Origin of the sequence: Streptomyces sp. ISL-98 (assembly GCF_018614055.1) — a bacterium.
GTDB lineage: Bacteria > Actinomycetota > Actinomycetes > Streptomycetales > Streptomycetaceae > Streptomyces > Streptomyces spiramyceticus.
Genome location: NZ_JAGGPB010000058.1, coordinates 1 through 115,343 on the forward strand (window position 1 = coordinate 1; position 115,343 = coordinate 115,343).

The window sequence follows — 115,343 nt, forward strand, 5'->3', positions numbered from 1 at the left end:
GGGGGGGGCTGCGGACTGTCCTGGTCCGGGTCGGCCCGTTGTTCGGTGACCAGTGCCTCGAAGAGGCTTCGGCCTTCGACCATGGCCTCCCGCATTTCCTCGGTACCGCTCTGGCCGCGGGCGGCCGTGTGCATGCTGCGGTAGCCGCGGACCTGGGCGGCGTGGTGGACAGAGAGGGCGGCGAACTGCTCCTCGAACTGTTCACCGGGGAAGCCCCGGTCCTTCGCCAGGTGTGCAAGGAGTGCGTCCGCCTCGGTGACTGCCTTTTGCGGCGAGTCGACGAACTGCTCTTGAACGCCGGCCCACTGAGCCGTGTACTGCGCGCGGGCCTCGGGTGACAGCGGTTGTTCCGTGAGGGAGCCGTGCTGCTTGACGCGCTTGCCGAGTTCCCGCTCGGCCGCCTTGGTGTCGCTATTGTGGTCGGCGACGGCATGGTCGTACTCGGGTCCGAAGCGGTGCTTCAGCCCGCGCCCGCCGCCGTCCCGGATGCGGCCACGTCCGACGACGAGGACGGCGACCGCCACGATGACGATCACGGCGATGATCACGATGGTGAGCATGGCTGCCTTCTCTGGCTCTCGGCTCTTAGGGTGCTCTGCTTCATTACCGTTCTCATCAATTCCTGTCGGCTGACTACGCGTTGGCCTGCCGGGTGGCGTCCACGCAACGGGGACACCACCCGGGGCGTTCGTGGTCAGCGCCTGAAAGCGTTCTTGGCCTTGTCACCGGATTGCTTCAGATTTCCGGAGACCCGGTCGGTCCTGCCTTCGCGCTGCAGTCGCCTGTTGCGGGTGGTCTGGCCGATACGTTCGGTGACCCGGCCCTTGAATGCCTGGGCCTTGTGCCTGATCGTCCGTCCGACGCTCATGGTTGTCCTCTGCTGGTTCGCTGGAATGGGCTCCCGCGCGTGATCGCCGTACAGGCCGCCGTTCCCGCGGGCGGGAGAGCGCCTGGTGTGGGCTATCCGTGACTGCGGCCGTACCGGCGGCCGCCACCGCCGCGCCCGCCGCTGCTGCGCCCGCGCATCGCGAAGCCGACGATCCAGACGACCAGGAGTACGGCGGCGACCCACCAAAGGGTCTGCATGGTGAAGCCGAACCCGAACATCACCAGGATCAGCAGAAGGAGAAGAATCCATAACATCGCCGGGCCTCCAGATCGCGGGAAGTTCCTGAGTTCCGCGGGGTCCGGGCGAAGCGGGAAGGTGGAATGCGTCGCCCGAGTGATCCGGAGTGGCATAGCCCTACGCCGTGCTGTCAGTCAACGCCCGACGACTTCTCTTGTCAACGCACTGTCGACACGGGGGAGTTCTGCGAGCTGGGCAGGGGCCGCTGGGACAAGAGGAGCCTCGGCGGGGGCTTCGATCGGCGCGGCCGGCGGCGCCGGCAGGACATGGTCCTCCCACCAGGACAAGCCCATCACGGTGGCGAGCAGGACGAAGGGGGTCGAAGCGGGAACGATCAGCGCGTACATGTGTATCGCCTGTCGGTGGATACGTGCGACATGGCGGGCAGCGGATGGACGGTGCCCGCATGGGGCGCATCGAGGCTGCGCCGGGATCGCGTAGCGACGGTGAGTGCGGGAACGGCCCGCTGGGGGCGGGACAGGGTCCGGCACTGATGCGCAAGGTGCGCCCCCGAAGGGGCGCGAGAGGTGTTCGACGCTGCCGGGGGCTCGGGCCGTACCGCACACGCTAGCCCTCGCCGCGCTTCCTGGACAGATGTCAAGTGGCCATCTGGTTCCGGCGGAAGACGCTGACGTGGGTCGCTATCCGCAACTTCGGGGGAGGGCTACGCTGTGCGTACAGGCCCTGGTCCCCGGCCGTGATGTTTTGTTCCGCTCCGGGGAGGCCCGCCGTGTTCGTTCTGCTTCTCTTCCTGATCGTGGTCTTGTTCGGCCTTGGCTTCATCAACCCCATCTGGTGGGTGGCCGCGGCTGTGTTGGTCTTCGGCGCCACCCGGCACGGCCGCGATCGCGGGGGAGGCTGGGTCCGTGGCGACGGTTCCGATCTCGGGGGCTACCGGGACTACGAGAACCGCCGGGATCGTCAGGACCGCTGGAGCCGTCGCTACAGCCGTCGGCACCGGGCGCGCTGGAGGCGCGAGGACCGTCGGGACCATGAACGCCGCGGGTGACCGAGGAAGTTGCCCGACATCCAGAGATTTCGGGGCGGCTTCAGCCACACCGGACGCACGGAAATCGTGGAGAGGCAGATGTCATGCATGGCACAACCATGCTCCCCAAGAATTGGTGGGATCTGGCGGCTGAGCCCTGGGCGGAGAATGCGACCGGTCAGGATGTCGTCGCACTGCGCGCCGAGAATGATCAGCTGCGGCGGGCACTGGCCGGCCGCATGGTCATCGACCAGGCCTGCGGCATGGTGATGGTCCTGGCCCCTTGCCGCCGTGGGCCGGCCAGGAACCTGCTGGTGGATATCTCGCGGCAGTGCAGCACCAAACTCCCGGAGGTGGCTGCAGCCGTGGTCGCCGCCTGGGAGGGTGAGCCGCTCTCGCGGCTGATGCAGCGGGCGCTGCGGCAGCTTCACGCGGAAGACCGGGGGTGCGACTCCCCACCGGCGGATGAGCCGTCCGGAAGGGGAAGGCCATGATTCACGCAGCCGACGTCCGGGAATGGCGCAACCGCGATGTCGTCGACACCGAGTCGCACAAGATCGGTGTCCTGGAGGCGGTGTATGTGGACACCACCACCGATGAGCCGGCCATGGCCACCGTACGGACCGGACTGCCCACCCGGCACCGGCTCGTCTTCGTCCCCCTTGAGGACGCGATCGCCGGGCCGGGCTATCTCAAGGTTGGCTATGTCAAGACGCTGGTGAAACAGGCCCCTTCGATCGGCACCGACGACGTGTTGCCCGCCGAGCAGGAAGAAGCAATCTTCAAGCACTACGGACTGGCCTACAAGCCGGGTGCGGCCGGAGAACGGCAACTGGCGCGCCGCTGACCGCCTGCGGACAGGATGTCTGCCCTGTGAGGTACGCACCATGCGCCAGCTGACCACGCCCCGCGAAGGACAGCGGCTGTTGACGGCCGTGGCTTCGGCGGAGGAAACGGCTCTACTGACAGAGGTCGTCGAACTACGCGCCAGAAATGAGCAGTTGGGCCGCGCGCTGGCGAGCCGTGCGGTGATCGACCAGGCGCGCGGCATGGTGATGGCCCTGGCACCGTGTTCCAGCGAGAGGGCGTGGGACCTGCTGGTGGACGTGTCGCAGCACTGCAACATCAAGCTCCGGGACGTGGCTGCGGCCCTGGTCGCCACGACGAAGGACGAGACGCTCCCGGAACCGATACAGCGGGAGCTGCGCCGGGCACTGCGGCGCCTCCATCTGGCAGACCAGCGGTGACGGCATGCGTGCCCAGCGGACGGCACCGGGAGCTGTGGGTTCAACTCTCCGGTGCCTTCGTCCAGGACGGCCGTCGGACGCCTCTGTTGTGTAGCCCACCTCGTGGAAATGAAACACCGGCCGCCCGCTTCCCTGACCGCTAAGCCGTTGAGCAGGCAGAACGCTCGAAGAGCGCCACCCCGCCGACGGCGTCACTGCGGCGGTGGCAGGTAGACAGTGAGGGCACGGACCGACTTGTCGAGGAGGAGGGTGTCGGCGGCCGGGCTCACCTCGCCGTCACGGGTGTAGTCCCCCTCCTCTCCCACGCCGTCGATGCGCAGCCGGGTCACGGTGGTGGCCTGGTAGACGCGGGAGCGCGCGAGGGTGCCGGTGAGGAAGGCCATGATGAGCCGGGTGCGGGCGAAGGGATGGCTGCCGTCGACGGCGCGGATGTCGAGGAGTCCGTCATTGAGGCTGCGGCGGTAGGAGGGGGCGAAGCCGGGTGGGTCGTAACGGCTGTTGCCGGCGAAGAGCAGCCACAGTCGGCGGTGCCGCCCGTCGATGGTGACCTTGCGGGGCGTGCCGTCGGCGAGGACGCGGAACAGGCCGACGGCGAGGGCGGGCCACTTGCCCAGGTGTGCCTCGCGGGCCTCCCGCGCCCGGACGAGTTCGGGGTAGACGCCGATGCTGAAGGTGTTCAGGAAGTACGTGCTGGAGTCACCGTCGGCACTGCCCTCGGTCGTGACACGGCCGAGATCCACGGCTCCACCGCAGCCCGCCTCCACGGCGTCGGCAGTGGCCTTCAGGGTCGCCAGTCCCAGGTCGGCGGCGAAGTGGTTGAGGGTGCCGCCGGGGAACACGGCCAGCGGCAGTCCGCTTTCGGTGGCCCTGACCGCTGCCGCGTTGACCGTCCCGTCACCGCCCACGACCCCGAGCGCGCCCCCGTGGGCGAGTACGTCCTTGGCCGCTCGGTCGAGCACCAGGTGCAGGTCGACGCCGCTCTCGCAGAGCCGAATGTCCGTCATCGGCAAGAGGATCCGCAGTTCGGCTTCGGCCGGCGTGTCGCCGCCCGCGTCGCTGTTGACGACCGCGATCAGTCCCAGGCCTGCGGGAAGCGCGGGGACCGGGACGTTCGGCCGGGCCGCGTCGGCCGGTTCGTCCACGTGCAGCGGCCACCAACGGCAGGTCGCCGCAGCGATACCGATCCCGAGTGCCACGCCCGCGAGGACATCACCGGTGGAGGGCGCGCCGGTGCGAGCGCGGAAGGCGGTGACGGCCGTAGCGAGGGGTAGGAGAACGGCCCCCAGCCGGGGCGACTCCAGCGTGGCGGCGGTGGTGAAAGCAGCGACGGCGGCCGCGTGCCCGGACGGCAACGCCCGGGTGGTGGGCCGAGGCAGAAGACGGTGGCTGGAAGCGATATTGACGGCGGCGGAGGCCAGGGCCAGGGAGCCGGTTGCGCGCAGTGCAGCACGGCGTGCGCCGCGATTGCCGGACAGACCCATGACGGCCGCGCCGGTCAGCCACGGCAGCATGGGGTGGGCAGAGGCGACGCGTGCGAAGAACCGTGCATCGAGCGCGCGGAGGTGTCTCATGCCGACTGCGTACCCGCGGCGATGCCGAACACGCGGCCACCCGCACTCACGAATCGGCCAACGGCCCGTGCCCCGTTGTTCGTTGACCATCAGGTTCCGGACCAGACATCGGTCGGGCCCTCTTGTCAGGCGAGTCGGCCGGGGCGTTCGGCGGGAACGACATATGGTGCGGGGCTTTGACCGGAAGGCATGCCAGGTCCAACGGCCTCGCTCCGACCGCGGCCTCACCGAGCAACCGCTGCAGCCCCGGGCCGAGTCCGCTACCGCGCCCTCCACGTTCTGTGCCCGCGCGTGCCCCCGACGGATTGCCGCAGATGGGCTGCAGAGACCCTGTTTGAAAGGGGGCGGTCCGGGAAGCAGTCCAGTGTGCTTCAGACCGGAGGCACGCCCGTGGAGCAGCTGTCCTGCTCCCCAGTGTGCTGCGGTCTGCCGGCTCCCACGGTGAGTGACGCCACCGATCAGGGAGACACGTGCCCGTGCAGGACGAACGCACGCAGAGTCGGCGAAGTGCCCACCCCTACCACGACGCGCCGGATACCGCCGCCGCGTTCCGCCGTATCGCCGCCCTGCCGGACGGCCCGGAGAGGTCCGCGCTGCGGCAGGAGGTGGTGTGCGCCTGGATGCCGATGGCCGTACGGCTCGCCCGGCGCTTCCGCCATCGCGGTGAGACTTTCGAGGACCTCGAGCAGGTCGCCCATCTGGGTCTGATCAAGGCGGTATCGCGTTTCGACCCGAGTCTCGGCACTGCCTTCCCAAGCTTTGCCATACCGACGATCCTCGGCGAGGTGAAGCGGCACTTCCGTGACGAGCTCTGGGGCGTCCATGTACCGCGGCGCGTGCAGGAGTTGAGCGCCCGGGTCCGTTCCGCCGGCAGTGAGTGCGCCTCGCTCAACGGCCGCGAACCCTCGGTCCACGAGATCGCCGCGCACAGCGGCCTGACCGAGGCCGAGGTACGGCTGGGCCAGAGGGCGCTGGCGAGCTTCACCGCCCGGTCCTCGGACACCGTGCCCAGCCGCTCCGAGGACAGTCACCCGCTGGCCGACACCCTCGGCGACGTGGAGCCCGGCTTCGACCGGGTGATCAACCGCGAGGCACTCCGCCCCCTGCTGCGGGCGCTGCCCGCACGAGAGCGGCAGATCCTCTACATGAGGTTCTTCTGCGAGATGACGCAGAACCGCATCGGCGAGCAGTTCGGTATCTCCCAGATGCATGTCTCCCGTCTGATCACCCGCACCTGTGCACGCCTGCGCGACCAGGTGATGGCGGACCGCGATCTGAGGAGGGCATCGTGACGACATCCCGGGTGCACGGGCGGCGCCGGACTGCCGGGCCCCGGACAAGGAACTCCGCGGAGAAGCAGACACTGACTGCAGCCGGGCGGGCAGGCTTTGCGGCACGTGGGGTGGTGTACGTCCTGATCGGTGTACTGGCCGTCCGGATCGCCCTCGGCAGCGGCGGCGAGTCGGCGGACCGCCAGGGTGCGCTGGCCCAGGTCGCGGCGCAGCCCTTCGGGAAGGCGATGCTGTGGGCGCTGGTCGTCGGCTTCGGCTGCATGGCGTTGTGGCGGGGCGCCCGCGCGCTTGGCAGGGGGCCCCGGCACAAGGCCGCCTCGCGAGTCCTTGACGGCGGGCGGGCGGTCTTCTACGCCGCCATCACGTCCACCACGCCGACCCGGGCGCCGCGTCGGGCCGCCTGTTCGGCGACCAGCGCCTGGATGCGGGCCGAGCGGCTGTCGGACCTCATCCGGGCCACCGCGTCCAGGCATCGTGGGCCAGGCCCTCCAGCCGCGCCGTGGTTCGTTCTCCGAGGGGGAATACCAGCGCACGGAACATGGTCGGGCCCGCCGGCCGCCACACCTCTCCGACGTCCAGCCATCCCCAGGAGCGGAGCGACGCGAGGGTCGGGTGATCGTCCGGATCCACCAAGGTGGCGCCGAGTGGCGCCTGGTGGCCGCTCAGCAGCCGCTCCTGCAAACGGCGGGCTACGTCCTGGTCCTGCGGGTGCGGCTGAACCAGGATGCTGGTGATCGTGAAGACGCCGCCGGACTCGGTGAGTTGCTCGATGCTCTGTGGCAGTGCTCCGTCGAACCCGAGCCACCAGAAGCCGTCGCTGGCCACCTGGAATCCGAAGGCGCACCCCACCAGGTGGTCCGTCTCCGCGATCACCATGGCGAATCCCGGCCGCCGGATGTCGCCAGTAAGACGGTTCAGGAAGTCCTGGCGGCTGCGGCTGCGGTACGCCTCAGCGGCGGGCGTCTCGCGGGAGTCGACGTACAGATCCGCCAGCTCCCCGCCCAGGCCCTGCGCCAGCCAGCGGTTCACGCGGCGCAACCGGACCGCGTCCATGGTGGACGACTCGCCTGCATGGGGCTTGTGCGGCTGCCCCTGCTCTGACTGGGCCGTCACCGCGCATCGCCCGAGAGGACAGGCACCAGCGGAACACGCCGGTGCGGCAGGGCTTGGGCTGTCGGGGCCAGGACGTCCCCGAGTGACGGTGGCAGATGCCCGAGCGGTAGGCCGACAAGCAGGAACCCGCAGCCGGTGAGGTCGAGGATCCGCCCCAGTGACGGTGGAGGGTTGTACAGCCGGAGGATCCCGCCGGCGTCCGTGGTCCGCTGCGCGGCGTAGAGGAAGGCGTTGAGGCCGCTGCAGTCGCAGAAGGTCACGGGGGTGAGGTCGACATCGACGATGCGGATGCCGTCGCTCAGGCATCGCGCCAGTGCCGCACGCACCAGCGGTGCCGATTCCAGGTCGATCTCACCGGCCAGGGTGATCAGTGCCCGTTTCCGTCGGTCATGACGGTAGATGGTGAGCTGTGGGAGGGGCATGACGCCTCGGTTCAGAAGACCATCCGGCAGCGAGATGGGAACGCCGGGAGTCCCGGCTCCTCTTGGCGCGCTGCTGGCAGGGGCGTACGTTCGGCGGAGGCGGAGCGACGGCCGGTCCGAGGGCCTGTGCAACAGGACAGAGGACCCGTCCGGTTCTCTCCAGGGATGCGTCAGGTGACGGACGGGAGGTCCGCTCCCCGCAGCCACCTGTGGCGTGAAACGACAAGCCGCCGGGGTCTGGGACGCTTGTACAGCAGCATAGTCCTGGCCCAGTGCGACAGACAGTCCGAAGCCGCCCCATCTCAGGATGTGGACGGTGTCGAAGCGTAGTGGCGCGCTCATATCCGGTGCCCTGCACGGTACTTGAGCCCGTAAAGGGAAGGCCGCTGCTCGCGTCGGACTGGGGTCCGGGTCTCTTGCAAGGGCTCAGGCAGGAGGATGTTGCGGCGGCCTCGGCCGTCGGTGTTGCCCGTGCACTGCAGTCGGTCTTCGCAGACCCGGCAGGCAGGTTTGGAGAACAGGACCGCCAGTCGCTCGTGCCTCCTTCCCGGCCGCGGTGAGTTTCTGGCTGCAGCGGGCCTCCGGGCCACAGGGCGAGACGATCTCTGTGCTCGGTCACGGGACCCAGGCGGTCTCCGGGGCTGGCCTACCGTTACTGCAGTGCGTGGACCGCTGCTGAGAACACCGGGGGCATCCGGGATGCTGCGGGGACGATGAGGCGGACGGTGCCAGGACGGTGGCTCGCGGCCAGCAGGGCCCCGGTCAGCAGTCGGTGGCGCCGGGTCAGCCGGATCCAGGCACGCTCGTAAGCGTCCGGTCGCCCGGCGGCCAGGCAGCGGACGGCGGCCCCGGCCGTCGCCAGCGCGAGGGCGATGCCCTCGCCGGTGAGGGCATCCAGGTAGCCAGCAGCGTCGCCGACGAGCAGGACACGGCCGGCGGTTCTGCGCCGCACCCGCTGCCGCAGTGGTCCGGCGCCGCGTACCTCCGTCGCGGCCGGGCCGCGCAGCGACGCGGTGAGGGCCGGGAAGGCGGCCAGGTGCTCGTCGTACCCGCGACGGCTGCGGCTGAGGACCGCGACGCCCACCAGGTCGTCGCCGACCGGTGTCACATAGGCTTCGCCGTGCCGGGACCAGTGCACCTCCACGAAGTCCGTCCACGGTTCGACGCGGTAGTGCCGGCGCAGTCCGTAGCGGCCGTGGGGGCGGCCCGGCAGTTCCAGCCCCAGGCCGCGGCGCACCGGGGAGTGCAGGCCGTCGGCGGCGATCAGCCAACGGGCCGTGGTCCCGGCGGCGGTGACCGTGTCCGCGTTCTGGTGTACCTCGCCGATCTTGCCCGGCAGCATGCGCACGCCGAGGTCGAGAGCGCGCTGGTGCAGTGCGGAGTGCAGCGTCGTACGGCGGATTCCCAGCCCGTTGCTGCCGCGGAAGGACGCTTCGGCGCGGGTGGTGCCGTCCACGTAGCGGATGCCGCGCAGTTCGCGGCCACTGGCCTCGACGCCCAGTGCCCGCAGCGCGGCAACGCCACTGGGCATGACGCCTTCTCCGCAGGCTTTGTCCACGGGCCCGGTCCGGGGCTCGACGACGACGGCCTCCAGGCCGACGAGCGCGGCGTGGATGGCGGCGGCCAGACCGGCCGGTCCACCGCCGGCCACCAGTACGTCGATCACGCCGGAGCGGTCGTGGTCGAGGTGGTCGCGGCGGCCAACGCCAGGTTCTCGCAGCGGATGCGCACGGTGAGCAGGGCGGCGTTGAGTACCGTGAACACGGCCGCGGTGACCCAGGCGGTGTGGACGAGTGGCAGGGCCACGCCCTCGGCGACGACGGCCACGTAGTTCGGGTGCCGCAGCCACCGCCAGCGGTAGGGGCCGCCGGTCACCAGCGGCAGGCCGGGTACGACGATCACCCGGGTGTTCCACCGGGGCCCCAGGGTGTGGATGCACCACCACCGCAGTGCCTGGGAGGCCGCCAGCACGGCCAGCATCGGCCAGGCCAGGGCGGATACGAAGGGGCGGTCGGCCAGCCACACCTCGGCCGGGCAGGCGATCAGCAGGCCGGTGTGGAGGGCGACCATGGCCGGGTAGTGGCCCTGCCCGGCGATGGTCGCGCCGCGGGCGGTGCTCCACAGCTCGTTGCGGCGGGCGACGACGAGTTCGGCGACGCGCTCGGCGGCGACGGCGGCCACCAGCAGTCCGTACCAGATCATGTGTCCCTATGTCCTTCGTGTCCTTCGATGGTCCGAACTACCAGCGCAGCAGGACGAGTTCGCACGCGAAGCCGGGCCCCATCGCCAGCAGCACACCCGGCGTGCCCGGCGGCGGGCGGCGTTGGGCCAGGGTGTCGCGCAGTACGTGGAGCACCGATGACGAGGACAGGTTGCCGACGTCAGCCAGATGGCGCCAGGTCACATCGAGTGCGTCGTCGGGCAGGTCGAGGGCCTCGGTGACGGCTTCCAGGACCTTGGGGCCGCCGGGGTGGCACACCCAGGCCGTCACGTCCTTCGGCTTGATCCCGTGGTCGCCGAGGAACCCCTCGACATCATCAGCGAGGTAACGGCGCACCACATCGGGGACCTTCGGGTCGAGGACGACCTGGAAGCCGGTGTTCTTGATGTCCCAGCCCATGACGCGCCCGGTGTCCGGGTACAGGTGGCTGCGGGTGTCCACGATCATCGGGCCGCCGGTGTTGGCGGGGCGGCCCACGCCGCACGCGACGACCGCGGCGGCGCCGTCGCCGAACAGCCCGGTGGCAACCAGGTTGGCCATGGAGGCGTCGTTGCGCTGGAAGGTGAGCGAGCACAGTTCGACCGACAGCAGCACCGCCACGTGGCCGGGTCGGCCCAGCAGGTAGTCGTGCATACGGGCCAGGCCGGCGGCGCCGCCGGCACAGCCCAGGCCGAACAGGGGCAGCCGCTTGACGTCCGGCCGCAGGCCGAGGCGGCCGACCAGCCGTGCGTCGATCGAGGGGATGGCGATACCGGTGACAGAAGTGAAGATCAGCAGATCCACGTCAGCCGCGGACAGACCGGCCGTGTGCAGAGCGCCCCGGACGGCCTTGGCGCCCAGGTCGGTGGCGGCGGCGATGAAGACGTCGTTGGCGGCGCCGAATCCGTCCAGTTCCCCGTACCGTTCGAGCGGCAGCGTCATGTGACGCGAGCCGACCTTCGCGCTGCGGTGCAGCCGGTCCAGGACCCGGCGGTCAGTGCCCTCGGGCAGGCAGGTGCGGGCCACCATGTCGGTGATCTCGGACTGGGTGCGACGGTGCGGTGCGAGGGCACCGTGAACGGCGGTGATCCGCGTCATATGGTTCCCGTCCGGTTACCAACTCGGGTGAGTTGCTCTGCACGTGTTCCCCGGAACAGGGCTTCGACACATGAATTGCCCGTCCGGCCGCTCCTCCCGGGGACGCGGTGCACCGGCCGGGTGGCGCCCGGGCGCCTACGATCGGCCGGGTGGGCACTCCCGAGCAGTCGACGACCGGCGGCCCCGAGGCGAGTTGGGCCGTCCGGGTGGGTGGCCTGGCCGGGTCGTGCCACCCCGGGCCTGTCGTGGCGGTCACCGCCCTGATGGCCGCGCTCGCCGTCACCGCCGGCCAGGGCGCAGCGCGCTGTGTGCTGACCGGCGCCGCCGTTCTGACCGGGCAGTTGTCCGTCGGCTGGTGCAACGACGCGTTCGACGCGCGCCGGGACATCGCCGCCGGCCGCCATGGCAAACCCGTCGTCGACGGCGCGGTCGGTGTAACGGAGGTGTGGGTGGCCGCGTATGCCGCGCTGGCGCTGTGCGTACCGCTCTCGCTCGCCTGTGGCCTGTGGGCAGGCGCCGTTCACCTGGCCGGAGTGGCGGCGGCGTGGGCGTACGACCTGCGGCTCAAGGCGACAGCATGGTCCTGGGCACCGTACGCGGTGGGCTTCGCCGCCCTTCCGGCGTTCGTCGCGCTGGGCCTGCCGGGGCACCCCTGGCCGGCCTGGTGGGTCGTCACCGCCGGGGCGCTGCTGGGAGTCGGCGCCCATCTGGGTGACGTACTGCCGGACATCCGCGGGGATCTGGCGACGGGCGTACGGGGATGGCCGCACCGGCTGGGCCCGGACGGCGCACGGCTGCTGCTGCCGGTGCCGCTGGTGGCCGCGTCCGCAGTTCTGGTGCTGGGGCCCGCCGGACCACCCGGCAGGTGGGGATTGGCAGTGCTTTTGGTGACCGCTCTGATCGCGACGGCGGGGACGGTGCTGGGACGCCGCTGGGAGTGGTTGGCGTTCGCGGCGGCGGTCGCGGTGGCGGTGGTGGACGTGGCGTTGCTGCTGCTGCGCGGCACCGGGATCGCCTGACCGCACCGCCTCAGACCGTACGAAACCCACAGACGGAAGCGGGAGTTGACCGATTCCCGCTGCGGTTGCCGTCAGTTCGCGAGTGCTGTCCTCGGTCGTGGCGACGGCGCGGCCGATGAAGCTGCCGTTTACCGCTCTGCCGGTCCACGCGCCAGTGATGACCGAGCGACGATGCCACCGGCCGTCCGCACCACGACCTGCTGGTGACGGCGGACTGCGATGTGTTGGAGGCCGGTCGCGGTGGTCAGACGATCAGGCCGTTGAGGGGTTCGGTGCCGTCGATAAACGTGCGGGCGAGGTCGGCCAGGCGGCGGTTGTGGGCGCGGGCGTAGGCGCGCAGTGCAGAGAAAGATGCTGATCCATCGCACGCACCTTTGTCTTGGGACTGTCTCCGCCGGGGAAGGGCGGGACGTGCTGTCAGGCGTCATCGTCGCGCTGATCCGGAGTCCGTGTCCGCAGGGAAGCGGAGGCGGCGGGCGATCACGGCGCCGGTGACCATGTCTCCGTCGTGCGGCTCGTCGGCCCCCGTACCGAGCAGGACCAAGGTTGCGATGTCGGCATGGGTCCGCCGCCCGCTCGGCCACCAGCCCCTGGGCCCGGGGCGACCGGCCATCAGTGGGATGGGCGAGGTTCCCGCGACCGAGCTGGTGCTGCGGCGCCTGCTGCCGCTGGCGAACCGCGGGCTGGAGTGGTTGGGCATGGACGCGGCCTGGCGGGAGCCGCTGCTGGGAATCATCGAGCAGCGGTGCGTCAGCGGTCGTAATGGCGCGGTGACCACCGGCGGGGGCGCGGCGGCAGGGCGGCCGGGAAGGCCCGGCGCAACAGCCGCCGGCCGCGCCGCCAGGCGAGGAACGGCGTATGTCTATTTGGCGTTTCGTCAAAGAGACGCTGACCAATTCACGGCCGCGGTGAGTGGCTGGATGCCGAATTCGCGCGCCCACCGCCGGCTCTCAAACGTCGAGCGGTCCGTGACCTTCCACCACGAACGCGTGATGCCATCAAGTCAGACGTCGTGGCTGGGGACATCACGCGTTCGGCTTGTCTGTCACCAGACCCGCCGGGGGCGAGCAGCCGTTGCTGCGCGATCGGCGGCCAGCGGACGGAAGAGCGCGGCAGCGCGCGCTAAGTTGAGTGACGGTCCTTGGTGCCTGCCATCAGGGCTCGCAGCCAGCGAGAGTGTGCACCTCCTTGCTCCCCACACAGCGCGGGATTCTCCGGTGCTGGTTCCGTGCTGACTTTGGAGGGGTACTGACGAGAAAACAGCAGGTCGTAGCTCTGATCGGATGAGTTGTCGTACCACTCGATCGTCGTGCCAATGAGGCTGGCGGCGACAATGCGCTTGAGGGAGCTGGGTGTTGGGGGAGCGGTTGCGGGGGCGGCCATGAACACCACTTCCGGACAGTTGGCGGGGACGTTTCCGTTTCGCCACACCGTAGAAGCGGGGCAGGTCGGCAGCCCATGTGGTGGGACAACACAGTTCCAGGGACGGCTGTGCCCGCAGCCACCATGACAGGCGCTTAGACGCTGCTCCGAGCACCGCATGGACGGCAAGCAGGCGCCTGTCGGAGTTGCGCGTTCAGGCACGTTTTGGTAATCCGGTGCTGACTCCCATGCTGGTTTGGTGCTGACCTGAAACCGCATGTCAGCACCCTGATCACCTCTCCCGCGCTGGTTTGGTGCTGACTACGCAGCGTTGAACTTCGACATTCGGTATGGATCGGGCGCCCGTTGCTTCCTGTGTCCGCAAACCTGTGGTCGGGGTCAAGCTGAACCTGCGTACTCGGCCCTCGATGGTGGAGCGGGTCACCGCCGCTCCCCGTTTTGTTCCGGCGGGGTACCAGGCAGGGTGAAGCCATAACCGCTTGTTGGCTAGGCTGACCGGCTGCGCGCTGCGGCTTCGGGCGGTCCCGGTCGCGCTCTGGTGACGTTTGCATCCATGCAATCGGGGACTGGTCGTCTGTTTCAGGGCCTCCCGGTGACTGACATACGGCGACGACGGGCTCACGGTCAGGGAGTGAGCCCGTCCAGTTCGCCGACTCGACCGGCAGCATGCTGGCTTGCCCTGATGCTCTGGCATTCGACCCGGTGAAAACCTTCGACGCCCCCCAGGCCAGGGCTGCCCAGCGACGCTGGAACGTATGCGTTGCTGGGCAACCAATGACGTGTCAGGCGGCAACAGTGCTAAAGGTCAGCCGGGCCGAGCACCGTCGCGGTTGCCTGTCCGGTCGTTGACCCTCGTCCGTCGAGTCGGCCGCCCCGGATGGGAGCGCCCCAACGCGGCATTGAACTTGTTGTCGATCTGGCTAACGATGTAGCAACCAGGCAATGGTGCCCGATGCGATGAGTGTCCCGATGCTGGCGGCCGCGCCTTGAAGGGCATGGAACGCGGCGATGCATACCAGGGCCTGTTGCGAAAGTGCTGGTCACAGCCATTCGTTGATGGCTGCGACCAGGACGGTGGCTTCGTAGCGAACGGCTAGTTTGGCGTATCTCGTGGCCACGGCCCGGTGCCTTTTCAGCCGGTTGATGCCGCACTCCACCGCGTGGCGCTCGCGGTAGTCGATCGTGTCGAACTTCGGCGGCCGGTCACCGCGGGAACCGTGCTTCTTACGGTTGCGGACTTGATCGGCCTTCTCCGGAATCGTGCAGCCGATGCCACGTCCGCGCAGATAGGCGCGGTTCGCCCGGGAGCCGTAGGCCTTGTCTGCCCGGACCTTGTCCGGCCTGGTGCGCGGTCTCCCCGGTCCCGTGCGGGGCACCCGGATGGCCTCCAGGACCGGCTGGAACTGCGGGCTGTCGTGCCGGTGACCTGCGGTGACAAGGAGCGAGAGCTGCTTCTGCCCCTGCTCGACGGCCAAGTGCCGCTTGGTGGTCAGCCCGCCGCGCGAGCGTCGGAGGCCGTGGTCGTCGGGCTCGGTGTCGACGCCGCCGGGAAGCTCCCTCTGTAGTGCCCCTTTTTACGCGCCTCGGCGGCGTGCTGGTGAGCCCGGGCGATGGCGGAGTCCACGCTGACATCCCACGTGATGAGGCCCTTCGCATCGGCCTCGGCCTGCAACTGCTCGAAGATCCGCTTCCAGGTGCCGTCGCGCTGCCTTCGCCGGAACAGGTGGTAGGCCCGGTCCCACGGCCCGTACCGTTCCGGAACGTCGCGCCAAGGCGCACTGGCTCTGGTCCGCCACCGTATGCCGTCGATCAACTGCCGACGCGTCAACGTCGGCGGCCGGCCCGGCTTCTTGCCCAGAGGCAGGAACGGCTCAAGCCGGGCCCAGGCTATTCGTCAGATCCGCACGCCTCACAACGCTTGATCATCCACGACCTTGATCGACTTTCGCTTGGGCCGGGCAGGCGGTCTTGGGGCGGATGTGCCGAAAGTCGCGGTGGACCCGGGCTGGAGTGAGCCTGTCCGGTGGGACGGGCCTTTCCCATGGGCGACGCAGGTCGGCTGCCAACGGGCGGGCGAGCCGCAGTTGGGTGCAGGTGGCGAGGATCAGCCAGGTCCAGCGGTCCGCCGCCTCTGGGGTGCGGACCTTCGGGCAGGTCCAGCCAAAGGTCTGCTTGAACAGGCGGAAGGTGTGCTCAATGTCGAAGCGCCGCAGCTATGCCTGCCAGAGGCGGTCGGTGTCTGCGGGGGTGGCGTCGGTGCCTGACCACCACAGCCAGACCGGCTTGGGGGTTGCTCCGCTGGGCAGGTGGTCGATGTCCAGGCGGATCACTGGTCCCTCGACGATGGGGAGAGTGCCGTCGGTTGCAGCCCAGGAGGAGCGGTGGGTCAGCTTGGGGTGGAGCCGGTTCCAGGAGCGTGCGGTGGCGGTGCCGTAGAGACGGGTGTCGGTGACGGTTTCGCCGTCCGGGGTGCCCCAGGTGTCGGGCTGGCCAAAGACGAACTCGCCTCCGTGCCGGGGCGGGCGGCCCTGGGCATGTGGCTGCCGGGGCGGGACGGCCCTGCGCAGGACTCGGTCCGATCGCATCCGGACCAGGACCTGTACCGGCAGGTCGTTGAGGAGGAATGCCAGGCGGGGTGCGTCGTATCCGGCGTCCGCAATGATGAGGATGTCCGGGTCGCCCGGCTGCCACTGCCCTGCCGTGATCAGTCGCTCCAGAAGATCACGCAGTTGCCCGGCAGTGACGGTGGCGGAGTCGTCCCCGGGTGCCAGGCGGACCGCGTCCAAGGGCGCGGTCCACGAGCTGCGGCCCGGCTCGAGCGCGCAGATGATCGAGTAGCGGTGGGCCTTCTCGACGCAGGCCGCGACCCCAGCTGCCGCGCTGCCGGTCAGCACCTGGATGAGATCGCCGCTTGGCTCGTGGCGGTCAAGGATCGAACAGCCTCCTTGCACGCACAGGTGCTGCAGAGCACGATCCGCGGCCCGGGCCCGAACTCCAACCGCGCCCTGCCGCCAGGTAGACGCATGATCTTGTGCACCAAATAGGCCCGGTCCAATCTCGCGGAGAGTCGCTCAATAGGATCGCTGGTGGTCATGACAAGAGCGTAGCCACGCTCGATCTCCCTCTGGACACGATCTGCGCCAACTTCGTTCCGCCGTCGAAGGTTTGGCACAGGGGCCTGGCAGCCACCGGACTCAGCACCCGAGCTTCGCGCGTGTTGGAGGACACGCGGCCTGGGTGATTGCCGGGGAGCGTCCGGAGGGAAGTGATTTTGGCGCCTGATCACCGAGAAGGGACACCTTATGACGCTTGTAGAGCCTTCCCCCATACCCCGGGCGGCGGGATCGCTCCCGCTGTTCGGCCACGCCTTCCGGCTCTTCCCCGACCCCCTCCCCTTCATTGCGTCGCTCCGTCGCGAGTACGGCCCGCTGGTGGAGATCACGCTCCAGCCGGGCACCAACACGCTGGTCGTCCAGGACCCCACCCTGATCCGCGCGATGCTCACCGACCCGATCGCCAGCACGCTCGACAAGGGACCCTTCTTCGACGAAATGCGCGAGTTGCTGGGCGACTCCGTGGTCACCGTCGCCGGGGACGAACACACCGCCAAGCGCCGCCAGATGTATCCGGCGTTCGCGCGCCCCGAGCTCGGCCGGTACGTCGACATCATGCGCACCGCGACTGAGGCCGAGCTCGAAGCCTGGGCGCCGGGCCAGCGCCTCGACGTACGGGAGACCATGATCCGCCTGTCGCTGGACATGCTCACCAAGACCGTCTTCTCCGACCGCCTCGCCCCCGCCACCTTCCGTCAGTTGCGCCAGAACATGGCACTGGTGATGGACAGCGTTGGCGTTCGCATCATGCTTCCGGGCTGGGCCAAGCGGCTGCCGCTCCCCGTCAACCGGCGCTTCGACAGGGCTCGTGCCGACATCCGGGCCACCATCTCCGCGGCCGTCACGGAACTGCGCGCCACCGGCCACGACACCGGCGACATGCTGTCCGTGCTAATGACCGTGCCTGACGAGCAGACCGGCCAACCGCCGACGGATGAGCAGATCTGCAACGAGGTCCTGACGCTCGCGTTGGCCGGGACAGAGAACACGGCCACGATTTTGGCCTGGGTGCTCTATGAGCTCGCCCGGCATCCCGACATCGAGGCTGACGTGCTGGACGAGCTGGGGAAGGTGCTCGGCGACCGGCCGGTGACCTTCGCGGACACCAGCCAGCTGCCACTCCTGGACCGGGTGATCAAAGAGGTGCTGAGGCTGCATGTCACGGGCTGGATCCTGACACGCCGCACCCTCACTGAGACCACGCTCGGGCAGTGGACACTGCCCGCCGGCACGAACCTCGCCTACTGCCAGCACGCCCTGCACCGCGATCCCGGCTTGTATCCCGATCCGCTGCGGTTCGATCCCGACCGCTGGCTGGACGGCACGCAGAAGCCCCCGCCGGGAGCTCTTCTGTCGTGGGGCGCGGGCAAGCACCGGTGCATCGGCGACCGGTTCGCGATGATGGAGCTGATCACGGGCCTGGCGACCATCCTGCGCCAGGTGCGCTTCACGCTGAAATCGGGGCAGACGGTGCGACCGGTGGCCCGGGCCACCGTCCGCCCCGGGAAGATGGTCATGACCGTGGAACCCCGTCAAACGGGCACCGCCGTCTAGCGCTTGCGCTCCCAGCCGTGGTGGGGAGCCGCGCGGGGTGCGTGCGGTCGAGTGGGGGCTGCCGCTCGACCGCCGCGGCGTACGATGCGACGTCGTGCGCGGCTCTTCCCCGGCCGGCTGCCCGGCCAGCCGATCTCTGCGAGGCGGATACGCGAACGGCTCCGCGACCCCGGGATCACCAGGGCCAGCCGTGTCTCTGCCCTTGACGAACTCCTGCGCGACATCCCGGCACCGGTCCTGGCTGACCTCATCGGGTGCAACCCGGCCTTCGCTGCCGAGCGGGCCTCCGGCCTTGCCACCGACTGGGCCACCTACGCGGCGCTGCGGCCCCGCATCCCTACGGCTCGCGGTTAAAATGCGAGCCAGCGACAGTCATGTCATCGTGACCGCGTGACTGCATACGTGATAGCCGAGGCCCAACATCCGGACACCCCGGAGGTATGCAGGTACCGAGAGTCGGCGCAGGCGTCCATCGCCCACTACGGCGGCCGGTATTTCATACGCGAGGCTCTTCCGGAGGCCCTCGAAGGCGACTGGGCCGACTCGAATCGCATGGTGGTCATCGAGTTCCCCAGCCTGGAGCAGGCAAAAGGCCGGTACACATCGCCGGAGTACGCGCAGGCCCGGGCAACGCGGTCCAATATCAACGGCCGTCGCATGATGTTCGTCGAGGGACGAGCCGGCCGCGCTTATGCTGCTTGGCGTGGTCATCTTCCTGGAAAGACGCGGAGGCGTACAGCATCGTCGGCAGCCTGATGGACGCACTGCCGTCGGGGAGCCAACTAATCTCTCCCACCCGGTCACGGATCAGGCGATGCCTGATGTGGACGCGGCAGTGGCGTTCTGAAACGAGCACGGCACCCCGAAGCTCACTCAGCGCGCTCCCGGCCAGATGGCTCGGTGCTTCGACGGCCTCGAGCTCATCGACCCCGGTGTGGTGTCGTGCATCCGGCGGCGTCCTGAGGCGGATGACACTGGCCCGCCCGATTAGGTGACCATGCTCGGCGGGGTCGCACGCAAGCTCTAAGGCCGTGCCCTACATGATGAGTTGGTCGTTGGGTTGGGTCATGTGGAGTGAGCGGTGGCGCTTTCACGCCGCAGTGTTTCCTGCTGGTTTGCCCGCGCCTCCTCCGGTTGTGCCGCTTCAACTCAGCCGCTTTCACTCATGTGTCACGCCTGGTAGGCAGCCAACAGCTAACTGGTCAGCGACTCCTCGCGCACTCACCCCTACTGACATGCTCTCCCGCCGGTCAGAACTGCCCCCCCGCCAATGGAGCGCAACCACCACCACTCATCGCACGGTGTGACGGTAGGGAGGATGGCCACGGGACTCTGGTAATGACTGTCTGTAGCGGTTGGCAGTGGTCCTGGCCAGGTACGGACGGGCAGGCATGGAGACGTATGGATGCCACCGAGGGCCGCGCCCGGGGAACGGTACTGGTTCGGTGCTGACTCGGACCGCTCAGATAGCGCGAAACCGCAGGTGGTAGCGCTCATGCGATGAGTTGTAGTACCACTCGATCGTCGTGCCAATGAGGCTGGCGGCGACAATGCGCTTGAGGGAGCTGGGTGTTGGGGGAGCGGTTGCGGGGGCGGCCATGAACACCACTTCCGGACAGTTGACGGGGACGTTCCGTGTCGCCACACCGTAGAAACACGCAGGTCAACGTCCCATGTGGCGGGACACCATAGTTCCGAGGGTGGCTGTGCCCGCGGCCACCATGACAGGCGCTTGGACGCTGCTCCGAGCACCGCGTGGAAGGCCAGCAGGTGGCCTGTCCTGAGTTGCGCGTTTCGGCTCGTTTTGGTGGCCCGGTGCTGACTCCCGTGGTGGTTTGGTGCTGACCTGAAACCGCATGTCAGCACCCCTGATCACCTCTGCTGACTTGGTGCTGACTACGCAGCGTTGAACTTCGACATTCGGCACGGATCGGGCGGGTGTCGGTGCTGCGCGCACATAGCCTGAGCCAAGCTGAACCTCTGACCGGGCCTTGGTGCGGAGCGGGGCTCCACCCCGTTTCCTCGCCGTCTAACGTGCGGACATGGGGTGGATGACATTGGCAAGCGCGGCAGTGGGTGCCGCTATTGCGACCGCATCCGCAGCCGTCCTCGACAGCAGAGCTGGCAGCTTGAGCGCCAGGACCGTACTGCGGCGGTGCGACCGGAGATCTATGGCGAGTACGTGAGCCGTCTGTCAGCCGCTCGGAATACCTTCCGAGGACTCGCGCGAAACAGGGAGCTTGCTCCCGCTGAGCGCGCCGTAGCGGCTCGCGAAGCCTTCGCTCCCTGACCCCGACGCGGGCGCGGTGATGTCACGTCGACAAGCCCCAGCAGAGGTCTCGGAGTGAAGATGCGGCAAGAGGCGGCTCCGTTAACGGGCTCTCCCCTGCAAGATCGGGGGCCTTGTTTCCTCAGGGAAGACGGCTGCGGCCTACCGCCCGCCAATATCTCAACTGAGTTGTGGTGGAACTTCGTCGGCCGCTCCCACGAGGAAATCGAGCAGGCCTGCAGGGACTGGATGGAGGGCACCCGCTTCGGCGAGGTCCATGGCTACGCCGACGACCGCCTCCCCGCTCCCGAACTCCCGCCGGTGGCGCTGAAAACGTACGCGTGCGGCCGCGGTTCGCGGGTCGTCAGCAGCAGCCGCCTTCCGTCGCGCCGGCGACGGCTTCGAGACGGCAAAAGCAGGACGCGTTGATCGGTACGTCCGCCATGGCGGAAGCGAGCTTCAGTTGCTGGGCCACGATCTGCGCTTCCGCGCTCTTGCCCAGGCGCAGGAGACACTCGTGGAATCCGTGCAGTGCCCATACGTTGCCGGGGTGTTGCGAAGGACGCGGCAGCGTGTCGTCGAGGCCCAGGTCCGCCCGGTAGACGGCCTCCGCCTCTTCCACACGTCCCTGTTCGAGAAGCAGGGCGCCGTACGCGTGCCGTGTGGGCTGCATCCATCCCCACGGCTCATCGTAGGGAAGGTTGTCGTCGAGTGTGATCGATCGCTCCAGTGCGGCGAAGGCGGTGTCGTGGTTCCCCTTGCGGTACTCCAGTTCGCCGTCGAGCATCTCCGACGCGATCGCGAGGATGTCGACGCAGGTGTTGTTGAACAGCATGCGTGACTCGGGTACGCGGGAGACGGCCTGACGGAACAGTTCGCGTTCGGTCTCCGTCTCGGGAATCCGGCCGGTCGCCGACAAGGCGACGCCGCGGGCGTAGTGGAGCATCGCCGTGGTCGCGCAGTACAGCTCGGGGTCGGCGGGCAGCGGCAGTTCCAGGATGTCGGTCCAGCGGCCGAAGCGGATGAGCACGTGTACCCGCATGGCGAGGAAACCCTCCAGCCAGTCGGCCATGGGCGGACTCTGCACCCTCAGCAGTTCCTCGGGGATGGAGGCTTCGAGCTGTGCGGCGGTCTCCAGGGCGGTCGCCGACTGACCGAGGAACATCGCACCGTAGATCTTGAAGTGGTAGTTGTGCGATCGGTACAGGGTGTAGAAGTTCATCGCGCCGGCCCGCGCGTAGTACTTCTCGTCGGCGGCGATCGCGGTGGTGTTGTCCGACACCACACGCCGGTAGTCCCCGCAGAGCACCTCCAGGTGGGTGGGCATGTGCTGCAGATGCCCGGCATCCGGTACGAGGCCACGGAGCCGGTCCGCGACGGGCAGGGCGGCCTCGGGGGTCGGGGACATCTCCATGAGGTGGATGTACATGTGCAGAAGGCCGGGGTGCGTCTTCCCGGGCCCGGTGCCGATCGCCCGATCGAGGACCGCCTTGGCCTCCAACGTGCGGGAGCCTGCCGCCGGCAGCCCGGTCGGCAGGTCCCACAGCTGCCATGGCGTGAGGTTCATCTGCGCGTCAGCATGGAGTGTGGCGACATCGAGGTCGTCGGGAGCGAGTTCGTACACGGCGCGCATCCTGTCGGCGTAGGGCTTGTTCCACACCGAGCAGTCCTCGACCGCCTCCGCCTGCGGATACCGGTACCGCAACGCCTGGATCAGGGCCTGCTCGACGGGAGTGGCGCCGGCCGCCTTCTCGTGGGCGCGTTCGACGGCCGCGTGGGTACGCTCGACGGTTCGGGCCAGGTCCTCGCCGTCGAAGAACTCCCAGGGCTTGTTGTAGTTCGGACCGAGGGCGTAGGCGATGCCCCAGTAGGCCATCGCGCAGTCCGGATCCGCCGCGGCGGCGGCTTCGAAGCAGGAGACCGCCTCCTCGTGGTGGAAGCCGTACGACCAGAGCAGCCCGCGGTCGAACCACATCTGGGCGGACGGGGAGGACGTCGTCACGGGGCGGGTGTGGGTGCCGAGGTCGTAGTAGTCCATCCGTCTCTCCTGAAGGTACGGTCCGGTCAGCCAGGTGGCGCGTACGAGCCGTTCGGCCCGGCCGGACATGTGGACGCGCCGCGACCGGCACGCACTGTCCCAACGTGGTGAGGGTCTCTGGGGACACCTGCGGCCGAGGGGTAGAACCGATGTCGCCCGGCCGGGAAACGCACGCGTGCGTGCGGGTTCCGCGGGTATGTGCCGCGGGGCGGTCCGGCGTCAGCCCGCCTGCTCAGGTAGGTGGCACCCAGGGGGGCGATCCCCGTCAGTCGATGCCCGCCCGCGCGCCGGCCACGGGGTAGGGGGACGAAGGTGCTGTTGTTCTCGTCGATCGCCGGCCGGCGGTCCGGGGGCGGTACGGCCCGCTGAGGGCAGTCGGTGCGTTCGCAGAGGCGGCAGCCCATGCCGATGGGCATGACGGAGGAAGCATTGTCGAGGTCCCTGTACGTACCGCCGCCGCTGCGTCACCGCATGGTGGAGGCGGGGCTTCTCGGCCGTAAGAGCGGTCGCGGGTGTGTAAGGCACGTGTGCGGGCCACTTGCCTGGGCTTGGTGCGCAAAGCCCCTGACCTGCGGGAACTCTCCTTTCAGGCCCTTTCAGGAGCTTTCTGATCTGTACCGCTCGAACTCCCCACAGGCTCCCCGGGGAGCCGGGGGAAACTCCCCACAGCGAACTCGCCCCCCGGGCCGGGTCCGTGCGATCCCGCCCCCGCCAGGGCGGGATCGGCACGCTCGCACTCGTCGACCAGGGCCACGCCGTGTCGATCGAGGTCGTCGAGCTGCGCGCACTCGTCGGCGACGTCGCCAACCAATTCGTGACCGGTTTCGCACCGCCGCGACTGGCCGCCGCGATCGACGCGGTGACGGGATCCGACGGCCTGATCGCCGTGACTCCAGTGTTCACGGCTTCCTACAGCGGGCTGTTCAAGTCCTTCTTCGACGTGATCGCCCCGGACGCTCTCACCGGGCAGCCGGTCCTGGTCGCGGCGACGGGCGGTACCGCTCGCCACTCCCTGGTCCTGGAGCACGCCCTGCGCCCACTCTTCGCCTATCTGCGCGCCGCCGTCGTCCCCACCGCGGTGTACGCGGCGTCCGAGGACTGGGGATCAGGGGGAGACGAGTACACCGACGGCCTGCCCGCGCGCGTCCGGCGGGCGGGCGGCGGACTGGCCGCACTCATGGCTGCCCGCCCGCCCCGGGCCGACCCCGAGGACGACGTCACCGCCCTCGAACGGCAACTCGCCGACCTGCGCTTCGACTGAGGCCGGGGGTCCGGACCTGGCGTTCATCGAGGCGCGGCTGGACTCGCTTGCCCGCGACGAGAGCGGGATCGTCCTCGTGGAATGACCTGCGGGCAGCGGCAAGTCCACGATCCTCGGGGAGGCGGCGACGGCGAAGCGGCGCGGGATACGGGTGTTCCAGGGGTGACCCCGACGAAGACGATGTCTTCGGGGTACAGCACCTCTTGAAAACGCTGCACGAGATCGGAGCGCACCAGAGGGCGGCCCAGCTCTCCCTCCTCGCCGCCGAACGATTGCGCGGCACCTCCCTGATCCGGATCGCCCAGCTCCTGGAAACCCTCCACTCCGTGGGCGCGGAACAGGCTGTGGCCCTGCTGGTCCAACGGGCGATGCCCGCCGACACAGCCGGGCAAAGTGCCTAGGCTTGGTCCGTGCCACCTTCCGGGTCGCCGGGAAGATGTCCCTGCCCTGTCCGACGACGAGACGTCCATGGCCGTCCGCTGCCCGAAGGAATAGTGCGACGAGCTGGTTCTCGCCGAGCCCGAGAAGGTCTCGTCGCCGTGCGGCGCGGGGAGCCGGCGATGGAGCACGTCGACCAGGCCGTTGACGTCGCGCTTCCAGAAGGCTCCGTTGTCAGGCACAGTTCAGGTGCGCTAGGCCCGGTCCTCGGGCGAGGGCGGGAGCGTGCCGCGTCCGCCGCCCGACGGCTTCAGTGGTTGGGTCGCCCCTGGAGTGGGATGCTTAACGTGGGGTTCGGTGCCGACGAGACTCGGGAGGGCCGAATGGGACGCGACGTCCCGGCGCTGGTGTTCACCCGTGACGACCGTCGCCAGTTCCGGAACAAGATGCACACATGCCTCGACGTGTTCGCGCGGATGCTGCGGGAGGCGCGGTTCGATTTCGAGCGGCCACAGGTCGGTCTGGAGATTGAACTGAACCTCGTGGACGCCGCTGCCGAGCCCGCCATGCGCAGCACGGACGTCCTGGAGGCGATCGCGGATCCCTCCTGGTCGAGCGAGCTGGGCCGGTTCAATCTGGAGATCGACATCGGCCCGCGGCAGCTCACCGCGGGGGGTCCCGACTCCTGGGAGCAGGAGATCCGGGACGCGCTCAACCACGCCGAGGAGAAGGCAGCCGCGATCGGCACGCATCTGCTCATGATCGGAATTCTGCCGACGCTGGAGCTGAAGGACGTCGGTCTCGCGTCGCTGTCCGAGAATCCGCGGTACCACTTGTTGAACGAGCAGATCTTCTCCGCGCGGGGCGAGGACCTGCTGATCTCGGTCGACGGGGTGGAGAAGCTGCGGACCTACGCGGACACGATCACGCCGGAGGCGGCATGTACCAGCACCCAGTTCCACCTGCAGGTCTCGCCGCATGAGTTTGCGGACTACTGGAACGCCGCGCAAGCCATCGCAGGGGTGCAGGTGGCCTTGGCAGCGAACTCTCCGTTCCTGTTCGCTAAGGAGCTGTGGCGTGAGACGCGTATTCCGCTGTTCGAGCAGGCCACCGACACCCGGCCGGACGAGATCAAGGTGCAAGGAGTGCGGCCCCGGGTGTGGTTCGGCGAGCGGTGGATCACCTCCGTCTTCGACCTCTTCGAGGAGAACGTACGGTACTTCCCGCCGCTGCTGCCGCTGTGCGACGACGAGGACCCGCAGGAGACGCTCGACCGCGGCAAATTCCCCGGACTGGCCGAGCTCACCCTGCACAACGGGACGATCTACCGCTGGAACCGCCCCGTCTACGCCGTCGTCGACGGTGTACCGCATCTGCGGGTGGAGAACCGGGTGCTGCCCGCAGGTCCCACGGTGTCCGACGTGCTGTCGAACGGTGCCTTCTACTACGGGTTGGTCCGCGCCCTGGTCGACGAGGACCGGCCCGTCTGGTCCCGGATGTCCTTCTCGGCCGCGGAGGACAATCTGCACGCCGCGGCGCGGCACGGAATCGACGCGCAGCTGTACTGGCCCGGGATGGGCGAGGTTCCCGTGACCGAGCTGGTGCTGCGGCGCCTGCTGCCGCTGGCGAACCGCGGGCTGGAGTGGTTGGGCATGGACGCGGCCTGGCGGGAGCCGCTGCTGGGAATCATCGAGCAGCGGTGCGTCAGCGGTCGTAATGGCGCGGTGTGGCAGTCGGAGATGTTCCACCACATCCACGACAGCGCCCACGAGGACCGACACCAGGCGCTGAGGCGGATGACCCTGCAGTACATCGACTACATGCATTTGAACGCCCCGGCTCACACCTGGCCGGTCGAGTGATTCCCGCTCCCGGAGCCTCGGCCGTGGCCACTACAGCGTGATCCGCTCGGGCTGCGGGCGTATGCTCTCCCGGCCAGAGTGTGAAAGATCGGCCCCTCAAGAGGCACGCGGACCCGAAACGGCCCACGCATGACCGGCCCGCGCTTGACGAAGGGCATAGAGGCACCCCCCTTTCTTTTTGCGCACGTCCGGTGCGATTCGGTCAGGGCGTGGGCGCGTCCAGCTTCGGAACACCCGGGGGGGTCTCGCCCGGCCCGTACCTCGGTGTGGGCGCGCCCTCTCAACCGGCAGGTCCTCGGGCTTGGGCACGCCACAGCTGCCGCTGCCTGCGGGGGTCTGATCGGTGGTGGCGCTCCGAGTGCCGCAACCGGACAGGACCATGCAGCCGAGCACGGCCACCAGCACACTCGTACTCACCTTCACCTGGAGCTGACAACTACCGGAAGAATCGAAGCTTTTGACTGCAACTAACACATTTTGTGTCAAGGTGTTCGAGCTGCCTGGGCTGCATGCGATGCCACCCAGCACCTCCCGTGCGCCAACGGTTTCGGCATGGGGTGCCTTGGCCTTGGGTGTCGGCCTTGCGGGTACCCGCGGACCTCTCGCGTGTTACTTGTCGGTAAGGAATGATGGCGGACAACCATCCACGCAACCGGGGGCTGAGGTAGCGGTGTCGACTTTCGAGGAACGGGCCACGGTGCACGCTTTCCGGGACGACGCCCTGGGGGAGCACGACGCCGTCGGTCTCGCCGAGGCGATCCGGCGGGGTGAGGTCGGCGCCGCCGAAGTCGCCCGGGATGCGGCAGAGCGGGTACGGGCGGTCGAGGCGCGGCTCAGCGCGGTCCAGGTGCACATTGATGCTCCGGCGCACGCTACCGGGGCGGGCAGTGCCTTCGCCGGGGTGCCGACCTTTGTCAAGGACAACACCGACTACCTGGGACTGCCCACCGGCCACGGCAGCGCAGCCTTCACTCCGAGGGCCGCGCGGCGGCATGCGCCGTTCGCCCGGCAGTTCCTGAGCAGCGGTGTCACGGTGCTGGGCAAGACCCGGCTGCCCGAGTTCGGGTTCAGTCCGACCACGGAGTGCGAGGGCGCCGAGCCTGTTCGCAACCCGTGGAACACGGGCTACTCGGCGGGTGGTTCGTCGGGCGGCAGCGCAGCGCTAGTCGCCGCCGGGGCGGTGCCGATCGCGCATGCCAACGACGGCGGTGGCTCGATCCGGATCCCCGCCGCCTGCTGCGGACTGGTCGGTCTCAAGCCGACCCGTGGCCGGGTCGTGGCGAATGCCCAGGGCCGTCAACTGCCGCTTGACATCGTGTCCGACGGCATCGTGAGCCGTTCCGTGCGGGACACCGCCGCATTCCTTGCCGCTGCCGAGACGTACTGGCGCAACCCCAAGCTGCCGCCCCTGGGCCTGGTCGAAGGCCCCTCGGGGAAGCGGTTGCGCATCGGCTTTCTGCTGGACTCGCCGAATGGTGTCCACTGCGACACCGCCACCCGGGCGGCCGTCACGGAGACCGTGGCGAAGCTCGAACGGCTGGGCCACACCGTGGAGCCGGTGGTGTTGGACATCGACCCCCGCTTCACCGAGGACTTCCTCACGTACTGGGGGCTGCTGTCGTTCCTCCTCGGCGTCACGGGCCGGACCCTCGGTGCGGATTTCGACCGGCGCCGCATGGACGGCCTCAGTCGGGGGCTGCGGGAGGCGTACTTGGAGAACTGGCGGCGCACTCCGGGAGTGCTGCGGAGGCTGAAGCGTACAAGGGAAACATACGCGGCGGCGTTCCGCGGGCTCGACCTCGTCCTTTCCCCCGTGCTCGCCCACACCACGCCACCGATCGGTCACCTCAGCCCGGCCGTTCCCTACCCGACACTGATCGAACGGATCCTCGCGTACGTCGCGTTCACACCGGTCAACAACGTCGTCGGTACACCGTCGATCTCGGTGCCCGCCACGAGTACGACGGAGGACGGGCTGCCCATCGGCGTCATGTTCTCCGGCCGCCCCGGCAGTGAACGGACGCTGCTGGAGGTCGCGTTCGCGCTGGAGGCGGACCGCCCTTTCCGGCGTATCCAGGACGTGTGACATTGCGGCTGTCCTCCGCGCCTCCCGCGGTTGCGACGGCCGCTCGCTCCTGGCCAGGAGGTCCTGGCGCCGTCCCCGCATGGAGGTGCGAGGCGCCCTCAGCCGACCGGGGCGGATCTGCGGATGGAGGTTTGCCGTGAGGGACTCACGGTCACGTACACGAGCAGTCGGCGCCGGCCCGGGCCTCGCGGTGGGAGCGAACTCGTCCTGCGGATCGGCGGCCGGGTTGAGCAACCGACCGACATCGAGCACTTCCTGACCTCTCGCTGGGGCATGCAGTGGTCGCGGCTACCGGGGCGGCCACCAGATTGTCTGGTCCGTCCAGGTGGGAGGCCCATGAGCAACGGCGACGTTGCTTTCCGCGCGGGCGGCGGTCTGGGGACAGTGCTGCGGGGCAGCGGCGGGTGGATCAAGCGCCGTTAGGCTTGGGGTTCATGGACTGCATGGCCTCCTTGGCCCGCTTCTCCATCTCCTCCGCGGGGACGTCCTCAATGTGCGAGGCGATGCTCCAGCGGTGGCCGAAAGGGTCTTCGAGCTGACCGGTGCGGTCGCCGTAGAACTCGTCCTTGACCGGCGACAGCTCCTTGGCGCCCCGGGCGAGGGCCTTGGCGAACACCGTGTCGACGTCCTCCATGTACACGTGCAGGGTGATCGGCGTGCCGCCGACCGCCTTCGGGGATCGGAATCCCATATCCGGGTACTCGTCCGCGAGCATGATGACCGCGTTGCCCAGCGCCAGCTCGGCGTGGCCGATCTTGCCGCCTGGGGCCGGCATCTTCATGCGCTCTTCCGCGCCGAGCACGGACACGTAGAAGTCGATCGCGGCTGCGGCTCCGTCGACACAGAGGTACGGCGTGACCCGCGGATATCCCTCGGGGATGGGCTGGACGGTCACGGTCTCCCGCCTTTCCGAACAGTGACGATCACCGCTGACCGCGGCCTTCGACCACTGGTATCCCGAAACCCCGGGCCACGCGCCGACGCCGCGCGGCGGCTGACCACGGGATGCCCCGAAGGGCGGCAGCTTCAGTGCCGGCCCATTCCTTCTGCAACGTGGCCGCCGCCGTTCTGCTGTCGCCGCGCAGACATGGGCCTGAGCCGGGGGACGGCGTGCCCACCATGGAGGCGGTGCCGGGGCCTCCGCACCGGCCTCGTCGAGGCCGCGGAGGGGAAGGTGTCGGGCCTGAAGCTGTTCCACACGACGAAAAGCGGCGTGACCGAGGTCATGCCGCGTCTTGCTGAGGTCGAGGCGGACGTGCAGAGCCTCGTCGAAGCGCGCGTGGAGACGCTGCGGGGCGTCACGTAGTTGTCGACGCCGGCCACGCTGGGTCGGGCGCGCTCGTAGCGCATGTGGGAACAGGCTGGGGTGAGTTGGCCGGGGAGTTCAGCGGCGCAGGCCGGTGGCGCGCCCGGGCGCCGTCGGTAGCAACAGCGCGGTACGCACATAAGGAGCTGGGCCCCTCCCGATCGGGAAGGGCCCAGCTCCTTGCGTTACGGTGGCTCAGACCCCGGCGTATGAGTGCTTGCCGCCGAAGAGGAAGTTCACGCCGTAGTAGTTGAACAGGTAGGCGGCGAAGGCGCACAGGGCGATGTAGGCGGCCTTGCGGCCCTTCCAGCCGGCCGTGGCGCGGGCGTGGAGGTAGCACGCGTATCCCACCCAGGTGATGAACGACCAGACCTCCTTGGGGTCCCAGCCCCAGTAGCGGCCCCAGGCGTCGCCCGCCCAGATCGCGCCCGCCACGATCGTGAACGTCCACAGGGGGAAGATCGCGGCGTTGATGCGGTAGGAGAAGCGGTCCAGGGTCGCCGAGGCGGGCAGCCGGGACAGGATGTCGTTGCCCGCGACCCGGGCCCACAGCATCAGACGGGCCCCGGCCGGGCCCTTCTTGTCGCGCAGGGCGAGGGCCAGGCCGCGCTCGGAGGCGGCGACGCGGCCGTCGGTGAGCCGTACCTCGTAACGGTCGCGGAAGAGGTAGACCAGCGCGGACAGCGCACCCAGATAGAGCGTCGCGCCGCAGAAGATGGCCGTGGAGACGTGGATCCACAGCCAGTACGAGTGCAGGGCCGGGACGAGCGGGGCGCTGTCGGTGTAGAGCCAGGTGACGGCGATACCCAGGTCGAGCAGGACGGTGGTGACCAGCGGCAGCCCGATCCAGCGCACGTTCTTCTTGGCGAAGAGCAGGGCGAGGTACACGCCGACGGCCACCGTCGCGAAGGTGGTGGAGAACTCGTACATGTTGCCCCACGGCGCCCGCATCACGGACAGCGCGCGGCTGACCACACCGCCGGCCGCGATGAGGAAGGCGAGCGTCGTCAGGGAGACGGCGATACGGCCGTACAGGTCGCCCTGCGAGTCGTCGCCGTGCGCGCCGGGGCCGTCGGCGATGTCGCGGGTCTCGGTCCGTGACCGCTCGATGACCTTCGGCCGGTCGAGCACCGCGGTGCCGCCGCCCTCGGCGGCCTGTGCCCGGGCCGTCGCCCCGGCCGCCCCGCGGCTCCCCTCCTCGGCCACCAGCGCGGCGGCCGTGCGCCCGACCTTGCTGCGGCTACCGAAAATCCATTCGGTGATGTGGGCGAGGAAGGCCAACGTGTAGACGGCCATTGCCGAATAGATCAGCACGTTACTGATATGCGCCAAGTTCTCGTTGGCGGCCAGATTCATTTCTTGACCCCTTTGGAGGATTCAGACTGCGGGCCGGGCACGCTCCGCACCCGTAGGGGAGCCTAGCCTCCACACTTGACGGGACGGCAGCCGGGGTCCTGCGCGCGATGCCGCATTGGCCGTCGCATTACGGGCAGTTGACCGGCAGGTGTGGCGGGTGCCTGGTCCGTGCCAACGCCCGGCGGAGAAAGGGGGGATGGGTGTGGCCGCCGCGTGCCGAGCCGCTTCAGGGCGCAGGTTGACGCTCAATCAGGCGGCGTGATTGAATCGATCAATGATTCGATCAAAAATCGAGCGAGATGTGTTGCGCGTACCTTAGCCGCGCACGCCGTGTTTCGCGGGGACCCGTCAGCGGGGGCCGGGTTCCCATTCTGTGAGTGACAAGTGATGTGCCGAGGCCCCGTTCTGTTTTTAAAGGGGGGAATTCGGCCGCTGTCGCCGAGTGCCACGATATGCACGCAGAAATCCACAGGGACGCAGAACTCCACGCGCTCGAGATGCACGGCTCTCTCGATTCACCCGTGATCGAGTCGATGAACTTCCTGAACGAGATCTCCCAGCGCTTCCCGGAGGCCCTCTCCATGGCCGCGGGCCGGCCGTACGAGGGATTCTTCGACACCGAGGACGTCCACCGTCACCTCCGCGTCTTCGAGGACCATCTGCGGTCCGTGCACGGCGGCGACGAGGCCCGCGTGCGCCGCACGATCCTGCAGTACGGGCGCACGAAGGGCATTATCCACGACCTGATCGCGAAGAACCTCTCCGTCGACGAGGACATCGACGTCGACCCGGAGAGCGTGGTCGTGACCGTCGGCTGCCAGGAGGCGCTCTTCCTCACGCTGCGCGCGCTGCGCAGGAGCGACAAGGACGTGCTGCTCGCCACGATGCCCTGCTACGTGGGCGCGACCGGGGCGGCCGAGCTGACGGACATGCGGGTGCTGCCCGTCCGGGAGAACGCCGAGGGCATCGACCTCAACGACCTGGTGCGGGTCGTCGAGGAGGCCAAGGCGGCGGGGCTGCGGCCGCGCGCCTGTTACGTGGTGGCGGACTTCGCCAACCCGTCGGGCGTCAGCCTCGGCGTCGACACCCGCGAGGCGCTGATCCGCCTGGCTGCGGAGCACGACTTCCTCATCCTGGAGGACAACCCGTACGGCCTGTTCCACGCCCCGGACAGCGAGCCGCTGCCCACGCTCAAGTCGCTCGACGGAGACCGGCGCCGCGTCGTCTACCTCGGCTCGTACGCCAAGACCGGACTGCCGGGCGCCCGCATCGGGTTCGTGGTGGCCGACCAGCGCGTGAGCCGGGCCGGCGCGGACGGCACCGTACTCCTCGCCGACGAGCTGGCGAAGATCAAGAGCATGCTCACGGTGAATACGTCACCGGTCGCCCAGGCCGTCATCGGCGGCAAGCTCGTGGCGAACGGCTACAGCCTGCGCGCGGCCAATGTCCGGGAGACGGAGCTGTACCAGGGCAACCTGCGGCACGTACTGAACGAACTGGCCCGCAATTTCCCGGAAGGCACGGGTCCGCGCGTGACTTGGAACACGCCCGGCGGCGGATTCTTCGTCGTCCTCACCGTTCCGTTTCCCGTCGACGACGCGCTCCTCGAAGACTCCGCCCGGCGCCACAAGGTCCTGTGGACGCCGATGCACCACTTCTACGGCGACGGAAAGCCGCGGCCCCAGATCCGTCTTTCCTTCAGCTACCTGTCACCGGAGGAAATCACGGCCGGTATCCACCGTCTCGCGACGTTCATTCGCGAGCAGTGTGCCGCCTGAATTCTCCGTCACGAACAACCATCATCATATTGAGAAGGAATGTCATGAGTCCCTTGGGTGATCTGCGCATCGATCACGTCGGTTTCGCGGTCGATGATCTCGCCGAGGCAACCAACTTCTTTGTGAACAACTACGGCCTGGGCGTGTACGCGAAGGCGGCAGGGCCCGACGCCACGGACGGCGCGGCACGGATGACCGCCGTCGGCCGCGAGGGCATACGCCTGCTGCTCACCGACGCGCAGGGCTCCGACCATCCGGCGGCCGCCTACGTCGAGCGCCACGGCGACGGCGTGTCGGACATCGCCCTGAGCACCGCGGATGCAGCGGCCGCCTACGCCGAGGCGGTGCGGCGCGGGGCCCGCCCGGTGGCCGAGCCGCGGGAGCACGACGGCATCGTCACCGCGACCATCGGCGCGTTCGGCGACGTCACGCACACCTTCGTGCAGCGCACCGCCGACCAGGAGGCCCTCGCGCTGCCCGGTCTGACGCCCGTGACCGGCCAGGAGCAGGCGGCCCCCGCCGCGACCGCGGTCGGGCTGCACACCATCGACCACTTCGCCGTCTGCCTGGAAGCCGGCCAACTCGACGCGACGGTCGCGTACTACGAGACCGTCCTAGACTTCGAGATGGTCTTCACCGAGCGCATCGTCGTCGGCGGCCAGGCCATGGACTCCAAGGTCGTGCAGAGCCGCTCCGGCGCGGTGACGCTGACCCTGATCGAGCCGGACACCTCCCGCGAGCCGGGCCAGATCGACAAGTTCATCAAGGTGCACGGGGGCGGCGGCGTCCAGCACATCGCCTTCGCCACCGACGACATCGTCCGCGACGTGAGCGGGCTCGGCGAAAACGGCCTGGCCTTCCTCACCACGCCGGGCGCGTACTACGAGCAGGTGCCCGAGCGGCTCGACCTGCAGCGCCACTCCGTCGACGCGCTGCGCGAGCTGAACATCCTGGTCGACGAGGACCAGGACGGCCAGCTCCTGCAGATCTTCACCAAGTCCGTCCACCCGCGCGGCACGCTGTTCTTCGAGGTCATCGAGCGGCTCGGCGCGCGGACCTTCGGCAGCGGCAACATCAAGGCCCTGTACAGCGCCGTCGAGCTGGAGATGGAGCGGGCGCGGCAGGAGGAAACGGGCGCATGACCGTGCCCGTGCACGAGGTGGACCGGCGGGCCGCCGCGGTGAGCGTCGCCGAGGTGGCGCGGCTCGCCGCGGACCGGCTCCCCGCGGACGTACGCGACTTCGTCGACGGCGGCAGCGGCGACGAGTCCACCCAGGCCGCCAACCGGGCCGCCCTCGACGCCGTCCGCCCGGTGCCGAGGGTGCTCGGCGGCTCGGGCGAGGCCGACACGTCCGGCACGCTGCTGCGCAGCACGGCCGAGCTGCCGCTCGCCGTGGCGCCGATGGCGTACCAGCGGCTGCTGCACCCGGACGGCGAGCTCGCCGCGGCGCGCGCCGCGCATGACACCGGGATCCCGTACATCATCAGCACGCTGAGCAGCTACCCGATCGAGGAGATCACCGCGGTCGGCGGGGTCTGCTGGTTCCAGCTGTACTGGATGCGCGACCGGGCCGTGGCCCTCGACCTGGTCCGCCGCGCGGAGATGGCCGGATGCGAGGCGCTGGTCGTCACCGTCGACGTGCCCCACATGGGCCGCAGGCTGCGTGATGTGCGCAACGGCTTCACGCTGCCGCACGACGTACGGGCCGCCAACCTCGGCCCGGCACCGGACACGGACGCGGCGGGGATCACGGCCGCACACACGCGGCAGTCCGGGGCGTCCGCCGTCGCCACGCACACCGCGCTCTCCTTCGACCCGGCGATCGGCTGGGACGACCTCGCCTGGCTGCGCGAACAGACCGCGCTGCCGCTGGTCCTGAAGGGCATCCTCGACCCACGGGATGCCGTCCGCGCCGTCGGCGTCGGCGCCGACGGAGTGATCGTCTCCAACCACGGAGGCCGGCAGTTCCCGGCCGCGCCGCCGAGCGTCACGGCGCTGACGGCGGTGCTCGACGAGGTCGGCGGGCGCTGCGCGGTTCTGTTCGACAGTGGTGTGCGCACCGGTGCGGACATCCTGCGCGCTCTGGCGCTCGGCGCCGACGGCGCGCTGTGCGGGCGGCCGGTGCTGTGGGGGCTCGCCGCGGACGGCGAGGACGGCGCGCGGCACGTACTGCGGCTGCTGCACACCGAGTTGAGGGAAGCGCTCCTGCTGTCGGGCTGTCCCGATCTCGCGGCCGCGCGCGCCCTCGACGTCGTACGTCTCTGACGCACCGCAAAAGAAACCGGAAAGGAAACCGGGAAAGGGAAGGGGGCGGCCGGACTCAGGTCCGGCCGCCCCCTTTCCGTACGGTGAGCGGGAGTTACACGTCGGCCAGCTGCGGGAACAGCGCCACGTCCGCCGCCGCCTTGAGGTAGTCGGCGCCCGCGGTGCCGCCGGTGCCCGGCACACGGCCGATGATCTTCATCGTGACGCCCCAGTGCGTGCGCTTCATGCCCCGCCAGCCCGCGTCCAGGGCCCGCATGGCCTCCTCCAGGCGCCGCGCGTCCGCGGTCGGCCAGCCGCCGACGCGCGTCAGGAACTGCTCCTGCAGGGTGGCGTCGAGGGCGAACAGCGGCCCCTTCTCCGGGGAGTGCGCCTCACCGGCACGCTTCGCGCTCACCGTCTCGACCAGCTGATAGGGCCGGGACTGGATGGCGCTCGCACCGTGGGTGTGGTCGCGTATCACCGCGAAGGACTCCGGCGGCATGGTGGTCAGGACCCGGTACAGCGGGGACGTCGCGCCCGCGAGGCGGGTGCCGGCCGTCTCCAGGAACGCCACCGCGTTGGCGGGGCGGTCCGTGCGGACCGCCTCGACGGCGAACGTCAGAGCCCTCGCCACCCGGGCGAACAGCCGCTCGAAGAGCTGGATGGAGCGGACGAACATCCGCTCGTCGTGGAGCGTCGTGACCGGGAGAAGCGCGACGTCCACCGCCCGCAGCAGCGCGTCCGGCGCCTGCGCACGGATGGCGTCGACAGCCTTGCGCGCGGCCGGCGCCGCCGCGTCGGACCCGCCCTCACCAAGCGCGGCCCGCACCTCGTCGAGCGGCGCGGTGTCCGCCAGGGCGAGCGGCGCGTACTCCGGGAGCCGGGCGAGGGCCTGCCACACCGCGGTGGTCCGGGACCGCTGCCGGTCGCTGTCCCGGGCCGCGGCGAGCGCGTCGCTCTCGCGCACCACCAGGTCGGCGAGGAGCACCGCCGTCAGCAGGTCGTCGGCGCGCTCCGTCGCCTCGGGGCTGCCGTCCGACTCCCACTCGGCGATGCGCAGGACGTCGTTGCCCGCATACGAGACGTAGCTCATCGGCCGGTCGGTGAAGGTCAGCGGCAGCCAGGTGTCGAACAGCCAGGTGTCCGGCGATGCCCAGGGCCGGGCGCGGCCCGCGCACTCGATGCCGAGCCGGGCCCCGCGCAGCAGGGCGACCAGCTCGGGCGCGGCCACCGCCTTGCCCACCTGCTGGTAGTAACCCACGACCTGTTCGTACGGAAAGCCGGCGAAGTCCGGCCGGCCGTCCCCGAGCACCTGGTGGGACCAGGCGGTCACGGCGTCGACCGCCGCGCGCAGCGCTTGTGCGCGGCTCGCCCGGGTGCCGTGTCCCAGGGCCGTGCCGCCGACGCCGATCTGCCCGTCCTCGCGCTGGTCGGCGGATCCCCCCACCGGCGTCTTCTTCGTCATGTTCACGCTCTCACCAATTCACCAGTCACTTGTCACCAGATCCCCGACGGCCGTGTCAAGCGTCGGCGCGGTGCGCACCCATGGCGTCGATCAGGCTCTTGGGGCGCATGTCCGTCCAGTTCTGCTCGATGTGGTCCAGGCACGCCTGCCGGGTGTCCTCGCCGAAGACGCGGTCCCAGCGGGCGGGCACCTCGACGAAGGACGGCCAGAGCGAGTGCTGGCCCTCCGCGTTGACCAGGACCAGATAGGTGCCGTTCTCGTCCTCGAAGGGGTTGGTAGCCATGGTGTTTCTCCTAGTTGCCGTTGTTCATACAGGTGTTGAGTACGGGCGCGATCACGTCGAGGGCCGCGGGTGTGGTCATCTCCAGGTGCGTGCAGTCCACTTCGAGCTCGTGGATCTCTCCCGTCACGTGGGCGTCCCACGCCTTGGCGGCGTAGGGGTGCGAGCCGCTCGCCCGCCCGGAACGGAAGGCCAGCACATCGCCGCGGAAGACGCCGGGCACGAACTGCTCGGCGATCCGCCGGTTGTTGGCGGCCACCCGGTGCAAGGCCTCGATGCCGTCCTCGCCGAGCCCGGCTAGCGGGCTGTCGTGCTCGCGCAGCAGCGCGGCGACCTCGGGCGTCGAGAGAGGACGGCGAGGGCCGGTCCCGGAGCCGCCGTCCCCGGCGGCGGCCGCGAGCACGGTGAGGATCTCCTGCAGCAGGTCTGCCTCCCCGCCCGCGTCCTGCGGGGCCTCCCAGGCCGAGGGGTACGAGTCGAGGAGCGCCAGGAGCTCCACGTCCGCGCCCTCGCTCTGCAGCCGGGTGGCGATCTCGTGCGCCACCAGACCGCCGAACGACCAGCCGACGAGCCGGTACGGGCCCTCCGGCTGGACCTCCCGGATCCGGTCCGCGTAGTCGGCGGCCATCTCGGGAAGGTCGGCCGCGCAGGCGTCGGCGGGGTTCAGGCCGCGCGCCTGCAGGGCGTACACGGTGGCGTCCGGGCCGAGCCGGGTGATGAGGCCCGTGTAGCACCAGCCGATCCCGACCACGGGGTGGATCAGGAAGTACGGGGCGCTGACGCCCGTACCGCTGTCGCCCTTACCGCCGCCGCCCCGCCCCTCGCGCAGCCGCAGTACGGGCGCGAACGGGTCGTCGTCCGCCCCGCCCTCGCCGCCGTCCTGGCGCAGCCGTCCGGCCAGGGCCGCGACGGTCGGAGCCTCGAAGACGCTGCGGATCGACGCGGCGGTGCCCAGCTCGGCGCGGATGCGGTTCACCAGGCGGGTGGCGAGCAGGGAGTGCCCGCCGAGTTCGAAGAAGTCGTCGTCGATGCCGACCTGCGTCACTCCGAGCACCTCGGCGAACAGCTCGCACAGCGCCGCCTCCCGTGCGGTGCGCGGCGCACGGCCGCCGGTGCCGCGCACGGCCGTGAGGTCGGGCGCGGGCAGGGCCTTGCGGTCCACCTTGCCGTTCGGGGTGAGCGGCAGCGCGGGCAGCGCGACGACGGTCGCGGGCACCATGTAGTCCGGCAGCTGCCCGCGCACGTGCGTGCGCAGCTCCTCTGGGTCGATGCCCTGTGCCGGGTCGGCGGGGACGGCATACGCGACGAGGCGTTTGACACCGTGGTCGCCGGGCTGGTCCTCGCGGACCGCGGCCACGCTCTGCGCGACCGAGGCGTGCCGGGTCAGGGCCGCCTCGATCTCGCCCAGCTCGATGCGGTACCCGCGGATCTTCACCTGGTGGTCGGTGCGGCTCAGGTACTCCAGCTCGCCGTCCGGGGTCCAGCGGGCCACGTCGCCCGTCCGGTACATGCGCGCGCCGGCCGGTCCGTGCGGATCGGCGACGAAACGGCCCGCGGTGAGCCCGGGCTGCGCCAAGTAGCCGCGGACGAGGCCCTCTCCGGCGAGGTAGAGCTCGCCGGAGACGCCGGGCGGCACGGGCCGCAGGGCGCCGTCGAGGACGTAGGCGCGGGTGTTGCGGATCGGCCGGCCGATGGAGGGGCCGCCCTGAGCGGAGCCTCCCTGCGAACTGCCCTTCTGCTCCTGCCCCTTGAGGACCGCTGCCGTCGACCACACCGTCGTCTCCGTGGGCCCGTAGAGGTTGGTGACCTCCGCGCCGGTACGCGTCATGCGGTCCGCGACGTCCGGCGGGAGCGCCTCGCCGCCGACCAGCATGCGCAGGCCCTCGGCGACTGCCGGCCGCTCGGTGAGCAGCGCGTGCCACAGCGTGGGCGTGGCCTGCATGATCGTCGAACCGCTGGCGCCGATCAGGTCTGCGAGGGCTGAGGGATCGACCACGGCGGCCCGGTCGGCCACCACGACGCTCGCCCCGTGGAGCAGCGGCAGATGCAGCTCCAGGGCGTGGATGTCGAAGGCGACCGTGGTCACCGCGAGCATCCGGTCCCCGGTGCCGAGCGGGAAACGCTCGCCCATCGCCGTATGGAAGTTGAGGAGGCTGCGGTGCGGCACCACCACGCCCTTGGGCGCCCCGGTGGAACCCGACGTGAAGATCACGTACGCCGGGTGGTCCGGCCGCAGCGGAGCCAGCCGCTCCTGGTCCGTGAGGTCCCGCCCGTCGTACCCGGTGATCTCCGCGCGGAACTCCGCGTCGTCCAAGCAGAGCGCGCTCGCTCCCTCGGGAAGCCGCGCGCTGCCCTGGCGGGTGGTGAGGACCGCTGCGGGACGAGCGCCCGCGAGGACGGCCGCGACCCGAGCGCGGGGGTGGCCGAGGTCCACCGGAAGGTAGGCGGCGCCCGCCTTCTGGACGGCGAGCAGCGCGACGACCAGCCGCGGCGAGCGCGGCACGGCCAGGGCGACCACGCTCTCCGGACCCACCCCGCGCGCGACCAGGGCGCGGGCGACGCGGTTCGCCTCGGCGTTCAGCTCCGCGTATGTGAGGCCGGCGCCGTCCTCCTGCCACAGCGCCAGGGCGTCCGGGGTGCGGCCCGCCTGCTCCTCGAAGAGGGCCGGCCAGCACCGCTCGGACGATTCGGCGGCGGTGTCGTTCCACTCGGTGAGCACGCGCCGCCGCTCGTCCGCGCCGAGCACGTCCACGCGGCCGGCCGGAAGGTCCGGGTCGGCCACCACGGAGCGCAGCACACGGCGCAGCCGGTCCGCCCAGCCGAGCACCGTCTCCCGGGTGAACAGGTCGGGCCGGTAGGTCAGGCGCAGCCGGATCGCCTCGCCCGGCAGGACAGTCAGCGTCAGCGGGTAGTGGGCGGCGCCGCTGCCCTCCGTACCGGCGATCTCCATGCCCCGGTAGGCGGGCGGCCCGTCGCCGGACGGGGCCGGGTAGTTCTCGAACACGTACAGCGTGTCGAAGAGTTCGCCGCCGACCCCGGCGAGCTGCTGGATCTCGCCGAGGCCGAAGTACTCGTGGGCCGCGAGGGCCGCGCGCTCCGTCTGGAGCCGCGCCATCATCGCCGTCACGGACTCGACTGGGTCCACCCGCAGCCGTACCGGAAGGGTGTTGGCGAACAGGCCGATCATCGACTCGACGCCGGGCAGGTCCGACGGGCGGCCGGAGACCGTCGCGCCGAAGACGACGTCGTCCGTGCCGGTGAGCGCGGCGAGGACCAGCGACCAGGCGCCCTGCACCACGGAGTTCAGGGTGAGCCCGCGGCGCCGCGCCAGGTCGGTGAGGTCCGCGGTGAGCTCCGCGCCCAGGCCGGTCTCGGTCTCCTCGGGCACCACGGTCTCCCGGCCCGCGCCGGCCGGGCCGAGCAGCGTGGGCTCCCGCAGGCCGTCGAGGTGGCGCCGCCAGGCGGCCTCGGCGTCCGCGCGGTCCCGCCCCGACAGCCAGTGCAGATAGTCGCGGTAGGGCCGGGGCGGCGGCAGGGTGTGGTCGCTGCCGTCGTGCGCGTACATGGTGAACAGCTCGTGCAGCACCAGCGGCACCGACCAGCCGTCGAGCAGGATGTGATGGCTCGTCAGGACGAAGCGGTACTCGCCAGGTGCGAGCCGGATGAGCAGGCAGCGGGCCAGCGGCGGCTTGCGCAGGTCGAAGCGGGTCGCCCGGTCGTCGGCGAGGGCGGCATCGAGCCGCTCCTGCCGCTCGCCGGGCGCCACCGGGGCGAGGTCGAGGAGGCGCCACGGCATCCGCACGCGGTCCGGCACCACCTGCACCGGCTCGCCGCCCTTGCGCTCGCGGAAGGCGCCGCGCAGATTGCCGTGCCGGGCGAGCAGCCCGTCGGCGGCGCGGCGCAGCGCCCCCGCGTCGAGCTCGCCGCGCAGGTCGAACACGAACTGCAGGTGGTAGACGTCGGCGCCCTGCTCGTCGTACTGCGCGTGGAACAGGAAGCCCTCCTGCAGCGCCGTCAGCGGCAGCACGTCCTCGATGCGTGCCTTGGCGCGCGTCATCCCTGATCCCCGTTCTCGACCGTGCGGTCGTCCGTGAAGGTGCCGAAGCCGTCGGCTCCGGCGAAGCCGTCCGCTTCGGCCGTGAGGTCGTCGAAGCCGTCGAATCCGGCGGTGTCCGCGGACTCGCCAAGGTCGTCGAAGTCGCCGAACTCGTCCTCGAACACGTCGATCTCGCCCTGGTCGAGTGCCACCAGGTCGAAGTCGGACGCTGTCGCGCCGCCCGCGTCGCCCCGCTCCACATGGCGGGCCATCACGGTCAGGGCCCGTACCCAGACATCCGCCATCGCGGCCACCTCGGCCTCCGTCAGGAGGCCGTCCGCCCAGGTCCACACGGCGCGCAACTCGGCGCCGTCCGCCGCCGCCCTGGCCACGGCGTTGACCGTGAGCGCGGTGCGCAGCGGCATCGCGCCCGGCGGCAGCCCCGCGCCGTCCCCGCCCGCCGCCTCGGGCGCCAGGCCCCAGTCGGCCGTACGACCCGGACCGTCGAAGCGGCCCAGATAGTTGAAGCCAATCTGGGGCGTCGGGAGCGCGGCGAGCTCGGACGCCGTGTCCGGGTTGAGGTAGCGCAGCAGACCGTGGCCGATGCCCTGGTCCGGCACGGCGCGCAGCTGCTCCTTGGCGCGCTTGAGCACGTCCCCGACGGCCGGTCCGGCCCGCCACAGGTCGTCCCAGTCCACCTTGCCCGGCTCGATCCGCACCGGGTGGACGCTGGTGAACCAGCCCACGGTGCGGGACAGGTCGAGCCCGGCCGCGAGCTCCTCGTGGCGGCCGTGGCCCTCGACCTCGACGAGTACCGGCTCGCCCTGCGGCCGGCCGCGGCCAGCCAGGGACGCGAGGGCCAGCGCGGTCAGCAGGACGTCGTTGACGCCCGCGTTGAAGGCGGCGGGCACCCGCGAGAGGACCGTGTCGGTGACCGGCGCGGGCAGCGAGACCGTCAGGGACCGCGCGGTGGCGGTGGTGTCCCGTGCGGGGTCGAGGGCCCGCGTGCCGAACGGCTGCTCGGGTCGGTCGTGCAGGCCCGTCCAGAAGGCCAGTTCGGCGGTGCGGGACGGCTTGCCCGCCTCCTCGGCGAGGCGGGTCGCCCAGCGCCGGAAGGACGTGCCGACCCGCTCCGGGTGCGGCGTGCGGCCCGCGGCGACGTCGCTCCACGCCGCGCCGAGGTCATGCATCAGGACCCGCCACGACACGCCGTCCACCGCGAGGTGGTGGAGCGCGAGCAGGAGGCGCCCGGAGGTCTCGTCGCCCGCGTCGAACCAGACCGCCTGGAACATCACGCCGTCCGCGGGGGAGACCCGCTCGTCCGCGGCGGCCGCCTCCTTGGCGAGCACGGAGCGGGCCGAGGCCTCGTCCATGTTCGTCAGGTCGACGCGGCGCAGGCAGCCGGCCGCGGACACCGCTCCGACGGGCCGCACCCGCAACCTCAACTCGCTTTCGGAGCCGCTGACTTCGAGGCGCAGCAGGTCGTGGTGGTCGACCAGCGCCTGCAGGGCCGCCGCGAGACCCGTCTCGGTCAGCGCGGCAGGCACCTGCAGCAGCACGGACTGCAGCAGACCGTCCAGGGTGCCGCCGCGCGCCAGCAGGTCGTGCACGACCGGGGTGAGCGGGACGTCGCCGGTGCCGTCGTCGGCGGGGACGTCCTCCGGCGCGGTGACCGTGCCCGCGGCGGCGGCCAGCTGGGCCAGCGTCCGGGCCTGGAACACGTCCTTGGGGGCGAGTTCGAGGCCCGCCGCGCGGGCCCGGCTGGCAAGCTGGATCGAGCCGATGCTGTCGCCGCCGAGCTCGAAGAAGTTGTCGTCGATGCCGACCTCGTCGACCCCGAGGACCTCGCCTGCCAGGCGGCACACGATCTCCTCGCGCTCGGTGCGCGGGGCGGTCTTGGCGGCCGACCGGAACACCGGGGCGGGCAGCTTGGCCCGGTCCAGCTTGCCGTTGGCGGTGAGCGGCAGCTCGTCGAGCGCCACGACCGCCGCGGGGACCATGTACTCGGGCAGCAAGTCGCCCATATAGGCGCGCAGTTGAGCCGGGTCGACGCCCTGTGCGGGGTCGGCGGGCACGGCGTACGCGACGAGGCGCTTGTCGCCGGGACGGTCCTCGCGGACCACGACGGCGCTCTGCGCGACCGAGGCGTGCCGGGTCAGGGCCGCCTCGATCTCCCCCGGTTCGATGCGGAAGCCGCGCACCTTGACCTGGTCGTCGGCGCGGCCGACGAACTCCAGGGCGCCGTCGTGCCGCCACCGCGCCAGGTCGCCGGTGCGGTACATGCGGGCGCCCGCGGGCCCGTACGGGTCGGCGACGAACCGCTCACCGGTCAGCGCGGCCCGGTCGAGATAGCCGCGCGCCAGGCCCGCGCCCGCGATGTACAGCTCACCGACGCCGCCGACCGGCACCGGGGCGAGGGCCGCGTCGAGCACGTACACACGGGTGTTGGCCATCGGGCGGCCGATCGGCAGCCGGTCGCCCAGCTCGTCCGCGGCCCCCACCAGGTGGGTGGTGGCGCACAGGGTGATCTCCGTCGGCCCGTACAGGTGCCGCACCACGACGTGCGGCGCGGCCCGCAGCACGCTCTCGACGGCCGCGACGGACACGACGTCACCACCGGTGAGGATCTCTTTGACGCCGTCGAGAGCGTCGCCGAGGTCGTCCGCGACGACCCGGAAGAGACCGGCCGTGAAGTGCACCCCGGTGATGCCCTCCGCGACGATCAGCCGCTTGAGCTCGGCGACATCCAGCTCGCCGGGCGGCGCGAGCACGACGCGCCCGCCCGCCAGAAGCGGTACCCACAGCTCGTAGTTGGAGATGTCGAAGGCGTACGGGGCGTGCATCAGGACCTGCTGATGGTGGCCGCCGTCGGCCCATGCCGGGTCGAGGGCCAGCTCGAGCAGGGAGCGATGGGTGATCGCGATGCCCTTGGGCTTCCCGGTCGACCCGGAAGTGTGCATGACGTAGGCGAGGCCCTCGGGCCGTCCCGGCACGGCGGGCGCGCTGTCGGCGGTCCCAGCGTCCTCGGCGAGGACGACCTCGGCGGCGTTCCCGGGCAGCCCACGCTCGCGCCAGGCGCGGTCGGTGACGAGGACCCGCGCGCCGGAGCCCGCGAGGACTTCCCGCATGCGCTCGTCCGGGTAGCTCTCGTGCAGCGGGGCGTACGCGGCACCCGCCTTGAGGATGCCGAGCAGGGCGACCACGAGGTCCGCGGACCGCTCCATCAGGACGGCGACGCGGTCCTCGGGGCGGACACCGAGCCCGGTCAGCCGGTGTGCGAGTCCGTTGGCACGCCGGTCGAGCTCGGCGTACGTCAGGTGCTGGTCCCCGAAGGTCACGGCGACCGCGTCGGGGCGGGTGCGCGCGAGCCGCTCGAAGGTGCCGTGCACCGTCGAGTCGAGCCCGGCGACGGCCACTTCGGTGGCGTTCCACTCCGTGAGGACCCGGTGCCGCTCGTCCGTCCCGAGGATGTCGATCCTGTCGACGGGCAGGTCCGGGTCGGCGAGCGCCGTGCGCAGCAGCCGTCGCAGCCGGGTGGCGATCAGCTCGGCGCTCTCGTGGTCGAAGAGGTCGGTGCTGTACTCGAGCATGCCCCGGATGCCGGAGGAGGCGCCCCGCTCGTCCGTGCGTTCCTGCAGGCTCAGCGACAGGTCGAACTTGGCGACGCCGATGTCGACCGGCTCCCCGCCGATCCGGAGGCCGGGCAGTTCGAGGTCGGCTTCGGGGGTGTTCTGGAAGGCCAGCAGTACTTGGAAGAGGGGGTGGCGGGCGCGGGAGCGGGTGGGGTTGGCGAGTTCGACGAGTCGTTCGAAGGGCACGTCTTGGTGGGCGTAGGCGTCGAGGTCGGTGGTCCGTACGCGGGTGACGAGTTCGCGGAAGGTGGGTTGTCCGGAGAGGTCGGTGCGCAGGACGAGGGTGTTGGTGAAGAAGCCGATGAGGTGGTCGAGGGCTTCGTCGGTGCGTCCGGCGATGGGGCTGCCGATGGGGATGTCGTCGCCGGCGCCGAGTCGGTTGAGGAGCGCGGCGAGCGCGGCCTGGACGACCATGAACACCGAGGACGAGGACCGGCGCGTGAACTCCCTTATCTGCTCGTGGAGTTCAACGTCCCAGTCCACGGCCACGCGCCCGCCGACATGGCTGGCGACCGCCGGGCGGGGCCGGTCGGTGGGCAGGTCGAGCTCTTCGGGCAGGCCCGCGAGGGCGTTCTGCCAGTAGTCGAGCTGTCGGTGGGCGAGGGTGCCCGACTCGTCCTCGTCGCCGAGGAGTTCACGCTGCCAGAGCGCGTAGTCGGCGTACTGGACGGGCAGCGGCTCCCAGCCGGGTGCCGCGCCGTCGAGGCGGGCTGCGTAGGCGGTGCTCAGGTCCTGGGCGAGCGGGCCCATCGACCAGCCGTCGGCCGCGATGTGGTGCAGCGATATCAGCAGCACGTGCTCGGCCTCGTCGACCGTGAACAGCACGGCGCGCAGCGGCAGTTCACGAGACAGGTCGAATCCCCCGCTCGCGGCCTCCTTCAGTAGACCCGGCAGCGCGCGCTCGCCGGTCCGTACGACGGACAGGTCGAACGCCGTGTCGGCGGGCGCCAGGACACGCTGCTCCACCTGCCCGTCGTGCTCGGGGAAGACGGTGCGCAGCGATTCGTGGCGGGCGAGGATGTCGCCGAGCGCGGACTGAAGGGCGTCGGTGTCGACGCTGCCCGTCAGACGCAGCACCACCGGCATGTTGTAGAGGGCGTCCGCGTCGTGCAGCTGGCTGAGCATCCACAGCCGGTGCTGGGCGAAGGAGAGCGGGAGTGGTGTGGGCCGGTCCCGCGGCTCCAGGACCGGGCGCGCGGACTTTGGGTCCGTGGACACGGCGGCGAGCCCGGCGACGGTGGGCGTGTCGAAGAGCGCGGCCAGGGGCAGCTCGACGCCGAGGGCCGTGCGTACGCGGCTGACCAGGCGGGTGGCGAGCAGGGAGTGGCCGCCGAGGTCGAAGAAGCTGTCGTCGATGCCGACCTTCTCGATGCCGAGGACCTCGGCGAACAGGCCGCACAGGACTTCTTCGCGCGGGCTGCGCGGAGCGCGCCCGGAGGCCACCTGGCCGTAGTCCGGCACGGGCAGCGCGTCGCGGTGCACCTTGCCGGTGGGGGAGAGCGGTATCGCGTCCAGAGCGACGACGGCCGCCGGAACCATGTACTCGGGCAGCAGGTCCGCGACGTGGGCCCGCAGCTCGGCCGGGTCGACACCCCGCGCGGCATCGGCCGGAACCACGTACGCGACGAGTCGCTTGTCGCCGGGGCGGTCCTCGCGGACGACGACGGCGGAGTGGGACACCGAGGGGTGCCGGTCGAGAACCGCGGCGATCTCGCCGGGTTCGATGCGGAAGCCGCGGACCTTGACCTGGTCGTCGGCGCGGCCCAGGTACTCCAGCTCGCCGTCGGCGTTCCAGCGGACGAGGTCGCCGGTGCGGTACATGCGCTCGCCGGGCCCGCCGAACGGGCAGGCCACGAAGCGCTCCGCGGTCAGACCCGGACGGCCCAGATAGCCGCGCGCGACACCGTCACCCGCGAGATACAGCTCGCCCATGACGCCGGCCGGGACCGGGCGCAGGCCCGAGCCGAGCACATAGGCACGGGTGCCCGTGACCGGACGGCCGATCGGGGCGGAGACCGCGCCCGTCAGCGGGCTGCTGAGCGTGGCGCACACGGTCGACTCGGTGGGGCCGTAGGCATTGAGCATCGTGCGGCCCGACGACCAGCGGGCGGTCACCTCCGGCGGGCACGCCTCACCACCGGTGATCAGACCGCGCAGCGTGGGCACGCTCTCCGGGTCCAGGGTGGCGACGAAGGCGGGCGGCAGCATCGCGTGCGTCACGCCCGTGTCGGCGATGAGCCGTACCACGGCGTCACCGATGACCTGCTCCGGGCGCGGCACCACGAGGGTCGCACCGGCCAGCAGGGTCATCACCAGTTCACCGGCCGACGCGTCGAAGCTGAGCGAGGCGAACTGCAGCACCCGCGCGTCGCCGTCCACGCCCAGGGCCTCCTGGTGGGACAGGGCGAGGCTCGCCAGGCCGCGGTGCGTGACCTGGACGCCCTTCGGGGTGCCGGTGGAGCCTGAGGTGTACACGACGTACGCGGGGTGGCCGACGCGCAGCGGGGACACCCGGTCCGCGTCGGTCAGGTCGGCGCCGGACAGGACGGCCGCCTCGCTGATCACGTCCGGGCCGTCGAGCCGCCAGCGGGGCACGGAATCCGGCACCCGGTCCCCGGCGCCGCCCACCGTCAGCAGCCCCAGGGGCGCGGCGTCCGCGCACATGTACGCGGCGCGCTCGGCCGGGTAGCCCGGGTCGACGTTCAGATAGGCCGCGCCCGCCTTCACCACGGCGAGGGCCGCGAGTACGAGGTCGGCCGAGCGCGGAAGGGCCAGCGCCACCACCGTGTCCGGGCGCACCCCGCGGCCGACCAGCCAGCGGGCCAGTCGGTTGGCGCGGGCGTTCAGCTCCGCGTAGCTCAGGGTCTCGCCGTCGTGCAGGACGGCGACCGCCTCGGGGGTACGGGCGACCTGGGCCTCGAACAGCGCGGACAGCGGCGCCGCTTCGGCGCGGGCGCCGTCGGCGGTGTTCCACGCGGTGAGGACCCGGTGCCGCTCGTCGTCGCCGAGCACGTCGATCCGGCTGACCGGGAGGTCCGGCTCCGCGACGACCGCGCGCAGCAGGTGCACCAGGCGGTGCGCGAGGACGGCCGCGGTGTCCGCCTCGAAGAGGTCGCCGTTGAACTCCAGGTCACCGTCCATGCCGCCGTCACCGGCCCGCTCCCGCAGGCTGAACACCAGGTCGAACTTGGCGACGTCGGTGGTGGCGGGCTCGGCCTCGATGGTGAGGCCGGGCAGTTCGAGGCCCGCCTCGGGGGTGTTCTGGAGGACCAGCATCACCTGGAAGAGGGGGTGCCGGGCGCGGGAGCGGGTGGGGTTGACGAGCTCCACGAGGCGCTCGAAGGGGGTGTCTTGATGGGCGTACGCGTCCAGGTCGGTGCCCCGGACCCGGCCGACCAGCTCGCGGAAGGTGGGCTGCCCGGAGACGTCGGTACGCAGCACAAGGGTGTTGGTGAAGAAGCCGATGAGGTGGTCGAGGGCCTCGTCGGTGCGTCCGGCGATGGGGCTGCCGATGGGGATGTCGTCACCCGCGCCGAGCCGGTTGAGGAGGGCGGCGAGAGCGGCCTGGACGACCATGAAGACGGAGGACGACGAACGGCGCGCGAACTCCGCTATCTGCTGGTGCAGTTCGGCGTCGATGCCGAACGGGACCATGCCGCCGTGGTGGCTCGCCGACGCCGGACGCGGGTGGTCCGTCGGCAGGTCGAGCTCTTCGGGCAGGGCGGCCAGGTGAGCGCGCCAGTACTCCAGCTGCTCGTGCGCGAGGGTGTCGGGCCGGTCCTCGTCGCCGAGGAGTTGGCGCTGCCACAGGGCGTAGTCGGCGTACTGGACGGGCAGGGGCTCCCAGCCGGGAGCCGTGCCGCCGAGTCGGGCCGCGTAGGCGGTGCCCAGGTCGCGGGCGAGCGGGCCCATCGACCAGCCGTCACCCGCGATGTGGTGCAGGACCACCGAAAGGACGTGCTCGCTGTCACTCCCGCTGACCGTGAACAGGGCTGCGCGCAGCGGCAGTTCGGACGACAGGTCGAAGCCCGCGGCCGCCTCCTGGCGCAGGGCCTGCCGCAGCTCGCCGTCGTCGGCGACCGCCACCGGCCGGACGGGCACGTATGCGGCGTCGCCCTCGAGGACCGACTGGCGTGCTTCGCCGTCGATTTCGGGGAAGACGGTGCGCAGGGATTCGTGGTGTCCTACGACGTCGTTGAGGGCGGCGCTCAGGGCGTCGCGGTCGAGGTCGCCGCGCAGGCGCAGGACCACGGGCATGTTGTAGAGCGCGCCTGAGCCTTCGAGGCGGTTGAGGAACCACAGCCGTCGCTGGGCGAAGGACAGCGGCACCGCCTCGGGGCGTTCCGGCCGGCGCACGAGGGCGGGGCGGACCGCCTCCGTCTCGGGGTGGGCGGCGGCGAGGCCCGCCACCGTCGGCGTGTCGAAGAGGGCGGCCAGGGGGAGCTCGGTGTCGAGGGTGGTGCGTACGCGGCTGACGAGGCGGGTGGCGAGCAGGGAGTGTCCGCCGAGGTCGAAGAAGCTGTCGTCTATGCCGACCTGGTCGACGCCGAGGACTTCGGCGAAGAGGCCGCACAGGACTTCTTCGCGCGGAGTGCGCGGGGCACGCCCGGCTTCCGCCGTGGTGAAGTCCGGGGCGGGCAGGGCGCGTCGGTCGAGCTTGCCGTTCGGGGTCAGCGGCAGGGCGTCCAGGGTGACGACGGCTGCCGGGACCATGTACTCGGGCAGCAAGTCACCCACGTAGGCGCGCAGTTCAGTCGCCTCGACTCCTTGCGCGGGGTCGGCCGGGACGACGTACCCGACGAGGCGCTTGTCGCCGGGGCGGTCTTCGCGGACGACGACGGCGGAGTGGTTGACGGAGGGGTGCCGGTCGAGGACGGCAGCGATCTCGCCGGGTTCGATGCGGAAGCCGCGGACCTTGACCTGGTCGTCGGCGCGGCCGAGGTATTCGAGTTCGCCGTCGTTGTTCCAGCGGACGAGGTCGCCGGTGCGGTACATGCGCTCGCCGGGCCCGCCGAACGGGCACGCCACGAACCGCTCGGCCGTCAGGCCCGCGCGGCCCAGGTAGCCGCGCGCGACACCGCTGCCCGCGACGTACAGCTCACCGGGCACACCGGCCGGGACCGGGCGGAGCCCCGAACCGAGCACGTAGAAGCGGGTGTTGGCGAGCGGACGGCCGATCGGCAGCGCGCCGGGGGCGAGTTCCTCGCCCGGGGCGACGCAGTGTTCGGCACAGCTGACGGTGGTCTCCGTCGGGCCGTACACATTGCGTACGGCGACCGACGGGTGCGCGCCGCGCCAGGAGCTCAGCGCCCCGGCGGTCAGGGCCTCACCGGCGAGCAGCAGGTCGCCGCTCGGCGACGCGTGCCCCGGCAGGGCCTCCAGGATCGGCAGATGGCTGGGGGTCGCCTTCAGCAGGGTCGGCGCGGTGGCGGGCAGGCCGTCGTCGTCGAGGCTGCCCACGGTCACGCGGCCGCCCACGGTCAGCGGCGTGAGCAGCGCCGTGACCGTCATGTCGAAGGAGACGGAGGAGTGCAGCAGCGCGGAGCCGGCCGCGCTCGGGTAGCTGCCGCCCGCCCACTCCAAGTAGTCGACGAGGTTGCGCTGTTCCACGACGACGCCCTTGGGCAGGCCGGTGGAGCCAGAGGTGTAGATGACGTACGCCGGGTGGTGCGGGCGCAGCGGTGCCGTCCGCCGCGCGTCGTCCGGGTCGCCGGCGACGGGTGCGACGGCGTCGGCGAAGAGCGGCGGCACGGCCGAGAACTCCTCGCGCCCCCGGACCGTGTCCTCGGTCGTCAGGAGCAGCGCGGGAGCGGCGTCGCGCAGCATGTACGCGATGCGGTCGGCCGGGTAGCCGGTGTCGACGGGGAGGTAGGCCGCCCCGGCCTTGAGGACGCCGAGCAGCGCGGCGAGCAGCAGCGGCGACGGCGGCAGGGCCACGGCCACCAGGTCCTCGGGACCCGCGCCGCGCGCCGTCACCTCCTGTGCCACGCCGTTGGCGAGCGCGTTCAGCTCCGCGTAACTCAGCCTCTCGGCGCCGTGCGCGACGGCGGTCGCGTCGGGCGTACGGGCGGCCTGGGCCTCGAACAACTCCGGCAGGGTCGTGTGGCGGACCTCGGCGGAGGTGGCGTTCCACTCGGTGAGGACCCGGTGCCGCTCGCCCTCGTCCAGGAGGTCGATCCGGCCGACCGGGGCGTCCGGGTCGGTGAGGAAGGCCCGCAGGACGCGTTCGAGGCGCGCGGCGAGCGCCGCGGCGGTGCCGTGGTCGAAGAGGTCGCCGTTGTACTCCAGGGTTCCGGCGATGCCGCCGGGCCCCTGATCGCCGTGGCGCTCCTGGACGTTGAAGGACAGGTCGAACTTGGCGACACCGGCGTCGGCGGGCTCGATCCCGAAGGAGAGGCCGGGCAGTTCGAGGTCGGCCTCGGGGGTGTTCTGGAAGGCCAGAAGGACCTGGAAGAGCGGGTGCCGGGCGCGGGAACGGGTGGGGTTGACGAGCTCGACGAGGCGCTCGAAGGGCACGTCCTGGTGGGCGTAGGCGTCCAGGTCGGTCGACCGTACGCGGGTGACCAGCTCGCGGAAGGTGGGCTGTCCGCTGACGTCGGTGCGCAGGACGAGGGTGTTGGTGAAGAAGCCGATGAGGTGGTCGAGGGCTTCGTCGGTGCGTCCGGCGATGGGGCTGCCGATGGGGATGTCGTCGCCCGCGCCGAGCCGGTTGAGGAGGGCGGCGAGGGCTGCCTGCACGACCATGAAGACCGAAGAGGATGACTCGCGCGCAAACTCGCTGATCCGCTGGTGCAGTTCGGCGTCCCAGTCGACGCCGACGCGCCCGCCGACGTGGCTGGCCACGGACGGACGGGGCCGGTCGGTGGGCAGGTCGAGCTCTTCGGGCAGCCCGGCGAGGGCGTTCTGCCAGTAGTCGAGCTGTGCGTGGGCCAGGGTGCCCGACGCGTCCTCGTCGCCGAGGAGCTGGCGCTGCCACAGGGCGTAGTCGGCGTACTGGACCGGCAGCGGCTCCCAGGCGGGTGCCGTGCCGTCGAGACGTGCCGTGTAGGCGGTGCCGAGGTCGCGGGCGAGCGGGCCCATCGACCAGCCGTCACCCGCGATGTGGTGCAGCAGCAGGGCGAGTACGTGCTCAGACTTGCCGAGCCGGAACAGGGCGGCGCGCAGCGGCAGTTCGGCCGAGAGGTCGAAGCCCTCGCGCGCGGCCGCCCGCAGCAGGCCGGGCAGCTCGCGCTCGTCGGTCTCGGTCACCGGCAGCGGTACGTCCCACGCGTCGAGGACCGACTGGCGTGCTTCGCCGTCGATTTCGGGGAAGACGGTGCGCAGGGATTCGTGGCGTCCTACGACGTCGTTGAGGGCGGCGCTCAGGGCGTCGTGGTCGAGGTCGCCGCGCAGGCGCAGGACGACGGGCATGTTGTAGAGCGCGCTTGAGCCTTCGAGGCGGTTGAGGAACCACAGGCGTCGCTGGGCGAAGGACAGCGGCACCGCCTCGGGCCGTTCCGGCCGGCGCACGAGGGCGGGGCGGGCCGCTTCCTCGGTCGCGAGGGCGGCGAGCCCGGCGACGGTGGGGGTCTCGAAGAGGGCCGCCAGGGGCAGTTCGATACCAAGGACGGTGCGGACGCGGCTGACGAGGCGGGTGGCGAGCAGGGAGTGCCCGCCGAGGTCGAAGAAGCTGTCGTCGATGCCGACCTGGTCGACGCCGAGGACTTCGGCGAAGAGGCCGCACAGGACTTCTTCGCGCGGGGTGCGCGGGGCACGCCCGGCTTCCGCCGTGGTGAAGTCCGGGGCGGGCAGGGCGCGTCGGTCGAGTTTGCCGTTCGGGGTCAGCGGCAGGGCGTCCAGGGTCACCAAGGCTGCCGGAATCATGTACTCGGGCAGCAACTCACCCGCGTAGGCACGGAGTTCAGCCGCGTCGACACCCTGTGCGGGGTCGGCCGGGACGACGTACCCGACAAGACGCTTGTCTCCGGGCCGGTCCTCACGCACGACCACCGCCGCCTGCGCCACCGCGTCCTGCGCGGTCAGCGCGGACTCGATCTCGCCGAGCTCCACGCGCAGACCGCGGATCTTGACCTGCTCGTCGGCGCGGCCCAGGTACTCCAGCTCGCCCGCGGCGTTCCGGCGTACCAGGTCGCCGGTGCGGTACATGCGCTCGCCGGGCTCGCCGAAGGGGCAGGCCACGAAGCGCTCGGCGGTCAGGCCCGCACGGCCCAGATAGCCGCGCGCGACACCGTCACCCGCCAGATAGAGCTCTCCCGCGACACCGGCAGGGACCGGGCGCAGCCACGCGTCGAGGACGTACGCACGCATGTTGGGGACGGGCGAGCCGATGGACGGCCGCGCGGTGCCGGACAGCGGCCCGCTCAGCGTGGCACACACCGTGATCTCGGTGGGGCCGTACGCGTTGAGCATCGTACGGCCCGCCGACCAGCGGGCCACCAGCTCACCGGACGACGCCTCGCCGCCCACGAGCAGCGTGCGGACCGAGGGCAGGTCGCCCGGCGCGAGGACGTCGAGCACGGACGGCGGAAGGAGCGTGTGCGTGATCCGCTGCTCCGCGGCCAGCTCCACCAAGGGAGCACCCGGGCGCAGTCGGTCCGCAGGGGCGAGCACCAGCGTGGCGCCGGAGAGCAGCGCCATGGACAGCTCCCAGAACGCCGCGTCGAAGCTGAACGAGGCGAACTGCAGCACCCGGTCACCGGGCGCGAGTTGCCACAGCTCTCGCGTCGCGAGGAGCCCGGCCACACCGGTGTGGGTGACGACGACGCCCTTGGGGCGGCCGGTGGAACCCGAGGTATAGATGACGTACGCGGGATGCGAGCGCAGCAGGGGGCCGCGGCGCTCGGCGTCGGTGACGTCGTGCGCGGGCAGCCCGGAGACGTCCGTGCTGCCCGGTGTCAGACAGGCGATGCCCGACGGCAGGCCTGCGGCCGACGCGTCCGTGGTGAGCGTCAGCGCGGGGGCGGCGTCGCCCAGCATGTACGCGATGCGGTCGGCTGGGTAGGCGGGGTCGACCGGCAGATAGGCGGCGCCCGCCTTGAGCACGGCGAGCACCGCGACCGGCAGCTCGGCCGAGCGCGGCAGCATCAGGGCCACGGTGTCCTCGGGGCCGATGCCGCGCCGGACGAGCAGCCGGGCCAGGCGGTTGGCGCGCTCGTTCAGCTCGCCGTACGTCAGGGTGGTGTCCTCGAAGACGACGGCGGGCGCTTCGGGGGCGAGGGCGGCCCGCTCCTCGAACAGCTCGGGGATCGTCCGGGCGGGCAGGTCCGCGCGGGTGTCGTTCACACCGGCGGTCAGCTGGCTGTGCTCGGCCGCCGTCAGCAGGTCGAGGTCGCCGATGCGCTGCTCCGGCGCGGCCGCGGCGGCGGTCAGGAGCCGAAGGAGCCGGGACATCAGCCGCTCGACGGTGTCCTCGTCGAACAGGTCGGTGCTGAACTCGACGAAGCCCTCGAGCCCGGCGGGGGAGCCGTCGGCGTCCCGCGTCTCCGTCAGGCTCAGGGACAGGTCGAACTTGGAGCCGCCGGGGTGGACGCCGTGGTGGGCGACGTCCAGGCCGGGCAGCGCCATCCCGGACGCCGGGGTGTTCTGCAGCGCGAGCAGGATCTGCACCAGCGGCTGGCGGCCCGCGACCCGGGCCGGGTTGAGGACCTCGACGAGGCGCTCGAACGGCAGGTCCTGGTGGGCGTAGGCCGCCAGGTCGGCGGCGCGGACGCGGTCCACGAGCTCACCGAAGCCGGGGTTGCCCGAGGTGTCGGTGCGCAGCACCAGCGTGTTGACGAAGAACCCGACGAGGTCGTCGAGCGCCTCGTCGGTGCGGCCCGCGACGGGGCTGCCGACGGGGATGTCCGTGCCCGCGCCGAGGCGGCTCAGGAGCGCGGCGAGGCCCGCCTGCAGCACCATGTGGAGGGTCGCGCGGCGGTCTCCCGCGAGCGCGACGAGGGCCCGGTGCAGACCGGCGTCGACGGAGACGGGCAGCGCGGCGCCCTCGTGCCCGGGGGTCGCGGGCCGCGGCCGGTCGGCGGGCAGCGCCAGCTCCTCGGGCAGGCCCGCGAGCGCGGTGCGCCAGAAGTCGAGCTGCTGCCGCGCCAGGGTGCCCGACTCGCTCTCGTCGCCGAGGAGTTGGCGCTGCCACAGGGCGTAGTCGGCGTACTGGACGGGCAGCGGCTTCCAGGCGGGTGCCGTGCCGTCGAGGCGGGCCGCGTAGGCGTCGCCCAGGTCCTTGGCGAGCGGCGCCATGGACCACTCGTCACCGGCGATGTGGTGCATGACGAGCGCCAGGACGTGCTCGCGCGCGCCGAGCGAGAACAGCGTGGCCCGCACCGGTATCTCGCGGGACAGGTCGAAGTCGGCCCGCGCGGCCGCGTCGAGGAGCCCGGTCAGCGCCCGCTCGTTGGTCTCGGTCACCGGCAGCGGCACGTCCCACGCGCCGAGCACCGACTGGTGTGCCTCGCCGTCGACTTCGGGGAAGACGGTGCGCAGGGACTCGTGGCGTCCCACGACGTCGTTGAGGGCGGCGCGCAGGGCGTCGTGGTCGAGGTCGCCGCGCAGCCGCAGCGCGAGCGGCATGTTGTACGCCGAGCCGACGCCGCCTGCCTGGCGCAGGAACCACAGCCGCTGCTGGGCGAAGGACAGCGGCAGCACGTCGGGCCGGTCCATCGGCACCAGGGCCGGGCGCACGGCCGCCGTCTCGCCGAGGCTCCCGGCGAGCCCGGCGACGGTCGGCGACTCGAAGAGCCGCACCAGGTGGAACTCGGCACCGAGCGCGGCACGGACCCGCACGGCGAGCCGGGTGGCCAGCAGCGAATGGCCGCCCAGGTCGAAGAAGTTGTCGTCGATGCCGACCTGTTCCACGCCGAGGACCTCGGCGAACAGCCGGCACAGGGTCTCCTCGCGCGCGTCGCGCGGTGCGCGGCCGCTGCCGCCGTCGAACCGGGGCGCGGGCAGGGCGCGCCGGTCCAGCTTGCCGTTGACGGTGAGCGGCAGCGCGTCCAGGGCCACCACGGCGGCCGGGACCATGTACGAGGGCAGGGCCTCGCTCGCATACGCCCGCAGCGCGGCCGTGTCGAGGGCGGTGCCGCGCGGCACCGCGTAGGCCACGAGCCGCTTGTCGCCGGGCCGGTCCTCGCGGACGACGACCGCGACCTCGGCCACCTCCGGGTGGCGGTCGAGCACGGCCTCGATCTCGCCGAGCTCGATGCGGAAGCCGCGGATCTTCACCTGCTGGTCGGCGCGGCCCTCGTAGGAGAGCAGGCCGTCGGCCGTCCAGCGGGCCAGGTCGCCGGTGCGGTACATGCGCTCGCCGGGCCCGCCGAAGGGGCAGGCCACGAAGCGCTCGGAGGTCAGGCCCGAGCGGCCCAGATAGCCGCGGGCCAGACCGCCCCCCGCCACGTACAGCTCGCCGACGGCACCGGGCGGCACCGGGCACAGCCGGTCGTCCAGGACGTAGGCGCGCAGGTCGGGCAGGGCGGGGCCGACGGTGCTGCCGCTGTCGGCGGCGGCGCCCTCACGGGTCAGGGCCTGCTGGGTGACGTGCACGGTCGTCTCGGTGATGCCGTACATGTTGACGAGCGTCGGGGCGTCGGCAGCGTTATCGGGGTGTCGCTCGTACCACTCGGCGAGCCGTCCCGGCACCAGCGCCTCGCCGCCGAACACGACATGGCGCAGGGCGAGTTCGGTGCCGGGGCGCCGCTGGTCCGCCTGGATGAGCTGGTAGAACGCCGACGGGGTCTGGTTGAGGACGGTGACGCGCTGGTCGGCGAGGAGGTCGAGGAACGCCTCGGGGGAGCGGGACACGGCATGCGGCACGACGACGAGGCGGCCGCCGTACAGCAGGGCGCCCCACAGCTCCCACACCGAGAAGTCGAAGGCGTACGAGTGGAACAGCGTCCACACGTCGTCGGACCCGAAGCCGTACTGCTCCTCGGTGGCGGAGAACAGCCGGGTGACGTTGCGGTGGGTGACCACCACACCCTTCGGCCGGCCCGTCGAACCCGACGTGAAGATCACGTACGCGGGGTGGTCGGCGCACAGCGGGGCGGACCGGTCGGTGTCGGTGGGGTCGTGCGCGGGCTCCTGTCCGAGGTCGTGCACGGAGTCGATGCCGTCGAGGACGAACACCGGCAGCGCCTCGTCGAGGACGGTCTCGCGGCGGGCGGCCGGCGCGTCCGGGTCGACGGGCAGATAGCCGGCGCCGCTCTTGAGGACGGCGAGGACGGCGACGACCAGCTCGACGGAGCGGGGCAGCACCAGGCCGACCAGGCTCTCGGGCCCGGCGCCGCGGCCGATGAGGCGGTGTGCGAGCCGGTTGGCCCACGCGTTGAGCTCCGCGTAGGTGAGCTTGGTGTCCTCGTACACCACGGCCACGGCGTCGGGGGTGCGCCGGGCGCGGTCCTCGAACCACGCGGGAAGCGTGCCCGCGTCGAGATCGGCCGCGGTGCCGTTCCACTCGGTCAGGACGCGGTCGCGCTCCTGCGGGTCCATGACGTCGACGGTGCCGATGGCACGGTCGGGCTCGGCGGTCAGCGCCCGCAGATAGGCGATGAAGCGGCGCCCGTGGTCGGAGATGTCCTGCTCGCCGTACGCGGCGGTGTTGCCCGCGATGCGCACCCCGATGCCGTTCTCGCCGCTGCCGCCCTCGAAGACGATCACCATGTCGTCGACGGGACCGCTGGGCATGCCGTGCGCCGCGCCCGTGCACGGGCCGAACCGCAGACCCTCCTCCAGTGGAAGGAAGTTGACGGAGGGTCCGAACATCCGGCGGGAGAAACCGCCGAGGCCGAGGTCCTTGCGCAGGTCCTCACCGCGGTAGCGCTGGTGGCGCAGGAGCCCCCGCATCTCCTGGCCGACATGGCGCTGCAGCTCGGCGAAGGACATGGCGGGGTCCACGGCCACACGCAGCGGCAGCACGTTGGAGGCCATGCCCGGCGTGGCCTTGGTGACCGGGGTCAGGCGGCCGGTGACGGGGAAGCCGAGCACGACGTCGTCGGTGCGGGTGAAGTGGCGCAGATACGCCGTGGCGGCGGCGGTCAGGGTGACCTGCCAGGTCGACCGGGCCTGCCGGGCGAGCCGCTTGATCTCCGCGAAGTAGTCGGCCTCCAGCCGGCCTTCGTACCGGGGGGACTCGCCCCACAGGCCGGTGGCGCGGTCGGGGAGGTTGAGGATCTCGGAGTCGTCACCGAAGCGGTCGAGCCAGTAGTCGCGGTCCCGGCCGCTCCGCTCGCTCTCCGTGTACTTCACATGCTCGTCGGTGAATTCGGCGAGCGAGGAGAAAGGACTCGCGGAAACTCCGTCGCCCTCTTCTCCCGACATGAGTTCCGTGTAGCAGTCGGCTACGCGCTGGACGAGGAGACTGAATCCAAAGGCGTCGCAGATGATGTGGTGCACTCGCGTGTACCAGTAGTAGCGGTCCGGGGCGATCCGGAACAGCATCTGTACGAACAGCGGTCCGTTGCGCAGGTCGAAGGGCCGGTCGAGGTCCTCCTGCATCGCCGCGAGAGCCGCCGCATGCGGATCGTCCTGCGCGGACACGTCGACGAAGGGCAGCGGCCAGTCGCGCTCGGCGCGCACCGACTGACACGGCACTCCGCCCGTCTCGCCGAAGGTGACGTGGAGGGCCTCGGCCTCGTCGACGGCCTGTCGCAGAGCCTTCTCGAACATCCCCTGATCGAACGGCCCGTGAATCTCCACGTAGCCATTGATGTTGTACAGGAGGCTGTTCGGAGCCAGTTCCTGAGCAAACCAGACGCGCTGCTGCGCCGCCGACAACGCGTGACCGGCGGAATGCGTACCCTCGAACACCCTGAGAATCCCCCACGGATAATCGGGGGCAGGTGAAAAACTCTCGCCTCTGGCCCCCCAGCGCGGCGGGGACATACTGCGCCCCGCGCGCACTTTCCAAAGTCGAACAAGATCATGTTACATCCGGCTTGAGGCGGCCAAGCACAGGTCAAGTCCGGCTCGACTTCGGGCACTACGCTCCGTCATGTTGCCTTTCTCATATGGCATCTGGGCGTGACAGCGCCTATAGGCGCCAGCCCCCCCGCATGGGGTGAGCAGCAGTTCTTCTCGCCGACTCCAAACGCGTCGATTGCTGAAGTTTGCCGACGCGACGTTGCCGCGTAACGAAGAGGGCAGGGTCGATCGGGCGGCTGCGGAGATCATCACCGCGCACCCCGGTGCACGGCCCGACGTGCGTCAAGTCGACCTGGCGGACCTGGACTCGGTCCGCGCCTTCGCCGAAAGGCTGCATGCCGACCACGCACGCCGGACGTGCTCGTCAACATCGCCGGCGTCATGGACCCGCCCCGCACACTCAGCCCGCAGGGCCACGAAGTGCAGTTCGCCGCCAACCACCTCGGCCACTTCGCGCTCACCGGCCTGCTGCTCGACTAGCTGGAGTCCGGTGACGACTCCCGTGTCGTCACGGTGAGTTCGCCCAACCACCGGCAGGCGGACCTCTTCTTCGACGACCTCTCCGGTGAGCGCTCGTACGCGCCCACGGCGTACTACAACCAGTCGAAGCTGGCCAACGCCGTCTTCGGCTGGGAGCTCCACCAGCGGCTGACCGCGGCAGGCAACCGGGTGCGCAGCGTGCTCGGCATCCCGGCTACACCGCGACCAACGTCCAGACGAGCTCGCCGGTCGGGACGGTGAAGTTCCTGCTCGGCCGCCTTCTCCTGCCGCTCGCCCAGTCCCCGGACCGGGGAGCGCTGCCCCAGCTGTACGCGGCCACCGCCCCGGACGTGGCGGGCGGGGAATTCTACGGCCCCGACGGCATGGCCGAGCTGCGGGGCGCGCCGAAGAGGGTGGAGCTGGCCCCGAGGGCCGCCGACGCCCCGTCAGGGCTGGTGCGTGGCTGAGAACTCGCCTACCGACTGGGGCGCGACCACGACACCGGCAAGGGGTCGTGCGCCTGGCAGGACGGGCTGATCGAAGAAGTCACGACCGCCCGCAAGGCCCCTCACCATGACGCCGGGGCGTTCCTGTTCGCCCGGGCCGCACGGCGGCATCCGGTGCTGACGCCGTTCGGCGGCGTCATCGAGGGACACCACACCGGCTTGTCCGCCTGGTCGGAACTCAGGGTCCGACTGAAGGGCCTGATGCTCGACTCCGGAGAGGTGGATGAGGCGATCAGCCGCGTCGCCGAGGTCATGTCGGAGATCTTGGACGGAACCTGCCCAGCCGCCCCGGACTGGCTCGACCCGCGTAACAAGGCCAGCGTGGAGATGCTGGTCCGCATGACCTACTCGCCCGTGGTCGACGCCGACCGGCTCGACACCGCCGCACACTTCAAACCCGGTACACGTCCCCGGCCGGACATGAGCATGGCGGAGTTGTGGGATCTTCGAACCAAGAGACGGCCTCCAACCGCAGGTGATCTACAACCGGTGCGGCATCGCCGCAGCATCCCGCCGCTTCGGCAAAGGTCTGGCAGACCCAGACGATCTAGGCAAACTGCGCTCCCACTACCAGCACCGCTACCGCCTCCAAGCCGGACGCTCCTCCACCGACCCCAACGGAGCCACCGGAGAAGCCATCGAAGCACTACGAGAGAAGCTGGACTACCCGGAAGTCGCCCGCAGAATGCGGATGCGATGACCCGGGTCTGGAAGCAGGCTCTAATGGCCCAGTCGTGCGTGCGCAGCCGATTCGGACAATCGCCCGTGTCCGAGACACGGCACATGCTCAACTCGTGCGCCAAGGAGATGCTTGTCAACGACGCAGGTCTGCTGGGTCCACATGACAACACCTCGTGCCAGCGACGTCGGCCTTATGCACCAAGTGTGTGCACCGGTTGCCTGCTGGCCGGCTGTTCCTGGTGACGGTCTGGGGCGGCTGAGGTAAGTTTGTGCGGCTGGCTTGGTTTCGTGCTGACTCCGACGGTCGGAATCATGGGAAACCGCAGGTCCTAACCTCGATCGAATGAGTTGTCGTACCACTCGATCGTCGTGCCAATGAGGCTGGCGACGACAATGCGCTTGAGAGAGCTGGGTGTTGGGGGAGCGGTTGCGGGGGCGGCCATGAACACCACTTCCGGACAGTTGGCGGGGACGTTTCCGTTTCGCCACACCGCAGAAACGGGGCAGGTCGGCAGCCCATGTGGTGGGACAACACAGTTCCGGGGACGGCTGCGCGCGGCCACCATGAGGGGGGTCGGGCAGTGTGCGCCGGGGGTGCGGGGCGGCATAGCTCACGTGCCCGCAGAACCGATAAACGACTTGGCCGAAATCATCCATATGCGACAACGCTGCCACCCGTTTGCCGCGCACCCTGGTTAATACCCGTGCCGTTGGACCGAATATGACCAACGCAAACATGACTGTCACGCATGCGCGCCGCCCGATCGGTTCCAGGAGTGCTGTCACTACCTCCGCCGTCCGGATGGGTGAGTGGGTTTTCACACCGGCCCCTGTTGACTTCGTGCATGAAGCGAACGCAACCTTGCACCATGAAGATCGGAGTATTGATCTTCAGTACTCGTCCTCGGTCCTTGAAGACTTCCTGCGGGAAATGGGAAATATTGAGGCCGAGTTCGTCTCCTTGGCGAGCGCCGCGGAAGCATCCGACGTGCATGGCGATCAGCAGACGGGGCAGCGCTTTCATGCATGAGGCGCGCGGCCGCCACAGCCGCATCGACCCGCCGTCCCGCTCAGGCCCTGCTCCTGCCTGGACGCAGCCGGTGAACGGCTATCCCCATGGGGGAATGGGGGATCAGTCCTTTCCCCCGCTCGACCCGCTGGAGGTCCCCTGGGACCCGGCAGAGGAACTCGCCCACCTCCTGCAGGAGGCCATCGAGACCGACACGAGCGCCGTTCCCGCGCCCGCTGTCACCGGTGAACCTCCTGTCGCCGCAGCCGACGACGACCCTCTGGCAGGCCTCACACAGATCACGGCAGAACTGCCGACCGTGCGTTCCCCACCCTCGCGCCGTCGCCGAGCCCCATCGCGCCGACGCGGGGCCGGCGCACTGCAGACGGCCAGTTTCTTCCTCGCCGCGCTCGCCGCCGTCGTCGTCTCCATGGTGTGCGTCTTCGGCGGCATCGTTACGTACGACCCGCTGCGCAACCTCGCCGAGTACCGCACCTCCGGCTATGCGGTCGGGTGGTGGCCCCTGCTCGTCTACGGGCCCTGGATGGTCGCGTCCCTGTCCATCCTGCGCGCCGCCCTCCACCAGCGCCGCGCAGTGCATTCCTGGGCCGTCGTGCTGCTCTTCTCCACCGTCTCCATGTTCCTGTGTGTCTCCCAGGCCCCTCGGACCCTGGTCGACGTGGCAGCGGCCGCGCTTCCCTCGCTCGCCGCTCTCGCCTGCTTCCAACAACTCGTCCGACAGATCACCCTCACCCGGCCGCCCCGCCAAGCGGCCCCCCGCCACCGGAGCCCCGCGTCCTCGCCACAGCGCCCCGCCGGTCCGAAACGGACATCGGCATAGCGCCCGCCGACCGCCCTGTGATCACTTCCTGTGCTTGTGCCCGTCGGTCCCGCCGGGCACACACTGGAAAGGTGAGAGGGAGACGTCATGGATCACGCCGGCCGTGATCACAGCGCTCAACCGGCCGGTGGTGCCTCCTGGGGCACCGCCGCGCAGGCGACGGCGCACTGCCTGACCGGCTGCGCGTTCGGCGAGATCCTGGGCATGGTCATCGGCACCGCCCTGCGCTGGGGCAATGCGCCCACCATGGTGCTGGCGATCGCGCTGGCGTTTGTCTTCGGCTACTCCTTCACCCTGTACGCGGTGCGCAAGGCGGGCCTCGGCCTGAAGGCCGCCGTCCGCACCGCTCTGGCTGCCGACACCGTCTCGATCGCCGTGATGGAGCTGGTGGACAATCTGGTCATCGCCTTCACCCCCGGCGCGATGGATGCCCACCTGTCGGACGGGCTGTTCTGGGGTGCGCTGCTGGGCGGCTTCGCCGTCGCCTTCGTAATCACCACGCCGCTGAACAAGTGGATGATCGGGCGCGGCAAGGGCCACGCCGTCGTCCACGCCCACCACTGACGCCAGTGGCTGAATTGCGAGGGTGACTGCAACAGCGGCCGGGTGTCCGCGTGGTGCATGCGACCGGGGCGGTGGGGAGCCGCCCGGACGAGCCGTTAGGATCACGGCATGGTCACGGCCTGGTCGTCTTCCCGCATGTCGCGGGCCCGCTCGTCGGCGGGTCCGCTGCGCGTGCTGTGGGTGGCGCTGGCGCTGTTCGCCTTCGTGTACGCGCACGGCGTGAGCACCGAAGGCGTCACCGGCCATCTCGGCGTCGGCACGCCCACGCACGCAGCGGCCGCTGTGCACGGCCATACGGTCCAGGACGAGCCGGTGGACCACCACGGTGGCGGTCATGGCCCGTCACATCCCGCTGAGGAATGCGTGCCGGGGCAACCGCAGCAGACGCCCGCTCTGGATGCCCCCGGCGTCTGTGCCCTCATCGAGGAAGACACCGCTGCGTCGCAGCTGCCTCCGCTGGTCGCCTTCGGCGACGTAGCGGCGGCCAAGCAACTGCCGAGCACGTCGATAAGAGCCACAGTTCTGCAGATCTAGGGTCCGGCGACTCTTCGTCGGCCCTCGACGCCCTCCCGTCTGACGCAACTCCGGGACAGCCCAACCGCGGCTGTGGGCGTGATGCGGCCGGCCGCTGCTGCTGACACTGCCCACCCCGCCCGCCGTTCGACGCGCCTCGTCGCGTGCGACGGCAGCTTGCGGAGGAACTGTGCCGCCCTCGCCACCCCGTGTTTGCCCACCTCCTAGTGACTCACCTGTGCAGTTCCGGCTGCTCGCTCTGCTCCTGAGCGGCCTGCTGCTGATCGTGCTCGACTGTGCGCTGCTGCTGCACGAGCCCGGCCACGCACACAGCTCGGTCCGTACGGTCTCCGGCGCCCAACACGCCGTCGAGCCGGTGCCGCATGCTTCGGCGCCGGCCGACTCCTCCTGCTCACGGGCCGGTTGGGACCGGGAACTGGCCGGACGGCAGCAAGTGCGTACACCGGTGTTCGTTGCGGCTGCGCCCGAAGCGTCGGCGACCCGCACGGTGGCACCTCCTGGGAGTGTGCGGCCCGCGTCGGGAGAGGCCCGAAGATCCACGCCCGGCCGCTTCACGCTGTGCGCCCTGTGCCGGTGGCGGACGTAGGCCATGCCCTGCGACGACCTTCGAGCCACCGCACTGCCGCGATCAGCACCCGACGCGCCATTCACAGAATGATGAGAGCCGACTGATGCACTCTCCGAACACCACCCACCTCACCAGGGCCGGCGGCCACGCCGCTCTGTCCCAACTGGTCGGAAACACCCCCCTCCTGCACGTCAGCGAGCCCTTCGCTCCCGCAGGACGGGGATTCTGGGCCAAGCTGGAAGGCTTCAACCCCGGCGGCATAAAGGACCGCCCCGGCCTGCACATGGTCGAACGCGCCCGAGCCCGCGGCGATCTGAAGCCCGGAGCGCGGATCATCGAGTCCACCAGTGGCACCCTGGGCCTCGGCCTCGCCCTCGCGGGCATGGTCTACGGCCACCCGGTCACCCTGGTCACCGACCCGGGCCTGGAGATGTCCATGACCCGCCTGCTGACCGCCTACGGCGCCCAGGTCAACGTCGTCTCCGAACCCCACCCCACCGGCGGCTGGCAGCAGGCCCGACGCGACCGCGTCACCCAGCTGATGCGCCAACATGGCGACTCCTGGTGCCCGGACCAGTACAACAACCCCGACAACACCACCGCCTACACCCCGCTCGCCCTGGAACTCGCCACCGAACTCGCCCACATCGACGTCCTGGTGTGCAGTGTCGGCACCGGAGGCCACTCGGCGGGCGTCTCGCGGGTCCTGCAGCAGCTCTATCCCGGTCTGAAGCTCGTGGGCGTGGACACCGTCGGATCGACGATCTTCGGCCAGTCCGCCCGGCCCCGTCTGATGCGCGGACTCGGATCGAGCATCTACCCGCGCAACGTCGCGTACGACAACTTCTCCGAGGTCCACTGGGTCGCCCCGGCCGAAGCGGTATGGGCCTGCAGGCAGTTGGCCACCTCCCACTACGCCACCGGCGGCTGGAGCGTCGGCGCGGTCGCCCTGGTCGCGGGATGGCTCGCCCGTACCCTGCCCGAGGACACCCGGATCGCGGCGATCTTCCCCGACGGGCCACAGCGTTACCTGGGCACGGTGTACGACGACGACTACTGCGCCGCCCACGGCCTGCTCGACTCCCCGCCCGCGCCCGAACCCGAGGTGATCGGCCGACTGAACGAGAAGGAAGTCACCCGCTGGACCCGGTGCACCAGAGTGGTCGACCCGCTCGCCCTCGCCGCCGAGGAGACGCAGGTCGAGGCCGATGCGGAGGAGGACCGGTGAAGAGCACCATCGCGCAGGTCCGCACGTACGAGCGCAGCGTCCAGCTGTTGATGGTGAATCAGTTCACCATCAACCTCGGCTTCTACATGCTCATGCCGTACCTGGCCACCCACCTGGCCGGGCCTCTCGGCCTGGCCGGATGGCTCGTCGGCCTCATTCTCGGGGTCCGCAACTTCAGCCAGCAGGGCATGTTTCTGGTCGGTGGAACACTTGCCGACCGGCTCGGCTACAAGCCAATGATCATCGCGGGCATGGTGCTGCGCATCGTCGGCTTCGCGACCCTCGGGCTCGTCGACTCCGTCCCCGCGCTGATCGCCGCCTCTGCGGCGACGGGCCTGGCCGGCGCCCTGTTCAATCCGGCCACCCGGGCCTACCTCGCCGCGGATGCGGGGGAGCGGCGAGTCGAGGCGTTCGCGTTGTTCAACGTCTTCTACCAGGCGGGCATCCTGCTCGGCCCGCTGGTGGGGATGGTCCTGACCGGTATCGACTTCCGCATTACGTGCCTGACGGCGGCCGCCATCTTCGCGGTGCTCAGCATCGTGCAGATCCGAGCCTTGCCCGCGCGTCGAGCCGACGATGCGTTGGTCCGGGCGGACGGCCGCCGGGAGAGTGTCCTGGCGCAGTGGCGGAGCATTCTGGCCAACCGGCCCTTCCTGCTGTTCTCGGTCGCCATGATCGGCTCGTACGTGATGTCCTTCCAGGTCTATCTCGCGCTGCCGCTGGAGGTGCGCCGCCTGGGCGGCGAGGGCGAGTTCGGTACGGCAGCGGTGGCGGTGCTGTTCGCCGTCTCGGGACTCACCACCATCCTCGGCCAGACCAGGGTGACCGCCTGGTGCAAGGCCCGCATGGAGCCCGGGCAGGCGCTCGTCCGGGGTCTGCTGACCATGGGAGTCGCCTTCGTACCCCTGCTGCTGGCCACCGCCGTGCCCGTACCGGACGACGGCATCGGGCTGTGGCTGCTCGCGGCGGTGCCGCCCGCCCTGTCCGCGCTGCTGCTGGCCCTGGGCACGATGATCGCCTACCCGTTCGAGATGGACACCATCGTCCGTCTCTCCGGTGACCGCCTGGTCGCCACCCACTACGGCCTGTACAACACCATCTGCGGCGTCGGCATCACGCTGGGGAACCTCCTCACCGGTGCCGCACTGGACGCGGCCCGCAACGCCGGAGTGTCCGCCCTGCCGTGGATCGCCTTGCTGCTGCTGGGCTTTGCCTGTGCCGCCGCCCTGTACGGGCTGCACCGCGCCGGCCGCCTCGCAGCTCCGGCGCCCGCCGCCCAGCCCGACCCCGCCACGGCCTGACCCGACGTGCGAGGGAGGGCGGTCACCACCGCCCTCCCTCGCACCGGTGGCGCCCAGATCTGATGGTCTGTCTGCCGCATGAACGTGAAGCAGCCTGTCATGCCTAGGATGATCGCGGCTCCACCACCCTGGAGAACCAAGGGAGTTGGGAATCGACACATCCATGTGCTGATTTCCGACTTGCACCTGCCGGACCCCCATAGGCGCACAGCTGCATTCTCGCGTCCCCCCTGCGCCGCTGCCCTCGTCCCGCTCCACCTCACCCCCGTTCATGAGGATTTGATGACACAACACATACCGGAGGCGGTGGTCTGGTGCCTTGGTGCCGGTGTGCCCGCAGGCCTGGTCCTGTTGGTACGCCAACGCCGGCTCACCGCCGCTCTGCGCCGGCGCCTGGCGGCGTCGGAAGCCGGCCTGCGCGCTCGTGACGAGGAGGCCCAGCACCTGGTCGAGGCCCGTCTCTCCGCGCTGTCGGACGCTCATCACCAGGCCGTACCCGTGCCCGGCCTGCTCGACGAGCGACTGGCCGGAACGGCCTACGGACAGAGCCTGCAGCAGGTCCAGGACCTGTTCACCCAGGCAGTCGACACGGCACGGGCCCGAGCCGATCAGTCGGCGAGAGCAACGCTCAAGGCAGCGATGCGCGCACTCCAGGCCCTGGCGAACGAGCAGCAGTTGTCCATCTCGGACATGCAGGACCGGCACGACAGTCCCGATGTGCTCCAGGACCTGTTGGAGATCGACCACGCGAATGCGCAGTTCGGCCGCAGGGCGCAGGCGATCGCCGTTCTCTGCGGCTCGTGGCCGGGTCGGCAGCGGGTTGCCTCGCCGCTGATCGACGTCGTACGCGGCGCCACGTCGCGGATCCGCGACTACCGGCGCGTCACGATCCACTCGCGCGTCGACATGGACGTCGTGAGCCGCGCGGTGGAGCCCGTGGTCCTCGCGGTCGCCGAGCTGCTGGACAACGCGGCGCGGCACTCGCAGCCCAACACCACGGTCGAGGTGAGCGTCCAGCCCGCGCACAACGGCATCAGTGTGGTCATCGACGATGCCGGAGTCGGCATGGACGCGCGCGAGACCGAGGAGGCGGGCCGACGCCTGTCGGGCCGTGAAGACATCGACATCAACCGGCTCGGTGACCCGCCGCAGTTCGGCTTCGCCACCGTTGGTGTGCTCGCCGCCCGGTACGGGTTCACCGTCTCGGTCGACACCCGGTCTCCCTACGGGGGAGTGCGCGCCGTGCTGTTCCTCCCCCACGCACTCCTCAATCGCGCACACGCGGCCGGATCAGGCACTGCCCCAGCCCCAACCCCTGCCCCTGCCTCTGTGTCCGTTCCGGCCGCCGCCCCGGAGGCCGGCCTCACGTCCGACGCCCCGCAGGCCCGGCCGAGTCCTGCGGAGCCCGGTCCGGCAGCTCCACCGTCCCCTGAGCAGGCGCGTTCTCCCATGACCGCCACCTCCGCGACCGCTCCGGCGTCCACAGTGGGCGGCCTCCCCAAGCGCCGCCGCCGCTCCGCCCAGGACGACGCAACGGGCCACCAGGCACCCGCCACACCGCACGGCGCCGGTTCGTCTCCGGTCCGCCCGGCCTCCGAGACCGCCTCCCGCATGGGTGCGTTCGCTCGCGGCACCCGCTCCGGGCGCGCCGCCTCGCAAGACGACGAAGGGAATCCGCAGGAATGAACGACCATATGGCCAACGAACTGGGCTGGATGCTCGACGAGGTCCTCAAGGTCCCGGAAGCTCGCCATGCGATCCTGCTTTCCGCGGACGGCATGCTCCGGGCGCATTCCAAGGGCATCGCGCGCGACGAGGCAGAACGGCAGGCCGCCGCACTGTCCGGCCTCCAGTCGATCAGCCGCAGCACCGCCGAGTTCTGCGCCGACGAGTCCTCCCCCTGGCAGCAGACTCTGGTCGAATTCGTCGACGGGTACGTCTTCCTGGTCGCCGCCGGCGCGGGCGCCTATCTGGCGGTCTCCGCCACCCAGAACGTGGACATGGAGGCGGTCACGTACGGCATGCACAAGCTCGTCGACCGCCTGGGCAAGGAGCTGACCAGCCCGCCCCGGCAGGACTCGGCACCGGCCCGGCCAGGCACCAGCCGTCCGGCATGACCTCACCCCACCGGCGTGAACGGGGCCTCGTACGCCCCTATGTCGTGACGGACGGCCGTTCCCATCCCACGCGCAACACCCTCGACCTGGTGACGCTCGTGACGGCAGTGGGCAACCGGCCACTCACCGGGCTCAGCCCGGAGAAGCGCCGTGTCATGGAGCTGTGCCGGGGCGGAGCGCTGTCGGTCGCCGAAGTGGCAGGCCACCTGACGCTGGCCATGAGCGTCACCAAGGTCCTGCTCAGCGACCTGATCGACAGCGGCCACATCACCCCCCGGCCCCCCGTACCCAAGGCCCAGCTCCCCGACGGCCGACTTCTCCAGGAGGTGCTCGATGGACTCCGCTCCAGGCTCTGACCAGGTCTATCTCTCCGACACGGTCAGGACCGCGGTCAAAATCCTCATCGTGGGTCACTTCGCGGTGGGCAAGACCACGTTCGTCGGCACGCTGTCCGAGATCCGGCCGCTGCGTACCGAGGAAACGATGACGCAGGCCAGTGAGCAGACCGACGACCTGGCGGGCAGCCCGGACAAGACCACGACCACCGTCGCCATGGACTTCGGCCGCCTCACGCTCAGCGATCGACTGGTCCTGTACCTGTTCGGCGCTCCCGGGCAGAAGCGTTTCACCACGCTCTGGAAAGACATGCTGAACGGCGCTCTGGGCGCACTGGTGCTGGCGGACACCCGGCGACTCGACCAGTCCTTCGACATCATGGGCCTGCTGGAAGAGCACGGCATGCCGTACGCGGTCGCCGTCAACCAGTTCGACGGTGCACCCGTCTTCCCCGAAGCGGAAATACGCGAAGCCCTCGACCTGCTCCCCGAAACCCCCCTCGTCACGTGCGACGCACGGAGCCCAGGGTCCTCCACCGAGGCGCTGATCTCACTTGTCGAGTACCTCCAGACCCGCACCTCTCAGGAGCAGTGATGACCACTCCCCAGCCCGAGCCGGGCACAGCACCACCACCCGGCTGCCCGGCACACGCAGGCCGCACGTCACTGTACGGACCGGGGTTCGCCGCCGACCCGGCCGCGACCTACGCACACCTGCGTACGTACGGCTCCGTCGCGCCGGTGGAGATCGCCCCCGGCGTCCACGCATCGCTCGTCACGGGCTATGAGACCGCCCTGGAGGTGCTGCGCAGCCCGGAGCGGTTCTCCAAGGACCCGCGCAGATGGCGTGCCCTCGCCGACGGGACGGTGCCCGCGGACAGCCCTGTCGTTCCGATGATGATGTACCGGCCGAACGCCCTGTGGACAGACGGCGACGAGCATGCGCGGCTGCGCGGCGCGATCACCGACAGCCTGAGCCGCGTGGACCCGAACGCGCTGCGCGGCTATGTCGAGCACAGCGCCGACACCCTCATCGACCGGTTCGGCCCCGAGGGGCGGGCCGATCTTCTCGCCGAGTACGGCGCGATCCTGCCGCTGCTCGTCTTCAAACAGCTCTTCGGCTGCCCGCCGGACATCGGGGACAAGCTGGTCGAGGGCATGTCGGGAATCTTCGACGCCAATGCCGACTCCGAGAAAGCGAACGCGGTTCTCACCGAGGGCGTCGCCGAGCTGGTCGCCCTCAAGCGGAGCCGGCCCGGAGCGGATGTGACGTCCTGGCTGATGGCCCATCCCGCGCAGCTCACCGACGAGGAGATGATGCATCAGCTCGTACTCCTCATGGGCGCGGGCACCGAACCCCAGCAGAACCTCATCTGCAACGGCCTGCGACTGCTGCTGTCCGACGACCGGTTCGGCGGCGACCTGGCCGGCGGCAGCATGCCCGTCGAGGACGCGCTCGACGAGGTGCTGTGGGCCGACCCGCCGATGGCGAACTACGCCATCCACTACCCCCTCCACGACCTGGAACTCGACGGAACCCCGCTGCGTGAGGGCGAGCCGATCCTGGTCAGCCTCGCCGCCGCGAACACCGACCCCGCCCTGTCCGGCGACCGGCGCGGCGGCAACCGCGCGCACCTGGCATGGAGCGCCGGCGCGCACACCTGCCCGGCGAAGAGCCCTGCCCGGCTGATCGCCGCGGTCGCCGTGGAGAAACTCCTAGACCGGCTCCCGGATACCGAACTTGCGCTCGGGGCAGGCCGGTTGGAGTGGCGGCAGGGCCCCTTCCACCGGGCGCTGGCCGCCTTGCCTGTGCGTTTTCCCCCAATCACCGTGCCGGTCACCACGGACGAGCCCTCTGGAGCCAGCAGATGGAACACGAATCCCGCCCCGTCGTCATCGACACCTCCGGTGCAGACATCCACGGAGAGGGAGCCCGTATCCGGGAACGGGGACCGGCAGCGCTGGTGGAGCTCCCTGGCCAGGTGGTGGCGTGGGCAGTAAGTGACTACGCACTGCTCAAGGAACTGCTCACCGACCCTCGCGTGTCGAAGGACCCCCGTCGGCACTGGCCCGCGTGGATCAATGGGGAGATAACCCCGGAGTGGCCGCTGTTCACCTGGGTCGCCGTGACGAACATGTTCACCGCGTACGGCAGCGACCACAGGCGGCTGCGGAAGCTGGTCTCCACGGCGTTCACCGCGCGCGCCACCGAGGCTCTGCGCCCGCGTATCGAGCGTATGACCGCCGACCTGCTCGACAGCCTCGCCGCAACCCCTCAGGGGGAGGCGGTGGACCTGCGCGAGGAGTACTGCTACCCGATCCCCATCCAGGTGATCTGTGAGCTGTTCGGCGTCAGTGACGAGGGCACGCGCAAGGAACTGCGCCGTCTGGTGGACGGCATCTTCAACACCGCCGCCACCGCTGAGGAGGCCGCGGCCACCTTCCAGGACATCCACACCGTCCTGTCCGACCTCGTCGCCCTCAAGCGGCGAACACCGGGCGACGACATGACCAGCGTCCTGATCGCCGCCCGGGAGGAGGACGGCGAGCGGCTCACGGAAGCCGAGATGGTCGACACCCTGCTCCTGGTCATCAGCGCCGGTCACGAGACCACGGTCAACCTGCTCGACAACGCGGTCCACGCCCTGCTCACCCACCCGGACCAGCTCGAACTGGTCCGGACGGGCAAGGCCACCTGGAGCGACGTGATCGAGGAGGCGCTGCGCGTCCAGGCACCGGTGGCGAGCCTGCCCCTGCGTTACGCGGTGGAGGACATCGAGGCCGGGGGCGTGACCATCAAGAAGGGCGACGCGATCCTCGCCGCGTACGCCGCCGCCGGGCGCAACCCCGCGCTCCACGGCGAGGACGCGGACCGGTTCGACGTCACCCGGGTGAACAAGGAACACCTCGCGTTCGGACACGGCGTCCACTTCTGCCTCGGGGCACCGCTCGCCCGGATGGAAGCGGAGATCGCCCTGCCCGCCCTGTTCGCGCGCTTCCCCGGCCTGGCCATGGCCGCGCCGACGGAGGATCTGCTGCCCGTGGAGTCGTTCATCTCCAACGGCCACCGCAGCCTGCCGGTCCACCTGACCGGCGGGACACAGCCGGTCGGCTGACCCAGCCGGGGGAGGAGGGCCCGATGGAGCCGGGCCCTCCTCCCGCGCAGGGATCTGACGAGTGGTTGTCACCACGAGTGCGGTGAGGGCGATCAGGCTCCGCTCGCGGTCGCGAAGTGGGCGCACAGGGCGGCGCGTACGGCATCCGGGCGCTCGGCAGGGGCCAGGTGCGAGGCGTGGGCGAGCTCGGTGAGCGCGGCGCCCGGTACGGCGTCGGCCAGCTCCCGGGAATGAACGGGCGGGGTGGCCGGATCGTCGCGACCCGCGATCACCAGCGTCGGAGCGTTGATCGACGACAGCACATCGCGTACGTCGTACGTCGCCAGGGCGTCGCAACAGGCCGCGTACGCCTCCGCGTCGGTGCGCCGCAGGTCGTCCACCAGGCCGGGGACCGTGAAGCCGGGGGTGAACCAGCGCGCGGCAGCCGTCATGGCGACGGGGCCCGTACCCTCGCGCCGTACCAGCGCCGCCCGCTCGCGCCACGGCGTGGCGTCACCGAAATGCGCCGACGAGCAGACCACGGCGAGGCGGTCGATACGGTCGGGGCGGTGGGCGGCGAGCCACAGGCCGACGGCTCCGCCGAGGGACACTCCGGCGTACGAAAAGCGGTCGACGCCCAGCGAATCGGCGAGGTCGAGAACGAGTCCCGCGAGGTCGGCCACCGTAGCCCCGGGCCCTATCAGGTCGGCGGGCGAGCCGCCGTGGCCGGGCAGATCCCACCGTACGACCCGATGCGCGGCCGACAGGCCGGGTGCGACCGCGTCCCACAGGGCGGTGGAGGTGCCGAGGGACGGGCCGAGCACGAGCGGGGGAGCGGTGGCGGGTCCTTCGGCGAGGTGGTGCAGGAGGGAGGGCCGGGACGGCACTCTGTCGTTCATCGGCGCTCCAATGCGCGGTCGGTGAGAGCGGCGGCGGAGCCGGTGTAGCGGGCGGGGTCGGTGATTCCGGGAGGAAGGAGCCCTGCCACCTCCGGGACTTCGCCCAGGAGGTCAGCGAGGTTTCCGCCTTCAGCACGGGCCCGTTCGGCAGCGGCGGTGAGGAGCTCCTTCGCGCGGGCCCGGCCCAGACGGGCTCCGAGGAAGGCGGCCAGCCGATCCGAGACGATCAACCCGCCCGTGACATCGAGGTGTTCACGCATCACGTACGGGCGGACCCGCAGGCCCTCGGCCAGTTCGGCGGTGTCCCGGGCCGCCCCTCCGACGAGCCGCAGCAGGTCGCGCAGCGGCTCCCATTCGGCGTGCCAGGCGCCGGCCGGCCGCTCGTCCTCGGCCGCCATCGAGCCGTACAGCACGGAGGCGAGCGCGGGAGCCCGCCGTGCGGCCGCGGCGACGAGTGTGGCCCGTACCGGATTGGCTTTGTGCGGCATGGCGGAGGAGCCGCCGCCGTGGCCCTCGCTCACCTCGCCGATCTCGGTACGGGAGAGGGTGAGCACATCGACGGCCGCCTTGCCCAGGGCCCCCGCCGCGAAGGCGAGTGCCCCGGCGAGGTCGGCGACCGGAGTACGCAGGGTGTGCCAGGGCAGCAGCGGGTCCCTGAGCTCGGTCTCGTGCGCGTACGCGGTCATGAGCCGTGGCCCCACGTCCTCGCCGGTGTCCGCCCAGGCGCTGAAGGCCGCCAACGTGCCTGCCGCGCCGCCGAGCTGGGCGGGCAGGGACTCCCGCACGGCGGCGAGGCGGTCGCGCGCGTCGAGCAGCAGTGAGCGCCAGCCGGCCGCCTTCAGGCCGAATGTGGTCGGCACGGCGTGCTGGGTCAGAGTGCGCCCGGGCATCACCGTGTGGCGGTGTTCCCGGGCGAGCCTCTCCATCGCGCCGGAGGCCCGTTCGAGGTCGTCGAGGATCAGGGACAGCGTCCGCGAGGCGATCAGCATCGCCGCTGTGTCGAGGATGTCCTGGCTGGTGGCGCCCCTGTGGACGTACTCCGCCGCCTCCTTCGGCACGGCGGCGGTCAGGTCCCCGACCAGTGGGATCACCGGATTGCCGCCGGAGCGGGCGCGCAGAGCCAGGTCCCGTACGTCGAAACGGTCCGCGACCGCCGCCGAAGTCACCGCCCTGGCCGCGTCCTCGGGCGCGAGCCCGCACGCGGCCTGTGCGCGGGTGAGCGCCGCCTCGGCGTCGAGCATCGCCTGGAGGAAGGCGGTGTCGGAGGTGGCGGATTCGGCCGGGGCGCCCGCCCGGCCCGGGGCCAGCAGCCCGTGGTCGCTCGCGCAGTTCTTCGCGTACGTCATGGGAATCAGAACTCCAGGAATACCGTTTCGCCGTCGCCCTGCAGGCGGACGTCGAAACGGTACGTGCCGTGCGGTCCCGGGCGGGCGACGAGCGTGGCCCGCCGGTCCGGTGCGAGCGAGTCGAGGAGGCCGTCCCCGGCCGCGTCCTCCAGATAGGCGCGCGTGTAGAGGTGGTGCAGCAGACCCCTCGCGAAGACCGCGACACAGAGGTACGGGACACCGCCGGGCGCCAGCGTACGGATGGACCAGTGGCCGTCGGCGTCCGTCGGCACCCGGCCGAAACCGGTGTAGTCCACGCCATTGCGGCCTACGACCCGGCCGGTGACGGCGTCGTGGCGCAGCGACCCCGGCCTGCCGGTACGGGAGCCGTCCGGGGCGGGCTGCCAGGTCTCGACGAGGGCGTCCGGTACGGGGTTTCCGGCACCGTCGTACACGTACCCGTGCAGGGTGACGGTGTCGGGGTGGCCGACGGGGGCGACTTCGCCGCCGCCGGCGAAGGGCAGGGCGTAGCCGTAGAACGGGCCGACGGTCTGGGAGGGGGTGGGCGGCGTGGGCATCAGTGGCCTTCCTCGGTCCAGGTGGCGGACGGGCCGTCCAGGACGACGTCCCAGCGATATCCGAGCGACCGTTCGGGGACGGACAGTTCGTGGTCGTAGGCGGCCACCAGGCGCTCGCGGGCAGCTGTGTCGGTGACGGACTGCAGGACCGGGTCGTACGCGAAGAGCGGGTCGCCCGGGAAGTACATCTGGGTGACCAGACGCTGGGTGAAGGCGGTCCCGAAGAAGGAGAAGTGGATGTGGGCCGGGCGCCATGCGTTGAGATGGTTGCGCCACGGGTAGGCGCCGGGCTTGACGGTCGTGAAGCTGTAGCGGCCCTCGCCGTCGGTGAGGCAGCGCCCGAATCCGGTGAAGTTGGGGTCGAGAGGCGCCGGGTGCTGGTCGAGCTGGTGGGCGTACCTGCCGGAGGCGTTGGCCTGCCACAGCTCGACGAGCTGGCCGCGCACCGGCCGTCCGGTCCGGTCGAGGACGCGCCCGCAGACGGTGATCCGTTCCCCGAGCGGCTCGCCCAGGTGCTGCCGGGTCAGGTCGCGGTCCAGATCGGTGACATCGGTGACGCCGAAGGCAGGCCCGGACAGTTCGACGGCGTCGGGGTCGCGCACGGGTATCAGGGGCCGGTGTGGGTGGCGCAAGTGGCTGCTGCGGTACGGCGGGTAGTCGCGCGACGGGTGATGGCTGCCGCCGGTCGTCGAGGCCCGCACCTTGGCGATCTCGTCGTCGATGTCCCGCTGGCTCAGGCCGTCGGGCAGGGGCTCGGTGATCATCTCAGGGCTCCATGGAGGTGGGTCTGATTCATGCCGACTTGAGCGTGCGCAGAGCGGCGAGCTCGGTCCCGTTCGGCGGCTCCGTGACCCCTACCGTGCCGGCGCTCTTCAGCTCCCAGCCGGTGGCGGCCCGTACCTGCTCGACGGTGACGCCGGGGTGCAGCTCGGTGAGGACCAGCTCGGCGGTGGCGGGATCCGGACGCAGGATGCCGAGATCGGTGATGACCGCGACCGGCCCCTGTCCGGACATGCCGAGCCGGGCGCGGTCGCCGGGGCCGCTGCCGTGGCCGAGCGTGGTCACGAAGTCGATCTTCTCGACGAAGTTACGAGTGGAGTGGCGCAGCACCATCAGCACCTGGCCGCAGTTGGAGGCGATCTCGGGAGCCCCGCCGGCGCCGGGCAGCCTGCCCTCCGGCCTGCCGGGCCCGCGGTCGACGACGGTGGTGTTGATGTTCGCGAACCGGTCCACCTGCGCGGCGCCGAGGAAGCCGACGTCGATACGGCCGCCCTGCAGCCAGTAGTTGAACATCTCCACCACCGGCACCACCGCATCGGCGGTCTCGGCGAGTTCGCCGTCGCCGATGGACAGCGGCAGGCGGGTCGGCTTGGAGCCGATGGTGCCGGATTCGTACATGAGCACCAGCCCCGGATTGTGGGTGGTACGGGCGAGATTGGCGGCGGTGGACGGAAGCCCGATGCCGACGAAGCAGGTCCTGGCCCCGGCCAGCGCACGGGCGGCGTTGACCTCCATGAGCTCGTCGGGGGTGAAGTCGGCGCTCATCGGGCGTCCTCCGTGCCGGGCTCGTCGCGGAGCACGTTTTCCTTGATCCACTGCTGGAAGGTCCCGCGGTCGCGGGCGATCGGGTCCCATGCCTTGTAGAAGGCGTTGTCCCGTTCCGAGTACCCGGAGGCGTACGAGGGGTGGGCGCCGCCGGGCACCGGGGCGACGGCATCGATGACCCAGGTGGGCAGCACCACGCCGCCCGGCCGGGGTTCCAGCCGGTCGACGACCTCCTCGACGGTGACCAGGACCCGTTCGGCGGCCAGGGCGGCCTCCTTCTGCACTCCGGGCAGGCCCCACAACTGGACGTTGCCGTCCCGGTCGGCCTGCTGGGCGTGGATCACCGTCACATCCGGGTTGACGGCGGCGACCGCGGCCAACTCCTGTCCCGTGAAGGGGCAGACGACCGTCGACACCGTGTCCGTATGCTTCGGCAGATCGCTGCCGCGGTATCCGCGCAGGACGGCGAAGGGCAGCTTGGCCGCGCCCGCGGCGTAGCGGTTCGCCATGCCCGCGTGGCTGTGCTCGTCCAGTTCCAGGGGGCGCGGCCAGCCGTTCTCGGCGGCGTCCCGGAAGCGGTGCAGCGAGCCGACGCCCGGATTGCCGCCCCAGGAGAACACCAGCTTCTTCACCAGGCCGGCGCCGATCAGCTGGTCGTAGATCACGTCGGGGGTCATCCGTACCAGCGTGAGGTCGGTGATGCCCTGTCGGATGACCTCATGGGCAGCGGCGAACGGGATGAGGTGGGTGAAGCCCTCCATGGCGACGGTGTCCCCGTCGTGGATCAGCCCCGCCACCGCGTTCCGCAAGGTTTGGATCTCGGCCATCGCCCTTCCGTTCCCTCGAAGAATTAATCAGTGTACTGACTATTTGCTCGCAGGGAGGAACGTAACGAGGGCGGCGGATCCGGTCAATACCCTCAGTACACTGGCGCCCGAGCAAGCAGCACGTCGTACGAGAGGACGGTGCCGTGCCTGCGGTTGATCTGAGCAGCCACCCGGGACACCTGGCGAGGCGCCTGCAGCAGGCACACCATCTGCTGTGGAACGCGATGGTCTCCGAGGAGACCACCTCACCCCAGTTCGCCGTCCTCAACACCCTGGTCGCCGATCCCGGCCTGGACCAGCGCACGGTGGGGGAGCGGGTCGGTCTCGACCGCTCGACCATCGCCGAGGTGATCAGCAGGCTCGACCGGCGCGGCCTGCTGCACAAGGTGCGCGACCCCCGGGACGGCCGCCGGTTTCTGCTGCGCGTCACGGACGAAGGGCTGCGTACGCACCGAAAAGTCTCGTTGCGGGCGGCCAGGATGAACCAGGTCTTCCTCGCCCCGCTCGCACCGGAGGAGCAGACGGCCTTCCTCCAGCTGCTGCGCCGCGTCGCGGATGCGGCCGAGGAACTGCGCAGTCCCCGACCGGTGGACCGTGCCGCAACGGACAAAGACGGCGACTGGTAACAACGGCGACAGGTGACAACCACGGGCGGGCGCCGGACCGTTGCCGAAACCGTATCGGTTGGACTCCGATCCGGCCTCCGGTGTGCAACGCCCAAGGGGCCTATTACCACGCACTGATCGCCGAGACAACGTCTCTCTTTCCCGGCGTGGCTGGTTATGATCTGCATCCCTCACGTCCCCGAAGCCGGACCGGCCGTCCCCCCAGTCTTTCCCAGGCTTGCGCCGCGCCCGGCTGTTGGTCGTTTTCCGCTCTCCCCGCCCCGAGGACTGATGTCTCCCACAGAACCCGAAGGCCCACGAGATACGTCGAGAATTCGTCGGCGGCGTACCGTGCGCCTGCGCACCCTGCTCATCTGGCTCGCGGTCGTCCCCACCGTGGCGATGGGCGCCCAAGTCGTCGTGACCGCGGACCGCTTGCTGGAACAGTCGGAGCACCTGCGCGCCGATGTGGCGGCCGGTGAGCGGGTCCGCGCCCCCGTGTACAAGCTCATGGTCGAGATGCAGGCCGAGCGGACGATGACGGCCGCGCGCAGGGCGGGCTCCTCGGTGCCCGCGGACGACCTGCGGAACCGTCGCGCGGCAACGGACCGGGCCGCGGCCGGGTTCCGCCGCGCGGTGAGCACCGGTCGGCCGGCGTCCGAGCGGTCGGACCGCCACCTCACTGAGCTGACGAACAGCCTTGACGACCTGGACGCCCACCGCGAGCGCGCTGATGCCCGGAGCGGCAGCGCCGACCGCACGATGCGCTACTACACAGGTGTCATCAGCCAGGTGATTCACGTCTACCAGGAAGAGTTCAACCACACCGAAGATGCCGAGCTCACTCAGGAGAGCCGGCTGGTCGCCACCATGTTCTCGGCGGCGGAGTTGGTGGCGCGCGAGGAGGCGATCCTCGCGTCCGGCGGGCCGTCCAGGAAACTGACGGACTCGAGGTTCGCCGAGTACGTCAACGCCGTCGGAGCCCACAGGTACCTTTACGAGGCGTCGATCGTGCCGTATCTGCCCGCCGAGGACAGAGAGGCCTACGAGGAGATCACCGGCTCCGGCGCGTGGCAGGCCAAGACCCGCATCGAGAACGCGGTGGTCGCCGAGCACGAAGACATTGACTCCGGCGTGGAGCTGCCCCTGGAGGCCGCCGGCTGGCGTACCGCGCACGACAAGTTGGGCGAGCGGCTGGGCATGCTCAATGCCGACCGTTCGCGAGGCGTGATCGAACGCGCCGACGCCAAGGCGGCGGAGCTGGAGGCGGAGGTCGCCCGGCTGATCGCGGGAAGCGTCGCGGCGCTGCTGGCCGTCACCGCAGTCGTCGTGTTCACCACGCGCTCGATGCTGCGCCGCCTGCGCGGTCTGCACGAGCGCACGGTGACCATCGCCGAGGAGACGCTGCCGGACGTCGTGGCACGACTCCAGCGCGGGCAGTCCGTCGACGCGGACATGCTGCCCAGCCCCACCGGGGATCAGGACGAGGTCGGTCGTATCAACGACGCTTTCGCCCGGGTTGTCGCCGTGTCCGTCGACGGGCACCGGGAGCTCGCGGACGAGCGTCACGGCTTCGGCATGTTCGCCTCGGGCATCGCCTCGCGCACCGGAAACCTGGTCAGCCGTCAGCTGAGCCTCACCGAGGACCTCCAGGACACCTTCGGCCACGACGAGGCGCTCCTCGCCCAGCTGATGCGATCCGACCAGCTGACGGTGGGCATGCGGCGCCAGATCGAGAACCTGCTGATCCTGTCCGGCGGCGAGATCCCGGACCCGCACACCGAGCCCATGCGCCTCGCCGACCTGCTGCGCGAAGCCGCCGCGGAAGTCGAGGACTTCCGGCGGATCGAGCGGCAGTCCCTGGACGAGATCAGCGTGGAACCGCGCGTGATCAGCCAGATCAGCCACCTCCTGGCCGAACTGCTCGACAACGCCACCCGGTTCTCCCCGCCGAGGTCGAAGGTCGTCATCCGCGCGGAGCTGGTGGCCGACGGTCTCTCGGTCGAGATCGAGGACCGCGGCCCGCGGGTCACTCCTGCGAGCTACGCGGAGATGAACCAGAGGCTGCACTCGGCCCCGCCGTACGCCGTCCTCGCGGAGAACGCGCACCGCCTGGGTCTCTTCGTGGTGGGTCACCTCGCCGACCAGCTGCCGGCCACGGTCACCCTGCGCCGCTCCGTCTACGGCGGGACATCGGCCGTGGTGATCATTCCTGGGGAGCTGCTCGTGCCGACCGAGCGGGAACCGGCGCGCGAGCCGGCGTCATCCGCCCGCGAGGCACAGCCCGTTCACGAACGCCCCAGCCCCGAACGCCCGAGCCCCGCCCCGCTCCGCCTCGACGAGCGCAAGCCCGTACTGGTCCCGCAGGTGAAGTCCGAGCTGCCGAGCCGCCGGACGCCCGACCGGCCGCAGGCCGCCGACCGTGCGATACGGTCCGTGGCGCCGCACGGCGGATCACGCCCGGCCCTCCCCGAGCGCGTCCCGCACACCCACATCGCCGAACAACTCCGCGAGCCACGCGCGGCGGAACCCGCTGTCAGTAAGGACGCGGCGACGCCCGAAGAGGTGGCAGACGCCTGGGCGGACTACGAGCAAGGAACCCAGAAAGTGGAACAAGAGCTCCGACAGGATCAGCCATGACGACGACATCGAACGACATGATTTTCAGCATCCTGGACAACAACCTGAGCAGGATCGCCGGCATTCAGGGCGCCGTGCTCCTGTCCAACGACGGCATCAAGCTCAGCGCCTACCTGCTCGAAGGACCGCAGGCAGAGCGCATCGCCGCCGCGTCCTCCGGAATCGCGGCCACGATGAAGGCGATATCCAGAGAGGTCGACGGCGGCCGGGTGATCCGCCAGCTGGTCGAGATGGACGACAGGTATCTCTGCATCGTCGGATGCGGGGAGGGCAGCACGCTCATCGTCGTCACCTCTCGCAAGGCGCGGCTCGGGGAGCTGGGCGGTGAGGCGGTGCGGACCGCTCAGGCGCTCGGCGAGTGGCTGGGCACACCGGAGCGCAACCTGGCTCCCCAGGCGCCGACGTCGTAATGGCGGACGATCCGCAGCACGGAGGCCGCCGCCGGACGCGGTTGTACGCCCTGACCGATGGGCGTACAACGGCTCCGCACACCGTCCTGTCCATGGACACCACGATCACGGCGGCGGTCGCCGAGGACGCCCTCGGCGGCCTGCCCAGCGAGTGGCAGGCCATCCTCTCCATGTGTCCGGCGCCGAACGGGCGGGCGGTCGCCGAGATCGCGGCCCGGATGCACATGCGCCTCACTCCGATGGCGGTCCTTCTCGGCGAACTCGCGGACCGGGGGCTGATCCACCACCGGGCGCCGTTGGCGGAGGCCGAGACCACCAATGTCCACCTGCTCATGAGAATCAGGGACAACCTTGCCCACATATGACACCCCTGCCCAGGAAGCGGCACCCGTCAAGATCCTTATCGCGGGTGGCTTCGGCGTCGGCAAGACGACCCTGGTGGAGACGGTTTCCGAGATCGAGCCGCTGCGTACGGAAGAGCGGCTGACGGCCGCGGGCGTCGGCGTCGACGACCTCGACGGCATCGAGTCCAAGACGGTGACCACCGTGGCGATGGACTTCGGCCGTATCACCCTCACCGACGCCGGAGTTGTCCTCTACCTGTTCGGTACGCCGGGGCAGGAGCGCTTCTGGTTCATGTGGGACGACCTGCTGAACGGGGCTTTCGGCGCGGTCGTGCTGGTCGACACCCGGCGTCTGGACCGCAGTTTCCCGGCCGTCGACTTCTTCGAGAGCCGCGGGCTTCCGTTCGTGGTCGGCGCGAACTGCTTCCACGGCGAACAGCCGTACACCGCCGAGGAGATCGGGGCGGCGCTGCATCTGCGCGACCCGAACACACCCATCCTGATGCTCGACGCCCGCTCCCGCGAGAACGTCCGCGACGCGCTGCTCTCGCTCCTCGACATGCTCATCGCCAAGGCCGGCTGACCGAGTTGACGCCGCACCGCGCCGCCTAGCCTTTCGCCCGAGACTATGCAGAATGGGCGAATTGCCTGCATGGATACTGATGTCTACATTCAGGGGTACTTGTGGGGCTCGGGATCCCCGCGCCAGTGATACCGGTCACATGGTGAGTGGTGTGCGGCAATTCGGCCGGAGCCAGTTCCCGTCTGTGGAAAGGAAGTTGATTTCCAATCAAGGACGGGGGCGTTCGGAATTCCCGGACCGGGGCCGCCGAGCAGATTGTCCGGACGAATTCGGGGCTTGTTCCGCCCGGCTGATTTCGCTTACGGTCACCGCAATCCGGGTGGACCGCCGAATCCTGCCGCCGTCCGGAAACCGCACCCACCCACGTACGGCAGGAGCGGGGGACCCAGGTAAGCGCCGATCCGGCATCCGGAACGGCTTGGGGTGAAGTCGCGCTCACCGCGGCCGGGCATCTCCAGCCCGAACCCGACAGCTCACCTCGCAGGCGACGGAGAGGAATTTGTCATGCCCGCAAAGGGTAAGCACCGTCGTCCCAAGACCAGTCCCCTCACTCGGGGCGTCGTCGCCGCAGGCACGGGTGGCGCCGTACTCGCTCTCCCGGTGATCGGCGCGGCGACGGCCCACGCCGCGGAAAAGGCGGCACCGGCCGCCAGCGTGCAGAAGGCCGTGGCACCGGCCACCGCTATTGCCGCGAAGGATGGCACTCCCAAGATCTATACCGTGATCGTGGGCGACTCTCTTTCCAAGGTCGCGGACAAGCATTCCGTGAGCGGCGGCTGGAAGAAGCTGTACGAGGACAACAAGAAAGCGGTGGGCGACGACCCGCGGCTGATTCATCCAGGCCTCAAGCTGACGATCGGCGAGAAGGCCGAAGCCCGCTCGGCAGACCGGGCCGACCGCTCCGAGCGGAAGAGCACGCCGCCCAGCAAGGCAGGCGCCGCCGCCGCGAAGCCCGCGACGTACACGAACGACCTGGACGGCTGGATCAAGGAGTCGCTGGCCGTCATGGCCAAGCACGGCATTCCGGGCACCTACGACGGCATCCACCGCAACATCATGCGCGAGTCCTCGGGCAACCCGCTGGCCATCAACAACTGGGACTCCAACGCTGTGGCCGGCACGCCGTCCAAGGGGCTCCTCCAGGTCATCGACCCCACGTTCCGGGCCTACCACGTGCCCGGTACGTCGCTGGACAGCTACGACCCGGTCGCCAACATCACCGCCGCGTGCAACTACGCCGCCGACCGGTACGGCTCGATCGACATGGTGAACGGCCCGTACTAACGGCCCGTACCCACGGCTCGTACTGACGGCCGATGTGACCCGTTCGAGCTACGACCGGACGGCGGCCCCGGCCGCCGTCCGGCGCCATACTTGCGGTCATGCGGGTGGCGTTGATGACAGCGGGTTCGCGCGGTGACGTAGCGCCGTACACCGGGCTCGCGCACGGCCTGGCGCAGGGCGGCCACGAGGTCACCCTGGTCACGCACGGCTGCTTCGCGCCGCTGGTGGAGGCGGCGGGGGTGGGTTTCCACCCGCTGCCTGTGGACCCGCGCGCGGAGCTCGCCTCCGTACGGGGCCGCGCCCTGCACCGCAGCGTCACCGGCGTGGGGAAGATGGCGCGGATGGTCGCCATGGCCCGGGCGCTGGTCGGGAGCATGACCGACGATCTGCTGCTGGCGGCCCGGCGCAGCGACGTGCTGCTGCTGTCCAGCTCACTGGGCCCGCTGGGCCACACCATCGCCGAAGGGCTCGCGCTGCCCAGCATGGGCGTCTACCTGCAGCCGCTGGCCGCGACTGGCGAATTCGCGCCGCCGGTGATCGGCACCCGGTCGTGCGGAAGCGCCGGAAACCGGCTGGCCGGACGTACGGTCAACGCTGCCGTGGACGGCATCTTCGCCGACACCACGCGTGCCCTGCGCGCCCGGCTCGGCCTCCCGCGAACCAGCACCCGCGCCGCCCGCCGCGCCCGCGAGCGCAGGCAGTGGCCGGTCCTTCACGGCTTCAGCCCCCTGGTGGTGCCCAGGCCCCGCGACTGGCGCCCCGGGCTGGACATCGCCGGCTACTGGTGGCCCCACGACCCGCCGGAGGCCCCGCTGCCGCCCCGGCTGCGCGAGTTTCTCGCCGCCGGACCGCCGCCGGTCTTCGTCGGTCTCGGCAGCGCCACCGTGCCCGACCCGGACCGTCTGAGTCAGGTGGTGGTACGCGCCCTGCGCGCCGCCGGGCTGCGCGGCGTCATCCAGCGCGGCTGGAGCGGGCTGCACGCCGACGCCCCGGACATGCTCACCGTCGACGAGGTCGCCCACTCCGCCCTGTTCCCCCGGATGGCCGCAGTGGTCCATCACGCCGGCGCCGGAACGACGGCCGCGGGCCTGCGAGCCGGCGTCCCCGCCGTGCCTGTCCCCGTCCAGTTCGACGCGGCGTTCTGGTCCGCCCGCCTCGTCGCCCTGGGCGTCGCCCCCGGAGCACTACCGCTGCGCAGACTCGACGCGCCCGGGCTGGCCGCCGCCCTGAGGCGGGCGACGAGCGAGCCGTCGTACCGCCGCCGCGCAGGTGATCTGGCCGCACGCATCCGCGAGGAAGACGGCGTGGGACCCGTACTGGCCGCCGTCAACCGGCTGGCCGCACAGACTTGAGTGTGGGCTTGTCAAGTTTGCTGCTGCGAGTTATATAGGTGTTGTCGCCATGTGCATCCCGCACAACCAGGAAAGGAGTGACCGATGATGCTCATGCGAACCGACCCCTTCCGCGAGTTCGACCGGCTGACACAGCAGCTGTTGGGCACAGCCACGAGTCCGAACGCCATGCCCATGGATGCGTTCCGGGCCGGTGACACCTTCGTCGTCGAACTGGATCTGCCCGGGGTGGACCCCGAGTCGATCGACCTGGACGTGGAGCGCAACGTGCTGACCGTGAAGGCCGAGCGTCGCTCCTCCGCGGGCGAAGGCGCGGAAGTCCTGATCGCCGAACGGCCGACCGGCTCCTTCAGCCGCCAGATGTTCCTCGGTGAGACCCTGGACACCGAGGGCATCGATGCCTCGTACGACGTGGGAGTGCTGCGCCTGACCATCCCGGTCGCCGAGCAGGCCAAGCCACGCAAGATCTCCATCTCCGGTAAGAAGGCCCGCCAGGAGATCAGCGCCTGAACCCGGCGGGGCGGGACCGGGCGCCGCAGTCCGGGGCCCGCCCCGAGCGGGCCGTCCCCGGCGGGCGGGCCGCACGGGAGACGAGCACGGCACGCACGACGAAAGAGCTGACATGGTGATCAAGTGGGACGCCTTCTTGGCTGCCGTCCAGGAGCGGGGCCAGTACGCCTCCCGGGAGGAAGCGGAGCGTGCCACCCGCGTGGTGATCGCCCTTCTGGGTGCCCACGTCGTGGGCCCGAGCGGTCCGAACTCGCCACACGGCTGCCGGGCTCGTGCGCGCTCCTGCTGCTCAATCCGCTGCCCGCCGCTGAGCCGCTCGGGCCGCAAAGGTTCGTGCGGGCGACAGCGGCGTGGATCGACGGGGCCACCGAGGAGACCGCGCAGTGGGACGTCAGCGCCGTCCTCAGCGTCGTCGCCGACGAGGCCGACGACGAACTGATGCGCCGCATCCTGCTTCAGCTCCCACCGGGTTACGACCTCCTCTTCGGCCGTCCCCAGCCCATCTGAGGCCCGCGCGTCCGGCCCGGGGGCGGCCAACCGGCCTCAAGTCTTCTTGCCCCGGCCGGACAGCGCGTCGCGCATCCGGTCCACGAGCCCGATCCCCGGAGCGAGAATCTTGTTGGCCGGCGGCGTGTCGGGGGCGCTGGGGTGCGGACGGGTCGGTGCCATCTTCTTCGCCTGCCGGACCTTGTCACCCAGGTCGTCCAGCATCTCCGGGGTGCAGGCGTCGCGCAGCCGGGGCAAGAGCTTGGTCTCCTCGTCCGTGACATGGTTCCTGATCTCCGACATGAGCCGGGTGATCAGGATGTCGAACTGAGGATCCTCCGCTTCGCAGCTCTCCAGTTCCTTCATGGTGCGCTCTGCGGCGGCGTGGTCCTGCAGCTCCCGGTCGGCGTGTGCCTCGCCGTCCGGAAGGTGCTTGCGGACCGCGGGGTACAGGTACGTCTCTTCGGCGACCGAGTGGCGGACCAGCTCCATGGTGACCCGGTCCGCGTACTCCTTCCGCCGGCTGTCGCCCGTCGGCAGCTCCTCGATGTTGACGAACAGCTCCTCCACTTCCCGGTGGTCCGCGGTCAACTCCGAGATGACGTCCTTGCCGTGCTGCATGGTGTGGCTCCTGTTCTGAAGGCCTGTCCGGCCGCCAGTGAAACTCGTCCACGGTGAGGCCCGGGGCATTGCGGCTCCCGAGGGCGCGGCGCGAACCCCCTGTGGGCCGAGCCACGTACCCGTCGTGACCTGCGCCATTTCTCCGGCGGAAGGCGAGCTGTAGCGTTCCGAGCCACTCTCCTCATGGATTCGGACGGCCCGGCAGTGTCCGCAGACCTCGCCCCGCTGATAGCGGCGACCGCTCAGTGGCTGACGCGCGCCTATCCGTCGGGCGGCGGGGCGATGGACGCCGCGCTCTGCGAGGCGCAGGCACGGCAGGCCGTGACGGTCGCCGCGTGGCTCCGGTATCCGACGTCGATGGACGCCGCCCTGGTCGCCGTGTCGGGGCCGGGGGGCTCCGGCAGGCTCGACTGGATCACCGGGGCGGACGCGACAGGCACCGAGGACCCCGACGGACACGCGTGGCGTACGTGGGTCGACGAGGTCGTGGTGAGCTGGGCGGCGTCCCTGCTCAGTGCCCCCGCCCTGGCCACGGCGGCGGTGACGGCACTCGCCGGGAGCGGGCACATGGACGGATCGCCGGTCGATTTCCGGCGTCTGGTCAGGCCCGGTGTACGGGACCGGGGCGCAGCCGCACTCCTGCGCCACCCGGATCTCCTCGCGCCCGTAGCCGAACTCCACAGCGCGCAGCTCCTCGCCCGCCTGAAACGAGAAGCGTCGGCATAGACGGGCCCATCCCCGGCCGCGATGGCCGTCGCCACCCACTGCTCTCACTCACCGTGAGCCACTCGGATGCCCTACCTTGCCGCGCCTGTCGCCTGCCCCTCACCGAAGCTGATCGCAGGTTCAACGGGCTCAGGCCGGAGGAGATCGAGATGGGTACCGCTTTCCCACACCGCTGGGAACACGCCGTCGTCACCGGCGGTGCGGGTTTCGTCGGCTCGCACCTGTGCACCGCACTGCTGGACGCCGGCACCGCTGTCACCTGCGTCGACGACTTCAGCACCGGCCGTCCCGAGAACATGTCCGAGCTGATCGACCGCCCCGGTTTCATACGGACGATGCGATGACCACGTACGACGAACAGCAGCCCACGGCCCCCGAGTACGCCGTGGTGATACCGACGCTGGGACGCCCCAGCCTCCGCGCGTGCCTGCTGGCGCTGTCCGAGGCCACCGGCCCGAAGCCTTCTCTGGTGGTCCTCGCCGACGACCGACCCGAAGCCGAGGAAACGCGGTTCCCGGCCGAAATTCCGGCGGCTCTGCAGCCCGTAACCACCGTCGTGCCCGGCGGCGCCCGGGGACCGGCCGCGGCGCGCAACACGGGCTGGCGGGCGGTCGGGTCAGTGCCGTGGATCGTCTTCCTCGACGACGATGTCGTGCCGGGCCCGACCTGGGCCGACGACCTCGCCCGCGACCTCACCGCCACGACGTACCGGACCGCCGCCGTCACCGCACGTATCTCGGTGCCACTCCCGGAGCACCGCCCGCCCACCGACTGGGAACGCAACACCGGCGGACTCGCCACCGCCCGGTGGATCACCGCCGACATGGCGTACCGCCGGGACGTGCTGGAAGCCGTCGGCGGCTTCGACGAACGGTTCCGTCGCGCCTTCCGCGAGGACGCGGATCTCGCGCTGCGGGTGCTGGCGGCGGGCTGGACGGTGAGCGCGGGGGCGCGCAACACCACCCACCCGGTCCGCCCGGCCGACCGCTGGATCTCCGTACGCCTCCAAAGGGGCAACGCCGACGACGTGTTGATGAACCGGCGGCACGGCAAGGACTGGTGGACCCGGGCGGACGCGCCACGGGGGCGCCTGCGCCACCACCTCGCGGTGACCGGCGCGGCGTTGACCGCCCTCACGTGTGCAGCACTCGGCAAGCCCCGAGCGGCCACAGCCGGCGCCGCCGTGTGGCTGGCGGGCACGGTCGAATTCGCCTGGGCGCGGATCGCGCCCGGCCCTCGGACGAGGGACGAGGTCGTCACCATGGCGCTCACCAGCGCGCTCATCCCCGCCGCCGCCACCTGGCACTGGCTGCGAGGCCACCTGAAGCACTGCCGAGCGCTGCCACTGGACACGCACGAGACCGCACCGCCACCGCGCGCCCCGCGAGAGCCGGTGCAGGAGCAGGTGTGGCCATGACCGGCTGGTCGGCGCCCTCACCACTGCGCCCGCCCTGCTGCCGGGGCCGGCCGCCTTCGCTCGCGTTCGCGGCGAGGATCGCCCGAGGATCGCCTCCGACGGGTTACGCCGGTCCGTCACGGGCACCCGGAAAGGGAGCGAGTGAACACCGACCGGACACGGTTGCAGGAGCAACTGGAGAGAGTCATGAACCAGCATGGGAAGAACAAGATCAGCCCCCTGCGGGACGACGAAATAAAGCGGGAGCTGCAGGGTGAGCTCATGGGCGGTCACTCGACGCGGTCGAAAGAGGAGCGCGAGTTCGAGCCGTCAGGCGAGGACCAGCCGTACGCGGACCGCTCGCCCCACACGCCTCTCACGGGTTCGACGCCGCCGGGGATGACTCCCGAAGACGTGCAGCTGCGTACCGAAATGGGCCGTCACCTGGGCCGCAGTCTCTATCCGGCCGACCGCGCGAAGGTCCTGGAAACGCTGCGGGAGAACAACGCGCCCGACCGGCTGGTCGAGACGGCGTCGCGGCTGCCGGACGACGGGACGTACGCCAGCGCCCAGGACATCCTGCGTGGCCTCGGGCGTGGTGGGGGCGGCAGTTGACGGGACAGGTGAGCCGAGGAGGCCCCGATGACTCAGCACGTACGCGAAGTCATGACCAGCACCCTCGTCACCGTGGGCACGCTCACGGCGGTCAGTGAAGTCGCGCACCGGATGCGCGAAGAGGACATCGGCGCCGTCCTGGTCACCGAGGGGGACGAGCTGCGCGGGCTGGTCACCGACCGGGACCTTGTGGTGCGGGTACTCGCCGAAGGGAAGGACCCGGGCGACACGACCGCGGCCGAGGCCTGCAGCCCCGACCTCGTCACCGTCACACCCGACGACGATGTTGACCACGCCATTCAGTTGATGCGTGAACATTCCCTGCGCCGGCTGCCTGTGGTGGAAGGCACCACAGCGGTGGGCATCGTTTCGCTGGGCGACCTGGCGATCGAGCTCGACCCCGATTCGGCGCTCGGGGACGTGAGCGCCGCAACGCCCAACAGGTAACCAGGTAACAGGGAATCGCCCGAACGGGTGGCGCATTGTCACGCGGGAGTGACGCTGTCGCAGCCGATGGCCCGTGCGCGTGCACACTGAACCCCGTTAACTCAGTGAGCGCCCCCGAAGCGGAGTTGCTGGGCCGAGCCCCCGGACACCACCGGGGGCTCCGGCTTGCCCACAGGCCGTTGTGCAGGCACTGGTCGGCACGGTTCGCTCGATTCGCCGGATTCAGGTGATGGGCTCCGGGGCGGGGACCGGCCCCGGCAACGGACCCGGCTGGGGCTGCGGCTCCGGTGGCGGAGTCGGCGCCGGCGGGTCCGGCTCGGGCTGGGGCGGAGCCGGGGGCACCGGATCGGGACCGCCCGGCGCCGGCACCGGACCGGGCACGGGTCCCGGCTGCGGCCCGGGACCCGGCGCGGGTGTGGGGCTGGGCGGGACGGGATCGTTCGGCGGTGTACCGGGCATGACGGCCTCCTGATGGCCTCCTTGAGGAAACGGCCTCCTCGCGGAATCCGTACTGCCGGGCGCGTGCCCGGCGGCGGCACCGGCAAACGGCGGCGACAGCGTGGGGCCGGCGATAGCGTGAGGCCATGGAACAGCGCATCAGTCTGATCACACTGGGTGTCGCCGACGTGGCACGTGCCAGGGCGTTCTACGAGAGCTTGGGCTGGCAGGGCCAAGAGGTCGAGGAGACCGTCTTCTTCCAGGCGGGCGGCCTCGCACTGGTCCTCTGGGGCCGTGACAAGCTCGCCCGCGACTGCGGCCTCGACGATGCGGGGACGGCGGCCGGCTTCGGCGGCATCGCTCTCGCCCACAACCTGCGCTCCCCGGCGGAGGTCGACGAACTCATCGCGACAGCGGAGCGCGCGGGCGCCACCGTCACCCGCCCCCCGGCCACGACGTTCTACGGCGGGTACGCGGGCGTCTTCACCGACCCCGACGGCCATGCCTGGGAGATCGCGCACAACCCGGGGTTCCGGCTCGCCGACGACGGATCGCTCGTCCTCCCGGATTTCAGCAACCTGTAAGTGGGCCCGTATCAGCCCCTCGACGGGCTTTCCGTCGACGGCAGCGCCTGCTCCGCCCAGATGGTCTTGCCCGTCGGTGTGTAGCGGGTCCCCCACTGCTGGGCCATCTGCGCGATGAGGAAAAGGCCCCGGCCGCCCTCGTCGTCCCCGCCGGCATGGCGAAGACGAGGCGAGGTGTGTCCGGTGTCGGAGACCTCGCAGATCAGGGTCCGGTCCCGGATGAGCCGCAGGTGGATCGGGCCGGAGGCGTAGCGGATGGCATTGGTGACGAGTTCGCTCACCACCAGTTCGGTGGTGAAGACCAGCTCGTCCAGGCCCCATTGGCCGACCTGTTCGGCCGCCGCGGCACGGGCGCTGCCGACCACCTCCGGGTCGGCGGCCAGCTCCCACACGCCCACCTGGTGGCGTCCCAGCATGCGCGTACGTACGAGCAGCAGCGCGGCGTCGTCGTCCACGCGACCGGGCAGCAGCCTCGCGACCACCCGGTCGCACAGCTCGTCCAGCGGGCGGTCGTGCTCGGCGAGGACGGAACGTAGCCCGTCGAGCTGGTCGTCGACGTCCCGGTCGCGGTCCCGGACCAGGCCGTCGGTGAACAGGGCGATGAGGCTGCCCTCCGGCAGTTTCAGTTCCGCCGTCTCGAAAGGCAGGCCGCCCAGGCCGAGCGGCGGGCCCGCCGGGAGGTCCGGGAAGGTGACGGAGCCGTCCGTGGGGTGGACGAACGCCGGGGGAGGGTGGCCGGCCCGCGCCATCCGGCACAGCCCGGACACCGGGTCGTACACGGCGTACAGGCAGGTCACCCCGAGTGCTTCGTCGTACGGCATTTCCTCGCCGTCGAGGCGTACCGCCTCGCGCTCATCGGGGGCCTGCGCGACGAGGTCGTCCAGGCGCGCGAGGAGCTCGTCGGGCGCGAGATCCAGCTGCGCGAGCACCCGTACGCTCGTCCGCAGGCGGCCCATGGTGGCGGCCGCGCGCAGACCGTGACCGACGACGTCGCCCACGACCAGCGCCACCCGGGTGCCGGACAGGGGGATGACGTCGAACCAGTCGCCGCCGACGCCGCCCTTGGTGTCCGCGGGCAGATAGCGGTACGCCAGCTCGACGGCGGTCAGCTCCGGCAGGTTCTGGGGCAGCAGGCTGTGCTGCAGCATGAGCGCAGCGGACCGCTCGCGGGTGTACCGGCGGGCGTTGTCGACGCACACCGCGGTGCGCGCGGCGAGCTCGTCCGCCATCGCCAGCTCACCGTCGTCGAACGGCTCCGGGTGGCGTTCCCACGTGAAGGTGACCACCCCGAGCGTCGCGCCCTCGGCGCGCAGGGGCACAGCCACCAACGCGCGCAGCGCCGACTGATCGCCGTCGCGTTCGGCGCCCGCCGGACGTTCCTGCACGGAGCGGCCCGAGGCCAGGCTGCGCGCCTGGGCCGAACCCGGGGGGTATGCGATGCGCTGCCGCCCCGCGGGCCGCGCCTCGTCGGCGCTCGCCGCCACGAATCCCGGCCCGCCCCACACGCGGACCGCCTGGCCTGCGGGCGCGGTCCCCGGCGTGGGCTGCTCCCCTTCCAGTACGGCCTCCAGGAGGTCGACCGTGACCGCGTCGGCGAACTCCGGGACGGCGACCTCGGAGAGCTCCTGCGCCGTACGGGCCATGTCCAGGGTCGTGCCCACGTGTCCGCCGGCCCGCACGAGGAGATCCAGCCGCTGCTGTGCGAGGTAGCGGTCGGTGATGTCCACCGTCTCCTCGCACACGCCGAGCGAGGTGCCCGAGGCGTCCTGCAGCCGGTAGTAGGAGCACGACCAGACATGGTCGTGCTCCGGGTCGACGGGCGGGCGGCCGACGTAATGGAGCTCGATGACAGCCTCGCCGGTGGCGAGCACCTGACGCATCGTCTCTTCCAGAGTCGCCGGATGCCGCGCCGACAGGACCTCCCCCTTCGTCACCATGTCGTCCGGGCCCACACCGAGATACTGCGAGGTGCCCATCTCCTGGTAGAGCGCAAAGTTGGTCCACACCACCCGCAGGTTCGTGTCGTAGATGGCGAGACCGACGGGGGACTGGGTGGCCAGCCCGCGCAGCATCGCCTGCATGGCTTCCCACTGCTCGGTCTCCTCCGCGTCGGCCACCGCGAGAAGCCGTGCGGGACCGGAGCCCGAGCCCGGCAGTGCGAGCACGGCGGTGGCCACGCGGACGATGCGGCCGTCCCGGTGACGCATACGCAGGACCCGGCGGTGGAAGTGCTCGGCCCCCGGCAGGTCTGCGGCACCGTCCACGACCAAGGCGTCGATCGGCCGCCCGATCACTTCCTGCGGCGCGTACCCCAGCAGCCCCTGCGCCGTGGGACTCCAGCCGACGACCGTGCCGTCGGCGTCCAGCACCGCCGTGGCCGCTCTGGAGACATCGAGCGGGCCACGGGAGCCGGCATCCTCGACCGTGTTTGTGCGTACCGCGCTCATGACACCTCCGTCCAGCGGGCCGCGAGCAGAAGCGCGATGTCGTCGGGCCGGTCGGTGGCCTGTCGTGCCTCTTTGATCAGGTGGTCCGCCGTGTCGGCGAGAGACGGCGAGCCGATCTGTCCGGACAGCGAGCCGCGCAGTCGTTCGATGCCGATGTCGATGTCGATCCCCGCCTCCTCCACCAGTCCGTCGGTGAACATCGCCAGAACAGCGCCCGGTTCGAGCCACAGCTCGGTGACCGGGTACGACGCCCCGACATCCACGCCGAGCACAACACCGCCGGGCAGGTCGAGCACCTCGGTCGAGCCGTCGGGGTGGCGCAGCAGGGGCTGGGGGTGCCCGGCCCGTGTGGCGTGTGCGACGCCGGACACCGGGTCGAGGACGATGTAGCAGCAGCTGGCGAACTGGCCCGGATCAAGGTCGATGAGCAGCCGGTTGGTGCCGGTCATCACCTCCTCGGGATCGTGCCCGCTGAGGGCGAACGCCCTTACCGCGCTGCGCAGTTGGCCCATGGTCGCGGCGGCCGAAACACCGTGTCCCTGTACGTCGCCGATGACCAGGGCCAGCCCCTCGTCCGTCTCGACGACGTCGTACCAGTCGCCTCCGACGTCCATGCCCTGGGTGCCGGGGAGGTACCGCCCGACGGTGTCGACGTTGCGGTGTACGGGCAGCCGGTGCGGCAGCAGCGCGCTCTGCAGGCCGCGGGCGAGGGCGGCCTCGGTGTCGTAGCGCTGGGCTCGCTGGAGGGCCTGCGCGATGAGTCCGGCGAGGGCGGTGAGGACCGTACGCTCCTCGGGGCTGAAACCGCGCGGCTGGTCGAAGCCGAGGATGCAGGAGCCCACGGGGCGGCCGGAGGCGATCAGCGGCAGGAAGGCCCTGGCGCCGACGTTGGCGTCCATGGGGATGCCGGGGTAGGCGGCGGCCAGGTGCTCCATCGACTCGAAGAAGATCGGGCGGCCGGAGGTGAGCGTCTCCACGCCGGGCAGCCGGGCGTCGAGCGCGACGCCGTCGAAGCGGTTGAGGAAGCCCTGCGGGAAACCCGTCTCCCAGGCCAGGTAGAGGTGTCGTTCGTTCAGCAGGTAGATCGCCAGCTGGCGACCGCCGAAGGCGGGCAGCAGTTCGTCCGTGACCACGGCGGACACCTGGCGTGCCGTAATGGCCTCTGTGAGCGCGATGGCAAGGGCGACCGGGCGGTACAGCGCGGCCGCCCGGTCGGCCGGGGATCCGAGTCCGACGCCGGGACTGACCAGGGACCCCGGTGCGTACGAGGGCTCCTCCGCCACGGAGAGGGTCCCGGTCACGCCGTCGTGGCCGGGATAGAGGGAAACCGACAGCCACTCCTTCGACGGACGCCGGGCCAGGAAGTGCACGGGCTCGTGGGAGAGCATCGCGGCCCGGTAGTGGTCCCCGTACGAGGGGTGCCCGAACCACGGCAGGGCCTCCCACAGAACGTGCCCGGCCAGCTCCGAGCGCGCGTGGCCGAGCAGGGTCTCCGCACTGTGGTTGATGTACGTGATCCGCCCGAGCCGGTCGAGCGAGAAGACGCCGCCGGGCAGCCGGTCGGTCGCCTCGGCCACGATCGGCCCGGTGCCGAGGTCCACCAGGAAACCGGTCAGGTGGCTCGCCGGAGCGTCGCCGTGCGGCTGCGCCCGGCGGCCCGAGAGTTCGAGCAGGTGCGGCCGGCCGTCCGGTCCCCGCAGCCGCATCCGGCGGGTCACCGCTCGCTCCGACTTCGCCGCCTCGCGGGCGACGGCCCACAGCCCGTACGCGTCCTCCGGGGCGAGCCGCGCAGCGAGTGCCTCGATGGTGCCGGGGAATTCCGCCGGGTCGGTGCCGAGGATCGCGCACAGCTCCTTGTCGGCCGTTACGGCACCGGTGTCGAGCGCCCAGTCGAAATTGCCGGTCCGCACCGGCGGCGTGGAGAGCGAGGGCAGCTGGACGCACGTGGGTTCGCCGTCCCACTCGACGGGCGTGCCGGCCTCGCCCAGTGCCGCGAAGGCGGCACCGAGCCGCCTCGCGATGTTGTGAATCCGGTGGCGGTCGGTGGGATCGACGGGCTGTCCCGGCGTGGCCGGCCGCAGTACCACCAGTACGCCGAACCTCTCGCGGCCGTGCACCACCGGCGCGTACAGCGAGCCGAACGGGAACGGCAGACCCGCCATGAGCTGGGGGAACCTGCGCATGGCCTCCTCGGCGTCGGCGAGCAGCACCGCCGTCCCCGAGCGATAGGCCTCGGCCACCGGGAACGGCCGGTTCACATGCATGCGCCACCAGGGCCGGAACAGCTCGCCGGGCAGCCCGGCGAGCACGGCGAGCCTCAGCAGCCCCGGCGTCCGGGAGCGCAAATAGACACCGCCGGCGTACCCGCCGACGGCCTCGACCGCGTTGACCGCCGTCTGGGCGAGCACCAGATCCAGTTCACCAGGAACTCGGCCGCTGCTCTTCGGTCTCCCGGGCAGCACCCCGATCTCGCCGAGCGGGGCGCGAGGGGCCGTGCCGTACCAGGTCACACTGCCAGGATGCTCCCCCGCTGCCGTGCCGCGCATCTTCGGGCACCGTGAAACCGCTCCCCAGCAGCCGCACGCCTACGGGTCAGAACTCCAGAGTGATGAAGCCGTCCTCCTCCTGCGCCGGCGCCGTCACGCTGTAACCGAACCTCGTCTTCAGATCGTCGACGTCCCACAGCTGTGCCCGCTCGCGGTAGTTGAAGACGATCTCCTTCTGCGGGCCGCCGTGCTTGAGGATCCGCGCCATGGCGATCTCGTTGGGATGCGCATGCCGTGCGCCGCTGGTGGAGATCAGATAGCGGTCGCAGTCGATCAGGTCGAGCAGGTCCTTCGAAATGTTGCGGTCGCTGCCGTGATGGGCGACCTTGAGCGCGTCCACGCGCAGCTTGCCGCCCTCTTCGAGCGCGCGTGGCCGTATCGACGACACCAGGCGGCGATCGTCCGCGTCACCTGTGAGGACGATGCGCCTGCCCTCGAACTCGAACAGCAGCCCTATGCTGCTCCGGTTCGGCTTGGACCTGTCCGGCTCGAACGGCGACGCGGCGAGCGCGTCGACGTCGACCGGTCCGAAGCTCTCGAAGCCCGGGACGTCCGGTATCGGATCCCTGCCCGGGATCAGGCCGTGCCTGGTGCACTCGGCCACCCAGTCCGGTGCCAGCTTCTCCAGCTGTGTGCGGTCGGGGGACAGCACATCCATGGTCGACCCGTCGTCGAACCAGTCGACCGGACGTCCGACTTCGATACTGCGGCCCGAGAAGGCGATGTTCCACGGAATCCTTTGTTCCATGAGGGCGGTGGTGAGTTTCTCACCGTCCTGGGCCCCGAATCCCTCCGCGTCGAGCAGCTGGTCGAAACCGTTGAACCACACGTCCCCGAACCGCACCGACCGCTGCGCGTCGTTGAGCAGAGCCAGCACACCGAGGATGTGGTCCTGGTCGACATGCGTGACGACGAGGACGTCGATCAGGCCGTCGAGGCCGGCGAGCGTGGACTTGATCCGCGGATACGTACCCGCGCGCCCACCGTCGATCAGCATCCGGCGGACGAACTCGCCGTCGCCGTACTCCAGAAGCAGACAGTCGCCGTCCTCGCCGGGCAGCATCCTGAGACGAATCATCGCGGCCTCCCGCGAAGGCTGACGATCACGAACGGCTCGCGCATGTCGACACGCCACGAGAGCCGCCGGGCCTGCTCGAGCCTCGACACGCACTCCGGGTCGTGCGGGAATTCGGACAGCCCGTCCACGAGCCAGCTCAAGCCGAGCGTGTAGAACGGCACGCCGCGGTCGTAGGCCTCGATCAGTCCGTCCCGCGCCTGCCGCAGGTCGGCGTCGGACGCCGCCCGGCGAAGCCGGCGCGTTGCCCGGAGCACCGACCCGTCACTCATCCAGTCGAACCAGTCCCGCAGATTCTCCAGCCAGGAGTCCCACTGCCTCGGCTCGTCCGTGAGGCCGGTTCCCACCAGGACGTACGCTCCGGCCGCCGCTGCGAGGGGGTTCTGGTTCTTGGCACGGAGCATCGACTCGACGTCGGTGAACAGCTTGGAGGCCGTGTCGAAAGCGCCACGGGACATGTAGGCCAGGGCCGCGCCCACGGCCGGATCGCGGACGGTCACCGCGACGGCACTGCCGGTCGGACTGTGGCGCGCGTTGACCAGGACCTCGATCCTCGCGGCGTCCCAGGGCGCGGGCAGCGTGACGAGGTGCGCGGCGCCGGCCATCTCGACGAGCAGGAACTGCCGGTTCCCGTGGGGCCCGCCCGGCGCGGCCACCGGCCCGTCCGCTCCGAAGCGGAACAGGTGGGAGGTGCCGTCGGTCGCGTCGGGCTCGGGGACGGCCTGCGGCGGCGCCTCCGCGATCAGGTCGGTGATCAGGTCCGCGAGCGGGGTGTCCGCCGCCTCGGTGACCAGCGCGTTCATGGCTTGGAACGACCAGCTCTTGGGCTTCGACCGGCCGATCCAGGTGGCCTTCGGCGGCCTGGCCCGGGGGAGCTCTGCGGTGTCGGCAGCGTGGTAGGCGCGCGAGGTCTCGATATTGCCCATCAGGTACTGCCATGAATGCGTTTCGTACGGCGAGTCCGACGCGTCGAGGGCCACGAGCGTTTCCTGGCCTTCCAGTGCCTCTACGTCCTCCATCAGCACAGCTCCGGACGGCAGAGTCGCCGACACGACGTAGCGCCCCGGTGCGACGTCGTACCGCTCCGGTGTGACCGAACTCCCGCACGGAATCAGGATGCTGCGTTTCGCCGCACCCGTGGCACCGGCCGGGTAGATGTCGCCGACGACCTTCGCGCCGTCGGCCAGATCGCCCTCGAAGGCCGGCAGGGTGACGCTCACGCCGAGAGTCGCGCTCATGGCTTGCCCAATTCTATGAGGCGGAACGGAGGGCGTGCCTCGATCGATCTGGCGCGCACGTCCTCGGCGCTGATCCTGGCCTCGACCTCGTAGTTCCCGAAGGTCAGCTCAAGAGACCATTCGCGGGTCGGGTCCTCCTCGTCGATTTCGGCCGCCGCGCGCCGCAGATCTGCGCGGCCCGGCTGCCGGCACGTGAATTCGGCGACCGCGTTGTCCTCGGACGGCAAGCAGCCGACGTACACCGGGACAATCGGCACGTCCGGCAGCTGATGAAGGTCGAAGACGGGCATCTCGCCGACGGTCGGCACCTGAACGCCCGATATCGCACCGGCGAATTGCGGCTTCTTCATGTAGTGGTCGATCGCCTCGTGAAGCCGGGATGTGATGACCCGCCAGCCGCTGCCGGTGTTCTCGCTGCCGGGGCCTCTGAGGCTCTTGAGCAGTGCGTCGGTGAACAGGCTGACCTGGCCGCGACGCGCGTGGGACCGCTCCCCGTCCAGTGTGGCGTAGTAAGGAATGTGCAGCCGTCTGACGAATTCCGCCGGGCGGTTCCCTGCCGCGAGCGGCACTTGGCCTGCGAAGCTGCCGAACTGCTCGATGAGTACGTCGGAATTCGCCCGGCACGCGTCCACGAAGAACACCTGCTGGGCGGCTCTGCATTTCTTGAGCCCGTTCATCAGCTGCCTGAAGTCGAATGCGCCGTTGAGCGGGTTGTCCTCGTCCGCGAAGACGTCGGCGGCGAGGAGGGTCATGTCGTCGCCCTGCGAGACACCGTGGCCGCAGAAGTAGAAGATCAGCCGGTTGTCGTCGTGGCTGTCGCCCCGGCGCTTCCACTCCTTGACCGCCTTGACGATGTTGTCGATGGTCGCCACCTCGACGCTGTGGGCCGTCGCCGACTTCGGATTCAGGAACGGGCCCGGCGCCGCCTCGCTCAGCAGCAGGGCGAGGCTGCCCAACGGCTTCTGCGGGTTGTCGTATTCGTCGAGGAGCCACGTCGCGAACGCGCGGGCCGAGAGGGGCGGAGAGGAGAGCTGCTTCATCCCGTCGGGGTTTGCGGCCGGTGCCTCGCCACCGGCGAGATGCGGATACTTTCCCACCCCGATGACCAGTGCGTGAGTGCAGGGAGGACCGACGCTCTCGTCCAGGTGGATCGCGAAACCGGCCATTGATCCTCCGCTTGCGCCACGAAACCGCGGGCACGACACTGCGGGCCCGGGCCGGCCCCTCGTACCAGCAGGCCAGTTGGGAGAATTACTTCTACTATATGAGTAATGCCGGGATCTTGGAGACTGTGATGGCAAAGAACATCGTCGTCTGCCTGGACGGGACCGGAAACCAGTTGAAAGCGAAGGGAAACACCAACGTAGTACGGCTCTACGAAATGCTGGATCTTCACGATCCGGCGCGGCAGATCGCCTATTACGACCCCGGTGTGGGCACCTTCTCGGCCGCCGGCGCGTGGTCACCCGTGAGCCGCCGGCTGTCGAAGCTGGCCGGGCTGGCCTTCGGCTCCGGCCTGAAGGTCAATCTCGGCGAGGTCTACACCTACCTGATGCAGCACTACGAGCCCGGCGACCGGCTCTTCGTGTTCGGCTTCAGCCGCGGTGCGTATACGGCCCGCGCGCTCGCGGGCCTGCTGAAGGCGACCGGACTGCTGCGCCCCGGCATGGAGAACCTCGTTCCGTACGCCATCTCCGTCTACGCCAAGAACAGGACGTGGAAGGAAGAGGACTGGGACCAACTGCACCGATTCGCCGGGGCGTTCAGTCACCCGGTGGGTGGGCGGACCGGCATCCCCGTCGACTACATGGGCGTATGGGACTCGGTGAAGGCCGCAGGAATCCTCCGCTGGAACCTGCGATGGCTCTACACCCGGCAGATCCCCAACGTGCGCCGCGTCCGCCACGCCGTGTCCATCGACGAGAAGCGCCGCCCGTACGGCGAGTATCTGGTCACCCCCCTGGTCACCCCGCCGACAAAGACGCCGCCACCGGTGATCGAAGAGGTGTGGTTCGCGGGAGTGCACTCCGACGTCGGCGGTACGTTCGACGACGACCCCAGGCTGCCCACCATCGCGCTCAAATGGATCGTGGACGGCGCGCTCGACGCCGGTCTCCTGCTCAAGCCCGAGGCATACCGGAAGATCCTGGCCGTCGACGCCGACCATGCCCTCGGAAAGGTTCACCGCATGGGCCTGATCTGGGCTCTGCTCACGTACCGGCGCCGGCGGCTCCCGCGGGATGCGAAGGTGCACGAGAGCGTCCGGTTCCGTCTCGCGAGCGACCCCGCGTACAGGGACCGGATCCCGGAGACCGCGGTCTGGGCGGACGAGGACTGGCTCACCGCACGCCTCGGTACGTAGGGCGGGCTAGGGGGTGTCCGGTCAGGCTCCGCAGTGGGGGAGGCCGCCGTTGAGGGTGACCATGTCCGCGAAGGCGGCCTGCACGTCCAGGGGCGCGGCGGCCGGAGTGCCGTACTCCTCGGCGTAGGCGCGGGCCAGATTTCCCACCAGGCGCTCGCTGTCGAGCAGTTGGGCGTACGGACCGGGGCCGGCGGCACGTGCCAGGTCCAGAGGGGCGACGCCGTCGGCGATACCCGTACGAGCGAGGTCTCGGACGTAACGCAGATAGTCCGCGTTCTTGTCGAGCAGTTCGGGTCCGCCCACCGGTCCGTGTCCGGGTACGACATGCAGCGGATCGAGGGCGCGCAGCCGGTCCAGCACCTGCAACGAGCCGGTCAGCGAACCCATGAGCACGAAAGGGGTCGCGCCGGAGAAGACCATGTCCCCGGCGAAGAGCACCCGTTGGCCGGGTAGCCAGACGACGGTGTCGCCCGCGGTGTGGCCCGGGCCGATGTGCAGCAACTCCACCCGCGTGCCGACGGCCGGCAGCGTCATCCGGTCCCGGAACGTCACACCGGGCAGGGTCGGTTTTATGCGGCCCCACTCCACCCCCGGCCACAGGCCGGTCAGGGCCAGGCCGTACTCCGCCATCTCCGCCGCTGCCCGCTCATGGGCCACGATCGTGGCGTTCTCCGCGAAGAGGTGGTTCCCGAAGGTGTGGTCGCCATGGCTGTGGGTGTTGACCAGAGTGCCGACGGGGCGTCGGCTGAGGCCGGAAACCGTCTCGTGCAGCATGCGGGCTCGCGCCTCGGTGGCGGCGGTGTCGATGAGGACGGTGCCTTCGCTTCCGACCACGATGCCCGCGTTGTTCAAGCACCAGCCGCCGTCCGGCTGCACATAGGCGTACACACCTTCAGCCACTTGCTCGACCCTGGGCGTGATGACATGCGCGTGCACAGAATTGGCCATGATCCGTCTGCTTCCTCTCGCTCGGCCGTATCTGACGAGCCTGTCCCAAGTCGCCACAGGATCAGTCAAGCCGGCAGGAAGGTTTCACCGTCTGCAATTAAGTACTGCATTAACGTTGGATTTACGTAGGCAGTCTCTGTCCGAAAGGACTTGGCATACGCTGGGACGGTGCGAGTCGGTAGATTCGTTACGGCGTCGGCGATTTCGCTTCCGACGGCCGCGCAAGATTACACGGGGGGCAGAATGAACATAGGGATTCTAGGTCCATTGGTCGTGCGATCGGGCGGGGGTGACGCCGCGCCCACGGCACCCAAGCCGCGGCAGCTGCTGGCGCTGCTCGCGGCCCGGGTGGACGAAGTGGTCTCCATGGACCTGCTGATCGACGAGTTGTGGGAGAACCGGCCACCGGCGAGCGCGGTGACGACCGTGCAGACGTACGTCGTGCAGCTGCGGCGGGCACTGGCCGGTGCGCTCCAGCTCAGCCCGGCGGAAGTCGCCGGCACCGTACTGCCGTTCACCGGCTGGGGATACCGCCTGGTGGCGGGCTCGGCGACGCATGACGCGCACGCGTTCCTGCGATGCGCCGAGTCGGGGCGCGAGGCGCTGAACAGCGGCGCGAACAACCAGGCGTCGGTGATGCTGCGGCAGGCACTGCGCATGTGGCGCGGCCCGGCATTCGCGGGCGTCCGGCTCGGACCGCACCTGCTGGCGCACCGCATAAATCTGGAGGAATACCGCCTGGTCACGGTCGAGCAGCGGGTGGAGGCAGACCTTCGGCTCGGGCATCATCACGAATTGATCGGTGAGCTGTCCGGGCTCGTCCTGCAGCATCCACTGCACGAGAACCTTCATGCTCTATTCATGACTTCGCTCTACCGGGCGGGCCGGCCGGCGCAAGCTCTCGGCGTTTTCCGGGATCTCAGGAAAAACCTGCGGGCCGAGCTGGGCATAGAACCATCATTGCGGATACGTAAACTGCAGCAGGCCGTCCTGGCGGCCGATCCGTCGCTGGAAGCGGAAAACCGGTCGAAGCTCTTTCGGCTGGATTTAGAGCTCCCGTCGGGACGCGCCCGCTGAATCAGGCCTTATTCGAGCCCGCGCCTTCCCGGCGCCCAGTGCGGCTTGACGAGGACCGACCGTCGTGGCCATCCGCGTTCTTTCACCAGCTGATCGCGGATGGCCTGACAGGTACGAGCCTCACCGGCCAGATAGGCGGCGCCGGGCTCGTCCGGCAGCTCCAGCGCGCGCACGGCCGCCACCAGCGACTCCGACGCGGCCGCGGACGCATTCCCCCGGTACTGCCACGCCAGTTCAGCCCCCCGCGGCAGCGGCAGCCGGTCCTGGGGCCCCGCCACTTCGACGGCCCCATGGACGCGCGCCTCGTCCGGGAGACCCCGCAGCATCGCGCCGATCGCCACCGACGCGGTCTCCTCCCCGGCGAACACGTGGTACGCGGCGGAGTCGACGGTGACGAACCGGCCCTCGGGTTTACGGAAGGCGACCTCGTCCCCGAGGCGGAGAGCCCCGGCCCACTGGGCACCGGGGCCGTCCCCGTGGTCGAGCACGCACAATTCCAGCCGCTCCCCGTCGTACGACCAGACCGAATAGGAGCGCAGCACATCGCGCAGCAGTCCGGCCCAGACGGGCGCCTGCGGATCCTTCACGTGGACGCGCACGTGCTGGCCGGGTGTCCAGCTCAGCCCCCGTACACCCGCGCCGCCGATGCGGATCAGACGCATGCGGGGCGTGGCCTGTTCAAGGTGCTCAACCAGTCCGCGTACGAAGAACAGATCCAGCAACGGGTCGAGGAGAACATCGGCCGGGCGGCGGCGGGTCGAGCTCGATTCGGGGGCCATCTGTATACCTTCCGGATGTCATCGACGGATCCGCATCGAGAATGGCCTCTTTGAGATGACGCACGCGCGACGAAGGATCCATTCCCAGCTCCTCGCGGAGAGCGGTCCGCAACGACTCGAAGGCGTCGAGGGCCTGAGCGGGCCGGCCGGCCCGGTAGAGCGAAATGATGAAGAGTGAACACAAGTTTTCGTGCAGCGGGTACCGCGCAACCAACCCGGACAGTTCGCCGATCAGTTCAATGTGGCGGCCCAGCCGGAGATCTGCCTCCAAGCGCTGCTCGATGACGCTGAGCCGGCTCTCCTCCAGACTGGTCCGGTGAGCCAGCAGGTGCGGCCCGATGCGGACGTCCGCGAGCGCCGGGCCGCGCCAGACCCGCAGCGCCCGGCGCAACAGCACGGACGCCCGTTCGTTCTCGCCGTTGAGCAGTGCGCGCCGGCCGAGTCTCGCGCAGTGGCTGAACTCATGGGTGTCGGCTTTTCCCGGTTCGACGGCCAGGCAGTACCCCCAACCGGCGAAGGGCAGCACGTCCCGGGCCACCTCGTCGGTGCTGGTCTTCAGAGTCCTGGCGAGCAACTGCCGTAACTGCACGATGTACGTCTGGACGGCCGTCAGCGCACTGCTCGGCGGATTGCTCTCCCACAGCTCGTCCACCAGGAGATCCACCGGTACCACCTGGCCCGCCCGCGCTGCCAGCAGGGCGAGCAGCTGTCTTGGTTTCGGCGCACTGGGCACAGCCGGCCCGCCGGCACACTGAACCGTCAAAGGGCCGAGAATTCCTATGTCCACTTCGCTCTCCTCGCTCAGTGGAACCCAAGGTCCCGCAGAATGGCCCGGGCGCCGGCGCGCGCTCCTCCGGTGACGCCGGAGCCCGGGTGTGTGGAGGGACCCACCAGGTAGAAGCCCTCCGCGGGCAGGCGGTATCCCATGTTGGGCATGGGCCGGTAGCCCATGAACTGGAAGAGCTGCGAACCGAAGTGCCCCGGATCGCCACTGGGCCACGACGCGTTGAACCGCTCGCCGTCCACCGGACTGTCGATCACCCTGGCGAGCACCTTGTCGCGGCTCATGTTCGTCGTGAGACCGCAGAAGGTGTCGAATACCCGGTCGAAGAGCTCTTCCTTGCGCTCGTCCCAGCTTCCCCGGTCGAGTTCGAGGGGTGCGTAACTCAGCAGGTAAAGAGTGTGCCGGCCGGCGGGCGCCCGCGTCGGGTCCCAGGCGCTCGCGACCGCGATGCTCGGGATGTTGCTGACCGGGACGCCGTACTTCAGACCGTCGAAGGTCTGCATCAACTCGGGCAGCGGGACCGCGATTTCCTGGAATCCGGCGCTGCCGACCTCGGGCCCCGCGGTGAACACCGGTGCTTCGCTGAGTGCCAGATGCCCGGTCAGCAGGGCGAAGCTGACCGGTTTGATGCGCTTCACCTTGCGTTCCCAGTCGGCCCCGAAGCGGTGATCGACCATCTCGGGAAGCTGCTTGATGTTCAGGTCGGCCACCACGGCCCGCCGGGCCTCGATGCGCTCACCCGACGCCAGTACGACTCCGGTGACCCGGTCCCCGGTGAAGAGGAACCGCTCGACCCGGGCCCCGGTCCGGATCGTTCCGCCGAGCCCTTCCAAGGCCCTGACCAGCGCTGTTGTCAGGGATCCGGAGCCGCCGACGGCATAGCCCAGACCGTACCGGTGAATGACCGGCACCATCATCAGCAGGAACGCGCCGGTGCCGCCCTCTTCCGGCGCCGCGAGGATCTCCGAGACCCACCGGGCGAGCGCCGCCCGGACCTTCGGGCTCTCGAACCACTCATTGACGACGTCCAGATAGCTCATCATGAGGATGCGGAGCAGCTCCTGGCCGACCTCGCTCTGGTCCAGCTGTCCGAAGAACTCGCCCAGTGGAGGCGGCGGTTCGAAGAGGCCGGCCATAAGCATGTCGAGCAGCTGATCGGCGAACCGGTGGAAGCGCAGATAACTCTCAGCGTCCCGGGGCGAGATCCTGGCGATCGTCTCCGCCGTCTTGTGCACGTCCCGGTAGAAGGCGATGTAGTCGCCGTCAGGGAACGTGACGGCGATGCTCGGGTCCGGATAGACGTACTGGAGGCCGTACTTGGACAGCAGGCCCAGTTCGTCGTCGCGGATCAGCGGATTGCCCTGGATGAAGATGTGCGCGATCGCGTGCAGATCGTGGTGGAATCCGGGCAGGGTCACTTCGCGGGTGATCACTCCGCCGCCGACATAGTCCTTGGCTTCCAGTACGAGGACGTCCAGGCCGGCCTTGGCCAGGTAGGCGGCGGCCGTCAGACCGTTGTGACCGCCGCCGACGACCACCACGTCATGCTGAGCCACGTCATGCTGCGCCATGGGACGTCCCGTCGCGTACGGTCTCGGGCGCCTGGGCGGCGCCGCTGCGATCACGCTGGAAACCGCCGTCGATGTCCCAGACCGACCCGGTCACATACCCGCTGACCGCGCTGTCCAGCAGGGTGACAACGGGCTTGGCTATCTCGTCCGCGGTGGCGATCCGCTTGATCAGATTCGTCGCGACCACCGCCTGCCGCAGACCCGGAATGTGCTGGGCCCCCACCTGCAGGCCGGGCGTCTCGGTGATGCCCGCGCACACCGCGTTGACCCGGATGTCCTGCGGCGCGAGCTCGATCGCCCAGGTGGGGACAAGGTAGTGCAGCGCCGCCTTGGTGGCCCCGTAAACGCCCATTCCGGCCGTGGGCAGGCGCCCGATGGACGACGAGATGACGACGGCGGAGGCATCCGGGCGGGCTGCCATCGCCGGTACGGCGGCCTGCATCATGGCGATGGTGGCGCGGAGATTGACCGCGATGACCCGGTCTGCCTCGCTCATGGGCTGCTCGGCGAGTGCTCCGGGGATCAGGATGCCGGCATTGCAGACCAGCAGATCCAGGCCACCGTGCAGGCCGACCGTGTGTTCCACGGCCCGCTCGGCCGTATCGGCCTCCGCCATGTCACCCGCGATCCAGGCGGCCGACGGGCCGAGCTTCCCGGCGGCGGCCGCCAGCGGCCCCTCGCGCCGGGCTGTCAGTACGACGTGTGCGCCTGCGGCCACCAGCGTTTCGGCGATGGCGTAACCGATTCCCTCACTCGCCCCGGTGACGAGTGCGACCTTTCCTGCCACTGTCATCTTCGGCAGTCCTCCTAAGAGTTGGCGGTTCTCGGATCCGGGTCGTTCACTGCCGGGGCCTGTGCGGCCGCGGCCTTGCGGCGACGGGAGGCCGCGGTGAGCAGCCTCCCGTCGCGGACGTTGAGGCTCAGGAGCGTGATGTTGGCAGCGCCGCCGACGAGTTCGATGCCCTGGACGACCGCGAACGCGGTACCGAAGTCGCGGTCGGCGGCCAGCGACTGGAGGATGACGGCGCAGGGCACGAGCACCGTGAGCCCGATCGCCGCGGCCCCCGCCATCCGGCGCTGTTTGCGCTGGATGAGGGGGGCGCGGCGACGCGCGCCGCTCAGGGAGCGGCCTGTGCCGCCGGTGATCGCCAGGCTCGGCACGAGCACGAACAGGGCGCCGACGACGACCGTTTTGACCAGCGCGACAGCATCGTCGTCGCCGAAAATCTCGACGACGACCGATGACGTGAAGAACAGCGAGATCAGCGTCAGTGCGAGGATTCCGGCGATGGCGTGTACGCGGGACTTCACGGTCTTCTCCTCATCGAGGTGCGGTTCACCGAGTGCGGTTCACCGAGGCGCGGTTCATCGAGGTGCGGTTCATCGAGGTGCGGTCGACTCCAGGTTTTCGATGACCCGCGTGATCGCGCTCAGGAGGGCGGTGACCTCCTGCGGGTCGAGCCCTCGCGTCGCCAGGTCGTTGACCTCGTGCGCGGCGGCGATCAGAGGCTCCTGGAGTTCACGGGCGCGGTCGCTGAGCAGCACCTGAGCCTGGCGCTTGTCGCGAGGGTCGGGAACGCGATGGACGAGTCCGTCCCGTTCCATCCGCTGGAGGGTGTACGCCATGGTGGGCTGTTCGATCTGTACGCGCTCGCACAGTTCCCGCTGCGTGAGGCCCTCCTGCTCGTAGAGCGCGAGCAGCTGGGCGAACTGGCCCGGGACGACCCCGTACGGCTCGGTCCGCATCCGCAGCGCGCGTTCGAGAAGGCGAGCCAGGTGGTTCACCTGGTATCCCAGTGATGTCTCCCGGGTCAGCTGTGCAGTTGACGGGATCGACAGTCCTTCAGGCCTGCTCGTCACGGCCACCTCCGAACGCGGCATTGTCCTGGAATCGATTAGCCCATAGCTTGCTATGTATGTCAATCGAGACGAGGCCGCCGCGCGCCGACGCCCGGATTCAGTCGCTCGGATTCAGCGCCCCGTGACGCCCAGCTGCTCGGCCATCCAGTCGCAGAACCGCGGGATGAAGTCCCCGAAGTAGTTCGTGGCGACATGGCGTTCACCGGGGTAGAGGATGAGTTCGGTCTTCCCCTCGGCCCACTCCAGCATCCGCTCACAGGCATCGAGCGGGATGATCGTGTCGAGCTCCCCGTGGATGGCGAGCAGCGGCATCTGCAGGGGCCGGATGTCCCGCAGGTTCAGCGACGTACGGGCGAGCTCGCCCATGGCGTCGTCGTCGGCCTGGCCGAAAACGAAGCGGAAGTCCTTCTTCACCATCGCGTTGACGTCGTCGTAGCTGTCGTGGTCGAAGCCGCCGGACAGGTTGACGCAGGCCCGGAAGCCGGGCACCGTCGCGGCGGCGCGCGCGGCGAGATAACCGCCGAAGCTCACCCCGAAGATCCCCATCCGGTCCTCGTCCACCTCAGGCCGCCGTACGACCTGCTCCATCACCGCGCCGACCACGCGCTCGAAGTCGACCGACATCGGAGTCCGGCCGATGTGCACGCCCTGTCCCGGGCCGTCGAAGACGACCGCGCCCATGCCGCGGGCGATGAACTCCCGGGCGAAGGCGTACAGTTCGACCTCTTTGGCCGAGTCGAGACCGTTGACGAGCACGACGCACGGCCACGGGCCATCCCCGCGCGGCAGCATGAGGTAGCCGGGGACGTCCAGGCCGTCGTGGGTGATGTCCAGCCGGTGCACCACCTCGTTGAGATTCGGGATGCCGCGCTCGAAGACCTCCGTGACGTGGTCCCGGCTCTCCCACTTGGCCTCGGCGTCGTCGAAGTAGAAGAACTCCGCGTAGTGGTGGCAGGCGGCGGCCTTGCGGTTCGCGGTGCGGGCGGTCTCCAGATGGCCCGCCGCGAGGGCCTCGGCCTCGCGGCCCTCGTAGTGCACCCCGAGCGCCGACCACCGCCGGTGCCAGTCGGCCCAGTCGTCGTGCGTACTCTCCTTGCGCAGGTCCTTGAGCACCATGGTGATGTCGCCCCAGTCCAGCCCGGCCAGGCCGAGCCGGCTGAAGAACAGTTCGCAGTTCTCGAAGGTCTCCGCCGACACCCCGTTGCCGCTGTTCCTCGGCCCCCAGGCGTCGCGCAGGCCGTCACGCGCGGCGGCCTCGTCCATCGCGAGGTCCCGGTCGGCCTCCAGCCACTCCTTGAGCATGGTCAGTACGTTCTCGGTCGTCCGGAACAGCACACCGGCGAGGCCCGCCGCGCTCTCCGCGCCGGAATCGCGGGGAACGAAGTCGTGCACGACGACCAGCCGGGCGCCGCCCTCGGCCGGCTCAATGGCCCAGCTGCCCTCCATCGAGGCGATGGCCGGCGGCAGGGTCACCATCGAGAAGTCGATACCGAGCTGCTCGGGACGGTACCGCCGGTGGGAGCGGACGGTGTTCTCGCCCAGCTCGTTGGAGACCACCATGTCCATCACCACCTCATGGGCGCCGACCTCGGTACGGCGGACCTCGCGGGTGGTGGGAAAGATGCTCGGCCAGCGCTCGATGTCGGTGCAGGAGCGCCAGAGGCGCTCGGCCGGAACTCCGATGACGACGGAGTTGACGACGGAACTCTTCTCTCCGGATGCCGTGTGCGTGTTCAAGGAGTCCTCACATCGCGTCGATGGTGCCGGTCTCGGAGCGGTAACGGGAGAGACGTTCTCAAGCCCGGCTCAAGCCCCGCTCAAGGACGGCTCGAAGACGGCTCAAGCCGACTCCACGCCAGGTCGGACGCCCTCCCGAAGCCGTCCGGGGGGACTTTTCGGCGTTCCTTGAGCCGTCCTTGAGGCGGGATCGCGACATTCTGCGGCAGCCGGCCCGGCCTGCGTGACGCCGACGGTAGCTCCACGTCCCACGAGGGACTCATCCACGAAAGGCAGCCGACATGTCAGCGACGGACTCAGCTGTGGGCGCCCAGCGCCGGGTGGTCATCACCGGCATAGGTGTCGTGGCGCCCGGAGGCACGGGCACCAAAGCGTTCTGGGACCTCATCACGTCGGGTCGCACCGCGACCGGACGCATCTCCTACTTCGACCCCGCGCCGTTCCGCTCCCAGGTGGCGGCCGAGTGCACCTTCGACCCCGCCCACCAGGGCCTGACGCCCCGCGAGATCCGCCGCATGGACCGGGCGGCCCAGTTCGCGGTGGTATCGGCCCGGGAAGCGGTGCAGGACAGCGGCCTCGACTTCGGCAGCCCCGACCCGGCACGGATCGGCGTGACCATCGGCAGCGCGGTCGGCGCCACGATGGGCCTCGAGGAGGAGTACGTCGTCCTGAGCGACAGCGGACGCAAGTGGCTCGTCGACAACTCCTACGGAGTGCCCCATCTGTACGGACACTTCGTGCCCAGCAGCATGGCCGCCGAGGTCGCCTGGGCCGTCGGCGCCGAAGGCCCCGCCGCCGTCGTATCGGCCGGCTGCACCTCCGGCATCGACTCGGTCGGCTACGCCCGCGAACTCATCGCCGAGGGCAGCGTCGACATCATGGTCGCCGGCGCCACCGACGCCCCGATCTCACCCATCGCGGTCGCCTGCTTCGACGCCATCAAGGCGACCACGCCCCGCAACGAGGACGCGGAACACGCCTCCCGGCCGTTCGACAAGAGCCGCAACGGCTTCGTACTCGGCGAAGGGGCCGCCGTCTTCGTCCTGGAGGAATACGGGCACGCACGCCGGCGCGGCGCCCACATCTACGCCGAGATCGCCGGCTTCGGGTCCCGCTGCAACGCCTTCCACATGACCGGACTGCGCCCGGACGGCCGCGAGATGGCCGTCGCCATCGACACCGCCCTGGCCGAGGCCCGGATGAACGCCGAGGACGTGTCGTACATCAACGCGCACGGCTCCGGCACCAAGCAGAACGACCGGCACGAGACCGCCGCCTTCAAGCGCAGTCTCGGGCACCACGCGTACGACGTGCCGGTCAGCTCGATCAAGTCGATGGTCGGCCACTCCCTCGGAGCGATCGGCTCCATCGAGATCGCGGCCTGTGCACTGGCCATCGAACACGGTGTGGTGCCACCCACCGCCAACCTGCACACGCCCGACCCCGAGTGCGACCTGGACTACGTACCCCTGGTGGCCCGCGAACAGCGCGTGGACACCGCCCTCACAGTTGGCAGCGGATTCGGCGGATTCCAGAGCGCCATGGTGCTGACCCGTCCCGAGGAGAGGACCGGGGCATGACCACGCGCACCGAGAACACAGTGGTGACGGGCCTCGGCGTGGTCGCGCCGAACGGCCTCGGCACCGAGGAGTTCTGGACGGCAACACTGAAGGGCATCAGCGGCATCGACCGCATCAGCCGCTACGACCCCAGTGGCTACCCCTCACCGCTCGCAGGCGAAGTCCTCGACTTCAACGCCTCCGACCACCTGTCGAACCGCATGCTCCCGCAGACCGACCGGATGACGCAGATGGCTCTGGCCGCCTCGGACTGGGCACTCGCGGATGCCGGTGTGGACCCGGCGGCGATGCCGGAGTTCGACATGGGCGTGGTGACCGCCAGCGCCTCCGGAGGGTTCGAGTTCGCCCAGAACGAGCTGCAGAAACTGTGGAGCAAGGGCCCCGAGTACGTAAGCGCCTACCAGTCGTTCGCCTGGTTCTACGCCGTCAACACCGGCCAGATCTCCATCCGGCACGGCATGCGCGGCCCCAGCGGAGTCCTGGTCACCGACCAGGCAGGCGGCCTGGACGCCCTCGCACACGGACGGCGCCACATACGCAAGGGCACCGGCCTGGTGGTGTCCGGCGGCGTGGACGCCTCCCTCAGCCCGTGGGGCCTGGTCTCGCAGATGACCACCGGACGCCTCACCCGCGTCACCGACCCGGAGCGCGCGTACGCACCCTTCGACGTCTCCGCTGACGGGCACGTACCCGGCGAGGGCGGGGCGCTCGTCGTCCTGGAAAGCGAGACCAGAGCCCGCGAACGCGGCGCACGCAGCTACGGCACGATCGCCGGCTACGGCGCCACCTTCGACCCCGCGCCCGACACCGGCCGCGAACCGGGCCTGCGCCGCGCCGTCGAACTGGCACTGGCCGACGCGGCGGCGGCCCCCTCGGACATCGACGTGGTCTTCGCGGACGCGGCCGGAGTGCGCGACCTCGACCGGGCCGAAGCCCACGCCCTGGCCGCCGTGTTCGGCCCCGAGGCCGTACCGGTCACCGCGCCCAAGACGATGACCGGCCGCCTGTACTCGGGTGCGGCGTCCCTCGATGTGGCGACGGCACTGCTCGCCATGCGGGACGGGATCGTACCGCCCACTCTGCACGTGCCGGAGCGCGCGGACGACTGCCCCGTCGACCTCGTCCGGGACACCGCGCGCGAAATGACCGTACGCACAGCACTGGTGGTCGCCCGCGGCCACGGCGGCTTCAACGCGGCCCTCGTACTGCGCGCACCCGACACCCACTGATCCGCCCGACGACGACCCGAGAGCGAGGACCTCACCATGGCAACACGTGAACTCACCCTGACCGACCTGACGCGCATTCTCCGGGAGGCCGCCGGAGAGGACGAGAGCGTCGACCTCGACGGCGACATCCTCGACACCCCGTTCGCCGAGCTCGGTTACGACTCCCTGGCCCTGCTCGAAGTCGCGGGCCGGATCGAGCGGGAGCTGGGCGCCAAACTCTCCGACGACGCCGTCGGCGAGGCCGAGACCCCGCGGCAGTTCCTGAAGCTGGCCAACGAGCCCGTACCCGCAGGCTCCTGAACACCGAAGGAAGAGGAGAGACATCATGGCGAACGACAGCGCCGGCGTGGCGGTCGTCACCGGCGGAACCAGCGGAATCGGCCTCGCCGTGACCGAGAGTCTCGCCCAGCGAGGCATGAAGGTCTTCATCTGCGCACGGCACGAGGAGGACCTGGCCGTCTGCATCAAGGACCTGCGCGAACGCGGACTCGACGTCGACGGGGCACGCTGCGACGTGCGCTCGCGCGACGAGGTGCGCGCCTTCATCGAGGCCGCCGTGCGCCGGTACGGAACGATCGACGCGCTGGTCAACAACGCCGGACGCAGCGGCGGCGGAGTCACCGCCGACCTCGACGACGAGACCTGGTACGACGTCATCGACACCAACCTCAACGGCGTATTCCTGATGACGCGCGAAGTGCTCACCACCGGCGGCATGAGGGACAAGCAGACCGGCCGGATCGTCAACATCGCCTCGACGGGCGGCAAGCAGGGCGTCGTCCTGGGAGCCCCCTACTCGGCGTCCAAGCACGGCGTCGTCGGATTCACCAAGGCGCTGGGCCTGGAGCTTGCGAAGACCGGGATCACCGTGAACGCCGTCTGCCCGGGCTATGTCGAGACGCCCATGGCACAGCAGGTGCGCACCAACTACGCCCGGATCTGGGACACCGACGAGCAGGCGGTGCTCGAACGGTTCGAGACCAAGATTCCGCTGGGCCGTTACTCCACCCCCGAGGAAGTGGCCGGGCTCGTCGGCTATCTGCTCTCGGACATCGCGGCCTCCATCACCGCACAGGCGCTCAACGTATGCGGCGGGCTCGGCAATTACTGACGCGAAGGACGTACGAACGATGAATGACGTACAGCACACCGTCACCGTGGCAGCCGCACCCCGGACCGTGTACGAGCTCCTCGCCGATACGGCGCTGTGGCCCGTGAACTTCCATCCCACGGTCCACGTGGAACAGCTCGGACAGGACGGATCGAGCGAACGCATCCGGATCTGGGCGGTGGCCGGCGACAAGGTCAAAGCCTGGACCTCGCGGCGGGAACTGGACCCCGGCAGCCTGCGCATCACCTTCCGGCAGGAAGTGTCCCAGCCGCCGGTCGCCGCGATGTCCGGCGCCTGGGTCATCAAGGCGCTCCCCGACGGCGGCACCGAGGTCGTCCTGGAGCACAGCTACCGCGCGGTCGAGGACGACCCCGAAGGCCTGGCATGGATCACCGAGGTCACCGACCGCAACAGCCGCTCCGAGCTCGCCAATCTCAAGGCTCTGGCGGAGCGGGCGGCGGACCAGGACGAGCTGCGGCTGACCTTCGAGGACACGGTGGTCGTGGACGGCGAGGTCAGTGATGTGTACGACTTCCTGTACCGGGCCCAGGAGTGGCCGGACCGGCTGCCGCACGTCGCCCGGATGGACCTCACGGAAGACGAGCAGGGTGTCCAGGTCATGGAGATGGACACCATCACCACCGACGGCGCCATGCACACGACCAAGTCGGTGCGGGTCTGCTTCACCGACGAACGCATCGTCTACAAGCAGGTCGTCGTGCCGATGCTGATGACGGCTCACACCGGCGAGTGGCGGGTGGCCGCCGTCCGCGGCGGCGTCGCGGTGACCTCCCAGCACACCGTGGCGATACGGCCCGAGGCCGTGGCGGGCATCCTCGGCGAGGCCGCCACGGTGGCCGATGCCCGGGAGTTCGCCCGTATCGCACTCAGCGGAAACAGCAGGATCACCCTGGAGCACGCCAAAGCGTACGCCGAGGACCGCTCGGCCCGTGCGAGGCTCTGAGCGGGCCGAGCGGGCCGGGATGGACGCCGCCGTCACCGTCCGGTGGTCGTACGCCGAAGGGTCGGCCCCCCGCGACCACGCCAGGGCGCTGCTGCGGAGCACCGCCGCAGAAGTGGCCGGGGTGTTCCCGGCCGACGTACGCATCGGCCGGGCGGCCTCGGGCGCCCCGGAGCTGTCCGGGGCGGCCGAGGGGCTCCTCGCGAGCGTCAGCCACACCCGGGGGCTGGTGGCGGTGGCGGTCTCCCGGCCGCGCGACGGCGTGTCCGGGGTCGGGGTGGACGTGGAGGCCGTGCGGCCGCTCGACGCGGACACCCTCGCCGAACGGTGGTTCACCCCGGACGAGGCGGCCTGGGTCCGGGCACTCCCGCCCGCGCTGCGTCCCGTCGGACTGCTGGATCTGTGGACGCGCAAGGAGTCCGTGGGCAAGGCCCTCGGGCTGGGGCTCGCCGGCGGCGGTCTGCGCCGTCCGGTCGGGGCCCCGCCGCCGGGCACACCGCCGGCGTCCGCCCGGCCGCTGAGCGCGCTGCCCGGGGCCCCGGAACTGTCGGGAGCCGTACTGCCGGGCCCTGCGGGATACGTGCTGGCGTGTGCCCTCCGGGGAGCCGGCACCCCTCCACCGACCGTCCATGTCACCGAAAGGAAGGCCACGCCATGCCTACCGTCGAACGGACATTGCACGAAAGGCTGATGGAGCTCGACGAGCTCAAGGAGTCTGCCCGGCAGGGGCCCGATCCGGCCGCCACCGAGCGTCAGCACGCCAAGGGCAAGCTGACGGCGCACGAGCGCATCCAACTGCTGCTCGACGAGGGTTCGTTCACCGAGGTCGAGGCACTTCGCAGGCACCGCGCCACCGGCTTCGGCCTGGAGCGCCGGCGCCCGCACTCGGACGGTGTGGTGACCGGCTGGGGCACCGTGTACGGGCGGACGGTCTTCGTGTACGCCCACGACTTCCGGATCTTCGGCGGCGCGCTGGGCGAGGCCCACGCCGAGAAGATCCACAAGCTGATGGACATGGCCGTGTCGGCAGGGGCGCCGCTCGTGTCGCTCAACGACGGAGCGGGCGCCCGTATCCAGGAGGGCGTCTCGGCGCTCGCCGGCTACGGAGGCATCTTCATGCGCAACACCCGCGCCTCCGGGGTGATCCCGCAGGTCTCGGTGATGCTCGGCCCGTGCGCGGGCGGTGCGGCGTACTCACCGGCGCTGACCGACTTCGTCTTCATGGTCCGCGGCAACGCACAGATGTTCATCACCGGTCCCGACGTGGTCCAGGCGGTCACCGGCGAAAAGGTCTCCCAGAACGGTCTGGGCGGCGCCGATGTGCACGCGGCCACCTCCGGTGTGGCGCACCTCGCGTACGACGACGAGGAGTCCTGCCTGGAGGACGTACGTTTCCTCCTCTCGCTCCTGCCCGGCAACAACCGTGAACTCCCGCCCGCCCAGCGGTGCGACGACCCGCCCGACCGGCGCACGGACGCACTGCTGGACCTGGTGCCTCCGGACCCCCAGCGCGCGTACGACATGCGGACGGTGATCGAGGAGATCGTCGACGACGGCGAGTTCTTCGAAGTGCATTCCGCCTGGGCGACGAACATCCTCTGCTCACTGGCCCGGCTGGACGGCCATGTGGTCGGCATCGTGGCCAACCAGCCGGCGTCGCTCGCCGGTGTGCTGGACATCGAGGCCTCCGAGAAGGCAGCCAGGTTCGTGCAGCTCTGCGACGCGTTCAACATCCCGCTGGTGACGCTCGTGGACGTGCCGGGCTTCCTGCCCGGGGTGGGCCAGGAGCACGGCGGAATCATCCGGCACGGCGCCAAGCTGCTGTACGCGTACTGCAATGCGACCGTGCCGCGCGTCCAGCTCATCCTGCGCAAGGCCTACGGCGGCGCGTACATCGTCATGGACTCCCGCTCCATCGGCGCCGACCTCTCGCTGGCCTGGCCGACGAACGAGATCGCGGTGATGGGCGCCGAGGGCGCGGCGAATGTCATCTTCCGCCGTGAGATCGCGGCCGCCGACGACCCCGACGCCGTACGGCAGCAGAAGATCAAGGAGTACCGGACCGAGCTGATGCACCCCTACTACGCGGCGGAACGGGGCCTGGTGGACGACATCATCGACCCGCGCGACACGAGGTCGGCGCTGATCCGTTCCCTGGCGATGCTGCGCGGCAAACACGCCGACCTGCCGGCGCGCAAGCACGGCAACCCTCCGATGTGACGGGCAGGCGACCATCGTGCGCAAGGTGCTCATCGCCAACCGTGGCGAAATCGCTGTCCGCGTTGCTCGGGCCTGCCGGGATGCCGGGATCGCGAGCGTAGCCGTCTACGCCGATCCGGACCGGGACGCTTTGCATGTCCGTGCCGCGGACGAGGCGTTCGCTCTGGGCGGTGACACCCCGGCCGCCAGCTATCTGGACATGGCCAAGGTGCTGCAGGCCGCCAAGGACTCGGGAGCGGACGCGGTTCATCCCGGGTACGGATTTCTCTCCGAGAACGCCGAGTTCGCCCAGGCAGTGCTGGACGCGGGTCTGACCTG

The 115,343-nt window shown here is 70.3% G+C and carries 88 protein-coding genes, 13 pseudogenes and 1 riboswitch (1 of these 102 running past the window's edge); of the genes and pseudogenes, 61 read left to right on the forward strand and 40 right to left on the reverse strand.

Annotated elements, in window-relative coordinates:
- The 4 genes from J7I98_RS32395 to J7I98_RS32410 form a co-directional block, all read right to left on the reverse strand.
- A partial coding sequence (locus J7I98_RS32395; RefSeq protein WP_214928631.1) for a hypothetical protein occupies positions 1-560 on the reverse strand: 560 nt, incomplete at its 3' end.
- Between the two features lie 134 nt (positions 561-694).
- Positions 695-868 (reverse strand): CsbD family protein, encoded by a 174-nt coding sequence (locus tag J7I98_RS32400; protein WP_214928632.1) that lies wholly within the window; start codon positions 866-868, stop codon positions 695-697.
- Between the two features lie 92 nt (positions 869-960).
- Positions 961-1,143 (reverse strand): hydrophobic protein, encoded by a 183-nt coding sequence (locus tag J7I98_RS32405; RefSeq protein ID WP_214928633.1) that lies wholly within the window; start codon positions 1,141-1,143, stop codon positions 961-963.
- A gap of 117 nt (positions 1,144-1,260) precedes the next feature.
- Complete coding sequence (locus J7I98_RS32410; RefSeq protein ID WP_214928634.1) at positions 1,261-1,473, reverse strand: hypothetical protein; 213 nt, start codon at positions 1,471-1,473, stop codon at positions 1,261-1,263.
- 383 nt (positions 1,474-1,856) lie between these two features.
- Here J7I98_RS32410 and J7I98_RS32415 point away from each other — a divergent pair, with 383 nt between their 5' ends.
- From J7I98_RS32415 to J7I98_RS32430, 4 genes are all read left to right on the forward strand, one after another.
- Positions 1,857-2,135 (forward strand): hypothetical protein, encoded by a 279-nt coding sequence (locus J7I98_RS32415; protein ID WP_214928635.1) that lies wholly within the window; start codon positions 1,857-1,859, stop codon positions 2,133-2,135.
- Between the two features lie 83 nt (positions 2,136-2,218).
- Positions 2,219-2,608, forward strand: coding sequence for an ANTAR domain-containing protein (locus J7I98_RS32420; RefSeq protein WP_214928636.1), 390 nt, complete (start codon positions 2,219-2,221; stop codon positions 2,606-2,608).
- A complete protein-coding gene (locus J7I98_RS32425; RefSeq protein ID WP_214928637.1) occupies positions 2,605-2,961 on the forward strand; it encodes a PRC-barrel domain-containing protein in 357 nt (118 codons plus the stop codon). The genes J7I98_RS32420 and J7I98_RS32425 overlap by 4 nt, the downstream gene beginning before the upstream one ends.
- Before the next feature lie 40 nt (positions 2,962-3,001).
- Complete coding sequence (locus J7I98_RS32430) at positions 3,002-3,361, forward strand: ANTAR domain-containing protein (RefSeq protein WP_214928638.1); 360 nt, start codon at positions 3,002-3,004, stop codon at positions 3,359-3,361.
- A 191-nt stretch (positions 3,362-3,552) separates the two neighbouring features.
- Here the strand turns inward: J7I98_RS32430 and J7I98_RS32435 are convergent, their stop codons facing one another.
- A complete protein-coding gene (locus J7I98_RS32435; protein ID WP_214928639.1) occupies positions 3,553-4,932 on the reverse strand; it encodes a diacylglycerol kinase family protein in 1,380 nt (459 codons plus the stop codon).
- Positions 4,933-5,408: 476 nt separating this feature from the next.
- On the opposite strand from J7I98_RS32435, the gene J7I98_RS32440 reads away from it, so the two are divergent.
- Entirely contained in the window at positions 5,409-6,224 is an 816-nt protein-coding gene (locus J7I98_RS32440; RefSeq protein ID WP_214928640.1) for a SigB/SigF/SigG family RNA polymerase sigma factor, read from the forward strand.
- 11 nt (positions 6,225-6,235) lie between these two features.
- Positions 6,236-6,502: pseudogene (locus J7I98_RS43070) on the forward strand (DUF1206 domain-containing protein); the annotation flags it as partial.
- Positions 6,503-6,671: 169 nt separating this feature from the next.
- Here J7I98_RS43070 and J7I98_RS32455 read toward each other — a convergent pair.
- The 5 genes from J7I98_RS32455 to J7I98_RS32475 all read right to left on the reverse strand — a co-directional run bounded on the left by J7I98_RS32455 (position 6,672) and on the right by J7I98_RS32475 (position 11,057).
- Positions 6,672-7,337 carry a hypothetical protein gene (locus J7I98_RS32455; protein ID WP_308378017.1) on the reverse strand — a complete coding sequence of 222 codons (666 nt, stop codon included), beginning with the start codon at positions 7,335-7,337 and terminating at the stop codon, positions 6,672-6,674.
- On the reverse strand, positions 7,334-7,759 hold the full coding sequence (locus J7I98_RS32460) for an STAS domain-containing protein (protein ID WP_214928641.1): 426 nt from the start codon (positions 7,757-7,759) through the stop codon (positions 7,334-7,336). Before J7I98_RS32460 ends, J7I98_RS32455 begins: the two co-directional genes overlap by 4 nt.
- 652 nt (positions 7,760-8,411) lie before the next feature.
- Positions 8,412-9,425, reverse strand: coding sequence for an NAD(P)/FAD-dependent oxidoreductase (locus J7I98_RS32465; protein WP_214928642.1), 1,014 nt, complete (start codon positions 9,423-9,425; stop codon positions 8,412-8,414).
- Positions 9,422-9,961: an isoprenylcysteine carboxyl methyltransferase family protein gene (locus J7I98_RS32470; RefSeq protein ID WP_214928643.1), complete on the reverse strand. Its 540-nt coding sequence runs from the start codon at positions 9,959-9,961 to the stop codon at positions 9,422-9,424. The genes J7I98_RS32465 and J7I98_RS32470 overlap by 4 nt, the downstream gene beginning before the upstream one ends.
- A gap of 37 nt (positions 9,962-9,998) precedes the next feature.
- The gene (locus J7I98_RS32475; RefSeq protein WP_214928644.1) at positions 9,999-11,057 is read right to left on the reverse strand and encodes a type III polyketide synthase; all 1,059 of its coding nucleotides are present in this window, start codon (positions 11,055-11,057) and stop codon (positions 9,999-10,001) included.
- Positions 11,058-11,206: 149 nt separating this feature from the next.
- Between J7I98_RS32475 and J7I98_RS32480 the strand changes: the two genes are divergently transcribed.
- Positions 11,207-12,076, forward strand: a complete 870-nt coding sequence (locus J7I98_RS32480) for a UbiA family prenyltransferase (RefSeq protein WP_308378018.1) — start codon at positions 11,207-11,209, stop codon at positions 12,074-12,076.
- A 599-nt stretch (positions 12,077-12,675) separates the two neighbouring features.
- Positions 12,676-12,849 (forward strand): annotated as a pseudogene (locus J7I98_RS32485) (glutamate--cysteine ligase); the annotation flags it as partial.
- A gap of 1,650 nt (positions 12,850-14,499) precedes the next feature.
- On the opposite strand, the pseudogene J7I98_RS32490 reads toward J7I98_RS32485, so the two are convergent.
- Positions 14,500-15,372: pseudogene (locus J7I98_RS32490) on the reverse strand (IS5 family transposase).
- Positions 15,373-15,405: 33 nt separating this feature from the next.
- Positions 15,406-16,296: pseudogene (locus J7I98_RS32495) on the reverse strand (transposase); the annotation flags it as partial.
- Positions 16,297-16,761: 465 nt separating this feature from the next.
- On the opposite strand from J7I98_RS32495, the gene J7I98_RS32500 reads away from it, so the two are divergent.
- From J7I98_RS32500 to J7I98_RS42705, 5 genes and pseudogenes are all read left to right on the forward strand, one after another.
- On the forward strand, positions 16,762-18,126 hold the full coding sequence (locus J7I98_RS32500; RefSeq protein ID WP_214928645.1) for a cytochrome P450: 1,365 nt from the start codon (positions 16,762-16,764) through the stop codon (positions 18,124-18,126).
- 84 nt (positions 18,127-18,210) lie between these two features.
- The gene (locus tag J7I98_RS32505; RefSeq protein WP_214928646.1) at positions 18,211-18,480 is read left to right on the forward strand and encodes a hypothetical protein; all 270 of its coding nucleotides are present in this window, start codon (positions 18,211-18,213) and stop codon (positions 18,478-18,480) included.
- A 48-nt stretch (positions 18,481-18,528) separates the two neighbouring features.
- Positions 18,529-18,741 (forward strand): annotated as a pseudogene (locus J7I98_RS41595) (DUF1330 domain-containing protein); the annotation flags it as partial.
- Between the two features lie 61 nt (positions 18,742-18,802).
- Positions 18,803-19,117, forward strand: a pseudogene (locus tag J7I98_RS41600) (SAM-dependent methyltransferase); the annotation flags it as partial.
- A gap of 1,467 nt (positions 19,118-20,584) precedes the next feature.
- Positions 20,585-20,728: pseudogene (locus J7I98_RS42705) on the forward strand (pirin-like C-terminal cupin domain-containing protein); the annotation flags it as partial.
- 31 nt (positions 20,729-20,759) lie between these two features.
- On the opposite strand, the gene J7I98_RS32525 reads toward J7I98_RS42705, so the two are convergent.
- The gene (locus J7I98_RS32525) at positions 20,760-22,433 is read right to left on the reverse strand and encodes a hypothetical protein (RefSeq protein WP_214928650.1); all 1,674 of its coding nucleotides are present in this window, start codon (positions 22,431-22,433) and stop codon (positions 20,760-20,762) included.
- A gap of 296 nt (positions 22,434-22,729) precedes the next feature.
- Positions 22,730-22,873, reverse strand: a pseudogene (locus J7I98_RS41610) (short-chain fatty acyl-CoA regulator family protein); the annotation flags it as partial.
- 254 nt (positions 22,874-23,127) lie between these two features.
- Here J7I98_RS41610 and J7I98_RS32535 point away from each other — a divergent pair.
- The 4 genes from J7I98_RS32535 to J7I98_RS32550 all read left to right on the forward strand — a co-directional run bounded on the left by J7I98_RS32535 (position 23,128) and on the right by J7I98_RS32550 (position 28,020).
- A complete protein-coding gene (locus J7I98_RS32535) occupies positions 23,128-23,694 on the forward strand; it encodes a CE1759 family FMN reductase (protein ID WP_214928652.1) in 567 nt (188 codons plus the stop codon).
- Positions 23,695-23,897: 203 nt separating this feature from the next.
- Positions 23,898-24,095: a hypothetical protein gene (locus J7I98_RS32540; RefSeq protein WP_214928653.1), complete on the forward strand. Its 198-nt coding sequence runs from the start codon at positions 23,898-23,900 to the stop codon at positions 24,093-24,095.
- A gap of 360 nt (positions 24,096-24,455) precedes the next feature.
- On the forward strand, positions 24,456-25,934 hold the full coding sequence (locus J7I98_RS32545) for a glutamate--cysteine ligase (protein WP_214928654.1): 1,479 nt from the start codon (positions 24,456-24,458) through the stop codon (positions 25,932-25,934).
- A gap of 670 nt (positions 25,935-26,604) precedes the next feature.
- A complete protein-coding gene (locus J7I98_RS32550; protein WP_214928655.1) occupies positions 26,605-28,020 on the forward strand; it encodes an amidase in 1,416 nt (471 codons plus the stop codon).
- Positions 28,021-28,429: 409 nt separating this feature from the next.
- Here J7I98_RS32550 and J7I98_RS32555 read toward each other — a convergent pair whose 3' ends face one another.
- A complete protein-coding gene (locus J7I98_RS32555; RefSeq protein WP_214928656.1) occupies positions 28,430-28,915 on the reverse strand; it encodes a VOC family protein in 486 nt (161 codons plus the stop codon).
- A gap of 279 nt (positions 28,916-29,194) precedes the next feature.
- On the opposite strand from J7I98_RS32555, the pseudogene J7I98_RS32560 reads away from it, so the two are divergent.
- Positions 29,195-29,320, forward strand: a pseudogene (locus tag J7I98_RS32560) (transporter); the annotation flags it as partial.
- A gap of 201 nt (positions 29,321-29,521) precedes the next feature.
- On the opposite strand, the gene ccsB reads toward J7I98_RS32560, so the two are convergent.
- Positions 29,522-30,682 (reverse strand): c-type cytochrome biogenesis protein CcsB, encoded by a 1,161-nt coding sequence (gene ccsB, locus J7I98_RS32565; protein WP_214928657.1) that lies wholly within the window; start codon positions 30,680-30,682, stop codon positions 29,522-29,524.
- Positions 30,683-31,134: 452 nt separating this feature from the next.
- On the opposite strand from ccsB, the gene J7I98_RS32570 reads away from it, so the two are divergent.
- The 3 genes from J7I98_RS32570 to J7I98_RS32580 are packed head-to-tail and all read left to right on the forward strand — an operon-like array spanning position 31,135 to position 34,726.
- A complete protein-coding gene (locus tag J7I98_RS32570; RefSeq protein ID WP_214928658.1) occupies positions 31,135-32,460 on the forward strand; it encodes a PLP-dependent aminotransferase family protein in 1,326 nt (441 codons plus the stop codon).
- 44 nt (positions 32,461-32,504) lie between these two features.
- The gene (gene hppD, locus J7I98_RS32575) at positions 32,505-33,602 is read left to right on the forward strand and encodes a 4-hydroxyphenylpyruvate dioxygenase (RefSeq protein ID WP_214928659.1); all 1,098 of its coding nucleotides are present in this window, start codon (positions 32,505-32,507) and stop codon (positions 33,600-33,602) included.
- On the forward strand, positions 33,599-34,726 hold the full coding sequence (locus J7I98_RS32580; RefSeq protein ID WP_214928660.1) for an alpha-hydroxy acid oxidase: 1,128 nt from the start codon (positions 33,599-33,601) through the stop codon (positions 34,724-34,726). Before hppD ends, J7I98_RS32580 begins: the two co-directional genes overlap by 4 nt.
- 94 nt (positions 34,727-34,820) lie before the next feature.
- On the opposite strand, the gene J7I98_RS32585 is transcribed toward J7I98_RS32580, so the two are convergent.
- Genes J7I98_RS32585 through J7I98_RS32600 form a run of 4 tightly spaced genes read right to left on the reverse strand, consistent with a single transcriptional unit; the run spans position 34,821 to position 57,912 of the window.
- Positions 34,821-36,170, reverse strand: a complete 1,350-nt coding sequence (locus J7I98_RS32585) for a hypothetical protein (protein ID WP_214928661.1) — start codon at positions 36,168-36,170, stop codon at positions 34,821-34,823.
- 55 nt (positions 36,171-36,225) lie between these two features.
- Positions 36,226-36,453, reverse strand: a complete 228-nt coding sequence (locus J7I98_RS32590; protein ID WP_214928662.1) for an MbtH family protein — start codon at positions 36,451-36,453, stop codon at positions 36,226-36,228.
- Between the two features lie 10 nt (positions 36,454-36,463).
- Positions 36,464-40,507, reverse strand: coding sequence for a non-ribosomal peptide synthetase (locus J7I98_RS32595; protein ID WP_214928663.1), 4,044 nt, complete (start codon positions 40,505-40,507; stop codon positions 36,464-36,466).
- Complete coding sequence (locus J7I98_RS32600; protein WP_214928664.1) at positions 40,504-57,912, reverse strand: non-ribosomal peptide synthase/polyketide synthase; 17,409 nt, start codon at positions 57,910-57,912, stop codon at positions 40,504-40,506. Before J7I98_RS32600 ends, J7I98_RS32595 begins: the two co-directional genes overlap by 4 nt.
- A gap of 256 nt (positions 57,913-58,168) precedes the next feature.
- Here J7I98_RS32600 and J7I98_RS32605 point away from each other — a divergent pair.
- From J7I98_RS32605 to J7I98_RS32675, 15 genes and pseudogenes are all read left to right on the forward strand, one after another.
- Positions 58,169-58,973: pseudogene (locus J7I98_RS32605) on the forward strand (SDR family NAD(P)-dependent oxidoreductase); the annotation flags it as partial.
- Between the two features lie 514 nt (positions 58,974-59,487).
- On the forward strand, positions 59,488-59,712 hold the full coding sequence (locus J7I98_RS32610; RefSeq protein ID WP_214928665.1) for a hypothetical protein: 225 nt from the start codon (positions 59,488-59,490) through the stop codon (positions 59,710-59,712).
- A 702-nt stretch (positions 59,713-60,414) separates the two neighbouring features.
- Entirely contained in the window at positions 60,415-60,723 is a 309-nt protein-coding gene (locus J7I98_RS32615) for a hypothetical protein (RefSeq protein ID WP_214928666.1), read from the forward strand.
- A gap of 94 nt (positions 60,724-60,817) precedes the next feature.
- The gene (locus J7I98_RS32620) at positions 60,818-61,543 is read left to right on the forward strand and encodes a DUF2637 domain-containing protein (protein ID WP_214928667.1); all 726 of its coding nucleotides are present in this window, start codon (positions 60,818-60,820) and stop codon (positions 61,541-61,543) included.
- Positions 61,544-61,630: 87 nt separating this feature from the next.
- Positions 61,631-62,107, forward strand: a complete 477-nt coding sequence (locus J7I98_RS32625; RefSeq protein ID WP_214928668.1) for a DUF4396 domain-containing protein — start codon at positions 61,631-61,633, stop codon at positions 62,105-62,107.
- A 108-nt stretch (positions 62,108-62,215) separates the two neighbouring features.
- Entirely contained in the window at positions 62,216-62,641 is a 426-nt protein-coding gene (locus tag J7I98_RS32630; RefSeq protein WP_214928669.1) for a hypothetical protein, read from the forward strand.
- A gap of 217 nt (positions 62,642-62,858) precedes the next feature.
- On the forward strand, positions 62,859-63,227 hold the full coding sequence (locus J7I98_RS32635) for a hypothetical protein (RefSeq protein WP_214928670.1): 369 nt from the start codon (positions 62,859-62,861) through the stop codon (positions 63,225-63,227).
- Between the two features lie 85 nt (positions 63,228-63,312).
- On the forward strand, positions 63,313-64,437 hold the full coding sequence (locus tag J7I98_RS32640; protein WP_214928671.1) for a PLP-dependent cysteine synthase family protein: 1,125 nt from the start codon (positions 63,313-63,315) through the stop codon (positions 64,435-64,437).
- Positions 64,434-65,738, forward strand: coding sequence for an MFS transporter (locus tag J7I98_RS32645; protein WP_214928672.1), 1,305 nt, complete (start codon positions 64,434-64,436; stop codon positions 65,736-65,738). Before J7I98_RS32640 ends, J7I98_RS32645 begins: the two co-directional genes overlap by 4 nt.
- 282 nt (positions 65,739-66,020) lie before the next feature.
- Positions 66,021-67,424 (forward strand): ATP-binding protein, encoded by a 1,404-nt coding sequence (locus J7I98_RS32650; RefSeq protein WP_214928673.1) that lies wholly within the window; start codon positions 66,021-66,023, stop codon positions 67,422-67,424.
- Positions 67,421-67,855 carry a roadblock/LC7 domain-containing protein gene (locus tag J7I98_RS32655; RefSeq protein WP_214928674.1) on the forward strand — a complete coding sequence of 145 codons (435 nt, stop codon included), beginning with the start codon at positions 67,421-67,423 and terminating at the stop codon, positions 67,853-67,855. Before J7I98_RS32650 ends, J7I98_RS32655 begins: the two co-directional genes overlap by 4 nt.
- Positions 67,852-68,211, forward strand: a complete 360-nt coding sequence (locus J7I98_RS32660; protein WP_214928675.1) for a DUF742 domain-containing protein — start codon at positions 67,852-67,854, stop codon at positions 68,209-68,211. Before J7I98_RS32655 ends, J7I98_RS32660 begins: the two co-directional genes overlap by 4 nt.
- The gene (locus tag J7I98_RS32665; RefSeq protein ID WP_214928676.1) at positions 68,189-68,785 is read left to right on the forward strand and encodes an ATP/GTP-binding protein; all 597 of its coding nucleotides are present in this window, start codon (positions 68,189-68,191) and stop codon (positions 68,783-68,785) included. Before J7I98_RS32660 ends, J7I98_RS32665 begins: the two co-directional genes overlap by 23 nt.
- On the forward strand, positions 68,785-70,191 hold the full coding sequence (locus J7I98_RS32670) for a cytochrome P450 (RefSeq protein WP_251021541.1): 1,407 nt from the start codon (positions 68,785-68,787) through the stop codon (positions 70,189-70,191). Before J7I98_RS32665 ends, J7I98_RS32670 begins: the two co-directional genes overlap by 1 nt.
- The gene (locus J7I98_RS32675) at positions 70,173-71,306 is read left to right on the forward strand and encodes a cytochrome P450 (RefSeq protein ID WP_308378023.1); all 1,134 of its coding nucleotides are present in this window, start codon (positions 70,173-70,175) and stop codon (positions 71,304-71,306) included. The genes J7I98_RS32670 and J7I98_RS32675 overlap by 19 nt, the downstream gene beginning before the upstream one ends.
- 113 nt (positions 71,307-71,419) lie before the next feature.
- Here J7I98_RS32675 and pcaD read toward each other — a convergent pair.
- The 6 genes and pseudogenes from pcaD to J7I98_RS32705 all read right to left on the reverse strand — a co-directional run.
- Positions 71,420-72,184: pseudogene (pcaD, locus tag J7I98_RS32680) on the reverse strand (3-oxoadipate enol-lactonase); the annotation flags it as partial.
- Positions 72,181-73,530 (reverse strand): 3-carboxy-cis,cis-muconate cycloisomerase, encoded by a 1,350-nt coding sequence (pcaB, locus tag J7I98_RS32685; RefSeq protein WP_214928679.1) that lies wholly within the window; start codon positions 73,528-73,530, stop codon positions 72,181-72,183. The pseudogene pcaD and the gene pcaB, both read right to left, overlap by 4 nt.
- 5 nt (positions 73,531-73,535) lie before the next feature.
- Entirely contained in the window at positions 73,536-74,087 is a 552-nt protein-coding gene (pcaG, locus tag J7I98_RS32690) for a protocatechuate 3,4-dioxygenase subunit alpha (RefSeq protein WP_214928680.1), read from the reverse strand.
- Positions 74,087-74,851, reverse strand: a complete 765-nt coding sequence (pcaH, locus tag J7I98_RS32695) for a protocatechuate 3,4-dioxygenase subunit beta (RefSeq protein WP_214928681.1) — start codon at positions 74,849-74,851, stop codon at positions 74,087-74,089. The genes pcaG and pcaH overlap by 1 nt, the downstream gene beginning before the upstream one ends.
- A gap of 28 nt (positions 74,852-74,879) precedes the next feature.
- Positions 74,880-75,632, reverse strand: coding sequence for a CoA-transferase subunit beta (locus tag J7I98_RS32700; protein WP_214928682.1), 753 nt, complete (start codon positions 75,630-75,632; stop codon positions 74,880-74,882).
- Positions 75,629-76,459, reverse strand: a complete 831-nt coding sequence (locus J7I98_RS32705) for a CoA transferase subunit A (protein ID WP_214928683.1) — start codon at positions 76,457-76,459, stop codon at positions 75,629-75,631. The genes J7I98_RS32700 and J7I98_RS32705 overlap by 4 nt, the downstream gene beginning before the upstream one ends.
- Before the next feature lie 143 nt (positions 76,460-76,602).
- Here J7I98_RS32705 and J7I98_RS32710 point away from each other — a divergent pair, with 143 nt between their 5' ends.
- The 9 genes and pseudogenes from J7I98_RS32710 (at position 76,603) to J7I98_RS32750 (ending at position 84,694) form a co-directional block, all read left to right on the forward strand.
- On the forward strand, positions 76,603-77,085 hold the full coding sequence (locus J7I98_RS32710) for a MarR family winged helix-turn-helix transcriptional regulator (RefSeq protein ID WP_214928684.1): 483 nt from the start codon (positions 76,603-76,605) through the stop codon (positions 77,083-77,085).
- A 330-nt stretch (positions 77,086-77,415) separates the two neighbouring features.
- The gene (locus J7I98_RS32715) at positions 77,416-79,704 is read left to right on the forward strand and encodes a nitrate- and nitrite sensing domain-containing protein (RefSeq protein WP_308378020.1); all 2,289 of its coding nucleotides are present in this window, start codon (positions 77,416-77,418) and stop codon (positions 79,702-79,704) included.
- Entirely contained in the window at positions 79,701-80,114 is a 414-nt protein-coding gene (locus J7I98_RS32720) for a roadblock/LC7 domain-containing protein (protein ID WP_214928686.1), read from the forward strand. The genes J7I98_RS32715 and J7I98_RS32720 overlap by 4 nt, the downstream gene beginning before the upstream one ends.
- A complete protein-coding gene (locus J7I98_RS32725) occupies positions 80,114-80,479 on the forward strand; it encodes a DUF742 domain-containing protein (RefSeq protein ID WP_214928687.1) in 366 nt (121 codons plus the stop codon). Before J7I98_RS32720 ends, J7I98_RS32725 begins: the two co-directional genes overlap by 1 nt.
- A complete protein-coding gene (locus J7I98_RS32730) occupies positions 80,466-81,041 on the forward strand; it encodes an ATP/GTP-binding protein (RefSeq protein WP_214928688.1) in 576 nt (191 codons plus the stop codon). Before J7I98_RS32725 ends, J7I98_RS32730 begins: the two co-directional genes overlap by 14 nt.
- A gap of 348 nt (positions 81,042-81,389) precedes the next feature.
- Positions 81,390-81,543: riboswitch (cyclic di-AMP (ydaO/yuaA leader) on the forward strand.
- A gap of 2 nt (positions 81,544-81,545) precedes the next feature.
- Entirely contained in the window at positions 81,546-82,325 is a 780-nt protein-coding gene (locus J7I98_RS32735; RefSeq protein WP_214928689.1) for a LysM peptidoglycan-binding domain-containing protein, read from the forward strand.
- 98 nt (positions 82,326-82,423) lie between these two features.
- Positions 82,424-83,677: a glycosyltransferase gene (locus J7I98_RS32740; protein WP_251021542.1), complete on the forward strand. Its 1,254-nt coding sequence runs from the start codon at positions 82,424-82,426 to the stop codon at positions 83,675-83,677.
- A gap of 84 nt (positions 83,678-83,761) precedes the next feature.
- Positions 83,762-84,187 carry an Hsp20/alpha crystallin family protein gene (locus J7I98_RS32745; protein ID WP_285438117.1) on the forward strand — a complete coding sequence of 142 codons (426 nt, stop codon included), beginning with the start codon at positions 83,762-83,764 and terminating at the stop codon, positions 84,185-84,187.
- A 112-nt stretch (positions 84,188-84,299) separates the two neighbouring features.
- Positions 84,300-84,694 (forward strand): annotated as a pseudogene (locus tag J7I98_RS32750) (DUF2267 domain-containing protein).
- 36 nt (positions 84,695-84,730) lie between these two features.
- Here J7I98_RS32750 and J7I98_RS32755 read toward each other — a convergent pair.
- Positions 84,731-85,294, reverse strand: a complete 564-nt coding sequence (locus J7I98_RS32755) for a hemerythrin domain-containing protein (protein ID WP_214928690.1) — start codon at positions 85,292-85,294, stop codon at positions 84,731-84,733.
- Positions 85,295-85,498: 204 nt separating this feature from the next.
- Between J7I98_RS32755 and J7I98_RS32760 the strand changes: the two genes are divergently transcribed.
- The 6 genes and pseudogenes from J7I98_RS32760 to J7I98_RS32785 all read left to right on the forward strand — a co-directional run bounded on the left by J7I98_RS32760 (position 85,499) and on the right by J7I98_RS32785 (position 89,500).
- Positions 85,499-86,020 (forward strand): hypothetical protein, encoded by a 522-nt coding sequence (locus J7I98_RS32760; protein WP_214928721.1) that lies wholly within the window; start codon positions 85,499-85,501, stop codon positions 86,018-86,020.
- 149 nt (positions 86,021-86,169) lie between these two features.
- Positions 86,170-86,346: pseudogene (locus J7I98_RS32765) on the forward strand (NAD-dependent epimerase/dehydratase family protein); the annotation flags it as partial.
- A 14-nt stretch (positions 86,347-86,360) separates the two neighbouring features.
- Positions 86,361-87,437: a glycosyltransferase family 2 protein gene (locus tag J7I98_RS32770; RefSeq protein ID WP_214928691.1), complete on the forward strand. Its 1,077-nt coding sequence runs from the start codon at positions 86,361-86,363 to the stop codon at positions 87,435-87,437.
- A 186-nt stretch (positions 87,438-87,623) separates the two neighbouring features.
- Positions 87,624-88,031, forward strand: a complete 408-nt coding sequence (locus tag J7I98_RS32775) for a DUF2795 domain-containing protein (RefSeq protein WP_214928692.1) — start codon at positions 87,624-87,626, stop codon at positions 88,029-88,031.
- A gap of 27 nt (positions 88,032-88,058) precedes the next feature.
- On the forward strand, positions 88,059-88,478 hold the full coding sequence (locus J7I98_RS32780; protein ID WP_214928693.1) for a CBS domain-containing protein: 420 nt from the start codon (positions 88,059-88,061) through the stop codon (positions 88,476-88,478).
- A gap of 584 nt (positions 88,479-89,062) precedes the next feature.
- Positions 89,063-89,500, forward strand: coding sequence for a VOC family protein (locus J7I98_RS32785; protein WP_214928694.1), 438 nt, complete (start codon positions 89,063-89,065; stop codon positions 89,498-89,500).
- A gap of 11 nt (positions 89,501-89,511) precedes the next feature.
- Here the strand turns inward: J7I98_RS32785 and J7I98_RS32790 are convergent, their stop codons facing one another.
- From J7I98_RS32790 to J7I98_RS32810, 5 genes are read right to left on the reverse strand one after another with little or no spacing between them, the layout of a single operon-like run.
- Positions 89,512-91,947: a SpoIIE family protein phosphatase gene (locus J7I98_RS32790; protein WP_214928695.1), complete on the reverse strand. Its 2,436-nt coding sequence runs from the start codon at positions 91,945-91,947 to the stop codon at positions 89,512-89,514.
- Positions 91,944-94,493 carry a SpoIIE family protein phosphatase gene (locus tag J7I98_RS32795; protein ID WP_214928696.1) on the reverse strand — a complete coding sequence of 850 codons (2,550 nt, stop codon included), beginning with the start codon at positions 94,491-94,493 and terminating at the stop codon, positions 91,944-91,946. Before J7I98_RS32795 ends, J7I98_RS32790 begins: the two co-directional genes overlap by 4 nt.
- 46 nt (positions 94,494-94,539) lie before the next feature.
- Positions 94,540-95,571: a ComEC/Rec2 family competence protein gene (locus J7I98_RS32800; protein ID WP_214928697.1), complete on the reverse strand. Its 1,032-nt coding sequence runs from the start codon at positions 95,569-95,571 to the stop codon at positions 94,540-94,542.
- Positions 95,568-96,806 carry a hypothetical protein gene (locus J7I98_RS32805; protein ID WP_214928698.1) on the reverse strand — a complete coding sequence of 413 codons (1,239 nt, stop codon included), beginning with the start codon at positions 96,804-96,806 and terminating at the stop codon, positions 95,568-95,570. Before J7I98_RS32805 ends, J7I98_RS32800 begins: the two co-directional genes overlap by 4 nt.
- Complete coding sequence (locus tag J7I98_RS32810) at positions 96,803-97,972, reverse strand: caspase family protein (protein WP_214928699.1); 1,170 nt, start codon at positions 97,970-97,972, stop codon at positions 96,803-96,805. The genes J7I98_RS32805 and J7I98_RS32810 overlap by 4 nt, the downstream gene beginning before the upstream one ends.
- Before the next feature lie 128 nt (positions 97,973-98,100).
- Between J7I98_RS32810 and J7I98_RS32815 the strand changes: the two genes are divergently transcribed.
- Entirely contained in the window at positions 98,101-99,168 is a 1,068-nt protein-coding gene (locus tag J7I98_RS32815) for a DUF2235 domain-containing protein (RefSeq protein ID WP_214928700.1), read from the forward strand.
- Between the two features lie 21 nt (positions 99,169-99,189).
- Here the strand turns inward: J7I98_RS32815 and J7I98_RS32820 are convergent, their stop codons facing one another.
- Entirely contained in the window at positions 99,190-100,116 is a 927-nt protein-coding gene (locus tag J7I98_RS32820) for an MBL fold metallo-hydrolase (protein ID WP_214928701.1), read from the reverse strand.
- A 243-nt stretch (positions 100,117-100,359) separates the two neighbouring features.
- On the opposite strand from J7I98_RS32820, the gene J7I98_RS32825 reads away from it, so the two are divergent.
- Positions 100,360-101,193: an AfsR/SARP family transcriptional regulator gene (locus tag J7I98_RS32825; RefSeq protein ID WP_214928722.1), complete on the forward strand. Its 834-nt coding sequence runs from the start codon at positions 100,360-100,362 to the stop codon at positions 101,191-101,193.
- 8 nt (positions 101,194-101,201) lie between these two features.
- On the opposite strand, the gene J7I98_RS32830 is transcribed toward J7I98_RS32825, so the two are convergent.
- The 7 genes from J7I98_RS32830 to J7I98_RS32860 form a co-directional block, all read right to left on the reverse strand.
- A complete protein-coding gene (locus J7I98_RS32830) occupies positions 101,202-101,915 on the reverse strand; it encodes a siderophore-interacting protein (RefSeq protein ID WP_251021544.1) in 714 nt (237 codons plus the stop codon).
- The gene (locus J7I98_RS32835; RefSeq protein ID WP_214928703.1) at positions 101,881-102,759 is read right to left on the reverse strand and encodes an AfsR/SARP family transcriptional regulator; all 879 of its coding nucleotides are present in this window, start codon (positions 102,757-102,759) and stop codon (positions 101,881-101,883) included. Before J7I98_RS32835 ends, J7I98_RS32830 begins: the two co-directional genes overlap by 35 nt.
- 14 nt (positions 102,760-102,773) lie before the next feature.
- Complete coding sequence (locus J7I98_RS32840; RefSeq protein WP_214928704.1) at positions 102,774-104,327, reverse strand: NAD(P)/FAD-dependent oxidoreductase; 1,554 nt, start codon at positions 104,325-104,327, stop codon at positions 102,774-102,776.
- Entirely contained in the window at positions 104,314-105,120 is an 807-nt protein-coding gene (locus J7I98_RS32845) for an SDR family NAD(P)-dependent oxidoreductase (protein WP_214928705.1), read from the reverse strand. Before J7I98_RS32845 ends, J7I98_RS32840 begins: the two co-directional genes overlap by 14 nt.
- Before the next feature lie 14 nt (positions 105,121-105,134).
- Positions 105,135-105,638, reverse strand: coding sequence for a hypothetical protein (locus tag J7I98_RS32850; protein ID WP_214928706.1), 504 nt, complete (start codon positions 105,636-105,638; stop codon positions 105,135-105,137).
- Positions 105,639-105,707: 69 nt separating this feature from the next.
- Positions 105,708-106,187, reverse strand: a complete 480-nt coding sequence (locus J7I98_RS32855) for a MarR family transcriptional regulator (protein WP_308378021.1) — start codon at positions 106,185-106,187, stop codon at positions 105,708-105,710.
- 111 nt (positions 106,188-106,298) lie between these two features.
- The gene (locus J7I98_RS32860; protein ID WP_214928708.1) at positions 106,299-107,924 is read right to left on the reverse strand and encodes an alpha/beta hydrolase; all 1,626 of its coding nucleotides are present in this window, start codon (positions 107,922-107,924) and stop codon (positions 106,299-106,301) included.
- Positions 107,925-108,205: 281 nt separating this feature from the next.
- On the opposite strand from J7I98_RS32860, the gene J7I98_RS32865 reads away from it, so the two are divergent.
- The 8 genes in view from J7I98_RS32865 to J7I98_RS32900 are tightly spaced (at most 36 nt apart) and all read left to right on the forward strand, a layout consistent with a single transcriptional unit that may run on beyond the window.
- A complete protein-coding gene (locus J7I98_RS32865; RefSeq protein WP_214928709.1) occupies positions 108,206-109,504 on the forward strand; it encodes a beta-ketoacyl synthase in 1,299 nt (432 codons plus the stop codon).
- Positions 109,501-110,733 (forward strand): ketosynthase chain-length factor, encoded by a 1,233-nt coding sequence (locus J7I98_RS32870; protein ID WP_214928710.1) that lies wholly within the window; start codon positions 109,501-109,503, stop codon positions 110,731-110,733. The genes J7I98_RS32865 and J7I98_RS32870 overlap by 4 nt, the downstream gene beginning before the upstream one ends.
- 36 nt (positions 110,734-110,769) lie before the next feature.
- Positions 110,770-111,033, forward strand: a complete 264-nt coding sequence (locus tag J7I98_RS32875) for an acyl carrier protein (protein WP_214928711.1) — start codon at positions 110,770-110,772, stop codon at positions 111,031-111,033.
- 25 nt (positions 111,034-111,058) lie between these two features.
- Positions 111,059-111,844: a 3-oxoacyl-ACP reductase FabG gene (fabG, locus tag J7I98_RS32880; RefSeq protein ID WP_214928712.1), complete on the forward strand. Its 786-nt coding sequence runs from the start codon at positions 111,059-111,061 to the stop codon at positions 111,842-111,844.
- A 19-nt stretch (positions 111,845-111,863) separates the two neighbouring features.
- Positions 111,864-112,808 carry an aromatase/cyclase gene (locus J7I98_RS32885; RefSeq protein ID WP_214928713.1) on the forward strand — a complete coding sequence of 315 codons (945 nt, stop codon included), beginning with the start codon at positions 111,864-111,866 and terminating at the stop codon, positions 112,806-112,808.
- Positions 112,795-113,496, forward strand: coding sequence for a 4'-phosphopantetheinyl transferase superfamily protein (locus J7I98_RS32890; protein ID WP_214928714.1), 702 nt, complete (start codon positions 112,795-112,797; stop codon positions 113,494-113,496). Before J7I98_RS32885 ends, J7I98_RS32890 begins: the two co-directional genes overlap by 14 nt.
- The gene (locus J7I98_RS32895) at positions 113,460-115,025 is read left to right on the forward strand and encodes an acyl-CoA carboxylase subunit beta (RefSeq protein ID WP_214928715.1); all 1,566 of its coding nucleotides are present in this window, start codon (positions 113,460-113,462) and stop codon (positions 115,023-115,025) included. Before J7I98_RS32890 ends, J7I98_RS32895 begins: the two co-directional genes overlap by 37 nt.
- A 16-nt stretch (positions 115,026-115,041) precedes the next feature.
- On the forward strand, positions 115,042-115,343 hold the start of the coding sequence (locus J7I98_RS32900) for a biotin carboxylase N-terminal domain-containing protein (RefSeq protein WP_214928716.1). 1,453 nt of this gene lie beyond the right edge of the window; 302 of the gene's 1,755 nt are visible here — the first part of the coding sequence; the start codon lies at positions 115,042-115,044; the stop codon falls past the right edge of the window.

Bases quoted from the DNA above. Each gene is read 5' to 3' on its own strand.
- hppD (WP_214928659.1), top strand. From the start codon at position 32,505: ATGAGTCCCTTGGGTGATCTGCGCATCGATCACGTCGGTTTCGCGGTC.
- J7I98_RS32780 (WP_214928693.1), top strand. From the start codon at position 88,059: ATGACTCAGCACGTACGCGAAGTCATGACCAGCACCCTCGTCACCGTG.
- J7I98_RS32500 (WP_214928645.1), top strand. From the start codon at position 16,762: ATGACGCTTGTAGAGCCTTCCCCCATACCCCGGGCGGCGGGATCGCTC.
- J7I98_RS32410 (WP_214928634.1), bottom strand. From the start codon at position 1,473: ATGTACGCGCTGATCGTTCCCGCTTCGACCCCCTTCGTCCTGCTCGCC.
- J7I98_RS32895 (WP_214928715.1), top strand. From the start codon at position 113,460: ATGCCTACCGTCGAACGGACATTGCACGAAAGGCTGATGGAGCTCGAC.
- J7I98_RS32590 (WP_214928662.1), bottom strand. From the start codon at position 36,453: ATGGCTACCAACCCCTTCGAGGACGAGAACGGCACCTATCTGGTCCTG.
- J7I98_RS32800 (WP_214928697.1), bottom strand. From the start codon at position 95,571: ATGATTCGTCTCAGGATGCTGCCCGGCGAGGACGGCGACTGTCTGCTT.
- J7I98_RS32825 (WP_214928722.1), top strand. From the start codon at position 100,360: ATGAACATAGGGATTCTAGGTCCATTGGTCGTGCGATCGGGCGGGGGT.
- J7I98_RS32650 (WP_214928673.1), top strand. From the start codon at position 66,021: ATGACACAACACATACCGGAGGCGGTGGTCTGGTGCCTTGGTGCCGGT.
- J7I98_RS32885 (WP_214928713.1), top strand. From the start codon at position 111,864: ATGAATGACGTACAGCACACCGTCACCGTGGCAGCCGCACCCCGGACC.
- J7I98_RS32625 (WP_214928668.1), top strand. From the start codon at position 61,631: ATGGATCACGCCGGCCGTGATCACAGCGCTCAACCGGCCGGTGGTGCC.
- J7I98_RS32525 (WP_214928650.1), bottom strand. From the start codon at position 22,433: ATGGACTACTACGACCTCGGCACCCACACCCGCCCCGTGACGACGTCC.
- J7I98_RS32655 (WP_214928674.1), top strand. From the start codon at position 67,421: ATGAACGACCATATGGCCAACGAACTGGGCTGGATGCTCGACGAGGTC.
- J7I98_RS32875 (WP_214928711.1), top strand. From the start codon at position 110,770: ATGGCAACACGTGAACTCACCCTGACCGACCTGACGCGCATTCTCCGG.
- J7I98_RS32435 (WP_214928639.1), bottom strand. From the start codon at position 4,932: ATGAGACACCTCCGCGCGCTCGATGCACGGTTCTTCGCACGCGTCGCC.
- J7I98_RS32400 (WP_214928632.1), bottom strand. From the start codon at position 868: ATGAGCGTCGGACGGACGATCAGGCACAAGGCCCAGGCATTCAAGGGC.
- J7I98_RS32755 (WP_214928690.1), bottom strand. From the start codon at position 85,294: ATGCAGCACGGCAAGGACGTCATCTCGGAGTTGACCGCGGACCACCGG.
- J7I98_RS32660 (WP_214928675.1), top strand. From the start codon at position 67,852: ATGACCTCACCCCACCGGCGTGAACGGGGCCTCGTACGCCCCTATGTC.
- J7I98_RS32615 (WP_214928666.1), top strand. From the start codon at position 60,415: ATGACCAACGCAAACATGACTGTCACGCATGCGCGCCGCCCGATCGGT.
- J7I98_RS32810 (WP_214928699.1), bottom strand. From the start codon at position 97,972: ATGGCCGGTTTCGCGATCCACCTGGACGAGAGCGTCGGTCCTCCCTGC.
- J7I98_RS32805 (WP_214928698.1), bottom strand. From the start codon at position 96,806: ATGAGCGCGACTCTCGGCGTGAGCGTCACCCTGCCGGCCTTCGAGGGC.
- J7I98_RS32420 (WP_214928636.1), top strand. From the start codon at position 2,219: ATGCATGGCACAACCATGCTCCCCAAGAATTGGTGGGATCTGGCGGCT.
- J7I98_RS32505 (WP_214928646.1), top strand. From the start codon at position 18,211: ATGCGACGTCGTGCGCGGCTCTTCCCCGGCCGGCTGCCCGGCCAGCCG.
- pcaG (WP_214928680.1), bottom strand. From the start codon at position 74,087: ATGCCCACGCCGCCCACCCCCTCCCAGACCGTCGGCCCGTTCTACGGC.
- J7I98_RS32595 (WP_214928663.1), bottom strand. From the start codon at position 40,507: ATGACGCGCGCCAAGGCACGCATCGAGGACGTGCTGCCGCTGACGGCG.
- J7I98_RS32545 (WP_214928654.1), top strand. From the start codon at position 24,456: ATGGGACGCGACGTCCCGGCGCTGGTGTTCACCCGTGACGACCGTCGC.
- J7I98_RS32620 (WP_214928667.1), top strand. From the start codon at position 60,818: ATGGGGGATCAGTCCTTTCCCCCGCTCGACCCGCTGGAGGTCCCCTGG.
- ccsB (WP_214928657.1), bottom strand. From the start codon at position 30,682: ATGAATCTGGCCGCCAACGAGAACTTGGCGCATATCAGTAACGTGCTG.
- J7I98_RS32820 (WP_214928701.1), bottom strand. From the start codon at position 100,116: ATGGCCAATTCTGTGCACGCGCATGTCATCACGCCCAGGGTCGAGCAA.
- J7I98_RS32585 (WP_214928661.1), bottom strand. From the start codon at position 36,170: ATGACGAAGAAGACGCCGGTGGGGGGATCCGCCGACCAGCGCGAGGAC.
- J7I98_RS32430 (WP_214928638.1), top strand. From the start codon at position 3,002: ATGCGCCAGCTGACCACGCCCCGCGAAGGACAGCGGCTGTTGACGGCC.
- J7I98_RS32700 (WP_214928682.1), bottom strand. From the start codon at position 75,632: ATGAGCGCCGACTTCACCCCCGACGAGCTCATGGAGGTCAACGCCGCC.
- J7I98_RS32770 (WP_214928691.1), top strand. From the start codon at position 86,361: ATGACCACGTACGACGAACAGCAGCCCACGGCCCCCGAGTACGCCGTG.
- J7I98_RS32790 (WP_214928695.1), bottom strand. From the start codon at position 91,947: ATGAGCGCGGTACGCACAAACACGGTCGAGGATGCCGGCTCCCGTGGC.
- J7I98_RS32405 (WP_214928633.1), bottom strand. From the start codon at position 1,143: ATGTTATGGATTCTTCTCCTTCTGCTGATCCTGGTGATGTTCGGGTTC.
- J7I98_RS32705 (WP_214928683.1), bottom strand. From the start codon at position 76,459: ATGGCCGAGATCCAAACCTTGCGGAACGCGGTGGCGGGGCTGATCCAC.
- J7I98_RS32720 (WP_214928686.1), top strand. From the start codon at position 79,701: ATGACGACGACATCGAACGACATGATTTTCAGCATCCTGGACAACAAC.
- J7I98_RS32665 (WP_214928676.1), top strand. From the start codon at position 68,189: ATGGACTCCGCTCCAGGCTCTGACCAGGTCTATCTCTCCGACACGGTC.
- fabG (WP_214928712.1), top strand. From the start codon at position 111,059: ATGGCGAACGACAGCGCCGGCGTGGCGGTCGTCACCGGCGGAACCAGC.
- J7I98_RS32735 (WP_214928689.1), top strand. From the start codon at position 81,546: ATGCCCGCAAAGGGTAAGCACCGTCGTCCCAAGACCAGTCCCCTCACT.
- J7I98_RS32470 (WP_214928643.1), bottom strand. From the start codon at position 9,961: ATGATCTGGTACGGACTGCTGGTGGCCGCCGTCGCCGCCGAGCGCGTC.
- J7I98_RS32785 (WP_214928694.1), top strand. From the start codon at position 89,063: ATGGAACAGCGCATCAGTCTGATCACACTGGGTGTCGCCGACGTGGCA.
- J7I98_RS32640 (WP_214928671.1), top strand. From the start codon at position 63,313: ATGCACTCTCCGAACACCACCCACCTCACCAGGGCCGGCGGCCACGCC.
- J7I98_RS32740 (WP_251021542.1), top strand. From the start codon at position 82,424: ATGCGGGTGGCGTTGATGACAGCGGGTTCGCGCGGTGACGTAGCGCCG.
- J7I98_RS32815 (WP_214928700.1), top strand. From the start codon at position 98,101: ATGGCAAAGAACATCGTCGTCTGCCTGGACGGGACCGGAAACCAGTTG.
- J7I98_RS32795 (WP_214928696.1), bottom strand. From the start codon at position 94,493: ATGCGCGGCACGGCAGCGGGGGAGCATCCTGGCAGTGTGACCTGGTAC.
- pcaB (WP_214928679.1), bottom strand. From the start codon at position 73,530: ATGACGTACGCGAAGAACTGCGCGAGCGACCACGGGCTGCTGGCCCCG.
- J7I98_RS32865 (WP_214928709.1), top strand. From the start codon at position 108,206: ATGTCAGCGACGGACTCAGCTGTGGGCGCCCAGCGCCGGGTGGTCATC.
- J7I98_RS32460 (WP_214928641.1), bottom strand. From the start codon at position 7,759: ATGCCCCTCCCACAGCTCACCATCTACCGTCATGACCGACGGAAACGG.
- J7I98_RS32745 (WP_285438117.1), top strand. From the start codon at position 83,762: ATGATGCTCATGCGAACCGACCCCTTCCGCGAGTTCGACCGGCTGACA.
- J7I98_RS32840 (WP_214928704.1), bottom strand. From the start codon at position 104,327: ATGGCGCAGCATGACGTGGCTCAGCATGACGTGGTGGTCGTCGGCGGC.
- J7I98_RS32570 (WP_214928658.1), top strand. From the start codon at position 31,135: ATGCACGCAGAAATCCACAGGGACGCAGAACTCCACGCGCTCGAGATG.
- J7I98_RS32870 (WP_214928710.1), top strand. From the start codon at position 109,501: ATGACCACGCGCACCGAGAACACAGTGGTGACGGGCCTCGGCGTGGTC.
- J7I98_RS32425 (WP_214928637.1), top strand. From the start codon at position 2,605: ATGATTCACGCAGCCGACGTCCGGGAATGGCGCAACCGCGATGTCGTC.
- J7I98_RS32670 (WP_251021541.1), top strand. From the start codon at position 68,785: ATGACCACTCCCCAGCCCGAGCCGGGCACAGCACCACCACCCGGCTGC.
- J7I98_RS32630 (WP_214928669.1), top strand. From the start codon at position 62,216: ATGGTCACGGCCTGGTCGTCTTCCCGCATGTCGCGGGCCCGCTCGTCG.
- pcaH (WP_214928681.1), bottom strand. From the start codon at position 74,851: ATGATCACCGAGCCCCTGCCCGACGGCCTGAGCCAGCGGGACATCGAC.
- J7I98_RS32845 (WP_214928705.1), bottom strand. From the start codon at position 105,120: ATGACAGTGGCAGGAAAGGTCGCACTCGTCACCGGGGCGAGTGAGGGA.
- J7I98_RS32475 (WP_214928644.1), bottom strand. From the start codon at position 11,057: ATGACGCGGATCACCGCCGTTCACGGTGCCCTCGCACCGCACCGTCGC.
- J7I98_RS32580 (WP_214928660.1), top strand. From the start codon at position 33,599: ATGACCGTGCCCGTGCACGAGGTGGACCGGCGGGCCGCCGCGGTGAGC.
- J7I98_RS32725 (WP_214928687.1), top strand. From the start codon at position 80,114: ATGGCGGACGATCCGCAGCACGGAGGCCGCCGCCGGACGCGGTTGTAC.
- J7I98_RS32775 (WP_214928692.1), top strand. From the start codon at position 87,624: ATGAACCAGCATGGGAAGAACAAGATCAGCCCCCTGCGGGACGACGAA.